This window comes from Clostridium zeae (genome assembly GCF_017312485.1).
Lineage (GTDB): Bacteria > Bacillota > Clostridia > Clostridiales > Clostridiaceae > Clostridium_AR > Clostridium_AR zeae.
Window position 1 is genome coordinate 787978 of record NZ_BMBA01000002.1, and the last position, 115343, is coordinate 903320.

Annotated in this window: 94 protein-coding genes and 1 pseudogene (1 of these 95 running past the window's edge); 16 read left to right on the forward strand and 79 right to left on the reverse strand. The window is 31.6% G+C overall.

Features of this window, described 5'->3' with window-relative positions; translation table 11 throughout:
* Window positions 1-183: 183 nt before the first annotated feature.
* The 10 genes from J3477_RS12990 to J3477_RS13035 all read right to left on the reverse strand — a co-directional run bounded on the left by J3477_RS12990 (window position 184) and on the right by J3477_RS13035 (window position 14406).
* The gene (locus tag J3477_RS12990) at window positions 184-1068 is read right to left on the reverse strand and encodes a glycyl-radical enzyme activating protein (RefSeq protein ID WP_206870372.1); all 885 of its coding nucleotides are present in this window, start codon (window positions 1066-1068) and stop codon (window positions 184-186) included.
* 57 nt (window positions 1069-1125) lie between these two features.
* Entirely contained in the window at window positions 1126-3219 is a 2094-nt protein-coding gene (locus J3477_RS12995; RefSeq protein ID WP_206870373.1) for a pyruvate formate lyase family protein, read from the reverse strand.
* Window positions 3220-3237: 18 nt separating this feature from the next.
* Window positions 3238-4656: a glycoside hydrolase family 32 protein gene (locus J3477_RS13000; RefSeq protein WP_206870374.1), complete on the reverse strand. Its 1419-nt coding sequence runs from the start codon at window positions 4654-4656 to the stop codon at window positions 3238-3240.
* Between the two features lie 31 nt (window positions 4657-4687).
* Window positions 4688-6178, reverse strand: a complete 1491-nt coding sequence (locus tag J3477_RS13005) for a glycoside hydrolase family 32 protein (protein WP_206870375.1) — start codon at window positions 6176-6178, stop codon at window positions 4688-4690.
* Window positions 6179-6573: 395 nt separating this feature from the next.
* Complete coding sequence (locus tag J3477_RS13010) at window positions 6574-8226, reverse strand: type 2 periplasmic-binding domain-containing protein (RefSeq protein WP_206870376.1); 1653 nt, start codon at window positions 8224-8226, stop codon at window positions 6574-6576.
* A gap of 111 nt (window positions 8227-8337) precedes the next feature.
* Window positions 8338-9231, reverse strand: a complete 894-nt coding sequence (locus J3477_RS13015; protein WP_206870377.1) for a carbohydrate ABC transporter permease — start codon at window positions 9229-9231, stop codon at window positions 8338-8340.
* A 14-nt stretch (window positions 9232-9245) separates the two neighbouring features.
* The gene (locus tag J3477_RS13020) at window positions 9246-10148 is read right to left on the reverse strand and encodes an ABC transporter permease (protein WP_206870745.1); all 903 of its coding nucleotides are present in this window, start codon (window positions 10146-10148) and stop codon (window positions 9246-9248) included.
* Window positions 10149-10273: 125 nt separating this feature from the next.
* Window positions 10274-11260, reverse strand: a complete 987-nt coding sequence (locus tag J3477_RS13025; protein ID WP_228731287.1) for a LacI family DNA-binding transcriptional regulator — start codon at window positions 11258-11260, stop codon at window positions 10274-10276.
* A gap of 386 nt (window positions 11261-11646) precedes the next feature.
* Window positions 11647-12762 (reverse strand): alpha/beta hydrolase, encoded by a 1116-nt coding sequence (locus tag J3477_RS13030; protein WP_206870379.1) that lies wholly within the window; start codon window positions 12760-12762, stop codon window positions 11647-11649.
* Window positions 12763-13440: 678 nt separating this feature from the next.
* Entirely contained in the window at window positions 13441-14406 is a 966-nt protein-coding gene (locus tag J3477_RS13035; protein WP_206870380.1) for an alpha/beta fold hydrolase, read from the reverse strand.
* Between the two features lie 409 nt (window positions 14407-14815).
* On the opposite strand from J3477_RS13035, the gene J3477_RS13040 reads away from it, so the two are divergent.
* The gene (locus J3477_RS13040) at window positions 14816-15856 is read left to right on the forward strand and encodes a metallophosphoesterase family protein (protein ID WP_206870381.1); all 1041 of its coding nucleotides are present in this window, start codon (window positions 14816-14818) and stop codon (window positions 15854-15856) included.
* Window positions 15857-15956: 100 nt separating this feature from the next.
* On the opposite strand, the gene J3477_RS13045 is transcribed toward J3477_RS13040, so the two are convergent.
* From J3477_RS13045 to J3477_RS13120, 16 genes are all read right to left on the reverse strand, one after another.
* Complete coding sequence (locus J3477_RS13045; protein WP_206870382.1) at window positions 15957-17822, reverse strand: beta-glucoside-specific PTS transporter subunit IIABC; 1866 nt, start codon at window positions 17820-17822, stop codon at window positions 15957-15959.
* Window positions 17823-18398: 576 nt separating this feature from the next.
* Window positions 18399-19415, reverse strand: coding sequence for a LacI family DNA-binding transcriptional regulator (locus tag J3477_RS13050; protein ID WP_206870383.1), 1017 nt, complete (start codon window positions 19413-19415; stop codon window positions 18399-18401).
* A gap of 371 nt (window positions 19416-19786) precedes the next feature.
* A complete protein-coding gene (locus tag J3477_RS13055; RefSeq protein ID WP_206870384.1) occupies window positions 19787-21067 on the reverse strand; it encodes a glycoside hydrolase family 140 protein in 1281 nt (426 codons plus the stop codon).
* A 273-nt stretch (window positions 21068-21340) separates the two neighbouring features.
* Window positions 21341-22765: an L-fucose/L-arabinose isomerase family protein gene (locus J3477_RS13060; protein ID WP_206870385.1), complete on the reverse strand. Its 1425-nt coding sequence runs from the start codon at window positions 22763-22765 to the stop codon at window positions 21341-21343.
* A 75-nt stretch (window positions 22766-22840) separates the two neighbouring features.
* The gene (gene tkt / locus J3477_RS13065) at window positions 22841-24811 is read right to left on the reverse strand and encodes a transketolase (RefSeq protein ID WP_206870386.1); all 1971 of its coding nucleotides are present in this window, start codon (window positions 24809-24811) and stop codon (window positions 22841-22843) included.
* A 15-nt stretch (window positions 24812-24826) separates the two neighbouring features.
* Entirely contained in the window at window positions 24827-25474 is a 648-nt protein-coding gene (fsa, locus tag J3477_RS13070) for a fructose-6-phosphate aldolase (protein WP_206870387.1), read from the reverse strand.
* 124 nt (window positions 25475-25598) lie between these two features.
* A complete protein-coding gene (gene glpK / locus J3477_RS13075) occupies window positions 25599-27098 on the reverse strand; it encodes a glycerol kinase GlpK (protein WP_206870388.1) in 1500 nt (499 codons plus the stop codon).
* Between the two features lie 17 nt (window positions 27099-27115).
* The gene (locus J3477_RS13080) at window positions 27116-28048 is read right to left on the reverse strand and encodes a transketolase family protein (protein ID WP_206870389.1); all 933 of its coding nucleotides are present in this window, start codon (window positions 28046-28048) and stop codon (window positions 27116-27118) included.
* Window positions 28041-28871 carry a transketolase gene (locus J3477_RS13085; RefSeq protein WP_206870390.1) on the reverse strand — a complete coding sequence of 277 codons (831 nt, stop codon included), beginning with the start codon at window positions 28869-28871 and terminating at the stop codon, window positions 28041-28043. Before J3477_RS13085 ends, J3477_RS13080 begins: the two co-directional genes overlap by 8 nt.
* Window positions 28872-29151: 280 nt before the next feature.
* Window positions 29152-29583: an RbsD/FucU family protein gene (locus tag J3477_RS13090; RefSeq protein WP_206870391.1), complete on the reverse strand. Its 432-nt coding sequence runs from the start codon at window positions 29581-29583 to the stop codon at window positions 29152-29154.
* Between the two features lie 152 nt (window positions 29584-29735).
* Complete coding sequence (locus tag J3477_RS13095) at window positions 29736-31007, reverse strand: PTS sugar transporter subunit IIC (RefSeq protein WP_206870392.1); 1272 nt, start codon at window positions 31005-31007, stop codon at window positions 29736-29738.
* Between the two features lie 65 nt (window positions 31008-31072).
* On the reverse strand, window positions 31073-31375 hold the full coding sequence (locus J3477_RS13100) for a PTS sugar transporter subunit IIB (protein WP_206870393.1): 303 nt from the start codon (window positions 31373-31375) through the stop codon (window positions 31073-31075).
* 180 nt (window positions 31376-31555) lie between these two features.
* Complete coding sequence (locus tag J3477_RS13105) at window positions 31556-31873, reverse strand: PTS sugar transporter subunit IIA (RefSeq protein WP_206870394.1); 318 nt, start codon at window positions 31871-31873, stop codon at window positions 31556-31558.
* Window positions 31874-32004: 131 nt separating this feature from the next.
* Window positions 32005-34686 (reverse strand): sigma-54-dependent transcriptional regulator, encoded by a 2682-nt coding sequence (locus J3477_RS13110; RefSeq protein ID WP_206870395.1) that lies wholly within the window; start codon window positions 34684-34686, stop codon window positions 32005-32007.
* A 262-nt stretch (window positions 34687-34948) separates the two neighbouring features.
* Window positions 34949-36559 carry a glycoside hydrolase family 140 protein gene (locus J3477_RS13115; RefSeq protein WP_206870396.1) on the reverse strand — a complete coding sequence of 537 codons (1611 nt, stop codon included), beginning with the start codon at window positions 36557-36559 and terminating at the stop codon, window positions 34949-34951.
* Window position 36560: 1 nt separating this feature from the next.
* Window positions 36561-38033, reverse strand: a complete 1473-nt coding sequence (locus J3477_RS13120; protein WP_206870397.1) for an alpha/beta hydrolase domain-containing protein — start codon at window positions 38031-38033, stop codon at window positions 36561-36563.
* A 181-nt stretch (window positions 38034-38214) separates the two neighbouring features.
* Here J3477_RS13120 and J3477_RS13125 point away from each other — a divergent pair, with 181 nt between their 5' ends.
* Complete coding sequence (locus tag J3477_RS13125) at window positions 38215-39216, forward strand: LacI family DNA-binding transcriptional regulator (protein ID WP_206870398.1); 1002 nt, start codon at window positions 38215-38217, stop codon at window positions 39214-39216.
* Window positions 39217-39382: 166 nt separating this feature from the next.
* Here the strand turns inward: J3477_RS13125 and J3477_RS13130 are convergent, their stop codons facing one another.
* From J3477_RS13130 to J3477_RS13160, 7 genes are all read right to left on the reverse strand, one after another.
* Window positions 39383-40093: an MBL fold metallo-hydrolase gene (locus tag J3477_RS13130; protein ID WP_206870399.1), complete on the reverse strand. Its 711-nt coding sequence runs from the start codon at window positions 40091-40093 to the stop codon at window positions 39383-39385.
* A 204-nt stretch (window positions 40094-40297) separates the two neighbouring features.
* Window positions 40298-42583 carry a glycoside hydrolase family 2 protein gene (locus J3477_RS13135; RefSeq protein WP_206870400.1) on the reverse strand — a complete coding sequence of 762 codons (2286 nt, stop codon included), beginning with the start codon at window positions 42581-42583 and terminating at the stop codon, window positions 40298-40300.
* A gap of 170 nt (window positions 42584-42753) precedes the next feature.
* Window positions 42754-44043, reverse strand: a complete 1290-nt coding sequence (locus tag J3477_RS13140) for a PTS sugar transporter subunit IIC (RefSeq protein ID WP_206870401.1) — start codon at window positions 44041-44043, stop codon at window positions 42754-42756.
* A gap of 48 nt (window positions 44044-44091) precedes the next feature.
* The gene (locus J3477_RS13145) at window positions 44092-44397 is read right to left on the reverse strand and encodes a PTS sugar transporter subunit IIB (RefSeq protein WP_183276215.1); all 306 of its coding nucleotides are present in this window, start codon (window positions 44395-44397) and stop codon (window positions 44092-44094) included.
* Between the two features lie 87 nt (window positions 44398-44484).
* Entirely contained in the window at window positions 44485-44802 is a 318-nt protein-coding gene (locus J3477_RS13150; protein ID WP_183276214.1) for a PTS sugar transporter subunit IIA, read from the reverse strand.
* Between the two features lie 210 nt (window positions 44803-45012).
* Window positions 45013-47703 carry a sigma-54-dependent transcriptional regulator gene (locus tag J3477_RS13155; protein ID WP_206870402.1) on the reverse strand — a complete coding sequence of 897 codons (2691 nt, stop codon included), beginning with the start codon at window positions 47701-47703 and terminating at the stop codon, window positions 45013-45015.
* Window positions 47704-47727: 24 nt separating this feature from the next.
* Entirely contained in the window at window positions 47728-48588 is an 861-nt protein-coding gene (locus J3477_RS13160; protein ID WP_206870403.1) for an AraC family transcriptional regulator, read from the reverse strand.
* A gap of 607 nt (window positions 48589-49195) precedes the next feature.
* Here J3477_RS13160 and uxaC point away from each other — a divergent pair.
* From uxaC to J3477_RS13175, 3 genes are read left to right on the forward strand one after another with little or no spacing between them, the layout of a single operon-like run.
* Complete coding sequence (gene uxaC / locus J3477_RS13165; protein ID WP_206870404.1) at window positions 49196-50590, forward strand: glucuronate isomerase; 1395 nt, start codon at window positions 49196-49198, stop codon at window positions 50588-50590.
* Window positions 50591-50594: 4 nt separating this feature from the next.
* The gene (gene uxuA / locus J3477_RS13170; protein ID WP_206870405.1) at window positions 50595-51650 is read left to right on the forward strand and encodes a mannonate dehydratase; all 1056 of its coding nucleotides are present in this window, start codon (window positions 50595-50597) and stop codon (window positions 51648-51650) included.
* 1 nt (window position 51651) lies between these two features.
* Window positions 51652-52509, forward strand: a complete 858-nt coding sequence (locus J3477_RS13175; RefSeq protein WP_206870406.1) for an SDR family oxidoreductase — start codon at window positions 51652-51654, stop codon at window positions 52507-52509.
* Between the two features lie 373 nt (window positions 52510-52882).
* On the opposite strand, the gene J3477_RS13180 is transcribed toward J3477_RS13175, so the two are convergent.
* The 20 genes from J3477_RS13180 to J3477_RS13275 all read right to left on the reverse strand — a co-directional run bounded on the left by J3477_RS13180 (window position 52883) and on the right by J3477_RS13275 (window position 78781).
* Window positions 52883-53446: a GNAT family N-acetyltransferase gene (locus J3477_RS13180; RefSeq protein WP_206870407.1), complete on the reverse strand. Its 564-nt coding sequence runs from the start codon at window positions 53444-53446 to the stop codon at window positions 52883-52885.
* Between the two features lie 34 nt (window positions 53447-53480).
* Window positions 53481-55478: a fructose-1,6-bisphosphatase gene (locus J3477_RS13185; RefSeq protein WP_206870408.1), complete on the reverse strand. Its 1998-nt coding sequence runs from the start codon at window positions 55476-55478 to the stop codon at window positions 53481-53483.
* Between the two features lie 227 nt (window positions 55479-55705).
* On the reverse strand, window positions 55706-56158 hold the full coding sequence (locus tag J3477_RS13190; RefSeq protein ID WP_206870409.1) for a NanQ anomerase/TabA/YiaL family protein: 453 nt from the start codon (window positions 56156-56158) through the stop codon (window positions 55706-55708).
* 494 nt (window positions 56159-56652) lie between these two features.
* Window positions 56653-57213, reverse strand: coding sequence for a hypothetical protein (locus J3477_RS13195; protein WP_206870410.1), 561 nt, complete (start codon window positions 57211-57213; stop codon window positions 56653-56655).
* A 177-nt stretch (window positions 57214-57390) separates the two neighbouring features.
* Window positions 57391-57801, reverse strand: a complete 411-nt coding sequence (locus tag J3477_RS13200) for an EndoU domain-containing protein (protein WP_206870746.1) — start codon at window positions 57799-57801, stop codon at window positions 57391-57393.
* Window positions 57802-58077: 276 nt separating this feature from the next.
* Complete coding sequence (locus J3477_RS13205; protein WP_206870411.1) at window positions 58078-58446, reverse strand: DUF2019 domain-containing protein; 369 nt, start codon at window positions 58444-58446, stop codon at window positions 58078-58080.
* Window positions 58447-58462: 16 nt separating this feature from the next.
* Window positions 58463-59797: an Ig-like domain-containing protein gene (locus J3477_RS13210; RefSeq protein WP_206870412.1), complete on the reverse strand. Its 1335-nt coding sequence runs from the start codon at window positions 59795-59797 to the stop codon at window positions 58463-58465.
* A 190-nt stretch (window positions 59798-59987) separates the two neighbouring features.
* Window positions 59988-60707 (reverse strand): endonuclease V, encoded by a 720-nt coding sequence (locus J3477_RS13215; RefSeq protein ID WP_228731274.1) that lies wholly within the window; start codon window positions 60705-60707, stop codon window positions 59988-59990.
* A gap of 25 nt (window positions 60708-60732) precedes the next feature.
* On the reverse strand, window positions 60733-61197 hold the full coding sequence (locus J3477_RS13220; protein WP_206870413.1) for a toxin-antitoxin system YwqK family antitoxin: 465 nt from the start codon (window positions 61195-61197) through the stop codon (window positions 60733-60735).
* 16 nt (window positions 61198-61213) lie between these two features.
* A complete protein-coding gene (locus J3477_RS13225) occupies window positions 61214-61732 on the reverse strand; it encodes a YwqJ-related putative deaminase (protein WP_206870414.1) in 519 nt (172 codons plus the stop codon).
* Window positions 61733-62145: 413 nt separating this feature from the next.
* Window positions 62146-62673 carry a hypothetical protein gene (locus tag J3477_RS13230; RefSeq protein ID WP_206870415.1) on the reverse strand — a complete coding sequence of 176 codons (528 nt, stop codon included), beginning with the start codon at window positions 62671-62673 and terminating at the stop codon, window positions 62146-62148.
* A 24-nt stretch (window positions 62674-62697) separates the two neighbouring features.
* Complete coding sequence (locus J3477_RS13235) at window positions 62698-64110, reverse strand: Ig-like domain-containing protein (RefSeq protein WP_206870416.1); 1413 nt, start codon at window positions 64108-64110, stop codon at window positions 62698-62700.
* 500 nt (window positions 64111-64610) lie between these two features.
* The gene (locus J3477_RS13240) at window positions 64611-65162 is read right to left on the reverse strand and encodes a hypothetical protein (protein WP_206870417.1); all 552 of its coding nucleotides are present in this window, start codon (window positions 65160-65162) and stop codon (window positions 64611-64613) included.
* Entirely contained in the window at window positions 65162-65953 is a 792-nt protein-coding gene (locus tag J3477_RS13245; RefSeq protein ID WP_206870418.1) for a hypothetical protein, read from the reverse strand. Before J3477_RS13245 ends, J3477_RS13240 begins: the two co-directional genes overlap by 1 nt.
* Before the next feature lie 759 nt (window positions 65954-66712).
* Entirely contained in the window at window positions 66713-67081 is a 369-nt protein-coding gene (locus J3477_RS13250; RefSeq protein ID WP_206870419.1) for an Imm3 family immunity protein, read from the reverse strand.
* 14 nt (window positions 67082-67095) lie between these two features.
* The gene (locus J3477_RS13255) at window positions 67096-73422 is read right to left on the reverse strand and encodes a deaminase domain-containing protein (protein WP_206870420.1); all 6327 of its coding nucleotides are present in this window, start codon (window positions 73420-73422) and stop codon (window positions 67096-67098) included.
* 245 nt (window positions 73423-73667) lie between these two features.
* Window positions 73668-74336, reverse strand: a complete 669-nt coding sequence (locus J3477_RS13260; protein WP_228731288.1) for an Rpn family recombination-promoting nuclease/putative transposase — start codon at window positions 74334-74336, stop codon at window positions 73668-73670.
* Window positions 74337-74440: 104 nt separating this feature from the next.
* Window positions 74441-75307 (reverse strand): SDR family oxidoreductase, encoded by an 867-nt coding sequence (locus tag J3477_RS13265; protein WP_206870421.1) that lies wholly within the window; start codon window positions 75305-75307, stop codon window positions 74441-74443.
* A gap of 328 nt (window positions 75308-75635) precedes the next feature.
* Window positions 75636-76478: a [formate-C-acetyltransferase]-activating enzyme gene (locus tag J3477_RS13270; RefSeq protein ID WP_206870422.1), complete on the reverse strand. Its 843-nt coding sequence runs from the start codon at window positions 76476-76478 to the stop codon at window positions 75636-75638.
* An 11-nt stretch (window positions 76479-76489) separates the two neighbouring features.
* Window positions 76490-78781 (reverse strand): formate C-acetyltransferase, encoded by a 2292-nt coding sequence (locus tag J3477_RS13275; RefSeq protein WP_206870423.1) that lies wholly within the window; start codon window positions 78779-78781, stop codon window positions 76490-76492.
* A 484-nt stretch (window positions 78782-79265) separates the two neighbouring features.
* Between J3477_RS13275 and J3477_RS13280 the strand changes: the two genes are divergently transcribed.
* Window positions 79266-79931: a hypothetical protein gene (locus tag J3477_RS13280; RefSeq protein WP_206870424.1), complete on the forward strand. Its 666-nt coding sequence runs from the start codon at window positions 79266-79268 to the stop codon at window positions 79929-79931.
* A gap of 152 nt (window positions 79932-80083) precedes the next feature.
* Here the strand turns inward: J3477_RS13280 and J3477_RS13285 are convergent.
* The 4 genes and pseudogenes from J3477_RS13285 to J3477_RS13300 form a co-directional block, all read right to left on the reverse strand.
* Window positions 80084-80988, reverse strand: a pseudogene (locus J3477_RS13285) (Rpn family recombination-promoting nuclease/putative transposase).
* A gap of 377 nt (window positions 80989-81365) precedes the next feature.
* Window positions 81366-81533 (reverse strand): Uma2 family endonuclease, encoded by a 168-nt coding sequence (locus tag J3477_RS13290; RefSeq protein WP_206870425.1) that lies wholly within the window; start codon window positions 81531-81533, stop codon window positions 81366-81368.
* Window positions 81534-81683: 150 nt separating this feature from the next.
* Window positions 81684-82025 carry a hypothetical protein gene (locus tag J3477_RS13295; protein WP_206870426.1) on the reverse strand — a complete coding sequence of 114 codons (342 nt, stop codon included), beginning with the start codon at window positions 82023-82025 and terminating at the stop codon, window positions 81684-81686.
* A gap of 116 nt (window positions 82026-82141) precedes the next feature.
* Window positions 82142-82714, reverse strand: a complete 573-nt coding sequence (locus J3477_RS13300) for a methyltransferase family protein (protein ID WP_228731275.1) — start codon at window positions 82712-82714, stop codon at window positions 82142-82144.
* Between the two features lie 337 nt (window positions 82715-83051).
* Between J3477_RS13300 and J3477_RS13305 the strand changes: the two genes are divergently transcribed.
* Complete coding sequence (locus J3477_RS13305; RefSeq protein ID WP_206870427.1) at window positions 83052-83693, forward strand: oxygen-binding di-iron domain-containing protein; 642 nt, start codon at window positions 83052-83054, stop codon at window positions 83691-83693.
* 268 nt (window positions 83694-83961) lie between these two features.
* Here the strand turns inward: J3477_RS13305 and J3477_RS13310 are convergent, their stop codons facing one another.
* From J3477_RS13310 to J3477_RS13375, 14 genes are all read right to left on the reverse strand, one after another.
* The gene (locus tag J3477_RS13310; RefSeq protein ID WP_206870428.1) at window positions 83962-84120 is read right to left on the reverse strand and encodes a hypothetical protein; all 159 of its coding nucleotides are present in this window, start codon (window positions 84118-84120) and stop codon (window positions 83962-83964) included.
* A 184-nt stretch (window positions 84121-84304) separates the two neighbouring features.
* Window positions 84305-85750: a leucine-rich repeat domain-containing protein gene (locus tag J3477_RS13315; RefSeq protein WP_206870429.1), complete on the reverse strand. Its 1446-nt coding sequence runs from the start codon at window positions 85748-85750 to the stop codon at window positions 84305-84307.
* 134 nt (window positions 85751-85884) lie between these two features.
* Window positions 85885-86379, reverse strand: coding sequence for a CcdC protein domain-containing protein (locus tag J3477_RS13320; RefSeq protein ID WP_206870430.1), 495 nt, complete (start codon window positions 86377-86379; stop codon window positions 85885-85887).
* A gap of 217 nt (window positions 86380-86596) precedes the next feature.
* Complete coding sequence (locus tag J3477_RS13325) at window positions 86597-87271, reverse strand: response regulator transcription factor (protein WP_206870431.1); 675 nt, start codon at window positions 87269-87271, stop codon at window positions 86597-86599.
* 46 nt (window positions 87272-87317) lie between these two features.
* A complete protein-coding gene (locus J3477_RS13330; protein WP_206870432.1) occupies window positions 87318-88358 on the reverse strand; it encodes a sensor histidine kinase in 1041 nt (346 codons plus the stop codon).
* 385 nt (window positions 88359-88743) lie between these two features.
* Window positions 88744-89448, reverse strand: a complete 705-nt coding sequence (locus J3477_RS13335; protein WP_228731276.1) for a GDSL-type esterase/lipase family protein — start codon at window positions 89446-89448, stop codon at window positions 88744-88746.
* A 509-nt stretch (window positions 89449-89957) separates the two neighbouring features.
* The gene (manZ, locus tag J3477_RS13340) at window positions 89958-90779 is read right to left on the reverse strand and encodes a PTS mannose transporter subunit IID (protein WP_206870433.1); all 822 of its coding nucleotides are present in this window, start codon (window positions 90777-90779) and stop codon (window positions 89958-89960) included.
* A 12-nt stretch (window positions 90780-90791) separates the two neighbouring features.
* Window positions 90792-91562, reverse strand: a complete 771-nt coding sequence (locus tag J3477_RS13345; RefSeq protein ID WP_206870434.1) for a PTS mannose/fructose/sorbose transporter subunit IIC — start codon at window positions 91560-91562, stop codon at window positions 90792-90794.
* 19 nt (window positions 91563-91581) lie between these two features.
* Window positions 91582-92076: a mannose/fructose/sorbose PTS transporter subunit IIB gene (locus J3477_RS13350; RefSeq protein WP_206870435.1), complete on the reverse strand. Its 495-nt coding sequence runs from the start codon at window positions 92074-92076 to the stop codon at window positions 91582-91584.
* 1 nt (window position 92077) lies between these two features.
* Window positions 92078-92494: a PTS sugar transporter subunit IIA gene (locus tag J3477_RS13355; RefSeq protein WP_206870436.1), complete on the reverse strand. Its 417-nt coding sequence runs from the start codon at window positions 92492-92494 to the stop codon at window positions 92078-92080.
* 725 nt (window positions 92495-93219) lie between these two features.
* Window positions 93220-95985 carry a sigma-54-dependent transcriptional regulator gene (locus tag J3477_RS13360; RefSeq protein WP_206870437.1) on the reverse strand — a complete coding sequence of 922 codons (2766 nt, stop codon included), beginning with the start codon at window positions 95983-95985 and terminating at the stop codon, window positions 93220-93222.
* Between the two features lie 661 nt (window positions 95986-96646).
* Window positions 96647-97279 carry a nitroreductase family protein gene (locus tag J3477_RS13365; RefSeq protein ID WP_206870438.1) on the reverse strand — a complete coding sequence of 211 codons (633 nt, stop codon included), beginning with the start codon at window positions 97277-97279 and terminating at the stop codon, window positions 96647-96649.
* Window positions 97280-97765: 486 nt separating this feature from the next.
* A complete protein-coding gene (locus J3477_RS13370) occupies window positions 97766-98407 on the reverse strand; it encodes a ThuA domain-containing protein (protein WP_206870439.1) in 642 nt (213 codons plus the stop codon).
* A 16-nt stretch (window positions 98408-98423) separates the two neighbouring features.
* Window positions 98424-99143: an SDR family oxidoreductase gene (locus J3477_RS13375; RefSeq protein WP_206870440.1), complete on the reverse strand. Its 720-nt coding sequence runs from the start codon at window positions 99141-99143 to the stop codon at window positions 98424-98426.
* A 354-nt stretch (window positions 99144-99497) separates the two neighbouring features.
* Between J3477_RS13375 and J3477_RS13380 the strand changes: the two genes are divergently transcribed.
* The 3 genes from J3477_RS13380 to J3477_RS13390 are packed head-to-tail and all read left to right on the forward strand — an operon-like array spanning window position 99498 to window position 102236.
* On the forward strand, window positions 99498-100163 hold the full coding sequence (locus J3477_RS13380) for a response regulator transcription factor (protein WP_206870441.1): 666 nt from the start codon (window positions 99498-99500) through the stop codon (window positions 100161-100163).
* Window positions 100153-101535 (forward strand): HAMP domain-containing sensor histidine kinase, encoded by a 1383-nt coding sequence (locus J3477_RS13385; protein ID WP_206870442.1) that lies wholly within the window; start codon window positions 100153-100155, stop codon window positions 101533-101535. The genes J3477_RS13380 and J3477_RS13385 overlap by 11 nt, the downstream gene beginning before the upstream one ends.
* Before the next feature lie 56 nt (window positions 101536-101591).
* Window positions 101592-102236 (forward strand): DUF4829 domain-containing protein, encoded by a 645-nt coding sequence (locus tag J3477_RS13390; RefSeq protein ID WP_206870443.1) that lies wholly within the window; start codon window positions 101592-101594, stop codon window positions 102234-102236.
* Window positions 102237-102389: 153 nt separating this feature from the next.
* Here the strand turns inward: J3477_RS13390 and J3477_RS13395 are convergent, their stop codons facing one another.
* From J3477_RS13395 to J3477_RS13415, 5 genes are all read right to left on the reverse strand, one after another.
* Window positions 102390-102860: a hypothetical protein gene (locus tag J3477_RS13395; protein WP_206870444.1), complete on the reverse strand. Its 471-nt coding sequence runs from the start codon at window positions 102858-102860 to the stop codon at window positions 102390-102392.
* A 383-nt stretch (window positions 102861-103243) separates the two neighbouring features.
* Window positions 103244-103966: a LytR/AlgR family response regulator transcription factor gene (locus tag J3477_RS13400; protein ID WP_206870445.1), complete on the reverse strand. Its 723-nt coding sequence runs from the start codon at window positions 103964-103966 to the stop codon at window positions 103244-103246.
* 148 nt (window positions 103967-104114) lie between these two features.
* Complete coding sequence (locus tag J3477_RS13405; RefSeq protein ID WP_206870446.1) at window positions 104115-105422, reverse strand: sensor histidine kinase; 1308 nt, start codon at window positions 105420-105422, stop codon at window positions 104115-104117.
* 268 nt (window positions 105423-105690) lie between these two features.
* Window positions 105691-105846, reverse strand: a complete 156-nt coding sequence (locus J3477_RS13410) for a cyclic lactone autoinducer peptide (protein ID WP_206870447.1) — start codon at window positions 105844-105846, stop codon at window positions 105691-105693.
* The gene (locus tag J3477_RS13415) at window positions 105818-106453 is read right to left on the reverse strand and encodes an accessory gene regulator B family protein (protein WP_206870448.1); all 636 of its coding nucleotides are present in this window, start codon (window positions 106451-106453) and stop codon (window positions 105818-105820) included. The genes J3477_RS13410 and J3477_RS13415 overlap by 29 nt, the downstream gene beginning before the upstream one ends.
* A gap of 234 nt (window positions 106454-106687) precedes the next feature.
* Here J3477_RS13415 and J3477_RS13420 point away from each other — a divergent pair, with 234 nt between their 5' ends.
* The 4 genes from J3477_RS13420 to J3477_RS13435 are packed head-to-tail and all read left to right on the forward strand — an operon-like array spanning window position 106688 to window position 110793.
* On the forward strand, window positions 106688-108259 hold the full coding sequence (locus J3477_RS13420) for a spore germination protein (RefSeq protein ID WP_206870449.1): 1572 nt from the start codon (window positions 106688-106690) through the stop codon (window positions 108257-108259).
* 44 nt (window positions 108260-108303) lie between these two features.
* Window positions 108304-109500 carry a Ger(x)C family spore germination protein gene (locus J3477_RS13425; protein WP_206870450.1) on the forward strand — a complete coding sequence of 399 codons (1197 nt, stop codon included), beginning with the start codon at window positions 108304-108306 and terminating at the stop codon, window positions 109498-109500.
* A 13-nt stretch (window positions 109501-109513) separates the two neighbouring features.
* Window positions 109514-110611 carry a GerAB/ArcD/ProY family transporter gene (locus J3477_RS13430; RefSeq protein WP_206870451.1) on the forward strand — a complete coding sequence of 366 codons (1098 nt, stop codon included), beginning with the start codon at window positions 109514-109516 and terminating at the stop codon, window positions 110609-110611.
* A gap of 26 nt (window positions 110612-110637) precedes the next feature.
* Window positions 110638-110793, forward strand: coding sequence for a hypothetical protein (locus J3477_RS13435; RefSeq protein ID WP_206870452.1), 156 nt, complete (start codon window positions 110638-110640; stop codon window positions 110791-110793).
* Between the two features lie 206 nt (window positions 110794-110999).
* Here the strand turns inward: J3477_RS13435 and J3477_RS13440 are convergent, their stop codons facing one another.
* Complete coding sequence (locus J3477_RS13440) at window positions 111000-111746, reverse strand: DUF438 domain-containing protein (protein WP_206870453.1); 747 nt, start codon at window positions 111744-111746, stop codon at window positions 111000-111002.
* 331 nt (window positions 111747-112077) lie between these two features.
* On the opposite strand from J3477_RS13440, the gene J3477_RS13445 reads away from it, so the two are divergent.
* Both J3477_RS13445 and J3477_RS13450 read left to right on the forward strand, forming a co-directional pair.
* A complete protein-coding gene (locus J3477_RS13445) occupies window positions 112078-112419 on the forward strand; it encodes a cupin domain-containing protein (protein ID WP_206870454.1) in 342 nt (113 codons plus the stop codon).
* A 312-nt stretch (window positions 112420-112731) separates the two neighbouring features.
* Entirely contained in the window at window positions 112732-113694 is a 963-nt protein-coding gene (locus tag J3477_RS13450) for a methyl-accepting chemotaxis protein (protein WP_206870455.1), read from the forward strand.
* A gap of 139 nt (window positions 113695-113833) precedes the next feature.
* Here J3477_RS13450 and J3477_RS13455 read toward each other — a convergent pair whose 3' ends face one another.
* A complete protein-coding gene (locus J3477_RS13455) occupies window positions 113834-114517 on the reverse strand; it encodes a pseudouridine synthase (RefSeq protein ID WP_206870456.1) in 684 nt (227 codons plus the stop codon).
* Between the two features lie 165 nt (window positions 114518-114682).
* Window positions 114683-115343: the 3' portion of a tocopherol cyclase family protein gene (locus J3477_RS13460; RefSeq protein WP_206870457.1), read on the reverse strand. Its footprint extends 323 nt past the window's final position; only the last 661 of its 984 coding nucleotides appear in the window; its start codon lies off the right edge, out of view — the gene reads right to left on this strand; it ends in the stop codon at window positions 114683-114685.

Sequence of the window (115343 nt, forward strand, 5' to 3'; positions counted from 1 at the left end):
AGTTTCTCCCGATATCTGATACCAGTAGCAAGTAGCAGCGTATAAGCATTTATTTTTTTCTTCCCATATATCATCTTTATATTTTTCTATAAACCCTTCAAAGGATGTATTGAAAGGGATATTATCACAAATATGAAATCTGTTTACTGAAGTGTGGCCATTTCCATCAATAGGTGTATAAGGCTAACATTCAATAATAGCTTTTAATTTATCATTGAGAATATTAATTAAGTCTGTTGAAGGCACTGCGAGTTCCGAAGCTTTATAGTTTCTTCCTAAGCTATCATACTTATTTATAGCCAACTTATGGAAAGGAATTAATTCAACCTTTGTAACATTTTTTAACTTTTTAATAAATTCTGCTATACTCACAATATCCTCAACTTTATCATTTATCGAAGGTATAATTGGTATACGAATCCATATCTCATTTCCCATATAACTAAGTTTCTTTATATTTTCCAAAATTGTATCATTAACTTCGCCTACAGCTGACTTATGCACAAGCCTATCAATAGTTTTAATATCTATAATGAACAAATCAACTAAACAACTAATTTCTTCAATAGATTTCCAAGATACATTTAAAGCACTTTCCACTGCAGTATGATAACCTTTTTGTTTGCACAGAAAGAGCATTTTCTTTAAGTAGTTCTTCTGAATAAAAGGCTCTCCACCCGAAAATGTAACTCCTCCTCCCATTAGATAAAATGGACTGTCTCTATCTATTCTTTTAAGTAACTCTTCAATTGAAATCAATTCGCCAGACAAATTCAGCGCTTTTGGTGGGCAGACTTCAATACATTGTCCACAACCTGTACACTTTTCTCTATTCAGAATTCTTTCTCCATTTTCTAAAGAATGAACACCATTTGGACAAATATCTATGCATTTCATACAAAAGATGCACTTATTAAAAAAAAACTGTAATTCTATTTTACTTCTTAAACATTCAGGATTATGGCACCAAAAGCAATTTAGATTACATCCTTTAAAAAACACTGTTGTTCTTATACCTGGTCCATCATGGATTGAAAATCTTTGTATATTTGATATTAGGCCGTTCAAATAATATCAACTCCTTAACAATATGCTGAGCAGAGTTACATTTTCAATTAAGAATATTTAATTTTTACTGATTATCCTTGCGATAATATGATCTTGCAGTTCTTCAGTAAGATCAACGAACCGCGCATTAAACCCCCATACTCTTACCACTATGTCCCCATATCTTTCAGGGTAAATTTTTGCCTGTTTTAATATTTCAGAATCATATATAGCTATATTTAAAACATCCACCCCTAATTTTAGAGAAGTGGTAAGCAGGTTCATTAATATAAACCTGCCAGTTTGGTCCATTGGAATACTGTCTCTTGATAGAGTAATATGAATAGGTGATGAAGCAAAACCAAGGTACAAAGGTGCTTTAACAGCTGATCGTATAACTGCTGTAGGACCATTTTTAGCTCTCCCCGGTGTAGGAGAAAAATGTTCAGCAATAGGATCCCCTGCTTTTCTACCATCAGGTGTTGCCCCAAGAATTTTTGCGAAAGTTGCAAAATCTATATTGTATAACCCAGGCCATATAGATTTACCATTGGGAGTTTTATATTTTAATACATGTTCACAAAACCTTCTAGCAATATCAGCAGCAATAGTATCCACAAAATCGTCGTCATTTCCGAATTTTGGAACATTAAGTAATTTCTGACGCAATACCTCTTGTCCCTCAAAGTTATTACCAACAGCTTCTAATAGTTCCTTCATAGAGCAATATCTCTCTTCAAACACAATTTTTTTAATTCCAGCTAGACAATCTGCAACTGTTGTAATTGAACCTGATAGTAACTGATAACACTCTATATTGAAACCGCCTCTGAGTGGATCCTCAGCTTTTTCCAGACAGAGAGGGAAAGCACCGCTTAGGAATAAAGAACTCACCTCATTCTCCTTTAATCTTTTAATTTCTGAACATATATTATCTAACATGATATCTGTCTGGTAAAAATACTGTTTTAGGAAAGCATCATAAATCTCATCAAAGGAGTCCATTTTAGTTAAATCGCCAGATTTATAGCCAAGTTTCAGCCTTGTCTTCACTTTTGATTCGGTCATTCTGTGTGTCCACTTTTTAATAAAAGGCTCTATAGGGATATTATCATTCTCCTTCCCATTGAACAAAGTCAGCTCAAAGGACTTCATAGCTTCCATCTGTTCAAAGAAAATACCACTTTCTCCATCTATTACAAGTTCTGTACAGCCATCATTAGAATAATTTCTGGCTGATTTTTTAGGGATGCCATAGTTGATTAGTGCAGGAATAAGAACATCGTCATTATATATGGTAGGTTGTCCTTGACCTATAAGTTGTAGTTCTACTGTCTTTTTAATAAAATCCTGCGGTGAATTTGAATGTAGTCTCACATTTAGATGCGGTTCTGGCATTCTCATTTTTATAGAAGCCTCAAGCATCAAATAGCTAAGCTCATTGACGGCATCCTTGCCTTCTTCATTCACACCACCCAACATTAGATTTTTAAGGGTATCTCCGGTACCAGCCTCATTAAAGACCTCCCACAATTCGCATAATATTTCTAGGGCCTTTTCTCTAGTTAAAATTCCATTATCAACATCCTTTTTATAAAATGGATATAAGTACTGATCCAGTCTACCTATGGATGAAGTAAATAGACCTCTCAATCTCCAAGTAAACCAAAATAACTGTACTGCCTGCGCAAAGCTTCCTGGTGCATTCTCGCATAAGTGTCTGCAATTATCTGCTATAAATAAGAAGTTCTGCTTTTCTAACCCGTTAGAAGCTTTAGCTTTTATTTCAGCTTCAAGTTCATGTCTGTGTATATATTCTGTAGCTGCTTCATATACTCTTTTGATTGCTGCTAGAAACTCAAGTTGCTCGCGACTGAACTCTGGATTATCCAATGAAGCTTTTTTAATAATTCCAGTGTATCCAATTGATAAAAAACTACTATTTATAGGAAAGTGACAATTATCAATACCCCAAAACATCTCCTCTTCCTTTAACTCGTTCCAGAGCTCATAAGGCTCATTCCTGTAAAAACGTCTTGGGCCGGCTATAATTCCCTTATCAGGTATATATGTCGGAAGTTTCTTTACAAATTTAATGAAGTTCTCTGAATATCTGTTAATTTTCTCTATCCTAAGCCTAACAGCTTTTGTATCATTTATACTTATATTCATTTCCGATACCCCCTACGATTACATTATCTTTAAAAAAAGCTCTTTAAAAGCTGCTTCCCCTTCTGAGACAAACACACCCCATTTTCCTTCTTTTATATCATAAATTCTTGTACTGAAGGCAACCTTGTCATCTATATAAAATTCACATATAGTATCATCAATAAATATCTTAAAACTATATTCCTTATTTGGTATAAGATTGATAGGCCGCTCTAGTTCCACCTCATAAGGAAAAGTTTTACCTCCTTCTTCGTATTCCATTACATGTGAGCGGAACACAATCCTGTTTCTATGTGGCTCAAGTCTAAAGTAATAAGCTTTATCAACATTCTCATCTGCTCTTAAAACAATACCTAATGCTCTTGTGTGAGGTTTATATTTAAATGTTCCTTCTAATTTACATAATTTTGGCATTTCCCCTCCAAGTGCACAAGAGAAGCTGTACATTGATGAAACCTCTAATTCATTATTATCTATAGACCACGGTCCAATAACTGGAGTAAAGCTTTGAGGAACTTGTTGGTTAAACTTCTTATCAATAATGTCTGGAACCTTTACTGTCAATATACCATCAGCCTGCTGAACTAATTGATGAACTATCAAATTACCTCCCCAATCCCATGTATTATAATCACTTCCACAGTAAGCTGGGGGATTCCAGCCAAACATGTTATTGGTCTTTGTAGGATTCCAGCCAAATATATAGAGGTTACTTCCATCTGTACCGCTTTTAGCTGCATAAAAGGCTCTTCCATCAAAGGTATCTACTTCAGGAGTTATCCATGGTCCAGTTGATGATTTACTCATTCTATAGAAGGTTGCAAATTTATCTGTATATCCTGAATATATCAAATACCACCAATCACCTAACTTAAAAATATCTGGGCATTCATGTGCACTTTCATGTAAATTAGGCGCGTATATAGGGGCTTTTGCTTCCCATTTCTTTAGGTCTTTGGACACACACAGCCCAACGCACCCTTTTCTATTGGAAAGCACTTTAGCTCTTGCAGCAATAAGCATCCAATATTCCTCAGTGTCTTCATTCCAGAAAACATGTGGGTCTCTCCAATCAGTGTTTTCATAAATAGCTTCTTCTGGGCCAAATGAATCTTCTGAAATCTTGATCCACTTTTCAAAATCCTCACTCACGGCATGACAGACAGTCTGCATGTTTTCAGTAAATTCACAATAAAACATATGATATATTCCATCTTTTTTAAGAACGCTGCCTGTACCACCTTGTATTTTACAGGCACCTAACTCTTTAAAATCGAGGAAATTCTTTGTACTTATAAGGAACCAGCCTATATCCTTTGTATCGTCGTAATTTTCCCTCCATCCATGAAGATAAAAGAGCTTAAACTCTCCGTCCTCATAGAAAGGTATGAAATCTCCAACATATGCATCCTTAGGTCTAAAAAAAAGCTTTGACATAAAGCGCCTCCTACTTCGTGAAATCACGTAATTATAGCTTTATTTCCCATTTATTAAGTTCTTCTATTATGATTTGTTTATCACTAAAAAATTCTATATTTGTGGCAGTATCACTTGGATAAACCGTGGAAGTCATAGCACGTTCCCCATCTTGAATAAATATTTCAACTGAACATCGATCGATAAATATTCTTAGCTTCAATTTATTATCCCAAAGCTCAACTGCTGTTTTTCTTATTCCCATCTTACTTTCATTTGTTTCTACTCCACCCAGATCTTCACCATTCTTTGAACGGTCAAAGATAAATTTTCCTTCTTTTCTATCGAAATACATAACTGTTGCATTACTCTCATCCATCAAAAGCCTCAAACCAAACTTCACTGCTTCCTGCGAATCTATTGTAAGCTCCAGTTCAATTTTCTGCCCTTCAATTCCTTCCAGGGAAAGGAAATCTTCAACCATTATATTATTATATGAAATCTGATTTATTCTATATTGTTTAATCTCTTCCACTGGAATCTGATGAAGCTTTCCATTTACAATCTTTATTTCTCTTGGCAATGTCATAGCACCAGCCCAGCCATGTTTTTTTACATTGGTAGGTAAAGTTCTATCCCACATTTGCATCCAGGCAATCATTACATGTCTACCATTTTCGTCTAGCAGAGTTTGCGGCGCATAGAAATCAAATCCTCCATCAATTTCATCAACAGTATTGCAATCAAAGCTGCAATTTTCCAGATTGCAATTACCTAAAAGATAAACACCTGAATGTATATTACAATATTTATCACCATCATTTTGCAAAAATTGAGGCGACATTATAAGCACACTTGTATCATCGATTTCGAATAAGTCCGGACATTCCCACATTTTCCCAAATTTATTTTTACTTCGTGCAAGTACCCCCAAATAGCTCCAGTCAATCAAATTCTCTGATTTATACAACAAAATCTGGCCACTGCCATCCACATGTCTAGAACCAACAACTGTATAAAATTCATCCCCACGTCTGAATACCTTCGGGTCTCTAAAATCTTGAACCAGCGCATGTTCTGGTAGATCTTTTGTTCCAATTACAGGATTCTCAGCTATCTTCTCAAAATTAATTCCATCTTCAGATACTGCAATATTCTGTATCTGGCGTATATTTACTGGATTTCCTGGATCCGGATCTATATGTCCTGTATACATAAGATATAACTTTCCGTCTACTTCAATGGCGCTACCGGAAAAACAACCGCTGGCATCATAGTACATATCTGGTGCTAAGGCCACGGGAAGCTGCTCCCACTTCACTAAGTCCTTACTCTTTATATGACCCCAGTGCATTGGTCCCCATTGGCTTGCATATGGATAATACTGATAAAAAAGATGATATTCGCCGTTGAAATAGCAAAAGCCATTAGGATCATTAATCCATCCTATCTCCGCAGCAGCGTGATATTCAGGGCGATACGCCGGATTTACCCTATCTTTATTTTGTTTAATATAATCCCGTGCATTTTCAAGTTTATTCATAACTATTCTCCTTCTAGTCAGCATTTTTTTATTAGTTAATCAATTTTTATAACAATATAAAGCTATATCATATACAATATCCAAATTATTTTTGTGTATAATTTGTTGTAACAAAATATTCGGCTATGTGTATTATTTTCCCATATTCACTAAACAGCTGATGTTAACTTACCACTTCACACCCGCATATATGAAATTTGAAGTTTTTAAACCTCATTTGAAGCTAAAAACCCACTGAAAACTATTTATAATTAATTTTCATAGATAAATCATCTATCTAAAATCAGGTTAACTATTAAATATAATTTAATTAGGGATATAGATTTCGGCTTGAGTTGGTACATCTTTTTATATATTTAAGGGAATATCCCCAAAAAGGTATATTCCCTTAATAATTATTTTGTTTTATTCATTCTGTCATAAGCTGCTTGAATAATTTGAAGATATTCATCTAGTCTAAGTTTCTTTAAGTCTGACAAATATTGATCCCATTCTGCATCAACATTTCCATTCATTAGCCATTGAGCTCTCTTCTTCGCTACATAGTTCTGTAAATCAGGTTTTATTTCTGCAATCTTTGCATTTTCTTCTGATGTATAAAATAATGAGCCTATTTTTTCATCTACACTTACAGGTGAATAAAATTGTTTGATTCTGTCCATTCTTACTTTAGCTCTTGGTTCTGGATCAACAATTGTTTGGAAATCCTTTGCAGTTACAACACCAACCCCATTTGGAGCAACTTTTCTTCTGTATTCACCTGGATCTTCTCCTTTTGGAATGGATTGAACAAGCTTTCCATTTTCCTCCTTAAAAGCTTCTCCAATTGGTCCCCAATGAATCTGAGCAGCCATCTTTGGCGCATAAAGCTCATCATACCATCTTGCTATAGCCTCAGCACTACCATCTTCTACTGCCTTCTTAGTTAGTACAACTGCCCCTCTTCCCCAAGGTGTACCATTCCAGTTGCCAACAACAAGTTTTCCATCTGGTCCCTTAAGTGGGCCGACTTGTACATAATCCTTTTCTCTATTTGCGCCAACTACTTCTGTTTCTTCCCACCACATGAATGCACCTAGGTTATTGTCCGGACTTTTACCCTTAGATAAAAATGCTTTTTCATCAGTATATGTGAAAGCTTCCTTATCAATTAAACCTTCTTTTACCCATTTACTGAAATAACTAATAGCTTGCTTGTATTCAGGCTGAGACGCTGCGTAATATACCTTACCATCTTTTACGTTCATATGATCAAGAATATTATTTACTTGATCTGATGCTTGATGAACATTAATATCTGGTACTCCAAATCCACCAAATAGTGTACCGATGTCAGCACACCACCACATATTAAGAAAGCTTAAAGGAATTTCATTTTTCTTACCGTCTCCATTTGGATCCTTATCTTTGAATGCAACTAAAACATCATGCAACTCATCAAGAGTTGTAGGTACCTTCAGACCAAGCTTATCCAACCATTTCTTGTTGATAAACATGAAATGTGGCATCGCAGCAATCCATTCTTTACCACTTCCCAATTCTTCACCATTTGGTAATGAATAAATTTTGCCATCAGGAGAAGTTACAAACTTCTTTAAATCAGGTTCATCTTCAAATAGTTTTTTTACATTTGGCATATATTTATCTATGAGATCATTAAGTGGAATTATAGTACCGTCTTTGCTATATTTGTCTACGTCCTGATCACTAAACTTTCCATTATAGAAAGCATCGGGAAGATCTCCACTTGCTAGCAATAAAGACTTCTTTGTATCATAGTCACTATCAGGTATGTTATTCCAGTCAACATGAATATTAGTGTTTTTCTCTAATGTTTTAAATATTGTCATATCATTGTAATCTGGTGTCAAAGGTGGTACTGGAGCAACCATTTTTACAGTTAATTTATCTTTTACTATTGGAAGCCCACTAGCATTAATTTGAACTTTCTTAGCGTCATTTTTGTTGTCATCACTCTTACAACCAGATAGTAACCCAGTTGTAAGAATTATTGTTGCTAACATTGCAGAAATAACTTTCTTTTTCATTCTTTTTCCCCCTTAGAATAATTTTATCTAGTTATTTTTAATAAAGTTGACTATTATTCACCCCTCATAAAAAATTTATAAATATATGCTAAATATATTTATCATCAAGCTTTATCCCTTTACAGACCCTACCATCATACCCTTTGCAAAATACTTTTGAATAAAAGGATAGAAAATTAAAAGTGGTACAGATGACACTATTATAACGCCATATTTCATAAGTTCGGCTTGCCTTTGTTGTGCAATTATTGTGGCAGCACTTTCTGTTAATTGATTTACAGATTGGCTCTGTATTAATATGTTTCTTAAAACTAACTGTAAAGGATATAGATTTTCTTTAGTTAAATAAAGTAATGCATCGAAAAATCCATTCCATTGACCAACAATAGCAAACAAAGTCAATACTGCTATTATAGGTTTTGAAAGAGGTACTACTATCTTAGCGAAGAACATAAAATCTGTACAACCATCAATAGATGCCGCTTCTCTTAATTCTTCTGGTATGGTCATATTAAAAAATGTTCTTGCAATTATTATATTAAAAGCAGTTACTGCATTTGGGAGCACCATTGCCCAAATTGTATTAATCATTCCTAGTTTTCTAACTACTAAATATGTTGGAATCATGCCTCCATTGAAAAACATTGTTATCAAAACAACAATCATAAAAAATCGTCTTCCAAAGAAATCTTTTCTAGAAAGAGGATAAGCAAATGTAATTGTTAAAACTACACTAATCAAAGCACCCACAGCTGAATATATTATTGTATTTCTATACCCAGTCCAAATAGCTTTATAGTTAATAATTTTTTGATACCCCTCAAATGTTATGTTTTTAGGAAATAGTATCACCTTACCATTTGCAACATAGTTAGGATCACTAATTGATGCAATTATCATAAAATATAAAGGATACAACACTATTAGAGTTATAATTCCAAGTATTAAAAAATTAAAGATATCAAAAATTAAATCTTCTTTTGAACTTCTTTTACTAAACACCATTCTATTATCTCCTTCTACCAAAGACTTGTTTCAGAGTGTCTCTTAACAATCTGGTTTACTGTAATTAGTAATATGACATTAATTACTGCATTAAATAACCCTACTGCAGCAGAGTAACCATATTGTCCCTGAAGAACTCCAACTTTGTAGACATATGTCTGAATAATTTCCGACTTGTCCAAATTTAAATTAGTCTGCAATAGCAGTGCTTTTTCAAAACCAACATTCATTAAATTACCTAATGCAAGTATTAGCTGAATTACAATTACAGGTAATATTGATGGTAAATCTATGCACAATATTCTTTTAAATTTGCTAGCTCCATCCATAATAGCGGCTTCATGAAGCTGTGGATCAATTGAAGATAAAGCTGCAATATAGATAACCGCTGCCCAACCTGTTCCTTGCCAAACAGAGGAGAAAACATATAAATGACTAAACCACCCTGGATCTGCTAGAAAAAAAACTGTCTTTCCTCCTAAAGCAACAATAATTTTATTAACAATTCCGCTACTTGGTGATAAAACAACATACATCATTCCTACTAAAACTACAGTAGATATAAAGTAAGGAGCGTAAAGCACTGTCTGAATAAATTTCTTAGTCCTTTCTTTTGTTAATTGATTTAGCATCAGCGCAAGTACTATTGGAAGTGGAAATGTCAAAATCAATTGATAAACACTTAAGCTTATAGTATTTTTGATTTGATCCCAAAATTGATAAGAATTAAAAAATCTTCTAAAATACTCAAGTCCAACCCAATGGCTCCCTAAAACCCCCTTAGTAAAAGAATAATCTTGGAATGCCATGAGCACCCCATACATTGGAACATACTTAAATACAATAAGTAATATAAAACCAGGTAATAATAATAAATATAGTTGATAATTTTTTTTAATCTTTTGAATAGCACTCATATTATTCAATTATTGTCCCCCCTATACCGAACTTACATTTTTGAGAATACGTGAATACGTATTCTTATTATTTAAAATAATAAGCGCATTTTTCATAGCGCTATTATTATTCAGTAAAGTTACTTCTAATATTCAATCAGTTTCAAACTTGATTCTCTAGCTACCAATCTAGGTTCTAGTATTACATGCTTTTCTTTTATCTCATCACCGCTGTCTATCTTATTCATTAATATTTCAACTGCCCTGCTCCCAATTTCTTCAATATACTGAGCTACACTGCTGATACTTGGACTAACTTCCTTGGATATATAAGTATTATCAAAGCCAACTAGTGCTACTTTATCTGGTATCTTGACTTTTAATTCTTTTAAAATATGCAATACCATCAATGCCTCTATATCATTATGAGTAAAAATTCCTATACCTTCGTGATTTAAATTTTTAACAATAAAATCTTTTAATTCTTCAGACATAGACTTATTATTTGTTTTATTTATAAAAACATACTTCTGATTGAGATCAAAGCCTGAATTTTCTATTTCCTCTTTAAAGCCTCTTTCTTTTTCATCACTCTCATACCCGACAAAAACAAACTTCGAATACCCCATATCTATTAAATGCTTTGCAACCTTTTTTCCACCTGCATAATGAGAAATGGAAACACAGCTAAAGTCTTGTACATCTTGGGTAATTACAACAATAGGTACTTCACTATTCTTTAAACTTATAAAAGATTTATTTTTCGAATCACAAGGTACTATCAAGATTCCATCTACTTTATAGCTTTTTAATATATTTATATATTTCTTTTCTTTTTCAATATCTCCATCCGTATTACATAATATAATGCTGTAGCCATAGTTTGCTGTTTCTTTTTCTATAGCCTTAATTATATCTGAAAAAAATGGATTTGAGATATCTGTAATTATCACCCCTATAAGCAAAGTCTTGTTACCAACTAAGCCTTGTGCAATAATATTGGGATGATAGTCAAGCTTACGAATACATTCCATCACTCTTGCCTTAATTTCTGGGTTCACAGAAGTATTCCCACTAATTACTCTTGAAACTGTTGTTTGAGATACTCCTGCCTTTTTTGCAACATCTTTCATTGTGACCAATTAAACATCATCCTTTTTTCTTTTTCAAGAATACGTTTTCTCAACTTCTTAAACTAAGTTTACCACCCACTGTAAACATTGTCAACGTTTTTATTTGGAGATTTTTAGTGAACTTTTTTATTTGAAGAATACGTATTCTAATCTAATATTACATTATCATTTATTATTTATCATGTCAGTGCTCAAACTGCCAGAACTACATATAATATTATATTTTCTGTATCATTTATATTTTTTAGTATATAAATTGTTTTATTGAAATATTTGAATTAATTAAAACTCAGACTATCTAATCAAAAATAGAGATCAGATAATCTGAGCTTTTATCAACATTAAAAACTTTGTCTTACTTTATTTTTCATATTCTATTTTGATATCTACAATTCTCTCATAGATTTAGCTATCTCAATGCATAAATCCTCTGCCTGAGCTACATGTCCTAGTTTATCAATAAATGCATGGGTCATTCCTTTATAACGGTAGCAGGTTACATCCACTCCAGCCTCCTTAAGCTGCTTTGCATAGAACTCACCTTGAAGTCTTAGACCATCAAATTCTGCCACCGCTACTATTGTTTTTGGAAGTCCTTCATGAGATATGGCAACCATTGGACTTATATACGGATTATATATATTTTCACCATTACCAACATATAATCCAGCCATCAGATCATCTTCAATTTTTCCTGGTCTTCCAAGTCCAAGACATCCTTTCTTGATTATTTCTCCATGCTCTTCTGATACTTCAAAGAAATCCTCGTTCCATTCATATCCCTCTGCTTTAGCATCACCTATAGTAACAGCTGGATAAATAAGTACCTGCATTGCTATCTTTGTATCTCCTAAATCTCTTGACTTTAAAGAAACTGCTGCTGCATAGTTACCACCAGCACTATCCCCTCCAACAGAGATCTTATCTGGATCAATTCCATAAACCTCAGCATTATCATAAATATGTTTAACAGCATTGTAATTATCATTCAATCCATTTGGAAATGGCTTTTCAGGTGCTAAAGAATAATCCACATTAAACACTACTGCATCTGCTAATTCAGCTATGAGCTTGCAGAAGTTTTCAACTGTGTAGACACTTCCACCAATCCAGCCACCACCATGGAAAAATATAAGAGCTGGTTTGTTTTTAATTTTCTCAGATTTTCTTGGATAGTAGCGCCATAAGCCTACTGTATTTCCACTCCCTGTTAACTCTTCATATTTTGTATGAATCTCAACAGTATTTAAATTATAGTTTAGAAATCCCATGGAATCCCTTATAATAGGTATCATAACTTCTATTGGTGGCATGGTTTCAGGTATATCTTGATTAGAATTATTTTCTGCTGATTTCATCATAATTTCTAATTCTACAGGATCTAAATAGCCTGGCCTATCCTCTTCTGGAATTGGTTTTAAAATGACCATCAAGCCATTATTATCAATAACTTTAGTTTCTTTTTGAAGTTTTTCAATTGCACTATTATCATATTTTCTCATATCATTCTCACCCTTTTATTTAAAATATTTTCAGTTATTTTTGCGCATCTGTTTTTCCGAATGTTTGTCCTATACTTAATTATACACCTTCTATTGCAAATGTTATCACAAAGGATTTGTTAAATAAATGCTCTAGTAGCTTTTTATAAGATTGCACAACTTTCATAGCAAAACTTGTTTATTATATAACCTCAAGCTATAAAAATACAAGTTTTTATATAAAAAAATTCTTATAATCAAGTAATTATAAAATTATTTAATTATAACTTTATAAAAACAAATAATTATATAAATATATAGGAAATATGCCACTTGTAGCTTATTTCACTATATTAATAATCTAGCCTTAGAATACACAATTTCATAATACAATTAATATTTTGTACTCATCTCTAGTCTAGCAGTTTGTACATTCCAACATTAGGTCTACATTCATTTTCTGTAGCAAAAGATTTTTCCTTATCTCTTTTTGTGATAAGCTTTTGATTTAAATAACTTCCAAACTTATTGTGCAATAAAAAAGAATACTTAAACATATTTAAAATATAATTATTCAAATAAAAGCAAGAAATTAATCATATAAAATATGAATTAACTTCTTGCTTTTTCATAAATACATATAACTAAATAATAAACTCTAATCTACATTTAAAGTTTTTTCTCTAATCTAAGATTCACTTATTTACATTTCCCTTTATTTTCAACTATTTTGATCATATCATTGATCGCATTGATTACATACTGTGGGTTATCCTTCATGATATAATGGCTTGTATTTGGAACTAATATTTCCTTTGAATAATTAGACCATTTTGTCCACTCTGCAATTTTTTCATCAGTCATCTTTTGATAACTTTGTCCCATTCCTTCATCTATTGGGTGAAGTATTGTAAATGGAATATTTCTTAATACATCTCCTGCATTTCTAACTTGAAGTTCACTTTGTAACTCTTCACTTAATGTACCATCCGCTGGAGTAAATGAACCTAAAAATATGTCTATCATCTCTGGCATTTCAGCCTTAGCCCAAGCAACAGCATCTTTAGTAGCGCTATCCCAAGTACCATCTAAACTTACTATTCCCGCAACATCTTTAGGATAAAGCTTTGCAAATTCAACTGCATTAAACATTGCTATAGAATGAACCACTAATATATATGGGGCTTTTACCTTAGTTTTTTCTAAAAGTGCATGAAGGTCTCTCGCCCTATCAATTGCTGTTTTACCTGTACCTTTATTAAATATGGAGCTATCAAACGGTATGTTCCCGCCATTTATAGCAGTATTAATATCTGCATCACTTAAAGACAGTCTGTTCTGCCCTACATCGCTCAATCCTACCCCCGCTCTGTCATAAGCAACTGTTTTAGCCTTCTTAGCTATTTCAGCTTGAACAGTCCCCCAAGTTTCAAAATTCGAGTCTTCAGAGTAGGTATATATCCCATCCCCGTAACCGGAATCAAATACAACAGATGCCTTTCCATGACCCATTATCTTTGCATTTAGCCTCTTATCGCCTATGTTTACTAAGCCTTCTTTTGATTTAATATTCTCCTTAGCCATTACATTCACTGTAGATAATGATGATGCCAATACTGTTACTAATAGAGCTGAGAATAATTTTTTTATAGATATTCTTTTCAATGTAAAAACCTCCCTTTTACCATATGTTTAATTACTTGTAATATTTTTACTACACTAATATAATATATAATTTTCAAGCTATATTCTAGTATAATTTATAATTTTAACTAATTACGCAATATAATGTATATTAATCTTCAGGTTTCTTATATAAAAAATCGACTACCTTTTTACCTTTATTATGCAATTAATAAAAAATATTGAATTAAAGTCACAAATATGTTATCTTATAGTAAAGTATATATACTCTTTTTACAAATCAAAGCAACTAATAAATTTAATTATAGTTAACTGCAGAGCTATAATTAATAAATCTCCATAACTTTTATAAGCAACAAATCATCTACCGAAGTTATGAGGATTTATTACATGGGATATTAGTGCAATAATTTTTAAGGGAGATATGATTATGAAAAGAAATAAGAGTTTATTAAAAGTTTTAATTGCATCTATTACTGCTGTAGGATTAATTTGCGGAACATCAATTTCAGCATTTGCCCAAGGAAGATATGAATTCGATGTTATTTCTGACACTCACGTAGGACATAGTAGTACTGATATTACAAATACAACTCTTGCCTTAAACTGTATAAAAAATAAATTTCCAGATAGTAAGTGTATAGTAATAAATGGTGATGTAGTTGATAATAATCAAAAAACATCCTATGACGCTTTATACAACATTATTTCAAATGTAAATAGTACTACAACAAAACTACCATATATCTACTTTAACTATGGTAATCATGAATTTAGAGCTAATGCTTCTGATTCTTCAAGTAACTATACCGGTAACCTTGCTTACTTTAACCAACGTACACGTGACATTCAAGCTAGATTACTTGGCAACAAAGGAAATGTAACTATTAATGAACGCACCCCTGGTTCATCATACGACATGCAATATATCAACAAAGCAACCAATGATAGACTGTTCTTCTTAGGAACTGACTATATACCATCAGGAAATACGGATAATTCTTATCTTGATCCTAATACGCAACTTTATCAATTAGGACTAGCTATTAATGCAAATAAAACCGAATCTATAAATACAGGTATTAAGAAACCTTTATTCGTATTCTCACATCAGCCTATAGCAAATACAGTTTGGGGCTCAGAGACTTCAAGAAACTGGGGGAATATAATAGATAGTGATCAACTTATAAGCAAATTAGCAAATCACCCTGAAGTTATAACATTTACTAGTCATATTCATAAGGGATTCACATCAGGGGCTAATGCAGATGACTTCTATTCTTTAGGAGGTAATGACTCTTGGGGAAATATATTTAGTACTTCTTCAGTTTCATACGATCCTAACAGTAATCCAGCTCCAGCACAAGGATATCACGTTATAGTTTGGAGTAACGCTGTAACTGTTCAAGCTATACAATATATATCTAATACTAGTTATAATGTAATATCTTCACATACTATTTATTATTAAAAATAACTTATACTAAAAATAATGCAGAGACTGCCTCAGAACAGAAAATAATTTCTGTTCTGAGGCAGCACTTATTTGTGTATGCTTACTAGTTAATATTTTATACAGTTACATTATTTACTGCTTTGATAATACTTTCTCCAACTTTTTTAGCCGTATCACTAGTTACAATAACACCACTATATTCACTGTAGTTAGTTACTATAACAGGTGTTGTAATATCGTAACCTGCTTGTTTGATCTTATCTATATCAAATTCAACAAGTAGATCTCCTTTTTTAACAACTTGCCCTGTTTGTGCTTTAACTTTAAAATATTTGCCGTTTAATTCAACTGTGTTAAAGCCCACATGAATTAATATTTCTAAACCAGAGTTTGATTTTAGTCCGAAAGCATGTCCTGTTGGGAATGCTGCTTCAACCTTACCATCTATTGGGGCGTATATCTTTCCTTCACTAGGAACTATAGCTATACCTTTACCAAGTTCTCCACTTGCAAAAACTTTATCTGAAACATCTTCTAACATCATTATTTGTCCGTTTGCAGGGCTAACCACTTCTAAATCACTTGAGTCTCCGATGTTTCCATCTACTGTTCCTTGGTTTTCTTCGTCACCAAGCATTTTATCATTAAATCCAAATAAGAATGTTCCAATTGCAGATCCGAAATAAGCTATAGCACAGGCAATTAAGAAACCTACAAACCCCTTGCCCATAAATGCTGGTAATGTTAAAATACTAGCTCCCACTAAAGCTGAAGCACCTGCTCCTGCATATCCTACTATTCCACCAGCAATACCACTACATATGCATGCAATTATAAAAGGTTTTTTATACTTTAAATTTACTCCGTATATTGCTGGTTCAGTTATACCGAAAAGACCGGTTGTAGCTGATGATCCTGCAATTGCTTTTAACTTTGAATTCTTTGTTTTTAAGAATACTCCTAGAGCAGCTCCTGCCTGAGCAAAGTTATTTGGTCCTGTTATTGTAAATAAAGTATCACGACCATATATTGCAAGATTATTTGTTACTATTGGAACAAATCCCCAATGAAGCCCAAATATTATAAGTACTGGCCAAACTGTTGCTACAATTGCTCCACCAATCATAGGATTAATGCTATAAAGTGCAGTATATCCACCTGCTAATAACTTACCTAATTTATCTCCTATTGGTCCTATTACTAAATATGTTACAGGCACTACTAAAGCTAAACATACTGTTGGTGTAACGAAATTCTTACAAACTTCTGGAAGCTTTTTATTTAAGAAGTTTTCCACCTTAGCTAAAAAGAATACTGAAAGTATTATAGGAATAACTGTTGAAGGATAACTAATTAGTATTACTGGAATTCCTAAAAAGCTTATACTTTCTTTTCCTCCAAATAATGCTGTCATATTAGGGTATAACAACGCTCCTGCTACCGCTACAGCTATAAAAGGATTTGCTTTGAATTTCTTTGCTGAAGTGAAAGCTAAAGCTATTGGTAGATAATAGAATATTGAATCGCAGGCAGCATATAAAATTCTATAAGTTCCATCATTAGTGGATAGCCATCCAAAGGTTGTAGATAACATCAATACACCTTTTAAAATACCGGCACCACACATTGCTGCTAATAATGGAGTAAATATTGCTGAGATTGTATCAATAGCTACATTGACAAAACCTCTCTTTTCATTGGAAGTCCCTTCTTTATCAGAGTTAAGTTGGACCCCAGTAACTCTTCCTATAGTTTCATATACATCTTTTACAGAATTACCAACTACAACTTGATACTGACCAGCACTTTCAACAACTGTGATAACACCTTCTAGTCTTTCAAGTTTAACCTTATTTGCTTTGCTTTTATCCTTCAATTTAAACCTTAATCTGGTAGCGCAATGCACTAATGATAATACGTTTTCTTCTCCCCCAACATTTTGTATAATGTCTTGGGCTAATTTATCATAATTCTTTGCCATTAATATCATCCTCTCTATATAACTTGCTGCTGTTGATCTGTAAATAAATACTCTATTTAACTACTTGCTTATTGGCAAATAATCTTATTGTATAAATAAAATAGTAAAATACATTCATCTCATCAATTTTTATTGTTTTTCAATTCACAAAATTAAATTAAGTTTAATAATTGCTTATAATTTAAATATTAATCACTAAATATTTTGTACTAAGTTATATGTATTAGCATATTTTACAATGGTACTAAGCACCATCTCCTTTTCATTATATTTTCATGAATTCATGCAATTGATTACATTGAAATATGGAATACTTACTTCTTTTTCTATGAGCTAATTATATATCGTTTTCATAAATATTTCAACATATTTAAATAAATTTTTTGTTATTTTTTAATAAATTTTTAGTTAAATATTTTGTTAAATGAAATATTTAAGGATCATTAACCTAAAATCTTTTCTGTTTTTATACACAATAAAATAGAACTTGCAGTATATAATTAAACATAATCATATACTGCAAGTTCTATTTTCAATTCACGTTTAAGATCAACCCTGAAATTAAACACAAGTTTATTAAACTAATTTAACAACACTATTTCTCTCTACTAAAGTTGTATCAATTTCTATTTTTAAAGGCACTTCATCTTCTTCATCATTTATCTTATCTATAATCCTATTTACAGCTAAACGTCCCATCTGCTCTGTATAAACCTTTATAGTAGTCATATTTGGATAACTTAAAGAACTAAAAGGTATGTCATCAAAACCAATAATCGATACATCCTTAGGAATATTTATCCCGCATTCTTGCATAGCTTTCATAGCCCCTAAAGCAATTATATCATTGAAAGCAAATAACGCTGTTGGAAGATCTTTTTTATTGCTTTCTAAATATTTTTTCATGTCTTTATATGCGCCATCAAGAGTCGGTTCAAGCATTATCCTATCCTCTTCCTTAAGCATCAAAGAAGCCTCATCAAGAGCTTTTTCAACACCTTTGTAACGGCTATCAAAATTGCTTATGTTTACCGAACTTCCTAATATACCTATTCTCTTGTGTCCATTATCAATAAAATATTTAGTCGCTCTATAAGCTCCACTTATATTATTTATTACAATATAATCTAAGCTTTTATTAGGAAAATAGCTATCTAGCACAACTACTGGGATATCTAAGTTTTCAAAGTAAGAGAAATCACATTCATCCATTTCTGTTGCTAATAGCAATATTCCATCTATCTTCCCTTGATTTACAATCTTAAAAACATTTTCTTTATCATGTTCGCCGTGAATAACCTGAGATATAAGCAATTCATACCCATTTTCTCTACACTCTCTTTCACAGGATTCTAATAAAGCCGAGAAAAATTGCGTATCAGAAACAACATACCCGTGCTTTTTAAATAAAATCAATCTTATTACTTTTTCTTCATTCTTTTTATGATTACGGAAATAACCTAGCTCTTCTGCAATCTTAATTATTTTCAATTTAGTTTCTTTACCTACCCCTTTTCTATCATTAAGGGCATTAGATACTGTTCCCGGAGATACTCCAGCTAGTTTTGCTATGTCTTGCATTATAGTCTTCATGTCAACGCTCCCTACTTACGTATATATAGATGTACTATTTTTATTTATATCTATTATTCGAGGTATATTCTTAAATTCAGATTTGCTTTAAAACTGAACTTTATATAAAACCAGCACATCTTTATCATTCATTTTTAGATTTTCTCTAAAACTCTTATATCTTTAAGTATAAACCACCTTTACTAAAATTAAAACATTATCAACTAAATATTTATTGAATTTTTCAATAACACTTTTAACTATATTCTTATATCCAAGTAGTATATCTTTATACAAAACTATACCACTTCACAGTAAGATTTGAAAAACATCACACAAGCAGTATGACGTCCACACCTTACCTTGAAGTGGTACAACTTAAACTTAGTATTCTATCTTTTTATTACAATCAAAGCATCTTTCTCGAAATTATGCATCTGAATTATTGTCTTTCCATCTGCAATCTTAACATTTGGATTACATACATTCTTGTGTTCTAAATCAATAATCTTAATATCGTATCCAGATAAATCTTCGTCAACTTTTATATTTGTATTTATAGGCACATAGATAAACATCTCATCTAGATTTTTAGTGGCTGCCATTCTAATATCTTTAGTTGGATTCAAAACCTTATTTAGTGGAACAAGTTCATTAACACCATACATTTCTAACATATATTTTAAATGCCCATAATCCCATGCTCCTGGATATTTTATTGCATCATTCCATGAATTAGGGCTATCAAAACCTTCTCCTAGCCCCATTCCAAATGACTTTCCGATCTTATGCCAGCTATAAATTCCATGAGCTCCATAGGTTATCCCCGCGCAAGCACCTGATAGTACGCTCATCCAAGCCGCACGTCTTACATCAAACTGATAAAATCTTCCGTACATTTGTCTACTATATCCCATCTGCTCATAGCATGGTTCAGCATTAATTATTGGCTTAGCAGGATATTTTGTATAGAAGCTTTCAGCAAGCAAGTATGGCATTGCTGGATTTTCAGCATTGTGTCCCGATTGATACATATAAAAATCAATAACATCAATAAATTCTTCTGGAATTACATCTAGTCTTCCCTTTATATGTAAGGTCTGTAATAGATCTGGAGCCTTTTTTCTCAAATCTTCAGCAGCCCTTAGATAGTATTTTTTAGTTTCCTCAGTATCTATATCAGTATCGCCACTGATTATATAAATCGGCTCTAAATCAGAAAAAGTCTCATGTACTTTTCCGATATATTTTTCTATGAATTCATATGGCATTACATTGCTACTAAGCATCTTACTAGCCCAAGTATTTGGAACATAATTACACCAAAGCACTACAAGAGCTAAATCAAATCCCTTATCTTTAGCTATTTCACACATTAGTCTTGCATGCTTAAAATACTCTTCATTAAACTCTGTAAAATCAAATATTTTAGCTTTTTCATCTTTGTATGGCAGCGGAGAATAATTAAGCTCTGTTCCACTGGCATCCCACTGAGGAAGAATATTTATTTGAATAACATTAAAGCCCTGATATTTTCTTAAATTCAAGTAATATTCCCATTCTTCAATAGTTATATTTGTAAATGCACTCCAGCATGTATCTGCTAAATAGAAAAAATCTTTTCCATCTTTCTTAAAGGTACGACTATTTTTTTCTACGGTTATCTGCGGCATATTTTCCACCTCAAAATACATTTTTATTTTTATATTTATCTTCTTATTATACAATGTATTGATTTTTGTAGTCTCTTTATATAATTAATAGTTTCGAAATTCAAGTGTTACTACAGAGATGCTATATGAATGAGCTATTAGAATTAAATGATTTTCTAAAATGTAATAGCGTTAAGAAATTGTAGAAAATCATATTAATTCTTTGCAAAATTCATTAAAGCATCATAGGAGAAGCACTTGAATTTCAGCATTTACTTACATAGCTTTTATACCTTATTCGCCTCTAATCCAAGCCTTTACATCTTCTTCTACATCATCATAAAAATCTGGTTTTAAGGCTGGTATATACTTGCAAGCTTCATATACAGCAGGAAGTACATCCTTATGAATACCAGTACAATGATGAACATATGGTCCAGTTACTAACTTATCTTCAAGCTTTGCTAAGTTTTCAACTTCAACCCATAAATATGCGCCTTGAATGTATGGACCTTCTACTCCTTTTGCATGACCAAGAAGCATAGAGTACTCCCCATTATCGCCATCAAATCTTAGAAGCGAAACATCTCCACCTTCAATTTCTGCAAAGGAAGCTCCATTACATCCACTTTCAAGAGCAAAAGGCACTTCAATCTTAGCTTTTTGTCCTTTTTTAGTTAAAGAAGGAGGGAAGCATCCACAATGTTGAAGAAGTTCTCCATTTCTATTTGTTGGATGAACTACTGTCCAATCTGCAAAGAATGTTGGAGCTTCTCCCATACCTGCTGCTTGAGATATTACAGATGTTATAGCACCATGTATATCAGTTTCACAAACTACTGGAATTCCTTCATCTGTCATTAGAGCATTGGCCATACATGGCATAATCTTAAGCTCATCTTGAAGTGCTGTCCAACATTGTATAGCAACTGCACTACAGCCAAATTCACTAGTTAGTTCACTGTAAGCCACCTTTAACGAAGCAACATTTTCAACAATTTCATCTGAAACTGTAATATCTAATACCTGCTTCATATACTCTATTGTTGCCTGTACCTTTTCTTTTTCCTCAGCTTTTACTTTCTTAACCTTAGCCACAAATTCTGTCATTGAAATTGGATGTATTTGAACACCAAACTTTTCTAGTAATTCTCCTTCATTACACATCATAGTCCAGAAAGACGAAGGACGAGTAGATATTTGAAGAATTCTTAAGTTTCCAAGCTCTTTAACTACATTAGCTGCTGCTAAGAAGTTTCTAAGCCCTCTTTCAAAAGCTTCATCCTCTAAGCTTGCATTTGGTATATAAGTAAAAGGAACCTTAAAACGTCTTAGTATCTTTCCTGTTGCAAATAGTCCACATTGAGAGTCTCTTAGTCTTGTACCATTAGCAAGTGGTGCTTCATCACGAGGTCCCCAAAGTAAAACTGGAAGTTTAAGTTTTGAAGCGACTTTAGCAACTAAATCTTCTGAACCAAAATTACAGTGTGGGAAAAATAATGCATCTACTTTTTCACTTATAAATTTATCTACTACCTTTTGCACATGCTCTTCTGAAAACAATAAACCTTCTTCATTTATATCATCTATATTTACAAACTCTATATCTAGATCTTTTAATTTTTCGCAAGTTAAATCTTTATATTTTATAGCATCATCCTTGCTAAATATGGATCTACGAGTTGATGCTACACCTAATTTTATTTTATATTGTTTCATTGTTAATTCCTCCCGATTTTATTTAAATTATTTTTCTCAAAACCAATCATTTACCTTCAATCTATTAAATCCAAATTACAGCTTTTTAAATCTTTTAACTATATTTTCTACTGTAAACCCATAATTCTTTATAACGGTTTCTGCTGGTGCTGATGCTCCAAATGTATCGATACCAACAACATCTTTAGCATATTTATGCCATCCAAAGGTTGTTCCCATTTCTATAGCTAACTTTTTAGTAATTTCTTCAGGCAATACCTTATCCTTATACTCTTTTGATTGTTTTTCAAATAATTCCATTGAAGGCATGCTTACAACGGAAACATATATATTTTCTTCTTCTAATACTTTTTTAGCTTCCATTGCTAAGTTAACCTCTGAACCTGTAGCAATCAAGATTCCTTGGCACTGTTCTTTAGCCTCACTAACCACATATGCCCCTTTTTTCACTCCATCATAGCTCGTACCTTCCATAACTGTTACGTTTTGACGAGTCAGAGCTAGAGCTGTAGGATGATCCTTTACCTCAACTGCTATTCTCCAAGCTGCTGCTGTTTCAACTGCATCTGCCGGTCTAAACATCACCATATTAGGTAGAGACCTAAACATTGCTAATTGCTCAATAGGTTCATGGGTTGGTCCATCTTCTCCTACCGCTATGGAATCATGAGTAAATACATAAGTCACAGGCAATCCCATGATTGCAGCCATACGTACAGCTGGTTTTAAGTAATCTGAGAACACAAAGAAAGTTGCTCCATACACTTTTACTCCACCATGAAGTGCCATACCATTTAGCATTGATGCCATGGCAAATTCACGTACACCAAAGTAAATATTTCTTCCAAAGTTCTTTTCAACAACAAATTTTTCTTCATTCTTGATTAGAGTCTTATTTGAACCAGATAAATCTGCAGATCCTCCAATAAAGTAAGGAATTGCCTTTGCTATAGCATTAATGGCTTCATTATTTGTATTTCTTGTAGCATCGCTGTGTCCAACCTCATAACTAGGCATAACATCAGATAATTCCACAGTTAATTCTCCATTTATAGCTTTTTCTAACTCTAAAGCTTCCTTAGGGTAAGCTTCTTTATATTTATGGAACAACGCATTCCACTGATCTTCTTCTTTTTGTCCTGGAACTTGGATTTTATTTTCATAATCTGCATAAACTTCTTCTGGAATATTGAACGGTTTATGTTCCCAACCATATACTTTTTTTGCATATTCTCCATCTTCAATTCCAAGAGGAGCTCCATGAACTGAATTCTTTCCTTGATTCTTTGATCCAAATCCAATAATGGTCTTAACTTCTATTAATGATGGTTTGTTTATTTCCTTTTTAGCATTTTTTATTGCCTTAGATATAGTTTTAATATCATTACCATCTTCAACCTTTTGTACATGCCATCCATAAGCCTCATAACGTTTCAAAACGTCTTCACCAAAAGAGTCGCTGGTTTTTCCATCTAAACAAATATCATTAGAATCATATAAAACTACTAATTTTCCAAGACCTAAATGTCCAGCTAAAGAAGATGCTTCACTAGTTACGCCTTCCATTAAATCTCCATCACCACAAATAACATACTGATAATGATCTACTATATTGAAATTTTCTTTATTATATTTCGCTGCCAAAAACTTTTCAGCCATAGCCATACCAACAGCCATCGAAATTCCTTGTCCAAGTGGTCCGCTAGTTGCATCTACTCCATCCGTATGTTTGTATTCAGGATGTCCTGGAGTTCTACTTCCCCACTGACGAAAGTTCTTTAAATCTTCCATGGTCACCTTATATCCTGATAGATGAAGCAGTGAATATAGAAGTGCTGAACCATGCCCTGCAGCTAAAACAAACCTGTCACGGTTAAACCAACTACTATTTTTAGGATTAATCTTCATGTGCTCTGTCCATAAGGAATAAGCCATAGGAGCTGCTCCAAGCACTACTCCCGGATGGCCTGAATTAGCCTTATTTATAGCATCAATGCCAAGTACTCTTATACTATCTATAGATAATTGTTCAATACCTTTACTCACTTTCTCACCTCTTTTCTATTTTCCAAAAGCTTTTGCCCAATCTGCTTTAAACTTTTCCAATCCTTGATCTGTTAATGGATGTTTTAACATCTGAACTACAAGTTCATATGGAACTGTTGCTATGTCAGCTCCAGCTTTTGCAGCTTCGATTACATGTATCGGATTTCTTACGCTTGCAGCTATTATCTTAGTTTCTATACCATGGATATCAAAAATTTCTGCTATGTCTCTTACTAAATCCATTCCTATCATTGATATATCATCTATTCTTCCAAGAAACGGACTTACATAAGTTGCCCCTGCATTAGCTGCAAGTAAAGCTTGAGTTGAGGAAAATATTAGAGTTACATTAGTTTTAATACCTTCCTCAGCCAAAACCTTTGTAGCCTTTAAACCTTCTGCTGTCATAGGAATTTTAACTATCATATTCTTATGAATCTTAGCGATTTCTCTTCCTTCTTTAATCATTCCTTCAGCATCTTCGCTTATAACCTCTCCACTTATAGGTCCATCAACTATCTCAGTTATTTCCTTAATTACTTCATTAAAGTCTCTACCTTCTTTTGCTATAAGCGAAGGATTAGTTGTCACCCCACATATTACCCCCATCTTATTTGCTTCTTTTATATAATCAACATTTGCTGTATCTAAGAAAAACTTCATCCTTAATTCCCCCTCTAGTCATTTCTTCTTTCAGGCTACATTTAATATTTTTTTGAAATTAATTTGTCACTACGAAGTTCATCAAAGCATCGGATGTAGTGGCAAATTAATTTCAACACACCATTTATTTATTTAGGTCAGTTAAATACAAAACACTCTTAATTGCGTTCTGCCAGCCTTTATAAAGCTTAGCTCTCTCTTCTTCTTGTATTTTGCTTTCGTAAGTTTCTGTTTTGTTAGGTAATTTCTTTACTTCCTCCATACTAGTCCACATATTTAGACCAAGACCACCTAGTAGCGCAGCTCCTACAGAAGATAATTCTTCATTTAGATTTTTTTCTATCTTACAATTTAATAAATCTGCTAAAAATTGATTGTAGATTTTATTAGTAGTTACTCCGCCATCTATATTCAAATTACTTACTTTGATCTTTGCTTCATTTTCTATTACATCTAAGGCGTCTTTCACTTGATAAGCTATACTTTCTAGCGCTGCCCTCATTATATGTTTTTTTGTAGCATTTCTTGAGAGTCCTACTATAGAAGCTTTTGCTTCAGCTTCCCAATAAGGTATTCCAAGACCTAAAAACGCTGGCACTAAATACACTCCCTCATTATCTTTAACCTCAGTAACCGCCTTATTGAACTCTTCAAAATCAGTGAATAACCCAAGCTCATCTCTGATCCAGTTTATAGTGTCACCACTGGAATTTATAATCCCTTCAATTCCATAATTAATGCCATTCTTACTTACATAAGCTATTGTTGATACTATTCCATTTTTAGACGGAATATAATTTTCTCCAACATTAACCATGATTGAATTACCTGTTCCAAAGGTTGATTTTGCCATTCCAACTTCAAAACAACGTTGCCCAAACAGTGCTCCTTGTGAATCACCAATCACTCCACATATTTTTAATGATTTATTTAGCTGTCCTTGTAGATCTGTCTCTCCAAAGATTTCATCTGACGGATAGATTTCAGGCAACATATTATTCGGAATATTAAATACCTTAAGCAGATCGTCATCCCATTTTAAGGTCTTAATGTTAAGTAGAAGAGTTCTACTTGCATTAGTAAAATCGGTTACATGACACTTGCCATTAGTAAGCTTCCATACAAGCCAAGTATCAATAGTTCCAAGAAGCAATTGACCTTCCTCTGCTTTTAGTCTTGCACCTTCAACATTATCTAATATCCATTTAATCTTTGTTCCAGAGAAATACGGGTCTAGTCTAAGACCTGTTTTCTCTGTCACCATATCTTCATATTCTTTTAATTCACTACAAATATCACTGGTTCTTCTACACTGCCACACTATGGCGTTGTATACCGGAAGTCCTGTATTCTTATCCCATACAACCACAGTTTCTCTCTGATTTGTAATGGATAACCCGATAATTTGCTCTTCCTCTATTTTATTTTCAGAAAGCACTTTCTCTATTACATGTTTCACATTTTCATATATTTCAATTGAATTATGTTCAACCCACCCTTGAGCAGGATATATCTGTTCATGTTTTTTGCTAGCTTTATATCTAACAAAAGCTTTATCATCTATAAGTAAAGCTTTTGTAGCTGATGTACTTTGGTCAATAGTTAATATAAACTTTTCCTTCATAATCTCATACCATTCTCTTACTTAAGAATTTCTTCTGATACTTTTACTAAGTTTTCTGCTGTTAAGCCATAATAATTAAATACTTCTTTTGTATTTCCAGTTATAGGTGCTTCATCAGCTATAGCTAGTATTTTCATCTTTGTTGGTTCATTTTGACAAACCACTTCTGATACTGCGGCTCCAAGACCACCATGAACACTATGTTCTTCTATTGTGATAATTCCCTTTGTTTCTTTAGCTGATTTTATTATTGCTTCTTCATCTAAAGGCTTTATAGTGTGCATGTTTAAAACTCTACATCCTATACCTTTTGCTTCTAGTTCCTTACTTGCATCAACTGCCGCTTTTACAGTTTCACCTGTAGCAATTATGGTAATATCATTACCTTCATGAAGCAGGTTTGCTTTTCCGATTTTGAACTCAAAATTTTCATTTTCATAAATATCTTCCACTGGATTACGTCCAATACGGATGTATGCTGGTTTATCGTAGCTTTGAAGTGCCTCAATCATCTTTTTAGTTTCAAATCTATCTGCAGGAAGTAATACTGCAATATCCGGAATAGCTCTTATAACTGCTATATCTTGAAGCGAATGATGTGTCATACCTAAGGCTCCATAACTTACTCCGCCACTTATTCCAATTAACTTAACATTAGTTTTTGAATAAGCCACATCAACCTTTATCTGCTCTACACTTCTCATTGACAAGAAACAAGCTGGTGATGCAACATAAGGTTTCTTACCACAAGTTGCAAGTCCCGCTGCAATTCCAACAGAATCTTGTTCTGCTATACCCACTTCAACAAATTGTTCTGGATATTCATTTGCAAAACTACCCATGGATGCTGAACCTCTAGAATCACAAGTTAAGACCATAATATCTTTATCTTCTTTAGCTAACTCCATCAAAGTATCACATATAACTTGACGATTAGAAATCTTATTCATTATCCTTCACTCCTTCTAACTCTTTGATAGCTTGGTTATATTCTTCCTTTGTTAAAACTCCATGGTGCCACTTAGCCACATTTTCCATGAAGGAAATTCCTTTTCCTTTCACAGTATTTGCAATAACCATGGTAGGCTTTCCTTCTTTAGCTGGAATATTATTAAATACCTTTAATAATTGTTCAATATCGTTTCCATCAACTTCTACTACTTCCCAACCGAAACTTGCCCACTTTTCACTTAATTTATCTAAAGCCATAACCTCTTCAGTAGTTCCTGATATTTGAAGTCCATTTCTATCTATTATCCCTACAAGGTTGTCTAATTTATAGTTAGCTGCCGCCATAGCACCTTCCCAAATTGAACCTTCTGCTTGTTCTCCATCACCCATTAACGTGAATACTCTATATTTTTTATTGTCACGCTTTCCAGCTAGAGCCATTCCAACTGCTACAGGCACCCCATGTCCAAGAGATCCAGTATTTATTTCAACTCCATTATTCTTATTATTAGGATGTCCGATAAGCGTTGATCCATATTGGCTATAAGTTTTTAACTTTTCCTTATCAAAAAATCCTTTATCAGCTAATATACAATAAAGTAATTCTGCAATATGTCCTTTACTTAATATAAATCTATCTCTATCTGGATCCTTACTATTTTGTGGATCAATATTTAAAACATTATAATAAAGTGTTGTTAAAATATCTGTACTTGATAAAGATCCTCCCACATGACCCGCTTTAGATCTATAAACAACCTCTATAACATCTTTTCTTATTTGATTAGCTTTACTTTTTAGATCTTTCACTATCAGTTCCATAGATAACCTCCATCATCTAATTATATTTAGTTATTTTTAGCTAAATTTACTTTCTAGAATATTCTATCCTGTAATTTCATTGTATCATCAAAGTTTTATTTAGTAAATATTTATACAAAATTATATAAATATTTATAAAAATATCATTTCCCAATAGATTTATTTAGATAAAACCTATAAAAATCAATTTTTAGACGCAAAACGGAAGAATGTTTTTATATAACTAATTAATTTATATTAAAACAAACTAAATTTATAACTAAATATTTATTTTTCGATTTTATTTGATAACGCCTTTTTTTATAATAAGGCAGCCATATAACTTTCTTTCTGTAGTAGCTACTATTGCATATGCATTTCTTGCTTTCTCATAGAAATCGAATCTTTCCACATATTCAACAGCTTTTTCTCTTCTATCGTCATATTTACATACTATATTCTTAATATCATCCTGTATTTCAGTAACCGCATCATCTCCTGGAACAAGTTCCATAAGTGATACAGGACACTCTACGTATTCATCTAGAGGAAAAAGCTTAAGTATAGCATCAAGAACATCAACACTTCCATGTCCATCACATCTAATTAATCTTTTTGCATTACTTGCAGCCGGGAAATTGCAATCTCCAATTACTAAATCATCCCCATGCCCCATCTCATGCAATATTTTTAAAAGTTCTGGCGAAATTAAATCTGGTATACCTTTTAACATAAGATCTTCTCCTTAATGTAATATTATTGGGTAACTTTTTAGATATAGTTATAAGAGTGAGCATAGCGCACCACTCTTACAACTATTTGCATATATTTATATACCCCAAGTACTAGCAGATAACATATCCTTCTCTAAGTTAAATAAATATATTAAACAACTTCACTAACTTCAGCTTCGTTTTCTTCAGCATAACTTTGATTATCAAGCTTTTTGAAGAATGGGAAGTATATAACTGCTGAAAGAATAACAAGAATTATTTGTAAAGCCGCCATTCTCCATCCACCTTGCATGAATGCACTTGCAACAACAGGTAGACCAAAAGGAAGCTGAAGTCCAGCTACATGTGGAACTAATCCAATTGATATGGCTACGTAAGCAACAATAGCTTGAATTATAGGAACACCTATGAAAGGTACAGCCATAAGTACGTTAAACATCATTGGAAGTCCAAAAACAACAGGTTCATTTATACAAAATAGTCCAGGTACAAATGAAAGCTTTCCTAACATTTTTAACTTTTTGCTCTTTGCAACAAAAACCATTAAGAAACAAAGTCCTAAAGTACCACCAGCTCCACCGATACCAAAGAATAAATTATAAAATTGTTGAGTTAATACATGTGGTATTGGTGTTCCTGCAGTATAAGCAGCTAAATTTTCTATATCCATCGGCATATATAAAGCTGTTATAAAACTTCCAACAACTAATGATCCATGCATTCCACAGAACCATAAAATCATTTGAATCAAACCAATGATTAAGAATGAGAAGAAGTTATTTCCAAGCTTAGATAGAGGTGTTTGCACAATTGCGTATATAAATTGAGTAAAGGATCCATAACCAGTATTCATAAATATTCCAGCAATAGCTATAAATATTAATCCTACTAAAACAGCTGGTATTAATCCAGAGAAAGTATTAGATATAGTAGGAGGAACGCTATCAGGCATTTTTATAACCAACTTTTTATCTACAAAAAGTGCATATAAACGAGTTGCAACTAAAGCTACTATTAATCCGGTAAATAACCCTTGTACACCAAACCAAGTAAGAGAGAACATGCTAGCTCCTTGAACAACAGTCAATGGTGTTACAAGTAAAAAGCAGAATACACTAAGTAATGCAGGCACAACAGGATCTTTTTCCAGACTAGTAGCAAACTTACTTGATACCAAGAAGGAAGCGTATAATCCTAAACAGCCTATTGATAAATTATACGGAATAAAAAGAATTTTATTCAATCCAGATGAAGCCAAAAATGATTGCCATGGTCCAATAGGAATAGCAACTAACATAATTGCGAATGATCCAATCATTAAAACAGGTAGTGCGGACATAAGACCATTAGAGATAGCCTGTAGATACTTATTAGTTTGCATAACATATGCAAATCTCGTTAATTTGTCTTTAAAATTATTCATTTATTCTTACCCCCAGTTTTATTATTAAATTCATCTAAAAAAACGTTTACTATGTTAATAAAAGCCTACAAATTCAAAGCTTTATTTAGCACCTTTTCACCATTCATCATTCCATAATCAATGCTATCTATTACATCAACCTTCATTCCCTTTGGCTCATACTCCTTCTTAAAAGTTCCAAGCATGAAACCAACCTGTGGTCCTAGTAATAATACATCTGTTTTTTCACCATATTCTTTTTTAAACTTTCCTTCAGCAGTAGCTCTTATCTCTGCTTCAATTCCTTTATTTTTTGCTGCTTGTTGCATTTTTGCCACTAGCATACTCGTTGACATTCCACCAGCACATATTAAAGTAATTTGTATCATTTATAATTCCTCCTCAATTGGTTAAACTTATATTATTTGTTTATAACTTTCACATATTTATTTAGCAACTTCCATGCCAACACACATAATTTAACTTAAATTCAGATTGGCTTTTATTTAATTGTTAATGTGTGTTGTAACCATAGCTTATCTGTGTTTCGTCTGTGTTTCATGTGTGTTCTACTTACCTTTTTTTAATTCTAATATCTCGAAATACGTATCTATAAATTCTACAGCCAAATCCTTAACTGTCATGGCATTCATAAGGTGATCCTGGGCATGAACCATAAGTAAAGACATCTCAGTTTTATTACCTGCAGCTTCATTTTGAATTAGTTCTGTTTGAATATCATGAGCCTTATTTAAAAAATCATTAGCCTCTTCAATTAGCTCCTTAGCTTTATCTATATTTCCCGCTTTAGCTTCTTTTATAGCACTCATAGCTCTGCTTCTTGCATCACCGCCATTAACTATTATTCCAAATACGATTTCTTCCATAATGCAACATCCTCTCTACGTTTAAAATGTTATGTTTGTTATAACTATAATAATAGCAATTTCCATGCCAACACACATAATAAGAAAATAAATCCTACAATTCACCCTTTACAGAATTGTAGGATTTAGGCTTACTCTTTCTTTATATAATTTCTATAATCAAAAAACCTCATTATATAACACACTTCATCTTCAATTATTTCTATTGAGTACTTTTTGTTCAAAAATTCAGCAGCCTTTTTCACCACTTTGTATAGCTCTGGATTATCCTTAATATACTGGATTTTATTTTCAAATTCATCAATAAACTTCCCTTCTTTAAGTCTGTCTATCATACTAGCTACATGAAAGGATATCCCAATTAAAAAATTAGTGTCTAGCTTTATATCAAGTCCATCTTCAACCATACTATTAAACTTTCTTATATCTACTAATGCGGATTTACCACTTATGTTTTTAAGCTGCATCTCCAAAGTATCCCCCATCTTTATGTAGGCACTTTGTAATTCTATAAATCTTTGCATCATTTTTAAAGCATCTGGATTAAACATATCTTCAAGACTAAATTGAGGAATTTTGGTATCCAATCCAAAAGAGCTTACTATACATACTACAGTGTGATCACTCTCTATTTCCTTTATTCTTTTATAAACACTGCTTTTTCCCACAAGATTTATTGGTATTATCTCTAAAAGGTTACTGTCAAAATCAAGTTCTCTATGAAGCATGTTCTTAACTGTAATTGCACTTCCTTCTCCTGTAGTACAAATAGTTATAATCGCAAGCTTTTCACCTATTTCTTCATCTTCTATGATTTCTTCCTCGTGAGCTTCCATTAACACGTTTACACTAAGTGTATCTTTATATACCTCTTCAAGAGAATGACCCATCATAGCTTTTCTTGTAGCTTCTAATACATGAAGAGTACTCACAAGAGGAATGGTTTTTGTTCTTATTCCAAATTCTTTTTGAAGCTCTGCCCCAAAGGTTGTAAAGGACCCCATATCTACTAAAAACAATATATCCGAATTTATTTTTGATTCTTTTATATATTTTTTTATATTAGAAAGTATAACTTTAGGCTTTTCTTCTATAGGCGCATTAATTCCTATAGCATGATTTACTCCTAATAGCTTATTAGCCGTCTCAACCATTGAACTTGCAGTTGCTGGTCCATGAGCTATAACAACAACCTTTACATCTTTACTATATTCCTCAACTGCTCTGCAATCATAAATCAGAAAAAGCGCCAAAAAGCCAGCTTCATCAATTGGCATAGAGGTATCTAAGGCTCTATCTATAATCTTCAGAAAATCTAATGCTAAGTTAAATTCCTCTTTATGTTGAGTTCTTATAGTATTAAGCTGAGGATTCACTATTTTTCTATTTTTTCTTACTCTCTCTATGGAGTTTGATATATGAACTGCCATACCATAATAAACCTTTTTACTAAGCTTTCTATTAAGCCTATCTTCACTTAAGCTTATCAACTCTTCAACAATTCTTATTATTTTAGGCTCTATTATATTTTCTAGCTTAGACATATCTACTTTGTTACTTACATCATGGATATAGTTATCAAAGTAATCTTCTATATCTTTTTCCATTTCTCTGTCTAACTCTTCTTCAGAAACCCCTTTGGTTTTGAGCTCATGAAATCTAAGATCTATCATTTCATAAATGCTTTCGTTATTGTCATACTCTTCAAATAGCATATTTTCTTCACTTTGGTTGAATAAACAATATCTTTTATTTATACCTATAAGTTTATTCCATATCTGACGATGCTCTGTACCCATATAAAGACCTTCTCTTATGTACGGAGGTATATCTAAACTACTTATAATTATTTCTTCTTTCTTGTGTGCAATAAAATCTGCATAAGCCCTAGCACACAAAAGTTGTATATCCGTCTTTAGTTGCCCTACATTATTGGGACAGCTATAACTTAACAGCGATCTCATTGTATTTACAGAAACCTTTATAATTTTTCTAAGTCTTGCTGACTCTTCCCTCATAAAATCACTTACTAAATTAAATCTTTCTTCCAAGGTTCTCTCATTAAGACTTGGAATCTTTATAATCATCGGTATTCTTCTAGTAAAGGTTTTAAGCAAAGTTGATTCTGGATTTTCAGTTGTTGCAGAAACTATTAATACATTTGATGATCTTTCAATATCTGTTTCACCTAATCTTCTAAAAGTTCCCTTATCCATAAAAGTAAAGAAGATTTCTTGTCCCTCTGGTGGAAGCCTGTGAACTTCATCTAAGAAAAGAATGCCTCCATCTGCCTTCTCAATTAAGCCAACCTTGTCAGAGTCAGCACCAGTATATGCTCCCTTTGCAGTTCCAAAAAGTTGTCCAAGTAAAAGTTGAGGATTATTGGCATAATCGGCGCAGTTAAAGGTAATAAAAGGAGCTTCCTCTGGCATTGCTTCCATTTCAATAGAATATTTATGTACAAGTGCAGCAAACATAGATTTGCCAACACCAGTATCACCTAAAATTAACATATTCATACCTTTAGGAGGATACAATACTGCTGCCTTTGCCTGCTCTACAGCGGAATAAAGACTACTATTTTTCCTAACAAATATATCAAGGGTGTTCTCTCCAAGTTTACTTTCTTGTGGTACAAATAGCACAGGTTTTCCTTTAATCTTTGTCACTTTTCCTACTTCACTTAATTTATTTAAATCAGCACTTACATTTGCTCTATCAAGACCTAAAGCCGTAGCAATTTCCCCTGCACTTACACCCTTACCATCAAAAAGCTCATTAAGTTTCTTGTGAACTTCTTCAATTCTCCTCAAGTAATCCCCCCCTTTATCCACACACATCTCATAATTAAAATTCATTATATACGTTTACAGTTAATTTATCAAATATATTGTAACTATATTGATGTACAATTTCGCAATAAAATACCATTAATAGTTAAATAGATTATTTGTATGAAGTGTTTCATCTATATTTCAATCTTTCGAAAGTAAAGCAATTAAAGAAAGCCACTTCTGACTTTCTTAATTATTGTTACATTTTCACCACTATTTTAAAGTATACTAGAAGACATTATTATTTCTCTTGGTTTTCAACAAACATTAACCAATCTCCCTGTTCTTTTTTAACTGGAAGCTCCCATGACCCATCTACTATTTTTATATTTTCAAAGGCTGTTGAATACTCTCCAGTACAAGGATTAAACCACATTGCTGCATACGCACCATTTTTTAATCCATTAATTTTTATAGTCTTTCTTGCACCATCTCCATAATAGATGATCATTTTATCCCTATTTCCATTAATAGATACTAGAGGAGTTTTTTTGCCAAAAGGATTAATATCTTCTTTATTGTCAAGATCTTCATAAGGGTTGAATTCCCAAAAATGTGCCTTCTCGTAGAAATCCTTCATATACCCTATCTGTTCTGCACCAACTCCATCAATAGCTTCATACCAAGTGATATCAAAGCGATTAAAAATATTCATAGGGTTTGGTTGATTTTTCTCCCAGACATTATCCCAAATCCCCTGTGCACCGTAAGTATATCCGCAGCCTCCTAGCTGTATTGACATATATGCCACTCTTCTCAGCATATCTGCTGTACACATACGGGTTCCGTTTTCTTCTAAGGTAGAGCAGAACTCATAAAAACACTCACCTTCTATAAAAGGCTTTTTAGAATATTTTTTATAGAATTCTCTATAATGATCAGAACTAATAGAAAAATCTCCATGGCCCGCTTGATTTAAAGTAAAGTCAAACCAACTCTCATCTTGATAATAATCAGCAAATGGTCTCTCATTAGTATAATGCGCTGTCTGCAAAGATCCATAGCCGTCCAGTTCTTCTATATATATAGCCACTTTACGCCATTCATTTATTAATATTTCTCTTTCTTCGCCACCTTTATAACCTGCTACTTCTCCAGCCAATGTCCAAACTATAGGCAATGCTCCATATCTTGCTATGATATATCTAGCCAAATGCTTTTGACCTTCTAAGTCATTAATTATTGACATGAACCACGCAAAGCCCAATGCATTAACAAGACCTAAATCTGCCAGATAATACATACGACGATCTAATTCTGTTTGATAAAATTCCACATTAGGAAGCTTTCCATTTTCACTTTCTGTCCAATAAAGTTCACTTCCACCCATAATACTGTCACTTCTTAGATTGGTCTGATAAACATTATAGCCCTGATCTACACGTTTTTTAGCCATCCCCTTAAACATACTGTCCATTCCAGGATGATTTGACTGATCCCATTGTTCTTTATATGCAAATTCCCAATGAGTATCACCTAACCAGAAGAATGGAGTACCATCATCATGAATTAAATATCTTCCTGATGGGTGAACTTTTAAGAAACCATGACGGTATATCTCTAAATCACCACAATATTCAACACATTCTATTTCTCCCGTTGTATCATTTAATCCTGACTGTTCATCTGCTATGACTTTGTAGTTCCAAATCCCTAATTCTGTAGGCGCAAAGGAAATCTTATAAATATTTTCTCCATCCCAATATGCTTCTCTCTTAAGCTCACGTCCTGATGGAGCTGTAAATACAGCTGATATCTTCGCATCCAAAAATGGATTTTTATAAGAAGTTTCACTGTTAAATTCTAAAATTATCTGACGCCATTTTTCAGTTCTTTGATTTTTACCCTGCATATTATAGCCCCCTTTTTCTTGCTAGCTCCAAAGCAAGTTCTATTAGTTCCTGCCCATCTTCCTTGCAAACAAAACCTTTTGAAATTTGTTCTTCAGTATCTTGGGTAACCAGCTTTCTATAATTCTCAATTGTTCCATACAACTCCTTCAGCATACCTGAAGAAAAAGCTTCCTCATATCCAAACAAACCATCTTTATCAGAACTCGGATCTAACATACTCATTCCAACTTCAATATTGCTTGTACTATTGTAACGACCTGTTGGATAATTAAGAAGACAAGTTCTTAGTCCACCTACAGTATTGCCAAATGCATCCTTACAATTTTCTCCTTCAGCATCAACTTTAATACGTTCGCAATGATTAGGTCCAGCCCCTGTCCTAACCCAGTTAAATAGATTTCTATACGCTGCTGCAAATAGGATTTGTGAAGGATAATCATTACCTTCTTCATGTTTTCCTATATATTCAGGCAAATGATCTATTCTCTTTAAATCTGGATCATTTTGATAATAATCAACATAACTATACATAGTATCATGACTTGCACCAGTAACCTCATATAATCTATATTTAAAATATAGATTATCACTATCCGATCTCATAGTTCTCCAACTATCATACCTACCATTTTCGCTTTCTGTTTGCACAGCAATAAATGGCTCACTAACCTTTTCAATTCTTGATAACTTAAAGCTATATTCTTTTAATGACTCATACTGATTTATCGGCGTAACTAGAGAACGAACACCACCGCCAGCCAAATAACCATCAAACACTTTACCCCCTCGTGAAACCTCTGGACGATATGCAAAACTATTTACATATCTGAAAAGATAACATGCTGATTGAGACCATCCTGTAAGATAAATATATTTACGAGAATATTTAAGTAATGGATTCTCATCTTCATCTGAACGAATTAACCACGCTAAATCAGTTAGCATGTCCCAAAACAAGCCTGTCTCATAAGAAATATCTAAATCAGGTAATACATGATTTCTTTCTAATGCCTCTTCAATTTTGAAAGAAAAAGGAACTTCAGGGTTTGGATTTTTCCATGACAATCTTCCATATCGCTCAGTATTAAACTCCACCATCTTCTTTATAGTATTTGGCTTGCTGGTTATACCTATATAGATATCCCCATTTCTCACAAATTCCTTATGTCCTAAAATCCACATACGATCTATTTCCATAAAAGATGTAGGATTCACTATTTCAATAACAACATTTCCGCTACAAAGCTTAGGATTTTTTGGTGCACGAACTACAAATCTATTTATATATGGTGCATCAGCTGTTGCAACTTCTACCCTTTCATCCTTATCAACAGAGCGATATACATTAGCTGTACCATACATATAATATTCTGTTTCTTCATATCCATTCTGAGATAGCTTACAATACTTTTCAGCACTAGCAAAAGGATAACTAGTATCTGTTATAGGAATCTGTTCTATTCTTTCTATCATAAAGTTTCCTCCTATTGTCTTATTATTTACCCTTAATTTAATCCTTTTCAAACTCAATTTCAATAAATAATTCAGTTAATCTACTCAATTTTTAACTAAATTATTTAGTAAATCTTGAATTTAGAAACTAAATAATTTATATTATTTTTAAAGATAAATTTTATTTATAAGAGGTAACTATATGACAATTACTGCAAAGGAAATTGCTAAACAATTAAATATATCTGAATCTGCCGTTTCTTTAGCTCTTAATCAAAAACCTGGTGTCAGTACTAAAACTAGAAAAAAGGTTATTGAAGTAGCCAAAAGTCTCGGATATGATTTTTCGAAAATAAATCCCCATACCAACAAAGCTGGCGTTATTAATTTTATTCTTTATACTAAAAGTCTTCTTTTTGACACTCCTTTTTTTAGAGAACTAATAACTGGTGTAGAAAAAGGCTTTAAGAATACTGGGTATCGTGTAATAATCAATCATTTACACAGCGAAGAATACGTTCAAGAGCAATTAGATGAAATAATAAATTCAGATTGTGACGGAATTATTCTCTTAGGAACTGAGATGGCCAAAGAAGACTTTGCATCTTTCTCCCTTGTAAATCTTCCAATTATCTTGCTAGATTCCTACTTTGATTCAAATAAAATGGATTGCATTCTCATAAATAACTTTGAAGGTGCCTATAATGCCACAAACTATTTAATAAAGAAAATACACGCACAGCCTGGACACTTAAAGGCCTCTCTCAGCATATATAATTTCGACGAGAGAGCTGATGGATATTATAAAGCAATTCGTCAAAACGGAATGTCTGTGGCCAAGTCAATTGTTCATTCTTTAAGTCCTTCTATAGATGGAGCATTTGCTGATATGCTTTCAATAATAGAGCAAGGAGACGAGCTAGCCACCTGTTATTTTGCAGATAACGATGAAATAGCTATCGGGGCAATGAAGGCATTTAAAGAAAAAGGCTTTAATATACCTTCAGATATTGCAATTATTGGATTTGACAACATCCCATTTTCAACCTACGTTGAACCACCCTTAACTACAATAAATGTTCCAAAAACTTACCTTGGCGAATTAGCAGCAAAAAGGATGTTATCTGTAATTGAAAATTCGTCAGAGTATCAACCTATAAGAATAGAAGTAAAAACAAATCTCATTCCTCGTAAATCAACTTAAAAGATAAAGTCATTTAAGTTGGTTAAATGATAGATAAGGAAAATAATTTTTATCTGTAATTTAAAGGGACTTCGATTTCGAAGTCCCACTATCATCTGAATTTTATTCTTTTATAAATCAGTTATTATCTTACATATAATAAGTATCAAACTTAGAATTTAAAAACTTATCTATTAGCTATTTCAGCAATTCTTTCATTTGGATTATCCGTAAATACTCCTCCATGATAGCAAATAACTGTTTGAATATCATACTTTGAAAGTTTCTTTAAGGATTCTGTTGCCTGCTTCATATCAAAAGTAAACACAGGGTTAGGTCCACAAAGCTTTCCCTCAAAAACATTCAATGCATCCCCAGTAACTAAGGTTTTATACTTCTTTAAATAAAGACAAGTATGACCTGGTGTATGTCCTGGAGTGTATATTACTTCTATTCCACCACAGTAAGGAAGCTCTTCCCCATCTTCAATGGTTCTACTAACCTTGACTTTTAATTTTTTAAGCATTTCCAAGGTTTCATTTCTCTTATCCTCTGTCATAGAGTTAAGACGTTCTGTAGTTATCTTAATTGGCATCTTATCTCCTTCAATATAAGGCTTTTCACCAGCATGGGATAAGACTTCTACTCCATTCTTAGAGTTTTTAACAACACTAACTAAACCACCAATATGATCTATGTCATGATGGGTTATGATTATCTTATTAATTCTATCAACAGACACACCAGCTTTATCTAATTCCTCTGAAATATTTTGCAGCTGTCCTGGCAAGCCTGCATCTATCAAAACTACATCATCTTTATCAAAAATAAGTGTAGGATGCATTTGATGTTCTGTACTTCCCAGTTCAAGTACACTTAAGCCTTCAGCAATGTTCATTTTATATCACTCCATATCTATATATTTAAAATTATTATTTAGCTATTCAATCTATCATAATTTTACCATAGTATTTATAAACATCAATAAAAGGACTTCGATATAATTTATCTAAGCCCTTTTTATTGATATTGTATTTAAAAATGTACCACTTCTTAGCTCAAAATCAAATTGAATTAAAACACAGTTTTCACATAGAACTTCTTATTTCTTTGGAATCACATTAAGCTCATTGTTGATAACCCCTAAAAGCTCTTTTGGTATTCTAAACATAGAACGCTTAGACATACCTTCTATGGATATAAGTCCCATCATCACCTTAAATCTAGGTTCTTCAGCGGTTTCTCCAAAGAACTTTTTAAATACAGCCTTCGCCTGCTCATTTTCATAAAGCTTTTCTACAGAATCGTATATGGAATAATATCCTTCCTTAACAACGATCTCTTTAACCTCGGATAAGTCAAACTTTTCAAACCAGTTAGTTACGTGTTTTGTTTCTTCCTGCTTTGGAAGTATATAGCTTTCATCTAGTTCACTTACTCTATTAAGAATCATCTCATCTGTGTAAATATTGTTATTTCCATCATGAGCTTCAATCCTTAAAGTATTTTGTCCAAACTCTAACTTAACATTTTTAAACACCTTCATAGGTTCACTATTATTTACTTCATCCACAAAGTTATTATTTACATACAGCTTTATTTTAGATAAATTAGACAGAACTACTATATCATTAAGTTCTTTATGTCTGTTTATAAATCTGCTACCAGCAAGCTTTACAAAAAGTTCCTTCGACCAATAAGCTTTGCATAAGTAAAAGGCATCTTTCTTCACTTTTCTATCTATAGCAACTAAGCCCTTTTGGTTTCTTCCCTTTTCTCCGCCTTCATTTCTAATCTCACTGCCGAAATCAAACATGGCCCAAACATATCCACCTAGAACAAAATCTCTTTCCTTAAAGGTTCTAAGTGCATTATCTTGGAATAATAGTTGGTATTCTTCAGTATAATCCTTTACTGTCGGTTCATAGGAATGAAGTTTTGGATTAGTGTCCACTCCATATTCAGTAACCATAACCGGTTTGTTAGGTCTTGCAGCATGGAAGTCATCTAATCTTATTCCTAAATCTTTAATTTCTTTGTAGTACCAGCCATAATATAGATTATATCCAACAAAGTCTGTTAAATCATTTAATGAACTTTCATTAGCCACTGTATGAATATTAGCTTGGGCAATGAATCTGTTCGAATCTAACTTTCTCGCAATAGAAACAAGTTCTCCAACCATTTTATAGGTATTTTCATTTTCTACAGCTATAGTTATTTCATTTTGAACTCCCCAGCAGTAAATTGAAGTATGATTATAAGCCTGCTTTATTAAGCGCTCTAGCTGCTCTTTGGCATTCTTATTTTCTTTATCAACAGTGGTTGGAATGCTGATAAACGGAATCTCAGCCCAAACTAGCAACCCTGCACGATCACAAAGTGTGTAGAAATAATCATCATGTTGATAATGAGAAAGTCTAATACTGTTTGCTCCTATTTCCTTTATGATTGACATATCCAGATTCATATGCTCTTTTGTTAAAGCATTTCCTATGCCAGCAAAGTCTTGATGCCTGCTAACTCCATTTAACTTAATAGCTTTACCATTTAAAAATACACCTTTGTCTGGAGTTATCTCTAAAGTTCTAAAACCAATTTCTATAGTTCTTTTATCACATAAAACATTTTCTGAGTAAAGCTCTACTTCTAACTTATAAAGATAAGGATTTTCTATTCCTTGCCAAAGCTTTGGATTATCAATTTTTTCAGTAAAATAGAATGTTAATTTCTTTCCAAGCTCAGTTTCATATGTTTTATCAAATACTATATTCTCTTCTTTATCTAAAAGTCTGAACTGTAATTTACCAGCTTTAGCTTCAGTTAGTTCATTTACAACAGTTCCCCTTATCTCCAGTTCAAAGATATCATCAACTATATTTCTTTGAGTTAAGTATATGCCATCTCTTCCATTGTCCATCAAATCAAAATGAACTGATTCTGAAATAATTAATTTAACTTCACGATATATTCCTCCATAAAAAGAGAAGTCAGCCATTAGTGGATACACATCTTTATGGCTGCTGTTATCCACTATGATAGAAATTAGATTTTCTCCCTTCTTCAAAAAAGGAGTCATAAATACTCTATACATTGAAAAACCACATCTGCTGCCACCAGCTAACTGCCCATTAACATAAACCTTAGATATTAGAGATGCTGCACCTATTTCTAAAAATATAAACTTAGTTAACTCTTCATCACTAACATTTAACTTTCTTTGATAAAAGCATTCACCCTTAAACATTCCTTCACCGCTTTGTCCGTCAATAGCATTAAAGCAATGAGGTAAAGTTACCTGTTCTGCTTCTATTATTTCCTTCTCTATATAAACTTCATTATTTTTCTTTGTAAAAGTCCATTTATCATTTAAATCTATTATCCTCAATTATTTTCACCTGCTTTTATATTGATTTAAAATATAAGTTCACCCTATGGATGTACCACTTCGTAATAAAACTTATTATTTTTAAATTCTCTCACCAGAACCCGTGATAGTTTTAAAAATATATTTCGGATCGAAGTGGTACATCTTTAAAGGGTGAACTTAAACCTATATTACTTTACTTCTTCTACTGCTGTTTCTTGTTCTAAAGCATAAGCTTCCTTATCTGCTTTTCTAAAGAACGGATACCAAACTGCCATTTCTAAAAGAACAAGTAAAACTTGAAGAACAGCTATCTTCCAGCTTCCTTCCATAAGTCCGCTGAATATTATTGGCATACCACTCATTGGAGCCATTCCAGCTACTCTTGGAACTATACCTACAACAGTTAATGCATAAGCAATAGTTATATTGATTGCATTCATGAATATAAATGGAACAGCAAATCTTACATTGAATACTAATGGTGTACCAAAAACTAATGGTTCGCTTATACCAAAAAGTGATGGCAACGCTGCTAATTTACCTAGAGTCTTGTATTGCTTACTCTTAGCGAATATTAGCATTAGTAATGCAAATCCAATCGCACTTGCACTCATAGTATAAGTACTAACAAATGCACGTCCTGTTATATTTGGAAGCGCTTGACCTGCTGAGTAAGCAGTCAATTGTGCTGCATCCATTGCTGTAAATATTGGAAGAACTACTGAGTAAATAACCAAAGTTCCGTGAATACCAAAGAACCATAACACTTGAGCAAATGTCCATAAAAGTATAACTGATACTATGTTTCCACCAACACCTTGAAGTGGAGTTTGAACAAAAGCATATATAAATGCATGCATAGTTTTATATGGAGTTGCTGCAAAAACACCTGAGATAACTAAGAATAATATCGCAACTGCAAAGCCTGGTATTAAACTACTGAAACTGCTAGATACTACTGGTGGTACACTAGCTGGCATCTTGATAGTCCAACCTTTTTGTTTAATGAAAATGTATAATCTTGTAGCTACTAAACTTATAATAATTGCTGAGAATATTCCCTTTGCTCCTAACCAATCCATTGGTATTGACGTAATAGTAGCATTGTTTACTTTAGTTACAGAAAGTGGTGTCACCACAAAGAAACACACTGCTGCTAGTAAGGATGGTAAAATTGGATCTTCTTTAAACTGTTTTGCATAACTACCTGCAATAGTAATTAAAAACACCACTGCTAAAAAGTTAGTTGTAAATTGAATAGATGTATTTAAAACAGCTGCTATTCCAGAGCTAGCAATAAAGCTTTTATATGCTGGTATTTGTAGATTTAAGAATAGTGAAGCAAATGCACCTAAAAGTGTCACAGGCATTGCAACCATCATTCCCCCAGTGATTCCATTTGCCAATTTACTTTTTTGAACTTTATTTAGTATCGGTGCAAGTTTTTTATTAATAGATTTTGAATCTAATTTAGCCATTGTTAATCCCCCTTTAGAATTTAGCTTTCAATAAGTTCCTTTATATAATTAGCCTAATAATGCAAGAGCATCATTTAATACGTTTTCACCATTTAAAGTACCGTAGTCCATCATATCTATTACTGCAACCTTTATTCCCTTAGGTTCGTATTTTTCTCTTATCTCATCTTCTAAATAAGCTATTTGAGGTCCTAAAAGTAAAACTTCTGTTGGTTCTTCATATTCTTCAAACTTAGACTCTGACATAGCTATTATCTTTGCTTCAATTCCTTTTTTCTTTGCACTTTCTTGCATCTTAGCCATTAAAATACTTGTTGACATTCCTGCTGCACAAACTAATGTAATATATTTCATACTTTCTTCCTCCTAAAAACTTCTATTATTTTGTTTTGAATCTATTTTTAAACAAGCTTGTTTGGTTAACTAATCTAATTGATAATTTTATTTTCTAAACTCTTCATACATTGAAATCATTTCTTGTGCCAAATCACGTACAGTGATTGCATTCATTAAGTGGTCCTGTGCGTGAATCATAAGCAAGCTTATTTCAACCTTATCTCCTGCTGATTCACCTTGTATTAAGCTAGTTTGGAAGTTATGAGCTTTATTTAGTGCTTCATTTGCTTCCTTTATTTTATCCTTTGCAGCCTGAAGCTCACCTTTTTTAGCCAGCTTTATCGCATGCATTGCTTTACTTCTTGCATCACCGCCATTTACTATAAGTTCCATAACTATTTGTTCTTTATCTACTGTTTCCATTGCTTCACCTTCTAATCAACATTTTTTGTTTGCCTTACGCCTATATATAAAGCAAGACCCGTGCCAAAGCAGAAGTTATGATTATTTACTTTTAAAAAGGCTTTCTAACCCTTTATTTATCAACATTTCAGATATAATAAAAAAAGTTTTCGAAAAGTATTAATGTGCTTTACTTTTCGAAAACTTTTCAAAGCACATTGCTGATGTGCTTTATTTTGCCCTATTTTTCATAGTAAATAGATTCATAAGGTAACAGATCTCATCTTCAGAAATAAGAATTGTATATTTAGTGTTAAGCAATGCGCATTCACTTTTTATTAATCTATACAATTCTAAATTTTCTCTTATATAGCTTTCTTTATTTCTATAAGCTTCTACAACTTCATTTCCACTTAATCTATCTACCATAACTGCCATATGTAGAGTTATTCCTATCAGTGCATTTGAGGTAAGCTTTATATTCATTGCTTTTGTAACATTTCTACAAAATCTTTTTATATCCTTAACAATAACCTTACCATCAATATTCTTTAATTGATGTTCTAAGGTTTCTTCCATTTTTATATAAACTTTTTCTCTCTCTATTAAATCTTGGATATTTTCTGAGGCATTGCCAGCTATAATATGATCTAGTTTAAACTGTATATAATCTGCATCTAGATCAAAAGGACTAACTATGCATAATATTTCATATTTATTTGATAGCTTTTCTAATCTATCATATATATTTTCTTTACCTATAAAATTCACAGGAACTATATCAAGCAAACTGCTTTCAAACTTAAGGCTTCTCTCAAGTATTCCTTTCATAGCTTTAGCACTACCTTCTCCTGTAGTACAAATAGTTACTATAGCGAGCCTCTTTTCTTCACTAGTTTCTGGTATATAATCCAGTGAATTATTATCATATAAATTATTAACCTCTAAGGTCTCCCTATATATATCATCTAAAGAATAACCTAGCATTGCTTTTCTAGTAGCTTCAATACAATGTAGGGTACTAACTAGTGGAATAGTTCTGGTTTTTATTTTAAATTCTTTTTCAATTTCTCTCCCAAAGGTTGCAAGGGACCCCATATCCACTAGGAATAATATCTCTGAATCAATATTATTTTTTCTAATATATTCTTTAATCTTTTCTAGAGTTATTTGAGGCTTTTCATCTATTGGTGCATTTATCCCTCTTGAATAATCAGAACCTAAAAGTCCGTTCACTGCATCAGCCATAGAGGTAGCTGTAGTTTCCCCATGTGCTATAATAATCACCTTTACATTATTATAAGTCTTTTTAAGTGCCTCATTATGATATATCAAAAACATAGTGATAAAGCCAGCTTCATCCACAGGTATTTGGATTTCTAGTGATTGTTCAAGTATTTTCAGAACATCTATGGCTATATTAAACTCTCTGCTATGCTGCTTTCTTATGTTATTTAGCTCTAAGTTTTCAATCTTTTTATTTCTTCTTATTCTATCTACTGCATTATTTATGTGAACTGCTAATCCATAGTATATATGCTTATCTAATTTTCTTTTTAGCTCTTCTTCACAGAAGTTAATTACTTTTTCAACTACCTTCATTATATGAGGTTCTACGATAGTCTCTAGGTTGGCAGTATCTACTTTGTAATTAAATTTGGTAATATACTTTTTAAAGTAATCCTCTATGTTGCTTTCCATTTCTTTCTCGAACTCTGTACCTTTTACCCCTTTTGCTTTAAGGTCCCTAGTCTTCATCTCAAGCATTTCATAGATATTTTCGTCATAACTATTTTCTTCGAATATCATCTTTTCTTCATCTTTATCAAAGATACAATATCTCTTATTTATGTCGACCAACTTATTCCACAACTGTCTATGTTCAATTTCCTTATATAAGCCTTCCCTGATATAGGTTGGTAAATCTAAGCTACTCATGCTGATCTCTTTTTTTCTATTTGATAAAAAATCCGCATAAGCTCTAGCACAGGCAAGCTGTATATCTGATTTAAGCTGTCCTACATTGCTTTTACAGTCATAAAACAAAAATGCTTTTATTGAATTTATAGATACCTTAATGCTTTTGCCAAGTCTTCCTGATTCTTCGATCATGAACTGCTTTATAAGATTAAATCGCTCTTCTATTCCCCTGTTCCTTAAAGCGGGTATTGTTATCACCATAGGAATTCTTCTTGTAAAGGTCTGAAGCAAAGTAGTATCTGGATTTTCAGTGGTCGCAGCTATAATGAGCACCTTTGCACTTCTTTCACTTTCTGTTTCTCCAAGTCTTCTGTACACGCCCCTATCCATAAAAGTGAAAAACATCTCTTGCCCTTCTGCCGGTAATCTATGTACTTCATCTAAAAACAGAATTCCACCATCTGCTTTTTCTAAGAGTCCAGCCTTATCAAAATCCGCACCTGTATAAGCACCCTTTTTCACTCCAAAAAGCTGACCAAGCAGTAACTGAGGATTATTAGCATAGTCTGCACAGTTAAAGGTTATAAAGGGACTGTCTTTAGGCCTTACCTCCATCTCTGTGGCATACTTATATATTAAGCCAGCAAAGGTTGACTTACCTACTCCTGTCTCACCTAAAAGCAGTATATTCATCCCATTTGGAGGATATAGTATAGCAGCCTTAGCCTGCTCTAAAGCAGTATATAAACTAGGATTAGATTCTGAAAACTTATTTATTACTGATATATCAGACACCTTAGCTATCTCATCTACAGCTATAAATAAGGTTGGCTTCCCCTTTATCTTAACAGCCTTTCCTTCAGTAACTAATTTATTTAAATCATTGCTTACATTTCCCCTCATAAGCTCCAATTCTTCAGCAAGCTCTGATGCTGATACTCCGTTAGGCTTTGAAGCTTTTATTTCCTTAAGTTTATTAAGAATCAAATCAATTCTCTTCATCTGTTAATTCACCTCACTTTGCTTTCACTTTATCATTGCCTCATAATACTGCTTTGGTGTAATTCCATACTCATTTTTAAAAGCTCTAAAAAAGTTTGAATAATCCCCAAAACCGCATTGTTTGTAAACATCAATAATTGGAACTTCTTTTAATATTAGTTCCTTAGCTTCTATTAGTTTTTTCTGAACTATATATCTATGTATTGTAGTTCCTGTATATTTTTTAAATTCTCTAGATAAATGGAACTTACTTAAGTAAAACTGTTCTGCTATTTGGTCAACGGTTATATCTTCTTCTATATGATTATTTATGTACTCTATTATTCCATCAATAAGATTACTTTTCTTTATATCTACACCTAGTTCTGTATCTTCCTTAAAAGCAAGATTATTTATATGTACCATTAGCTCTGTGATATAAGCTTTATAAAGCAATTCGTAGCCTATTCCTTGATAATTTTCTAAATCAACTAATTTATTAATAATAAACCTTATATTTTTTTGTTGCTCAATATCCGTGCTTATCACATTCTTTTTATTAAAGCCTTCAAAGCAAAGTGAAAGCTCTGTTTCATCATTTGAAAGCCTCTTTAAGAAAGCTTTATTTATCCAAAGGACAATTCTTTCATAATATGCTTCCTCAGAATTTATCACAGCTTGATGTAGTTCTTTTGAGTTAATCAAAACTATATTTCCCGGTTCTAATTTATAGGACTTACCTTCAATTAGATAAGTTACATCTCCTGAGATAAAGAAATAAAACTCATAAAAATCATGATGGTGTATATTTATACTCCTTATATCACTATTCAAATAATGATATATCTCATAATCACTGGATAACATATATTGACGAGTCTGGTACTCATGAGTTCTCTTTTTCACCAAATCCCACCTCTTAATTTATCTTAATATGTACATTCTCACACTTCAATTTGTATTTGCAAAATATAGATAAATCAGTTCCAACTGAAACATACAGCTGAAATCCTATTACTATTAATAGTTAACAGAAGTATCAGTTAGTTTAATTAGAGTGAACTGGATTATCTATTCCGCTGAAATGATAAACTACTTCAATCCTTGGACTCCAAATAAAGATTTCGATGGTTCTACGAATCTTTATTTGGATAAATTCTAATATGAAGAAGTTTATCTATATGCTTAGCTGAAACTTGTATAAAGTGCGTTATATTAGTACTAATTTGTTAAATTACATTTAATATATTATTGAAATTAAGTTGTTATGAAGGAGATGCTATATGATCAAGCTATTAGAATTAAAGTATCGGATACATGACAACTTAATTTCAACGCATCATTTAAAGATAATAATATTCCACATGAGCAATTTTTGCAAGTTATATAGCAATAATAACATATTGTATTTAAGCTATAAAGGTTATAATAAAGACAAGTTAAATGTATTTGTTTTCAAGCGCATTTTAATTACATGTTAATTTAATTAAAAGTGGAAAAATGAGGTGATTACTTGTTAGATAATGATTTTATGTTAAAAGGAAAAACATCAAAATTGCTTTACAATTATATTGCAAAAAATGCTCCAATATATGACTATCACTGTCACCTATCAGCAAAAGAAATCTATGAAGATAAGGTATTTAGTAATATCTCTAAGATTTTTCTTGAATTTGATCACTATAAGTGGAGAGCTATGAGATATGCAGGAGTACCTGAAGCTTATATAACTGGTGATGCAAATGATTTTGATAAATTTAAAATGTGGGCAAGAACCTGTGAAAGATTAATTGGAAGTCCGTTATATCATTGGACAAACATGGAGCTTAGGAATTTCTTTGGTGTAAATGAAATATTGAAGGAAAGCAATGCTAAAAATATATACGAATACTGCAATAAGAAGATATCAGAAGAAGCTTTGTCTCCTGTAAAGTTTATAACGAGCTCCAAGGTAAAACTTATCTGTACCACAGATGATCCTACTGATAACCTAGAGTATCACAAGCTTATAAGAGATAAAGAACTAGACTTTAAGGTACTTCCAACCTTCAGACCGGATAAAGCTCTTAATATATCAAAGGAAGATTACTTAGATTATTTGAAGACCTTATCTAATATCTATTCTATAGAAATTTGTGATTATCAAACTTTGATAGCTGCATTAAAACAACGTATAGAATATTTTGATAAAGTTGGTTGTAAGCTTTCTGATCATTCTCTTGAAAGTTTATATTATTATGACACTGATGAAACTGAAGTATCAGAAATCTTTAATAAAAGATTATTTGAAAATAATTTATCCTTTGAAGAAACTGAAAAATTCAAATGCTTTACACTTAAAATATTAGCTGAAGAGTATAATAAACATAGTTGGACAATGCAACTTCACATTGGAGCAATGAGAAATAATAATGAATTGATGTTCAAGAAACTTGGCCCTGATGCTGGTTTTGATATCATGAATGATTTTAATATAGCTCCTCACATATCAAAACTGATAGCTTCAATGGATAAGGGCTCAGCTCTTCCTAAAACCATAATATACACTCTAAATTCAAAAGATAACCTTGTGCTTTCTTCACTTCCACACTGTTTCGGACAGGAAGGAGTAAAAGGAAAGGTTCAGTTTGGAGCAGCTTGGTGGTTTAACGATCATAAGGAAGGGATTTATGAGCACTTAAAGGCTCTGGCAAGTCAAGGCACTTTAGCTTACTTTGTTGGTATGCTAACAGATTCAAGAAGCTTTTTATCATATGCAAGACATGATTATTTTAGAAGAATATTATGTAGCTTTGTAGGAAACTTAGTAGATGATGAAGAATTTGAAAATGATTCTGAACTACTAAAAGAAATTATTGAAGGTATCTGCTTTAAAAATATAAAAAACTATTTAGAATTGGAGGATTAATATTATGAAATTATCATTTAGATGGTATGGAGCTGACGATGCTGTTACGCTTCAATATATTAGACAAATCCCAAGCATGTACAGTATTGTAACTGCTGTTTACGATGTTCCTGTAGGTGAAAAATGGAGTATGGAAAGTATCCTTAAGTTAAAAGCTGATGTAGAAGCTGCTAACTTAAAGTTTGATGTTATAGAAAGCGTTCCAGTACACGAAGATATAAAACTTGGTCTTCCAAGTAGAGATAGATATATCGAAAACTATAAAGAAAATATAAGAAGCCTTGCAAAAGCTGGAGTTAAGGTAATCTGCTATAACTTCATGCCTGTATTTGACTGGACAAGAACTCAGCTTGATAAGGTTTTAGATGATGGTTCAACTGCACTTGTTTACTATAAAGATCAGTTAGAAAAAATGGACCCACTTACTGGTGAACTATCTCTTCCTGGTTGGGATTCCAGCTACACCAAAGATCAAATGGCAGATTTATTTGAGAAATACTCAAAGGTTGATGAAGAAGCTTTATGGAGCAACTTAGAATATTTCTTAAAGCAAATCATCCCTGTTGCAGAGCAATGTGATATAAAGATGGCTATACATCCAGATGATCCTCCATACAATATTTTTGGTCTTCCAAGAATTATAACTAACGAGAAGAACTTAGATAGATTCTTAAAGCTTGTAGACAGCAAATATAACGGACTTACTTTCTGTACTGGATCTCTTGGATCAGCAAGCTTCAATGATATCGTAAAAATGGTAGATAAATATGCTAGCCAAGGACGTATTCACTTCATGCATGTTAGAAATGTAAAGCTTCTTGAAGATGGAAGCTTTGAAGAAAGTGCTCACTACTCTCCTTGTGGTTCCTTAGATATAGTTGAAATCATGAAGGCACTACATAAAAATAATTATGATGGATACCTTCGTCCTGACCATGGAAGAATGATCTGGGGTGAAACTGGAAGACCTGGCTATGGTTTATATGACCGTGCATTAGGTGCTATGTATATCACTGGTATATGGGAAGCTCTTGAAAAAACAAGTAAAGGAGATAAATAAGATGAAATTACCTTTTAATATAGATTTAAAAGACAAAGTTGTAGTAATAACTGGTGGAGCTGGAGTTCTTGGAAGCTCTTGGACTGATGCCCTTGCTGAATGCGGTGCAAAGATTGCAATACTTGATTTAAGCCTAGAAAACGCAGAAAAGAAAGCTGCTGAAGTTGTTTCAAATGGAAAAATAGCAATAGGCGTTGAAGCTAACGTACTTAATAAAGCTAGTCTTAAAAAAGCTCACGAAGTTGTACTAGAAAAATTCGGTCCTTGCGACATTCTTATAAATGGTGCTGGGGGAAATAATCCAAAGGGTACAACAACAAAAGAATATTTATATGAAGAAGATTTGAAAGAAGGTAACGAAGACCTTATGACTTTCTTTGATCTTGATGAAAACGGAGTAAGATTTGTATTTGATCTAAACTTCCTTGGAACACTTCTTCCAACTCAAGAATTTGCGAAAGACATGATAGGAAGAAAAGGCTGTAGCATTATAAACATTTCATCAATGAATGCCTTTACTCCACTTACAAAAATTCCTGCATACTCAGGTGCAAAAGCTGCTATATCAAACTTTACTCAATGGCTTGCAGTTCATTTCTCAAAGGTTGGCATAAGAGTAAACGCTATAGCACCAGGCTTCTTTGTAACTAAACAAAATGAAGCATTACTTAAGAATCCTGATGGAAGCTACACTGAACGTTCCCACAAGATACTAAACAGCACTCCAATGGGTAGATTTGGAGAAGCTGAAGAGCTTATAGGTGCACTTCTATTCTTAGTAAATGAAGATGCTTCAAGCTTTGTAAATGGTATAGTTATGCCAATAGATGGAGGCTTCTCCGCTTACTCTGGGGTATAGTACTACCAATAGTTATGTTTAGGTACTGTGTTGAAATTTAGGTGTCGCTCCTCCGATGTTTTGATGAGCTATGCATAGTTTAATATAAAGTATAAACTCAAAAGTTATCCACAAATGCCAAATATTTACTCACTCTATTCTAATAATAACCCACATTATTTAGATAGATACCCACATAGTAAAGGTGCATAGTTAACTGTGAAGTTAATTATGCACCTTTATTTATATTTAACCTAGTTAAATCATGATTTTAATGTTAATTCATACGGATGGAAAACTCTAAACCAATCCTATTTACAAAATTCTTTAGACTTCTATCAGAGGCTTTAAAAATATAAATTAAATTACTATATATGCATCTAAATAGCTATCTTTAAAAGTAATCATCTCTTATGATTCCATAGTGAATTCTATCATCATATTCATTTGTGTCTTTATAATAAAAGGCCTGCCTTGAAGTACCTTCGTACTTCATTTTTGATTTTTGAAGTACTTGAGCTGAGGCTTGATTCTTGCCTCTATGAAATGCTTCCAATCTATTTAAACCAGTTTTCTCAAAGGTAAACTTAATAACCTCGGACAGTGCTTCTGCTGCATATCCTTTACCTTGATAATTTCTACTTATGCAATACTCTATATCAGCATAATTATGCTCTACATTTATGCTACAAAAAGCAATTTGCCCAATGTTTTCATTATTCTCCTTTAAAACAATCGCCCATCTATAAAACTCATTATTACCGTATGACGAAATCCATGTTTCCAGAAGTTCTTTCACAGAACTAATATTTTCATATACAGGCTCACCATAATTTGATTGAACTTCTTCATCATTTATCCAATTCTTAAACATATCATGAGCATCTTCTATAATAAATGGTCTTAATTTTAGCCTTTCAGCTTCTATCACTTTCGTTCCAACATTAATTTGATCCATTATAACACGACTCCCCAAACAAAATGCATATTTTCTATCTTTGCTCTTTTATGATACCCTTCCTATAAGCATCAAGAAGCCACTCTAAGTCCTGAATCTGAATCTTCAGTTCCTCTCCAATATCCGTATCTCCAACCCTCTTTCTATCAACCTCTTGTTCTAGAACTATAGTGGTTGATAAGATATCTTTTTCTTCTTCAATAGCCTTTTGGGTTGATTCAAATGGTTCATGAGATACAAGTAAGAGTCCATAGGAATTATATATTAAAGTATATCCTGCTATCCCTGTTTCTGGTTGATAAGCTTTTGAGAAGCCTCCATCTATAACAAGAAGCTTTCCATTTGCCTTTATTGGACTCTCGCCTTTTTTTATTTTGACAGGTACATGTCCATTAATTATATGAGCTACCCTTGGATCTAACCCAAATTCCTTAAAAATCATATTGCAAGCTTTTTCGTCGTCTTCTAGCTCAAAATAGTAATTTTTCTTCTCAATATGAGTTTCTTTATCCTCTATAAAATATCTTTCAAAGGTAGTCATTTTATCCTTTCCAAAAAGCGGTGAATCCACACCATTCCATAGATACCAGATTATATCCATACCATAGAGTTTAGCTTCAGGATTATTCTTATAAAAATACCCTTCTCTAACTAAAATCTCTAACCTATCTAAATAAGCTTTACCACTGTATTTTTTGCCTGAAGCTCCTATACTAACTTTTCTAAAACATCCATCTTCACTTAGTGGAATACATCCATGAAATAGCAAATTACAATTATATTTTAAATACATACTTCCCTTTGCAAAAAGAAACCTAACATGTTTTTGAAGTTTTTCACTATTTAAAAATGATGATTTCAGCTTCTCTATAAGCTCTATTTCTTCTGGAATCAATTCATAAGGATTACTAGGATTTATAGTTGGAAAATGGCAGTCTTTTAATTTATATATTTTCCCCTCTAAATCTATTGTGCCTTCCTCATAATTTATTTTATCTAATAGCAATCTATCCTCCATACCAAAGTATGGCCGTCTTTTAATTACTTCACCTTCTAACTTAAACTGCATTACTGTTATGGCTTTATGCATCTTAGCTATAAGCTCAGCATCCTTTTCACTACAAGCTCTATCATTTTCAAATTTAGGTTTAAAGATTTCGCAATCATCATCTTTATAGAACTCAATTGCAAAGGTTGCAAGTGGCAGTAGGTTTATTCCATAGCTATCTTCTATAGTACTTAGATTGCCATATCTAGCACTGGTTCTAAGAACTGTTGAAATACATGCTTCACTACCTGCTGCTGCCCCCATCCAAACTATATCGTGATTTCCCCACTGAATATCAATAGAATGATAATCTATAAGTGTATCCATTATGATATCCGGTCCTGGACCTCTATCAAATATGTCTCCTATAATATGAAGCCTATCAATTACCAGTCTTTGAATGAGCTTTGATAGAGCTACTATAAACTCTTTAGCTCGTCCAACTCTAATTATGGTTTTTACTATTTCTTCATAGTATTTTTCCTTATCAAGTCTGTCAGGCTGCTCATGGAGAAGCTCTTCAATTATGTATGCAAAATCTGCTGGAAGAGCTTTTCTTACCTTCGAACGGGTATATTTTGAAGATGCATATCTGCACATATCAATAATCCTATATAAGGTTATCTTATACCAATCTTCAATATTGTGTTGACCTTTTAGCTCCAGTTCTATTTTTTGCTCTGGATAATATATTAAGGTTGCAAGACTTTTTCTTTCCTTTTGGCTCAGTATATTTCGGAAAATATCATCAACCTTACGTTTTATAACTCCAGAAGCATTATTTAATACATGAATAAAAGGTTCATATTCTCCATGGATATCTGATAGAAAATGTTCAGTTCCTTTGGGAAGATTTAAAATAGCTTGTAGGTTTATTATTTCCGTACAAGCATCAGCTATAGTTGGATAGTTATTAGATAGGAGTTTTAGATATTTCAGTTTATCTTGGAATTCTTGACTAGAGTCTTCTTCAATATAAAGCATTGCATTTCCTCCTAAAATCATTGGCTAATTTTATTCTTATATTAATAGTCATCAAATATTTTCATTTATACAGAGTATACTATACTTCTATTTATGTAGCAATATTATATGTTATTTTAACAAATAGCATATCACAATGTAAAAAGACACCATAATCCTTGGTGTCTTTTTACTCTCATCTTATTTGTATTAATTCTCTTCAAAATCCTTGTTAATCTATACTTTTTCTACTCAGCAAGAACCTTAACAACCACTTTTCTCACTTTTTCTGACTTTTCAAGACATATAGAAGGCATATGTCCATCCTGTGGCGTAAATACAACAAACATTCCCTGTTCCACAGTTACAAAATCACCCTTTGCCGTACCAAATAAAATATCTTTTTCGGCATTATACTCAACAGTGGTTTGTATATTTTCTACATTTGTATAACCCATCTTTTCTGAACCTTTAACCATATACTGAATATCTATATAGTTCTTATGTGCTTCCCATAGTGCATCTTCCACTGACTTAGTATCATACTCAGAAACCATAGCATATATCTCATCATTCTCGATCTGATATTTTCCTACTTGCAGCTGATCTAAATCAGTACTTCTTAAATACTCAAACGCTTTTTTCATCCTTTTTCCAAGTCCATAATAGTACATTCCATTATCTAATTTATCAATAATCATTTGTATCCACCTCTTAATTTATAAAAAGTATGTCTCATTTATTTTAATTATAAATGAAACTTAAATTTTAAAATATGCTATTCTTGCTATTAACATTGCAAAAATTGTCCACTTTGACTCTAAGCAAATTCATTCACACAGTTTTAAATGTACTATGCCTTTTTTCGCAAGCCTTACATCATCAGTTATTTCTAAGGCTTTATTAAGCCTAGATGAATTCAGCAACACTAATCATTCCTTCCTTTAATTAGTAGAACACTTATTAGATTCACTGAACTATTTGATTTGTTCTATGGAGTATATAATAATTTTTGCTGCTATTTGCAAGCTCATATAGTTAAATCTCCTATTTGTCATACTCCTGCAAGAAACTTCTTACTGTATAAGTAAAATAAGTCAATACTTCTTAATTAGAAGCATTGACTCTTATAATCAGTATACTATATATTTAGTTTTTTAGTTATAGCTTCACATGATTTAAAATTTATTACTAATTATTCTTCTGTCCATAGTCTGTGAATTAAGCTTGTTGGTGTTGATACACATATGAACCCTAACTGTGATAGACTAAATGTAATCCTATCTACAAATTCATTACTGTCCATAACTTTATCATCTATAAACTCAATCTCATATCCACTAAAATTTCGTTTATATTCTGCTATTTGTAATTCTTGCAACAATTCAGCCAAATATAAGCCTGACCTCCCATATGTTAGCAGCTTGTGTACATAATTAGGATAATCTTTATTAGCAATAAGAGCTTCAATATATGCTTCTTTAACTTTTGATTTAATTTTTATAATATTATCATAAGCTAATAATTCATTATACTTTCCAAAATCTTTAATTATAGGTAACCCTATTATTATTTTATCATTAGGCTTCAAATATTTCTCTATTGAACATTTTATTCTGTTAATAATTGTACTTACCTTAACAAATAATTCATCTACAGCGGAATCGTCTAAATCTATGTTCTTGCATATATTTTCGTAAAATGCGGCGAGTATAACAGTTTCAGATGCTCTTTCGATATTAATAATAACCTTCAAATCTCTTCCTAAACATAGATATCCAAGTCTGATTTGCTTTATTTCAGCATTAGTTAGATTTTTTTCGCTGATAAAATATATGCCGATATTTAAATAATCCTTAATTATATTTTTAATGTTTACCTCATTAATATTTATAATAGTCCCTCCTTAATACAAAATGATTTTGTTTGCTTATCATTGAATAAGTGAACTGTGTACAGGATAAGCTGTTATGACTTTTCCACCTGCATCTAAATACATTTCAATAGTCATACCATTGTCTGCTTTTCCCCACCATCTATTAGTTAAGCCTCCATTTGCATCTGTGAATCTTTTAAATCTACCTATATGCGCTTCTTCAATCATGTTCGCAACTTCTCTTGGTGTATATTTAGTACTAAATAGAGATGAATACCCTTCTTTCAGTATTCCTTGTATTTTTACCTTACCCATTATTGTACCATATTCATCTGCTTCTTTAATTACTGAAATTATTTCATTTCCAGACTTTATTGATGCATCACTAGCATAATGCCAACCAGTAGCTGCACCATACTCATTAATTTCTCCAAAGAATATATGTTTAGGCGTATCTTTAGCAAATATCCAAGTGTCAGCACAAGCTTCAACAGCTTCAGCAGCCCCCTTGGGGCAGAGTCTGTCTTATTATCTTATAGTGGCAGAGTCTACTGTTTTCAACATCTACCACTATTTTATTATTATAAAAAACAATGAACTAGCCTACTTATTTTTCGGCTAGTCCATTTTGTCTCTTTCTCACTGCATTATTAATATTATGAATCTAGTTTTAAACTATATTGCTATATGCTAATCTAAAAAATTCATAAACTAGCACTTTTTACTACTGATTCATTCTTTTATTCAGCCAAATATATCAAATTTATGCATCAATTTTAGGTTCCCATTTTCCAATTCCCTAAGTACCATCATAGCTGTAAATCCGATACTTGACTTTTGCTGTGATATTTCTTTTATAACCTCTTTAGCTTTTTCTGGATTGATGGGAATTATTGCAAATGAGGCATTGTAACGAACGTAGCTATTCTCATGAGACAAAAGTGGTATTAATACCTCTAATGAATTGTCTCCTAGTTCCCTCAATTTAGCCGTTAAATCCTTTATCTCAGAATATCTTTTATTCATCACTTTATGCTTTCCAGCTAATGTTGCTTCTTCTTGTTTTATTGAAGCCTCAATAAAATCTTGAATAATCTGTTGAATTCCATCCATATTTTAATTCTACCTCCTAAAACGGATTGAATACCCATCCTTTTGACGTTGGTATAAGATTGCCAAACCTTTGTAAATATTCAACTCCAAATTTGAACTGCTCATCAAAACTTTTTGTAGCTAACCAGTCACGTACTGTTAATCCACTTGTAAAATCCTGTATAGAAGAATAATATCCACTAACTTGTGCATGTATACTACCTGAACCTGAAGGTAATGATACAATATTATTTAAGTTATTGACATCAGTTGTTGCAAATCCAGCTCTAGTATCTTTTATCTGAGATTGCTCAACAATATGATGCCATTGGCTTTCATCTCCAGGCAACCCTAAAGTATCTTTTAATTCTTTAAATGTATTATATCCTTTACTTGGTATAATCTGCTTCCCTGCTGCTATTATTTCATCCGCAGTTTTACCTGAATATTTCCATATGTTTTCTATTACCTCTTTAAATTGTGGTCTAAAGAGTTCAGGTACATCTTCTGCTGTATTTATAGCATACTTGAATCCTCCATCTAATACAACTACAGGATTATCTCCTATTGAAACAACCTTCTTTATTTGGAATGATAATTCATTAATAGAATACTTCAAAGTAAACTTTAACTTGGAAACAGCTTCAGCCGCCCCCTCAATAATCGCTGCAGCTCCTCCAGCCTTGCTAATAACTAATTCACCTAACTTATTATATTTAGCATAATTACCCAATATCTCTAATGTTTTTGTTATTCCTTTTGGTCCAATAAAGAATATAAATATTTCACCTACTGCTCGACCTACTAACCTAGCCCTTACATTAGCATCACCATTTTTAAACTGATTTGCTATATCCTCAAGTTCGCTTCCCACTATCTTAATTAACTGTTGTCCTTCTGGTGAACTTATATCCTTTGCAGCCTTTACCAAGAAGTCTAAAGTCACAAGTGTCTGTATTGGGCTACTTATCATTTTATATAAACCTAGGAAATTTTCTGCTATTGCATCCACAAATCCTGCACAAAAACTTTTAGTTATCGATATTTGCATATCAATGCTTCCAGTATTACTCTTATTAACTGTAAAATCTACTGCATGCCGCGCTGTACTACCGTCATTACCTGTGGCAATTGCAGTAACTGTATGCGCTCCGTTTGATAGTTCCCATATCCCTAAAGTATAATCAAACCCACTGGTATCTGCATTTGGATAGTTTGGATAACTACCTTTTTTATCAGGTCTTGATAAACCTGTTAGCGCATATCCCTTAATGTTTCCATCTACAAGTATACTTACTGATTTTACTCCTGATGAATTTAGTGCCCAGCCGGATACTTTGAAGTCATCATTATAAGTGTTATTATAAGGCATGCTGTCAATCTGAGTAATTGATGGTAATCTTGATACACTAAAAAAGAGCCAATGCTTTCATTAGAAACATTGACTCTTATCATAATTATAGTATATATTTAGCTCTTATTTTAGTTGCTGTTCACTACATTATTGTAATTATGTGGTAAGAAGTTCTATCTCATCCTGAGCTATCCTTTCTAACGTTTTTTTATCCTTGATTATTTGCCGAACTAGTCCCCACATTTTTATACATAGTTCTAATTCTATGCGTTTCTATATCTGCTAATCTCGTAGGTATAGGAATATGACTTTCTGTGCTTACAAGTCTATTTACTATTTCTGTTGCTGTTTCTAAATCAATATAGTTTCCTACTGATAAAAATATAGGTTTTACATCCTTATGAGTCCTTATCGCACGTCCATAAATATCATTATTTATAATTATATCTGTGTAAGCACCCTTATGATTTTCAGGCATTGTAAAATCAACATCTTGAATCTTATAATAGCTCTTCGCAACCCCTAATGTCGGCTTATTTAAATATATAGATGCATGTGTAGCAATTCCCATGTGTCTTGGATGTAAGTAGCCATTGCCATCAAAAATGTATAAATCAGGCTCAGCCTTCAGCTTGCTAACTGTTTCTATCACTAAAGGAAGTTCTCTGAATGCAAGACATCCTGGAATATATGGAAAGCTTACACTTGATACAGTATATACTTTTTCTAGTACTTCTTCAGTACTAGAATCAATTACAACAATACAACATACTGCATATTCTATATCTGATACTTTCCAATATGCTAAGTCCACACCTGCTACTCTTTTTAAACCTTTGAAATCAAAATTATTGTTTATTACAATTAATTTATTCAGCTTGTTTTGAATATTTATTGCCTCTGCCTCATCTTTTATGTTTCTAAACATCTCTCTTTCCACCATTTTTGCTATTTTATCTTGCCCCATACATTGATTCAAATTTTTCTAATAATTTTTTCTCTGAATCATTAGCTTCTGTTTTTTTATTAATTAAATTTCCTTTTTCATCCCACTTTTCAAAAGAAATAACAACACCATGCTTACAATATTCAATGGATTTAACACTTCCATTTTCATACCATTCAATATTCTTTCCTAAAATTTGTCCATCTCTCATTATACAAAATCTCGAAACTTTCGACGATTCATAAAATCCAACATACTCTCCATTCTTAAAACCATTCTCATAGTAGCAGTAGTACACTATATGACCATTACTATATTTTTCATAAACTAATCCTGTTATTGGTTCTCCGCCTTCTTCCATAGGTCGATTATATACTTGCTGCCCATACTTGCCTGAATAGCAAACATCTCCAGCAAACTCCGTACCTTCTTTTAAAATTTCATCTTCTGATTTAATACTAATGTTTTCCATAGTATAACCTCTTTTCTTATTGTAAATTTGAAAGTATATTAAATCCATCTAATATATATTCACAATGAGGACAAGTATAAAAAGGTATTTCTGTCACAGGTTTTGTTACCCCTAAAGTTCTATTAACATATACTAGTAAGTCATCTATTAACGCATTCGGATTATCTAACAAAGCTTTATTAACTGCATATACTTCAGCATGAGAACCTGCACCCTTGGTATACTGTATGTAAGAATCATAGACATCTTGTGGCATATTTTTGATTCTTGCATCAATAATCGGAGCTAATTCTCTTGGTATCTTTCCATCCATATCATTAATTGCAGAGTAAAACTTTCCTGTACGTTTATTATACACCCCTGCTATTGCTGGTCCTAATTGGTCATTAGTTAACCCCATATCCTTTAATGCTTGACATTCTTTAATAACGTAATTCTTTAGATTGCTAATCTCTTCAACTGTGAATTTACTAAATATATCAGCTGCCTTTTGTATAACACTTCTTGTAGCAACAGGTATTTCATCGTCAGCCATCCTAAATATTATATCATCTGAAGTTGTAAATTCATAATAACCATTACCTTTAACAATTCTCTTTAAGCTATTAATTATGTCGCTAGCTCCAGACTTAATCTTACTAACAGCTTCAGCCGCCCCCTTGGGGCAGAGTTTGTCTTATTATATTTTAGTGGTAGAGTCTACTGTTCTCAACATCTACCACCATTTTATCATTATAAAAAACAATGAACTAGCCTACTTATTTTTCAGCTAGTTCATTTAGTGCTTCTCTTACTGCATTATTAATATTATGTGGTGAGTTCTGTCTTGCTTACTTCTCTGCAAACATTGTGGAGTAAACAATCATACCCCTTAGCCCTTTGTGTGTAGACTTTTGTATTCAGTAAAACATTCTTATGCAGTCACTAACACACAATCTCGTTCCTTTGTTAAACTTTGTTTTGATCCTTCATATACTTAAGAGTATCCGAAATCTGGACTTTTTCCATATCACTAAACTCACAAATACCTATAGCGCAAACATTTGAGTTAGTATCCAAACCAAAATATATCCTTCCCGAAACAATTTTTGTTGTTACGGTGTTTTTTGACAAGATAACAGTCAATTCGCCTTCATTGTAGTGTATCTCAACTATCCCACTTTCATCCAGTCTTCCACTCTCAGGCCAATTGCTTAAGTCAAACATAGGGGTACCTTCCACATACGACTTAGTAAATTCAATATGTGTACTATCTAAGAAAATGTCCTTCGAGTGTACTATTGTAAATGAACGTATGACACCAGACTTTGAAGCAATACCAATTTCAATTAATGAATTTTTGAAGTCACCTGTCCTCCAGTAGATAGTTGGCTCTTTAACTAAGTTCCACTGTCCCCAGCGAATTTTTACAGGCACATATGGGTCTATCTCTATTTTTTCAGCTATAGTACTATTCATTTTGACTACATTTAACAAATTTATCGCCTTCCTCGCTTTGTTTTATGCTCCCCAACCCTTAAACACAGAGTGTATAAGGGCTGGTAATTGCCCCGCTTCTCTTGGTGGTGAGAATTTTAGTTCCCATTTACCTACATTCATTATCTGGTCATATATTACTCCGTTTTGTGTTGCTTGCTTTAATGTCCCCTGCAAATCAGTAAGCAAAAATTGCGAATAAAGTTTAGGATCTGTTCCTGGCATAGCCATCACTTTCGCAACATCCTCATACATATGCTCTGTAGCATTTCCGTGTACCCAAACCGTCTTGTCGCCAAGGTTCATTTCAAATGACCTTGGAATTTCTGTTCCTTCATAAAGAGGTTGTGTAGCTTTTATTGAATCCCAAACAGTCTCTGCCTTTGCTGTAGTAGATGCTATATTGTCAATCTTTGCGATATTTGATGTAGGGATTTCTTCCTTTGCAATTCTAAATATTGAACCATCAGGCGTAACGACTTCATAATAGTTATCAAACTTAGTTACCTTCTTAACATAGTATATCACATCATCAATCTTTGTCTTAACTAAGCTTGTAATTTTTGTGATAGCTTCAGCCGCCCCCTCAATAATAGCTGCCGCTTGTCCAGATTTGCTAATAACCAATTCACCTAACTTATTATATTTAGCATAATTACCCAATATATCTAATGTTTTAGTTATTCCTTTTGGTCCAATGAAGAATATAAATATTTCACCTACTGCTCGACCTACTAACCTAGCCCTTACATTAGCATCACCATTTTTAAACTGATTTGCTATATCCTCAAGTTCGCTTCCCACTATCTTAATTAACTGTTGTCCTTCTGGTGAACTTATATCCTTTGCAGCCTTTACCAAGAAGTCTAAAGTCACAAGTGTCTGTATTGGGCTACTTATCATTTTATATAAACCTAGGAAATTTTCTGCTATTGCATCCACAAATCCTGCACAAAAACTTTTAGTTATCGATATTTGCATATCAATGCTTCCAGTATTACTCTTATTAACTGTAAAATCTACTGCATGCTGCGCTGTACTACCGTCATTACCTGTAACAACTGCAGTAACTGTATGCGCTCCATTTGATAGCTCCCATATCCCTACAGTATAATCAAAACCACTGGCATCTGCACTTGGATAATTTGGATAATTACCTTTTATATCTGGTCTTGATATACCCGTTAAAGCATATCCTTTAAAGCTTCCATCTACAAGTATACTTACCGATTTTGCTCCTGAAGAATTTAATGCCCAGCCAGATACAGTGAAGTCATCATTAAAAGTGCTATTATTAGGTATATTGTCAATCTGCACGATTGCTGGTAATTTTGATACACTGAAGTTTCTACTTTGACTTATTGCAACGCCGTCATTTCCTATTGATTCTATTCTTACATTGTGATTTCCTAATGATAGTGTATTTATATTCAGCATATAGCCAAAACCACTCTTATCTGAATTATCATATTGCGGAAATACATTTTTTACATCTATTCTTGTTAAACCTATATCTGTATTTTTTTACGAAGTTTCCATCTAAATACACTTCAATCCAGCCTACTTCAAATTGATTAATATTGAAAAAGAGCAGATATCTTTTATCAATTAAGATATCTACTCTTACCATTACTAAAATGTACTTTGAGTTTTTTTCTTTTTACTGTTATCTATTCAGTAGTTACTCTAAAGGATGTACGGAATTAATCAGTTCATCAAAAGAACTACTTACATAATAAAAATTATCCTCTAACCATTCAACTAAAGACTTCTCTTCTAATTCTTCGTCTGTTAAGTCTTCTTCTGTTATTGCCCTTTCATGGTCAAGGAACAAGATTCAAGGTTCGTTTTCATCTTTTCTAAATTCATTGATTTTTTAGATTTCCTACTCCTAGGATATTTCCTATCTTGTCAACAGAAAACTCCAACAGACATTATTATAACATTGACTCAATTTTATTTTGTATTTCAAGTTCTGTCATATTTATCAAATCAAGCTGAGATAGTTTTAAAATCATTCTTGTTGCTTGAGAAAATATAGCATTACTTGAGCCACATTCAGCATGAGCACCTACATTAAAGTTTATCTCCCCAGATGGAAACCCACCAATGTCATTTAAGGTTTCAACAGCACTTTTTAGAATACTTTGCCCATACTCTTCTGAAATACCTATTAATACTTTATCATGTGAATCAGATAAAGTTTCACTCTGATAATATAGCTGTTCATTGTTTATAAAAACAGCTATATTGGTAGTACTTTGATTAGTATTACTCGGGTTATACTCAAATCCAATTAAAGCATAATTACTGTGATTTTTTGGTAGTGAAAGTTCCAATGCTATTTGTTTTATATCTATTGGCTTTTTCGCACATGAAGGAATATCTTTATTTTCTATACTTTCAGCCTTTGTAACTAGCAATTCATCTCTTTCATTAACCCATAATCTACATTTTTTATAATTTTTTAATTTCATTGATACTATCACTAAATCAACCCCCAAAATTTTTTCCAAAAATCATTAAATTCTGATGACAATGCTTTTATCACATCAGGATGATAAACGCTAAATCTTGATACACCATAATACTCAAGTGCTGCTTCATGAGCTGCATTATACCCCATACCACCTGCCATCAAATCTGCTTCCTTCAATTCATGTAAGTAGAAACTTGCATCTGCACCTTCAAGTTTTTGTCCATTTTCCAGAGCACTTTCCAATCTTTTAATCATTAAATCATTCGCTGGATCAGGATCCAACGATGCAAGATGTGATTTAATTTTATTAATTCCACTTGAGGTTACTTCATATGAATTACCTGCAATTTTACCAAGCCCTTTTAATGCGCCTTCTGAAATATTATTAATCTTACTTATGTTTTCAACAGGTATTTCATCTTTCATTATTTTGAAAACTTGCCCATCAGGAGTAACAACTTCATAATAATTATCAAACTTACTTATCTGTTTTACATAAATGATTATATCTTGTACGTTAGTTTTAAGTATATTTTTTATCTTAGAAACAGTTTCAGCAATCCTATCAATTAAAGCAACGACCTCGGCAGCCTTAGCTCCTTTACTTATTCCATTTATCACATCGCCAAGCTTCATCACTTTTGTAAGATCTTTTAATACATTTAATACTCCTGTTATTCCTTTTGGTCCTGCTAACGCAATTATCAACTCTCCAACTGCTCTTCCATACATCCTTGCTCTTACATTAGCATCTCCAGTAGCGTACTTAATCGTTAAGTCTATTAATTCGCTTATTACCATTTCTTTTATTAATCTATTTTCTTCTGTTCCCTCATCTGCAGCATTTATTGCAAAGGTTACAAGACCTGGTATTTGATTTAAATTAGTTATAAGCTCCCATACCCCTTGTATATTATTTGTTACTGCATCCCAAATTCCTGCAAAAAAGCTTTTAGTTATAGATAATTTTCTTACTACCTCCTAAAGGTGCCTATTCCAATTATTCAGGAAATCCTCTATCGTATGCTTATATCTTGGGTACTGCTGACAATATTTTAATCACCTATCAATTTCTATTAACTCAGTATCTTTAGCCTTTACTCAGCACTTTTAAAATTCAATGCCATGCTTATTCACATTCTTCTAAACCTCTGTTTTCTTGTGTGTTATCGTTGCTTTTTAATATAGTTCTTTTGAATGCTGTATTTATCATATATATTATTTCTAAAAAATAATGAACCAGCCTACTTAAATTCAGCTGATTCATTTCATCTTTTCACTGCATTATTACAATTATGCAGTATATACTCCTACTTTTTTAAATAATATTCTAACTTTCATTACATTTTTTAACTATATGTCTTTTGGTAGCGAGTTTTATTTCATTTTTTGCAACTATTTCAATTAAGTAATAGCAAAACATTCTTTTCTGTTTCCCCATATTCAAAATCACTTTCGAAAATTACACAACAATATGAAATAGCTTTAATATAATTGTTATCTCTATATCTTAGTCTTTTATCTAAGCAAGTCTCAACATTCTCTTTTAGTCCCTCTAATTTATGATGTAACCTCCATTTTACTCAATATCTCAATTGCATCATTAACCCGTTTACTAAGTAATTCAATTTCATCATCGTTAATAGCTCCCATAATGTTGGAAATATCATATCTATCTAGGATATTCATAATCTTTTCAAAATGTTGCTTAGAAATGTTTTTTTGTTGAATCTTATCTAGTTCAATGCTTAGAGTAGCGCATATGGTAGCTGCTTCGCCCTCACCCTCATTTATTACACAATCAAAATCAACGAAAAACCGTGATAATGCTTGCATACTATTCTCTCCAATTTGAGCTGCATCGTTTCTATAGTTACCGAACACCTCTTTTACAATGTCAATCAATTCTTGATACTCATAGTTTTTCAAATTAATATCCTCCCTTAACGTAAAATTTGACCTGCATTGTGAATAACATCAACTTTAATATTGGGATACTTCTCCATAAACTTATTTATTACCCTAGAACAGCTAGAACAAGGTTCTCTTTCTGTAAATAGTTTTATTGTACCTGATGCATTTATATTATTACCTAACCGATTAGCAACATCGTTCAGTATTTTATATTCTGAATCCCAAATTCTTAGGTATGCATCCGGGCCATCAACTGTTACATTGTCAGGACTAACTTTTAAAGCATCGAAAACTGGGTTATCCGGTTCTAAAGATATGTCAGGTACTCTATTAGGTAATTCGCCCGTAAAAGAACTCTTATTTATAGAGCTATGTGCAAAAAACTCATTTCTACTCAACCCAGTAATATTTGTTTCAGCATATCCAAAATTACCAGATCCTTTATATGCGCTCGTGAGTAAATTATTCCTAATATCTTTTACCCTGTTAAATATTTTTGAATCTATTATTGGGTCAATAACTCTTGAAATAAACTTTGGTATAGCTTCAGCCGCTCCCTCAATAATTGTCGTTGCTTTTTCTCCCTCTTTAATAACTACTTCGCCAATTTTGGTAGCTCCTACAGCTCTTTTCAATAACGGCAATGCTAAATCTAAACCTTTTGTTCCTATAAAAAATATTGCTATTTCCCCTACTGCTCGCCCTACTATTCTAGCTTTTACATTAGCATCACCACTAGTAAACTGATTTGATATGTCTTCTAATTCTTTTTCTACTAACTCCAATAACTGATGCCTTTCTGATGATTCAAAAAGCACAGCTTTAGTTAAAAATGCAAGCGAACCTAATGTCTGTATTGGACTACTTATCATTTTACATATACCTAGTAAATTTTCTGATATTGCATCCATTACTCCACCAATGAAACTTTTTAATATTGATAGTTGCATATCAATACTTCCTGAATTACTCTTACTAACTGTAAAGCCTACTGCATGCTGTGCTGTACTACCGTCATTACCTGTAACAACTGCAGTAACTGTATGTGCTCCGTTTGATAGCTCCCATATCCCTACAGTATACTCAAAACCACTGGTATCTGCATTTGGATAGTTTGGATAATTACCTTTTATATCTGGTCTTGATATCCCCGTTAAAGCATATCCTTTAAAGCTTCCATCTACAAGTATACTTACCGATTTTACTCCTGAAGAATTTAATGCCCAGCCAGATACAGTGAAGTCATCATTAAAAGTGCTATTATTAGGTATATTGTCAATCTGCACGATTGCTGGTAATTTTGATACACTGAAGTTTCTACTTTGACTTATTGCAACGCCGTCATTTCCTATTGATTCTATTCTTACATTGTGATTTCCTACTGATAATGTATTTATATTCAGCATATAACCAAAACCACTCTTATCTGAATTATCATATTGCGGAAATACATTTTTTACATCTGTCCTTGTCAAACCTATACCTGCATTACCAACAAAATTACCATCAATATATACTTTTACCTGTTTTACCCCACTTTGATTTAAGGACCATCCATACACATTTAAATTATTGTTTATAGCTTGTCCTTCTGTTGGTGCATCAATATTCATCCTAGATGGTAAGTTTTTCACAATATTTACTTTAAAAGCTTCTATTCTTTTTCCCTGTCCTGTAGTACCTGCAATCTCTCCATCTCTTACTGGATTCATCCATCCAATATCTTGAACATGAGCTTGATATTCTATATGATAGCCTTCTGGTGCACCTTCCAATTGCATTCTCATAGCTTCTATTCTTAAGCTACGTCCAGTGGTTCCAGCATCAGCACCATCATATACATAATCCATCCACCCAATGTTTTGTACATGTACTTGATATTTTATTCTAGCACCTTGAAGTAAACTTCCTTTATTGATATTTATCGCTTCTATTCTAAGTCCTTGCCCTGTTGTTCCAGCAATTTGCCCTTCTGTTACGTAATTTTGCCAACCTATATTCTCAACATGTGCCTTATAACATATAGGTCCACTTATAGTATCATTCGTCTTATTGTTTTTTAATATATTTAAAAAAGCATTGGATACTTTTTGAGCATATCCTCTATTAACAACATCCTGACTGTTACTTGGCATAGGTAACTCTACCAAAGTAGCTTTAGCTCCTATTGATTGTGCCCAGGACGAGAAATATCCATCTCCATATAATGGTCCTTTGTGGCCAAACCCAAATTCTCTATCAAAATAGCCGCCAATTTCGCTATTTCCAATAGTTGTATTCTCCCATCCATGTACATCCACTACAATCATTGAGTTATCACCAGTCTTAAGACCAGACACCAAGCTATACAAACCACTTGCTTCAGGCGCTATTAAGCTGGTATTTCCAGTATAATTTCTAGCATTAGTAAGTACTGTAAAACCCGTTGGAAAAGATCTATTTAAATCTATTCTATCCTTCACAGTAGTCCTTCCAGGACCATTATTAGTTATACCATCTATAACTCCATCAGGATTTGCGCAAGGTATTATATATACAGACCATCCATTTAGCCCACCATTACTATTTGAATAACCAGAAACGTTAGATATAAGCTTTGCTGCCATTTTTACTAATTCTTCACCGTCTGCTCCCCATGCATCTTCAAAGCCATGAATTGCAAATACTCCAACTAACACATTTTTCCCACTGCCTATCTTATAGGCCTTAAGCGATCTTCCTTTACCACTTTTACCATACTCAATTTCTTGAACCCCTTGTTCCGATATTGTTGGTAAAACTATTGTAGGCGCTTGAGTGATAGTATTTGCTGGTACATATCCTCTTTTAAGTCCACTTGAAGTTCCATACTCTACATATGCATATCCTGCATCATTAGGTACAAGTACCCCCACTCTCTCTTGGTTACCTATACTTCCCATAGCTGCATAAGTCGAATACGGCCCAGTATAGGTAGTCTGAGCTGCATTTGATATGCCTACATATTGCACATCTTTTATATAGCCAGCATCTGATAAATTAGCGATATATCCGATATTATTTCTGTTTGTATATCCACGTTTCCTTCCTGATGTTGTGTTATACTCTACATAATGCCAGTTATCATTCCATTCCAATAGTATTACAAACTCATTATAATTCACTGACCCTATTGAAACATAAGCTCCCTCGGTACCAGGCCCTGAATATGTTGTCGTATTTTGCAGAGCTGACGCTAAAGTTCCTCTTTTTCTTCCTAAAAGAAGGCTTGCTGGTACAAATCCTCTCTTAGTACCTGAACTACTACTATATTCTACATACACATAGCCGTTTTGAGTTTTATTAAATACTGTTATTCCTTCACCTTTATATATGCTTCCAATAGAAACATAGTTTGTTCCAGGACCTGAATATACTGTTGTATCACTAGATAAACCATCGCTATATCCAGTATAGGTTAGTGTTCCTGTCCTTTGAAATACGTTCTCGTAATCTCTTACACTGGTAAGTGGAACAAATCCTCTTTTAGGACCGTTAGCTGTACTGTACTCAATGTAAAGCCATCCTTTTTCTGCTCCCATTCCAGTGACCCATTCATTAGTATCTACGCTACCTATATTAGCATAGTTAACAGTATCTGGTCCTGTGTAGACAGCATTTCCCTGAGCCATTTGTACTGATACAGGAGTACCTATTGATGCATATAAAGCTACCTTTGTTACAACCTTTATCTTTGGCTTAACTGCTTTACTTTCTAATTCCTTTATTATATCTGAATTACTTTTCTTTGATTTTTCATCTAATTGGTTTAAAAGCTTTAAAGCCAATTCATTGCTTAACTTACCATTTTCTAATTCTTCAAAAATCTTAGAATTTAAGATAATTAACTTATTACCTTCAGTTTCTAAGCTATAACTTTCTTCTTCATTAAACTGACTTTTCTTTATCAAGTTATCTTTTTCATCATAATAAACAAAGCCTCTATCTTTACTTAATATAATTCTTTTAGTACCGCTTATAAGTTGGTCTATTAATTTAGAATAGATTTCTGACTTAGTTGAATCAATACTTCCTTGCTCAACTGCCTTTAAAAATCCTTTTTCGTTAACATAATACTTTTTATTAGCTATAAAGTTAATTATGTTAACAACAAATTGTCTATCTTTTTCTGGAATCCAGATACCGTTCTCCTTTGGTATACTGTTAATATAATCATTGACTTTTTCTTTTTCTATTGCACTTACTTCACTAAGTATCCCAGCCACAGCAAGGTTAAATTTACCTTCATTTGAAGTTAAATTCTTATTTTCTTCTTTTACAGGTTGTCCTTGATTTGAAGTATTTTGTTCATTATTAATGCTGTCGTTTGTATTTTCTTTTGAACCACCTTCACTAACTGTACCATTATCTGTTTTTGGTTCTGTGCCCGCATCTTTTGGTGAAGCTGGTGTAGCATTATTATTTTCTATAGGCTTATTTTCTGGGGGTTTATTTGTATCCTTATTACTATCGTTTATTTGCTGCTCATTGCCCTTACTTATTTCAGTATTTGAGCTAACCAAGGTCTTATCCTTAATTAAATATGTTCCTTCTTTTTCTAAAGTTATATTTAATAAAGTTTTATCTTTATCTAATTTCAGTTCTTTTCCTATTGCTTGCAAAACCTTGCTTTCACTCAAGGTATATACAGCTAAGTTATCTGGATTTATTTTACTAGCTTTATCTATAACATATTTAAAAGTTACATTATTGTTATGTTTCTCTAGATATTCCTTGTCTATTTTAATTTCTGTATCTATTGTACTTTCAATAAACGCATCAGTTATATTTACTTTAGTCGTGACATTAGTGGCTTTACTTTCTTCTTGCTTTGATGCATTAGTTGCAGTGTTACTACCTGAGGCTGCTGATTCTTTACTAACCTCAGTATTGTTAACCTCATTAACAGCTTCACTTTTATTTTTATTATCGCTCCCTGTGCTTGATGTATTATTTGTAGCTTGTCCTCCAGCGTTAGTACCTTTTGAATCGCCGTTGTTAGATATCTGTTGCTGCTGCTGATTAGTTGAATTATCTTTTTGAGGATCAGCTTTCCCTACATTGTTTGTATCTTTGTTTGCATTTTCTCCAATTTTTGTTTCTGATCCTTTAGAAGAATTACTGTCTCCTTGTGAGTCTTTTGTACCATTATCTTTTGGATCTTCATAAGTTATTATCTCTTGCTGAGGAACTCTCTCCTTTATCATATAGATGCCTGCTTCTTTAACAAAAAAGGTTATCTTTTTATTTGTAGCATCTAACTTAACCCCTTCAAGTTCTGTAAGCAAACCTTTATCATTCATTGAATATATAGTTAGTTTACTTTCATCTATCTTAATACTGTTGTCAAAGTAGTATCTTAAAGTTAATTCCTTATTTATAACCTCAGTATTATCCTTATTTACTACTATTAAATCCTCTAAACCATATAAATCCTCCGAAACAAGTTGAAAGGATTTATCCTTTTCTTCTTGCTCAGCTTTTGCCTGCTGATCTTTTAACTGTTGTAACAATTTTTGATACTCTTCTTCGCTAAGCTGGACTGTATTAGGTTTAGTACTATTTTCTTCTACTTTTGTATTATTTACATTTGTATTTGTATTATTTTTATTAATCACTACTGGATTTTCATTTGTTGTTGCAGTTTGTTTCTTATCCTCTTGTTTAATTTCTTGATTTTTTTCTTCGTGGTATATTGGCACCTTAAAGTCATTCATAGGATACTTAGCATTATTTTTATCCAGAAGCGCCACTTGATATTCATATTCCTTATCTCTAACCACGTCATTATCTATAAACTCATTACCTTCAGCTTTGTCTACAATTACTTTATACTGTTCTTCACCTACTACTCTTTTGGAAATAGTAAATGAGTTCATGGATTCTACTTTATCCCATTGTAGTTTTATACTATTAGCTTCTCTTTTCCAGTTCAACTTGACATTTATGTCTCCAGCCTTTAGCTTATCTTCCATAGCCTTTAAGTCTTTGACAACTATAAGCTGACTAACTTTTTTGTCTTTATAATATGCTGTTAAAGTAGCCATACCTGTGTTTAAGGCTACTAATTTTTCATCCTTTATTGAGAAAACATTATTATCACTTGATTCATATGTAACATTTTCTTTTAATGGTATAGTATTTTCTTTGTATATCCCATACGTAGTTAATTCAATCTTATCTCCTACATATATATTTTTTGCTTCATAACTAAGCTTTAAATCAATTAAATCACTAGCTTCAACCGCTAAAACTGTTTCTGATACAGAAATAGCAGTAAAAATCGTGACCAAAAGTAAAGCAATAAAGCTTCTCAAACCCACCTTAATTTTTTTCATAAAATCCCCCTACAATAATTTGAATTATTATCTAAACTATCCTCCTTTTCACAATTATTACATTAAAATCTTATCAACAATAACATTAGTTTTCAACTAATACTTCATGATAATTGATATCAATTGTTAAATCATACTATAATTAAGACATTTATTTATAAAATTTAATATATAAAGTACATGGCAAAAAGGCTGCTCCAAACTAATCGCTTTGGAGCAGCCTTTTACTAATTGTTATGATTTTATTAAAATATTTCACTTTTTAGTTTTCTTACTTCATCTTCACTCAGTCCTGTTATCTCCATTACAAAAGAAATATCTGCACCCTTGCGCAAAGCATTTTTAGCGATTTCTTTATTTCTTTCATCCTTTGCACCTTCTATCATACTCTTTTCGTCCAGTATCTTTTTCATTCTAAGTTCTGCAAGTCTTACAGTTTCAGGGTCTCTACTTAGCATATCTAAGACAGTTATAGCTTTTTTTATTGCAGGTTCTCCCATTTCCACCACCTCCATTACTTCTTTTTCAGGTTTAGTTAAAAATGCAAGCCATTTATTTAAGCTGTTATTTAGTTTTGGTTGTTCATCTAAAAATTTGGGTAATTCTACAAAATGTATCTCCAATATATCTGATAACATTATCTTCTCATCATCTTCATACAAATGGTATGTTGTGTGATATTTATTACTATCAATATAATTAAAATTAAGTATATTTATTGTTATAGTTTTATTAAGATCTTTATAATTTTCTCCTCTTTTTATCTGGCTTGAATATAGTCTAGACCAATAGAAGAGAGTTCTATTTATCATGTTATATCTATTTATAAGCTGAATTTCTACATTTATGTGAATTCCTTTTTCTGTTACAACTCTTACATCTAATATGCCTATTTTATCATCAACGGCTTCAATATCTGATAGCTTTGTAAGCTGAAAAAGTTATATTAATTCTTTGCGAAGCTCATTAAAGTATGGGAGGTAGTGACAACTAAATTTCAGAGCATTAAAAATGCATCCTACAACTTAATTTTAAACTCATTTAAGCATCTAACAATTCCTTCTTCAGTAGTACCAAACTTGATTCCAAATCTCGCAAGCTTGCTTGTATCTAATCTTACATCTCTTGGATTGTCACTGTACTTTTCTGTATCAGCTTCAAGAATTTCCTCTGTCCTATGCTCAAGTCCTAACTGCTTTATGATGAACTTAACAACCTCGTATCTGCTTAAATTATTTACACTTCCTACATGGTAAGTATCGTAAGGGATTTCAAAGATTTTATCAAATTGCTCTATAAGCTCATAAACATAAGTCATTCCTCTGAATTCATTTGTTAGAGCTATTATTTTTTCACCCTTCATTATAGCTGTCATAGTATCCCATAGGATATTTGATGCCATATTGAAGCCTCTTTGAGGAAGACCAAATTGCCATGTAAATCTTAATACCCACACTTCATCTAATATATCTTTAACAAGTTTTTCTGCTTCAAGCTTATTCTCTCCATATACTGTGTTAGGTACTGGAGTACTTTCTTCGTTGAAAGGTCCTCTGTTATCATTTCCATTGAATACTTGCTCTGAGCTTATGAATACCATCTTAGCTCCAACTTCCTTGCAAGCTTTAGCTACATTTATAGCTCCTTGAACATTGATCTTATAAGCAAGCTCTGGATGCTTGTTGCAGAAATCAGTAACTGCAATAGCTGCTGCATGAATTACAAAGTCTGGTTTAATTTCTTTAAAGGCATTTACAACTTCTTCTTCATTAACTATATCTAAATCATCTTTATCAGTTACTATTACTTCATACTTTCCTCTATAAAAGTCTGCAAGTCTTGTTCCAAAAAATCCATTTCCACCAGTTAATAAAATCTTCTTCATTTCAATTCCTCCGTTTACTCTCTTAATATTTTAGGTCTATATGAATACTTTTTATATTTGTGCGAATTTATTTTTTTGTTATAGCATTAAAATTCAAGCAGCCTCCCAATATAATTCTCATAAACACAGATTATATGAGAAACTATTTAACTTTTTAAATATATAAATAGTTTTAATTTTATAATTTAAAATTTTTATATAGGTATATTTTTGTATATTTATAAATTTTCCATTTTAAAACGTCTAAAACTCTGTTTTAATTTAATTCTTGAAGTAGTTTATTTTTCCAATAGGATATTAATTATTTTGAAGATAACACTTTATGCCTCTATCTGCCACCGATAAATACCATAAGTCCTTCTTGCTCCATTTTCAGCTTTATAGCATTTACTTCTTCCTCTGATGGAGGCTTTATATCTAATAAGCTGTAGTCTTTACCTAAATACTCATACTTCTTGCTTCCATATTGATGAAAAGGAAGTATATGAATTTCTTTTAAACCTAGCTCTTTAACAAAAGCAATGATCTCAGATATATTATCATCCTCCATAGTATAACCAGGAATCAAAGGTATTCTTGGTATAACCTCATGATTATTTAAAACCAGCTCTTTCATATTGCTTCTTATAAGCTCTATGTCTGCTCCTAATATATCCTTTGCTTTTTCTTTATCCATTATTTTAAGATCGAAAAGAATTAAATCTAAATATTTTGCTAGCTCTAAAAGTTTTTCAGTATCTCCTTGCCCTGAGGTTTCTATTGCTGTGTTTATGGAGAATTCCTTTAACCTTTTTAGTAGTGCTAAGACAAATTTGGGTTGTGCTAAAACTTCACCACCAGATAAAGTAACTCCACCTTCAGAAGTATCATAAAATACTATATCCTTTTTAACTTCATTAACTACTTCTTCTACGGTGTATTCTTTACCTATATAATCTAGAGCTCCAGTTGGGCATTTGTCTGGACTCATATTACATTTAGCACAGCTTTCACTGCTGCACTTTATACATAGATTAGGTTTCCTCATTATCTCTAATTTAAACTTCTGAGATTCTGGATTAGAGCACCAAGGACATTTAAGCGGACAGCCTTTAAAGAATACAACAGTTCTTATTCCTCCACCATCATGCAAGCTATACCTTTGTATATTAAAAATTATGGCTTTTTCCAAAGTAACCACTCCTATAATACATGCTCTGTTCTATTGATGATGTCATTTTGTATGCCAGTATCAAGCTCTACGAAGATTGCACTATAGCCAGCTACCCTAACTACTAAGTTTTGATATTTCTCTGGATGTTTTTGTGCATCTTTTAAAGTATCAGCTGATACTACATTAAACTGAACATGTTGTATTTTTAATCTGCTAAAAGCCTGAATATATGCTACTAATTTTCTTAAACCTTCTGTTCCCTCTAAAACTGCTGGTGAGAACTTAACATTTAGTAGACTTCCATTTGAAGTTAGGTAATTGTCAAGCTTACTTACACTCTTAAGACTTGCTGTAGGTCCATTTTTATCTCTTCCTACCATTGGAGATAAACCTCCATCTGCAAGCTGCTCTTTTGCCATTCTTCCATCTGGCGTTGCTCCCACTGCTTCACCTAGAGGAATATGAGCAGAAACTGTGTAGGAACCAGGTTGGAACATACCGCCTCTGATATTTTCATATTTTTCTACCTCCTCACAGTAGTAAGAAAGTATTTCTGAACCCAATAAGTCTACTTCATCAACATCATTGCCATACTTAGAATATCTATTTATAATTCTTTGTCTTAGTATCTCGTTGTTTTTCCAGTTGTTTTCAAGGATTGTCACAAGCTCATCTAAAGTCATTTCCTTATCTTCAAATACAAGTTTCTTTATTGTATACAAGGAATCACTTAAATTTGGGCCACCAATTCCTTGAACTCCTGAGAAGTTGTAGATAGCTCCACCTTCAGTTATGTCTTTCCCGCTTTCTAAACATCCACATATGAAGTTTGATAAAAATGGAGTAGGTGCACATTCTCTATGAGCTTTGTCAACTATATTGGAACCTTCCACCATGTCCTTAACATATTTTGATATATTCTTCTTAACTGCAGTCATTAAATCCTCAAAACAATCAAAGCCTTTTCTGTTTTCCTTTAAAGTAACTTCCATAGTCTTTAGAAGATTGAATAGTGCTATATCATGAAGTCCATAAGTCTTCTTTGGAATAGAAAGCTCAACACATCCTACCACCGCATAGTCTCTTGCATCCTTTAAACTTACTCCTCTATTTACATAGGCTAATATGTTAGCTTCATCATTAAATACCTGCGGCATTCCAGTACCGATTCTTATAGCTTCTGCAGATTTCATCAAAAAATCTCTTGGAGATTTTTCTCCTACACGGATGCTTAAATTTGGTTGAGGTAATCTTATATCTCCCATTATCTCAAGCATAAGATGAGATAATTCATTAGTTACATCAACACCTTTTTCATCTAATCCACCTAGAACTATAGTGTATCCTATAGGGAAACCTGCAAAATACCTTGCACTTTCAGTACTTCTTAGTGCAACTATTGTATTAAATTTTATATAAAGAGCTCTAAGAATTTCTTTTAAGAATTCCTTATCTTCTCCAGCCTCTAAAGATTTTTTATAGTATGGATACATATATTGATCAAATCTTCCTGGAGAAATAGAGCTTGCATTTGACTCATGTTGGAACACTACACTTATAAACCAAAATAATTGAATCGCTTCGTAAAAGTTATCTGGTTTTTCATAGGCTACTTTTTTTGATATTCTTGCTATCTCATTCAGTTCTCTTTTTCTTTGTAGATCTTGTTCTCTCTTAGCCATATTTTCAGCAAGTTCTGCATGACGTAATATATAATCACTAGTTGAACTTAAGGTTATAAAGGATGCTTTATAGAAATTATTTTCAGGATAACTTTGCACCTTTTCTTCTATCTGTCTAATCATATATCCTAAGCCTTTTTCCAAAACAACTTCGTAGTCAGGTATGATATGCCCTTGACCTTTATCTGTTTGGTTCAGTGCTACTATCTTAGTTTTTGTAGTTTCTTTTATATTTTGAGGAATAGTTTCTTCACAGTAATCCTTTAAGGATTTGCCTTTCCAATATGTGTAAAGTTCGTTTTTGAAATATTCCTTATCTTCTTCACTAATTTCAAACTTATCTTGAGCTCTTGTAGGGAATTCATCAAGCTCTTCTAAAATCCAATATGGTGACATTTCAGGGGATATTACTCCTGCTCTTGGTTTAACAGTTCTATCTCCAACGATAAGTTCACCTTTTTTAATTTCAATTTCTACCTTATTTAATATATTTGCTAAAGCTTTAGCTCTTCTAATAACTACCGGTAGTCCTTCAGTAGCTTTGAAGCTTTCTGTATAAAGCTTAGCTCTTTCCAAGGAAACTTGTCTCTTTTCTCTAAAAAGCTCATCTTTTAAAAACTGAATTCTATCACTAAGCATTTTACCCTCCCTTAAAATATCCTTAACGTTTTATTATTTCATCTTTATTTTTATCATTTATTATTGTTTAATATCATTATATATCATTTAACCTTTGTATTCAATAATAAATAGTATAATTTTTCTTCGTTGTTTATTATTAATTTATTGTTTTGTAGTTTTTCAACTTGATTCCAATCAACATAAGTTGAATCAATATATGTTTTTAACTATAGAGATTCTTTATTATAAAAATTTTAAATTCTACAAAACAATAAATACAGATAAACTGCTTCAATCCTTAAACTCCAAATAAAGATTTCGATGGTTCTACGAATCTTTATTTGGATAAATTCTAATATGAAGTAGTTTATTTATATAAAGCATGTATAAAATGATAAATTTGTATAATAGTTGGGAATAATAAAAAATAATAGAGTATTTTTGAATTGCAATAGTATCATTTTGCAATAAGGAGTGCTATACTTGTTGTCGTACCAAGAAAATGAAAGAGGTGTTTCTTATAAATACAAATTATAAAAACTTTAATAACGAATACGAAATTAATGGTGATATTGCTACCATCTCAATATTGAAGAAGAACGGCGAAAAGCTTTCAGCTAAAATAGATGCTTCTGATGTAGATAAGGTTAAAGAATGTGGTGTATGGTTTGCTGAATGGAATAAATACTTTAATGATTACATAGTTGAAAACATAAGTTCAACAAAAAAGAACAAACAAGCTAAGCCATTAAAGCAAAGCTTACAAAGCGTTGTTCTAGATGTTAATCCTAAGGCTCCAGTAAAACATAAAAATGGCGATACTTTAGATAACACAAAAGCTAATCTTGAAATAGTTGAAAGAAATACTAAAAATGAATACGAAATAGTAGATGAAGATACTGCTGCTATACTATTAAAGGATAAGTATGGAAAAGTTATATCAAAGGCTCTTATATCTAGAGATGACTTAGGTGCTGTTGTAACTGATGCCTATAGCTGGGTACTATATAAGGTTCATAATGATATTTCAGTTATTGCAAATACTCCAGAAGGAAGAATTCATTTAGACAAATTAATAATGAATCCTGCTGAAGGTGAAAAGGTTCATCATATCAACTTAAATCCTTTAGATAATAGAAGAAAAAACTTAGAGAATACAAACGCTTAAAGACAGTAAAAAAGGCTGTAGAGAGATTAAACTCTACAGCCTTTTTGTTCATTCATAAAACAAGGTTTGAGGATTTAGTCTCTAACTATTAAGTTCAAAAATAAAATTTTAGTGGTAGCTATTATTATAATTAGCTACCACCATAAAAACTTTTAATGTTTATCTATCTCATCTTTTAATATTATTACATCTTCTTCTTTCAATCCTGTTATTTCAACTACAAAAGAAATATCTGCTCCTTTACGAAGAGCATTCTTTGCAATCTCTTTCATCCCTTCAGCCTTTCCCTCAGCTTTTCCTACAGCTCTCCCTTCAGCTATGCCTTCAATTTTCCCTTCTTCTCTTGCTCCTTCAACCATACTTTTTTCATCTAGTATTTGCTTCATTCGAAGTTCAGCGAGTCTTACTGTTTCTGGATCTCTGCTTAGCATATCTAGCACCGTTATTGCTTTTCTTATTGCTGGTTCTCCCATTTCACTTACCCCCTTTTCTGGTTTAGTTAAAAATGCAAGCCACATATTTAAGCTATTATTAAGTTCTGGATTCTCATCTAAAAACTTTGGTAATTCTATAAAATGTATCTCTAATATATCTGTAAGTTTTGTCTTTTCTTCATCTTCCCATAAATGATATGTTGTATGGTACTTTTTGCTATCAATATAATTAAAATTCAATATATTTATAGTTATAGTCTTATTTAAATTCTTATAATTTTCTCCCTTTTTTATCTGATTTGAATACAATCTAGACCAGTAAAAAAGTGTTCTATTTATCATATTATATCTATTTATAAGCTGTATCTCCACATTAATGTGAATACCTTTTTCAGTTACTACTCTTACATCTAAAATTCCTATCTTATCGTCTACAGCTTCAATGTCAGATAATTTAGTGTCAACATATTCAACATGCTTTATTTTCTCTTTTTCAGTTCTCTCTAATAAGCATTTAAAAAACTTATTAGTATATACTCATTTTCTGGACTTCCAAATATTTTTTGAAATACCACATCGTTCTTAGGATCTAGAATCATTTTATCATCAAAATTAAAATCCATTCTATCACTTCCTCTGTTAATAATATTTTACCAAATTTGATAGTCTTATTCTATAATCAGATATTATAATAGAAGAAAAAACTTAGATAATGTTAAATTATAGTATAAAAAGCCGCTAAAGTTATTTTTCTTTAGCGGCTTTTTCTCTACAAAGATTATCTCAATAGAACTTATTCAAAAATCCTTCTTAACTCAATTTATAGATTCTCAAAAATATTCGATTTAACAAGGTCATTTTCAAAGTAAATCTGAGGCTCTCCATATGTTAGATTATATCCACATATTATACTTATATCTGGTTGAACTCTCTTTATTTCCTCTTGACCATCTTCAAGAATAATATAAAAAGTAGCTATATAAGGCTTACATTCTTTTCCTTAGAAGAAGTTTCTAAACTCACTCGCAATATTCAGCACTATTCTTTGATGCTGAGCTGTAGGTGTAGCTTGCATAATTATTTCACCGTCAATAAATTCTGCCCTATCTATATCCTTAGTTATTTGCAAAAATTCTTCATAGGTGTATCTTTTTCTTTGAGGTGACATTATGAAATTACTCCTTTCATATTGCAACTTTTGAATTCATTGTGCCACAAACTCAGTATCAACTAAATATTTTATACTATTTTCGTTTTCATAAATCATATATTAATGTTTTCCGCTTCTTCATTAACTCTTGATTAAACTATTCTTATTTTAATCTTTTATCCCTTTTAATACATTATCCACCACTTCTTGCTGAACTAATACTTCTTCTAAGTCTATCTTATTAGGATTAGTAGTTAACGGATAATCCTTAATCCAGTAGTTACCACTAATACATTTGCCTACAACTATCGGTTCATCAGGATTTTCATCATAGACTTCCTCTAAATCCTCATACTTAGTTAATACAACTATCCTTCTGCAGGGTTCATCAAAGGAATCATATATATTAAAGAAGCTATTATATGTATCAAAGCTCTTCACTGAAGTAACTATCCTTAAATTTAATCCTGACTTTTTAGCTAATTCTACTACATTTATACTATTATTCATTTAACCAATCCTTTTCTAACATGTATTACTCAATGTCTTTATCACATTATACCCTTAGCTACTTATATTTAACTAGCATGTGTGAAATTAATATAATCCACTATAAAAACTATAGTTTAGAATATAAAAGGAATCAAGGCCCAGCTTTCAGAAATATATTTATTATATTCTTCTCCAAACTCTTCTATTAAATATCTCTGCTCCTTGCGTATTTTAACAATGTAAGTTGATAACATAATAATAAATCCTACTAATGAAGCGATAGTTCCTAAGGCAATAAATGTACCGAAAAAGCCGCAAACAATTCCTGTATAAATTGGATTCCTAACATGCCTATACGGACCATCTTTGACCAATCTTTGTCCTTCTACCCTTTGTATCGCCCCACTCCAATTCCTGCCTAAGGTTATCCTTGCCCAAATCGCAAAAGAAAGCGATATTACTAAAATTATTACTCCAAAATATTCAACTATCAAATTACGAGGTATTATCTCTTTCCAAAAAATAAAAGTTTTAAATCCAAATAATGTAATTACAAATGATACTATAACCAAGCTTAAATGAAGCATCCTTTGGGTACTTTTTTGCCCGCTTGATAACTTTTTAACCTTTGATCGAGTATACATGGCAGAGAGTATCCAATACCCCCAAAATAATCCCCAAATATAATTAATGATAAATTTATTCATTATAACCAACTCCCTATATAACTTGGTGAAATCAAACTGTTAAAGTAATTTTATCATATTTTTTAGAATTTCATACTGAGAGAACTTCAATTATTCAGAATATATCTTCATATACCTATGAAAATAAATCTTTTTTAATATTACTCTATTATTGAGCTATATAATACTAATTATATTTTATTTTCTAGCAATATTTATTATGCTATAATTATTACTAAAATTTATACTATCTAAAGAATTTATGCTTATGATAGCTAGATAAGTCTAGGTACTATTTTGCATAGACTTATAGGAAAAGTGTAAATTCTATATAAAGAAGTTTCAAGGAGGTTGTAAGATGGAAGTTACTCAAGTTTTAGAAAATGTATATAAAATTAATCATGGTATACCTAATGTACCTATAAATTTCAATCAATACTTAGTTGTAGGGAAAAAATCCTTACTTGTTCACACAGGTAATTATATAATGGCTAAATCACTAGTTCCAAAGCTAAAGGAGCTTTTAGATGGTGGTTCACTTGACTACATTTTTGTATCTCACTTTGAAAGTGATGAATGTGGAGGTATAAATGTAATAACAGAAGCTTTTCCTGAAGCAGAAGTTATCTGTTCAAGCACTACAGATATGCAATTTAAAGGATTTAACCTAAATGCTAAGACTTTAGTTAAAAAGCCTGAAGAATTTCTTGAAACCGAAAGCTTATCACTAAAGTTTATTAAATACCCATCAGAGATGCATTTATGGGAAGGCATCTTAGCGGTAGATACAAAAAGAAAGCTTCTATTTAGCAGTGACTTATTTATTCATTGGGATACAATGAAAGAGGTAGAAATTACTTCTGATATTAAAACCGAAATAAACAACATAACCTTGCAGCAAATCCCATCACCTGAGGCTCTAGAATTTATTAAAAATACACTTTTAGCTTTAGATATTAAATATATAGCCTGTGGTCATGGTCCGTTTATAAATCTATAAAATTTATAAATCGTTATGACATAGTAATTTATAGATCCTAGCTCCTTTTAAATTTTATATTATAAAATTCAAGTTCTACAAATAAGGCTGCTGAAAAGTTCTCAGCAGCCTTATTATTTCTATCTAATTTATTTCACCTAATCAAATTAATTAGTGTCCTATTTTTCTACTATATCATCGGTTTTATCAAAGTAATATAGTCCATTTTGAGAAAAATACTATAAAAATTTTCATTATATAAATTACAATTACATTATATTTTTATGCTTTAGTTTATTTTTTTCTTAAGAATCTCGTAAAAAGATATATTGTTATTATCTCTACTGTCTTTAATTTGTTTACTTGCTTGAACATATCTATCTTTTCTATTGTTAGATTCTCTCTGTTCTTTATATTTGCTAGTATTAGTTATAATATTTACCTTCATTTCCATCACATCCTCAAATATAAATACGTAAAGCATTTATTTTTTGAGGGTAAAAAGTTCACAAATTAATAAATTCTTCTATTTTAGAAAATAAAATTTGTGAGTAGTAATGTTTGGTTAATGTATATTTATCTGTAATAAAGACAATTATTTCTTAGAAATTCCAATAGCGCTTCATAAAAATTCACTTTTCATCCTCATGTTTAAAATCTTGAACTTTTATTCCAGTATAATCATCTGTAATAATCAAGGTTTCTATACCATATGGGGGATTATGCGCTCCCACAAAGGTTTCAACTCTAACTTTAAAGGTATATTTTCCATCTTTCTTCTCGGCATTCAAAATTCCTGCATTCATATACTGTCTATATTCTCCATAATATTGTTTTATTGCCTCCTCTATGTATGGAGAGAGAGTATTCAAAGCAAGTTCTTGACTATATTTATCACTAAATACGTAAGTAGATATAGGATTTCCGCTAAATTCTATATTAGTTAATGTTAACTCAGGCATACTTCTAAGTGGGCTTATATCACTTATTTGATTATAGGAAATATCTAAGAATTTCAAGTTAGCTAATGAGCTTAATGGACTTACACTACTTATTTTGTTATTGCTCAAATTTAAAATAGACAAATTTTTAAGTAAGCTTAATTCCTCTAAAGAAGTTACTTCATTATATGCCAATCTTAGTTTTTCCAAACTTTTTGCAGTTCCTATTCCTTTAATATTCTTAATCTTATTGCTATCTAAATTCAAGGTTTTCAAATTCTCAAGTTTACCCAATGCACTAATATCGGTTATTTTATTTTCTGATAAAAATAAACGTACTAGCTTATTTATATTTTTTAAGGGAGTAATATTTTCAATTTGATTTCCATTTAAATATAAGTCAGTGAGTTCTACCAAATTACTTAACGAACTAATATCTGCAATTTTATTTCCACTTAATTGTAGTGTCTTTAAAGCTTTTAAGTTTTTCAAAGGCTTTATATCAGTTATTTGATTTTCACCTAAGGTTAGTGAAGTCAAATTCACTAATGAGTTTAATGGCTCTATATCTTCAATTTCATTACCATACAAATCTAAATCATTCAAGCTTATCAAACTTCTAAGAGGTTCTAAATTTTTTAATTTATTAAAAGATAAATCTAATACCTTAAGCTTATTAAGCTTTTCTAACGAGGTAATATCTTTTATGCCATCATACTGAAGTCTTAATTCTTCTATACCTACTAAATTACCTACTGGACTGATATCCTTAAGTGTGTTGTATCCTAAATTTAGACTCACTAAATTTGTTAAGGAACTTAATTGACTTATATCACTAATCTTATTAAACATTAAGTCTAATTTCTTTAGATTAATTAAATACTGGATTCCTTCTAACGATGATATATTCTTATTAGTTAAAGTTAATTCCTCTATATTCTTTACATCATCTTTAGTTATATCGCCTTTTGGTTTACTTAATTTTTCTCTTATCCCTGCTTCTAAAGCTGTATCCTCAAAATAAACTTTTTCACTTTGTAGTATACTCCTACTCTCTTGCCCTTGTACTACCTTACCTTGAAATGCCATATTAAAAAAAACAAACATGATAACTACTAGCATATAATATTTTTTCAAGGCTATCCCTCCATATAAAAGCATTTGTATATTATAGACTTTGCTTAATATATACAATTATGCTTAAAATGCAGTATTTTTAATATTTAGAGCTAAAATAAGAGATTTAGAGCTTTATTATATAATGATCTAGTCTATTCTGTTCTTCCTCCCTTAGAAAAAAACTCACCAATCTGAGGATGTTTTAAATATAAAAATATACTTCTAAAACCAAAGCTAGCAGCTATACCAGCATACAGAATCCATTCGGAAGCTTGGAAGGATGTATTAGTATTAATTCCATTAAAAATTGTTCTTATAAGAAACCTAAATAATACCAATGAAATCCATGCTATAAGTGCCTCTTTTCCTCCACGCATATACAACTTATTTTCTTTATAATAAATTTTCGTATATTTAGATTGTATAACCCCTGCTATAAATCCTACTAGAACTGTTAGCATAACTTGAACCAACTGATTTGATGGGATAATTGATTTTGGCATAAAATTATAAGTTTCATAAATTGCAAATAACGGAATCAAAATAAAGGTTAATTTTCTGACCTTACGCTCTCCTAATTGCTGACTTATTATATAAATACTTAACGCTATAACTATTACTATTGTTGTTAATTGATTACCACTCATGTTTTATTCTCCTCCATTTAAGCTTTTAAGAACTAATCTATAAATAATTATATTGATAGTATAAGAAAGTTTCGTCTATCCAAAGGATGATTTTTAGAATTAGAAGCCTCTATCTGTAGATATACTTCTCAGAGTTTATAAAACTTTTCAATGACAAAAGGTTGCTAATAAATTTACTTATCAGCAACCTTTTGGGAATTCAGTATATATCTAATTTTTATTTTACGATTCCTTGACGTATGGCAAATACTACAGCTTGAGTCCGTTCTTCAACCCCAAGCTTTTGAATAATTCGATGTACATGAGTCTTTACTGTCCCCTGAGATATATGAAGAATATCTGAAATCTCTGAATTACGGCGTCCATATGCCATTTGTTGCAGTACATCAATTTCACGGTCAGTCAAAGGTTCAGTAAGCTCCAAATGTTTAACAGACTCTGTTTCTATTTCATTTTGATCTGATATTGCTTTAGCCAAAGCTCTACTAGCTGTAGCCGTACGATATATAGCCTGACCTTGATGAACCCATCGGATTCCATCCACAAGTTCCTTTGTATCCGTATCCTTAAGCAGATATCCTACAGCTCCAGCACGGATGCCATTAAACACATATTCCTGTACATCAAAAGTAGTAAGCAGCACCACCTTTACATCTGGTAATGATTTCAAAATGGTACTAGTAGCTTCTATACCTGTAAAACTCGGCATTTGTATATCCATAAGCACAACATCAGGCTTTAAATTTATCACTGTATTAACAGCTGATTCACCATCAACTGCTTCACCTACCACTTCCATATCCGCCTGAGAATCGATAATATACCGTAATCCCTGTACAATTATAGGCTGATCATCAGCAAGCACTACCCTTATTTTTTTGACCTCATTCATCTATTATTTCCTCCATTAAAGTAATGAAATTGTTCATAAAATAACCTTACTCTTCCCTTAATTTTAATTCGCTTGGAAGAGTTGCCTCTATTCTAAGACCATGTGGTTTCTCTGGAGTAATATTGCAAAATCCCCCAAGTGCTTCACACCTTTCAATTATTCCTTTCATTCCGAAACCATAAGTTAGTGGAATGTCTCCTTTATGCTGACCATCATCAGATACTGATAAGACAATCTTATCACCTGTTTCTTTTATACGTACTTCAACGGATTCTGCATTTGAATGCCGTAAAATGTTTGTTATTGACTCTTGAAGGATCCTGTACAGAACTATACTAGTCTCTACTGGCCATTCGGAAACTTCAGAATCCTGATAAAAATCAAACTTAATCGATGAACGGGCCTGTGTCTGAGAAACCAATCCCTTTAACGCTACAAGGCCCAATCCCATTTCATCATCTGACCATTCTTTAACTGCAAGTCGTACTTCAGCCATTGTTCTTTTTGATATCTGCAACAATTTAGCTACTAATTCACCTGCTTTCTCTGGATCACTTTTCATCATAATCTCTAGTGCCTGCAATTGAACAATAAGTGATGTAAGTTGATGTCCAATACCATCATGAATTTCCCGGGCAAGCCTTGCTCTTTCCTCAAGGGCTGCATATCTCATTGAGTGTACCGATGCCTCTTGAAGCTCCATATGGGCTTGTTGTAGTTCTCTGTGTGCTTCATTTAATTCCTGCAAATGAAGATTACTTGTTTGATAGGCTTCTCGACGAATTCTAATACTACGTATACCTAAAAAAATTCCTAACAAAGCTAAGAATGTATTGTAAATATCCCCTGAAGGATAAGTAATTAAAATTATTATTCCGATTATACCTACTGCAAGTATTATTGATAGTTTGTCATATTTTTTCCTTAAGGTGCCAAGTATCCATACCATTGGCCATAATAATCTTGAAGCCTGTATACCGTATCCATACCTTAGTCCCAATGCTGATACTATGATTACTGACCAGACTAATATGTACTTTGTATTGTTCCACCATGTATCTTTAGCTAATATCAAGAAGATAATCATTAATAATATCAAAAATAAAACAGCCTCAGGTATTAAGCCATAATGCTCTAATTCCTTGCGAGAAAAAAGTATTAGCGCAATGACTCCAATAATACGATATCTCCACAAAGTAAATATTTTATTAATAAAGTTCAAGCTAGTTCACTTCCTTAAAGACCATATAAATTTATAAGTTTTACCTCTAACTATTTTATCAAAACTAGAAGACACTGTCGTCTATCTATAGGTATATTTAATATCTATCATTATTTTACTTAGCTATAATTTTTACTCATGTTCCTTTTTAAAAATATAGAAAAAAGGATGCTACAGATATTAATTATCCGAACATCCTTTTTTATAATTCATAATAAAACCGTACTCTTATGGATGCACCAAGCTCCTTTTACAAATACTGTTTCATATTTTGAAGAATAACCTCATACGCATTAGGCCACATATGAAGACCTTCTATAGCAAACTCTTCTTTAAGATTTCCTTCTGCATCTGTTAGGCCTTCATTCACATTAATAAATTCATAGTTATGTTTTTTAGCTAAAGCTTCTACTGCCTCATTTGCTTCTAATATGGCTCCATTTGTTCTATATTTAAACATCATTTCTTTTTGTTCTTTATCTACTCCTGGAAAATTAGCCACAGGATTTACAGGATAGTAAGCCATTACGTATACCTTACATTGAGGTAATCTTTCCTTTATTAAAGTTAATATTCTATCATAATTAGTAATCAGTTTTTCTTTTGTATAATCTTCTGCACTTATATCATTTGTACCTATATTTATAAATATCTTTGCCGGTTCCAATTCAAAAATGCACTCTTCCATAGAATCCAACAATTCAGTTGTCACATAGCCGCTAACCCCTCTATTGTAAATAACATAGTTTTTATCCAAGGTCTGTTGCAATTCATTGATTGGAAATTGTTCCATTAATGAAGATCCTGCAAATAGAATTTGTCCTTTTTTTGAACATTTATTTAGATGTTTAAATCGCTTTAGTTTAGTTTTCTTTTCATAATTCATAAAACCTGTAAACACATGATCTAGTGCTATTTTTACTTCTGGCATTTGCATAATTTTTTGTAATTCCATTTTCTCCCCCGCTTTATACACATATAATTTAGGCTATGTTTAAGAAAATTGTTGTAATCATTTAGATTTTACTGTTTGTATTATTTTATTGCATTTTTCAGTATAACCTTCCACATACTGTAATTATATACCTATCCTTCAAGTTACAAAATACAAATCAATGAATATTATAATTTCCTAATGATTAAAATAAAACTCTGTTTAATTTCAACCCATTACTCAAACATGCAAAAAGCAAAAAAGCCAAGTTTTCTAAGTCGCTGTAGAAAACTTGACCTTTTAATTGCACACCTAAGAAAATATTTTCATCTTTTCCCTAAAAAGCTTCTTTCTTAGATATTAGTTAATAAATAATTGCGAAACTGTGGGGTTTCTGATGGAGAATATTATATTGATATACCACTTCATTTTAGAGCTTATATTTTTAGTTTGAAGTTGTACATCTTTAATTATCGCACAGCCTATAAAATCTATAATAAAACTGTACTATAATTTAACTAATTAAACCTTTACTTCAATACTCCTAAAGCATATCCAATGATTCCTACTGCAAATAATCCGAATATTATAAGCATTGGATTTACTTTCTTCTTTAATAACTTCATGCATCCAAAAGTTAATAATAGTGGAAGCATGCCTGGTAATAATTGATCTAATATACCTTGAACTGTTGTTGTTACCATCTTTCCGTCTTGACCTTGATATTGAGAAAGTACTAATGGAACATTTATGCTAGTCCATTTAGAAACAAGAGCTCCCATTACGAATAGACCAAGGATTGAAGCTCCAACTGTTAATTTCTTCAATCTGTTACCAGCCATATCTGCAACTATTTCTGTTCCCTTTTGATATCCGTATTTTAATCCGTACCACTTTGTTGCAAGTCTTAGTGCATTGAAGATTACAAAGAATAATAAAGGTCCAAGTATACTTCCGCTTAAAGCTATTGATGCTCCAAGTGCAGCTGTAACTGGTCTTAATGTTCCCCAGAATACTGGGTCTCCAACTCCAGCTAGTGGTCCCATAAGTCCAACCTTAACACCACTGATTGACGCATCATCAATAGGAGCTCCATTAGCTTTTTGTTCTTCCATTGCAGCAGTTACTCCCATTATAGGTGCAGATATAAAGGGTTGAGTATTAAAGAATTCTAAGTGTCTCTTTAAAGCTGCTCTTTGATCTTCCTTTTTGTCATATAATTTCTTTATAGCCGGAATCATAGTTACGCAGAATCCTACCGATTGCATTCTTTCAAAGTTGAAGGATCCAAGCAAGAACCATGAACGTACAAACATGCTTGTAATGTCTTTTTTACTTAATTTCTTTTCCATTTATTCTTCCTCCTATAGCTCGTCTAGTTCATCAACCAATTGTGGTTTTTGATTGAATTTTGGATCTAATTGGATATAGATTATAGCAAAAACTGTACCCATTATACCGAAACCTACTAAGTTGATTCCTAAGAATGCTGCTATTACAAAACCTAATAAGAAGAAAGGCATTAAGTATTTTGCTTCCATCATATTTATTACCATTGCGTAACCAACTACAACTATGAAGCCACCAGAAATTTGTAGACCTCTTGTTACAACCTCTGGAATTGCTGCAAGCATGCTGTTTACAATACTAGTTCCAGCTACTGCAGCAACTAAAGCTGCTGGTATAGCTACACGAACACCTTGTAATAATAATGCTACGAAGTGACACAATTCAATTCCTCTAAAGTTAGCATCATCTGCATATTTATCTGCAGCATGTTGGAAGAATACTGTGATTGTTCTAACAAATATAGTAAGAACTTGACCTGCAGCAGCTATTGGAATTGCTACTGCTATACCAGCTCCAATTGATTGTTTTCCTACGATTACTAGTATTGATGCAATAACGCTAGCTAAAGCTGCATCTGGAGCCATTGCTGCTCCAACGTTCATCCATCCAAGTGCCATCATTTCAAGAGTACCACCTAATATAATTCCAGTTTTTAAATCCCCTAAAACTAAACCAATTAAAGTACATGCAATTAACGGTCTATGTGTTTGTCCTTCATCAAGAACACTTCCCATACCACAAATAGCCGCAACTAGTACAACTAATATAATTTGAACACTATTCATTTTTATTTCCCCCTAAATTTTACTCAAATAATCCATTTGCTTTTAATTTACTAATTAAGTCTACCTTAGGATTGCTTGCTAATTGTCTTACTTCAAGCTCGATTCCTTTTTCATGTAATTTCTTAAAAGCATCCACATCTTTTTTATCCACAGATACTGCACCTGTAACTTGAGTTTTCCCCTCCTTATAACACATTCCTCCAACGTTTACAGACTTGATATCAACACCTCCTTCAATCATTCTTAAAACATCCGTTGGATTGGTAAATAAAAACATTGTCTTAAAATCGTTGTATTTTGGATTTTTATATGCTTCAATTGCCTTATCAATAGGCAAAACATATGCTTTTACATCTGCTGGTGCTACTTGCAGCAATAATGTTTTTCTCAGTACATCCTTTGCAACTTCATCGCTACAAGCTATAATCTTATTGCACTTTGATTCCTTTACCCATACTGTTGCCACTTGTCCGTGTATTAATCTGTCGTCTATTCTTACAAAATTGATATTCATATTATAATTCCTCCACTACATCACAAAAATTTGATTTGAATGATTTTATTCCTGTATTTCCTGCTTCTTCAGCAATCTTAACTAGTTCTTCAACACTCATAGAATCTCTAAGAGCAAAAACCTCTAAAAGCATAGGTAGGTTCACACCCGTAACTATATCTGCTTTATCTTTATTTACTACAACTCTGCTTGCTGCATTGTAAGGACTTCCTCCAAAAAGATCTACCATTACTAAAAGTCCATCTTCGCAATCTAATTCTTCAATAGATTTTTCATACTTTGCCACAAGATCTTCTGAACCTTCCCCTGGATTAAAGGTTATGTATTTCAAATTATCCTGCTTACCAAATATCATTTCAGAAGAATTAACTATCTCTCTAGAAAACTCTCCGTGTGTACCAACTATTACTGCTACCATTACATTCACCCCCGGCTTTATCTTCACGCATATATTAATAGCAATTGTCATGCCAAAGTTTTGTATAAGGATTTTTTTATATGTATTCAAATAAAACATAAGTTAAAATGCACATACATGCGGCTTTTTAGCTATAGCTAATCAACTAAAATTAGTTTTAGATATTTTTTTATGCACAAGATATTTTTGTTTTTGATACCCTCCCTATAAAAATGATATTTACTCTATATTTTTGATACAAAGTAAATATCATTTGATACAACTTGATTATTTGTGCTCACTTTTTGATACATTTGATTTTTTTGCACTGATTTCATCTTGTATTTCTAGATTTCTTACACAAAAATGTGATTTTAAGCTCATAAGTCATATCTTTGTCAGCAGGTTTTATATGTATTAATAGCTATTAATGTTAATTGAAAAATAAAAAAAACTGCTAGACAGAGCTTATTAAGTTCATGTCTAGCAGGTTCTAAAGATCTAGCTATTTTAAATTATTATACTCTTTGAAATTAAGATGTTTCTATGGAGATACTATATGAGTAAGCTATTAGAATTAAATGATTTTTGGAAATGAAGTAGCGTTAAAAAACTGTATTGTCCGAACGTAGTGAGTTATACAGTTTTAGCTATTTCACTTACAAAAATCATATTAATTCTTTGCGAAACTCATTAAAGTATCGGAAGAGAGACATCTTAATTTCAACACAGTAATTAAAAAAATCCTACAATAGCATCTGACAAATAAAATACTTTTCATCCTCAGTGAGCTGTAGCTTTAGATATCTTTTAAATATCTCGCAGCTGTTGTTCACTGCTTCTACTATATTTGGATCTAAAGATTCTTTGTCATCTGTATACCTTAAGCCTTCGTTGGTTATCATTCTTTCTAATGCAATAGCAACATGGCTGATAATACTTATTTTAGTATTATTATTTATCTCTACATTTAAGTTTTCTTCTAACTTTCCTATAAACTCCATTAAGGTACCGATTATCTTTTTTGGGTTTAAATAAGTCAAGAATTCTTCTAAACTATTTTCACAGATATCTCTTATAACAACATCCTTACTGTTATTAATTACGGAGAGATTATTGCCATTTAAAAGTTCCCTTAACATACTTTCTCCATTTCCATCTATTAGTTTTTCTAAAGATATAAACGGTACCTGTTCCTTAGGCTTCTTTACTCCTATGGCTGCTACTATCGTGTATTGTTTTTGCAATTCTTTAATCTTTTTATCTAAGTCTCTTATACCAATAGGTATGATTTTCATATTTTCACCAGTCAGATTAAGTACTACTTTTTCTACTATTTCTTTAAGTTTCTCAGCAGTGCCTTTTCCTGAGCTGCACACAGTTACAATAACCTTATCCTCTACATAAATTTTCTCATTGGAATAGTCATTATAACCTTTGAAGTCTTTTAAAGAATTATATATATCTATAAGGTCCATATCTAAAATACTTGATTTTCTTACAGCTTCTAATATCAATGGAGTTGATACCATATCTATGCTTTTAACCTGGATTCCTGTTCTTTCTGTTATTGTTGTATCAAATTTAACTAAGGATCCCATATCCACTAGCAGCAATACCCCTCTTCCGTTGTCCATCTCTTTAACCCTATCTATTACTACTTCTAAGATTTTCTTTGGACTTACATCAAGTGGCATATCTACTGCACTTATATTAGAATTCCCAAGTAATCCTTTTACCACGTTCACCATACTGCTGGCAGTGGAATTTCCATGTGCTGCTACTATAATTCCTACATCACCTTTGCTCTCTTCCTCTGTTGATTTTAATAAAATCGCTATGTAGGTCACTTCTACTTCTGGCACATATAAATTAAATTTTTCACTTATTAAATCTTTTATTTTAAGAGCAACTTCATATTCTAAATCATGTATGCTTACAGTGTTGTATTTCTTTCTACTATACTCTTTTTTCTCTTTCATTCGTTTGAAAAATGCGCTCATATGAAGACTTAATGCATAAGTAAATCTATCACTATATTTTCTTCCCAATTCTTTTTCAGCTATAAATTTAACTTCTTCTGCAAAGTCTAATATATCTTTATCTACAATCTTTAATATCCTATCTTTGCTTTCATTATTTTTAGTAAATTTGTTATAAAAGCTTTTTATATGAATATTTACGTCAGTTGTTATGAATTTATTTATATAATCATCGTCTACGCCCTCTTCCTTTAATAAGGAAAGCTTATCTTCAATAAGTTTATATAGATTGAAAGGCGGTTCATAGGAATCTCCACTATCCACTACTCCCTTATATCCATCCGGACTTATTAAAATAGGAGCATCTACTATTGTATCTAGATGTTGAAATTCTCTCCTGTCTCTTACTATTTCAAAGAATCCATCCTTTATATTTGGAGTAAGAGTTTTGAAATCTAATTCAATATACTCTTTTTCATCATTAATACAATCTAAGAACCCCTTTGCGCATGTAAGCTGAATGTTTGATTTTAGTTGACCTATATTTCCATAAGTCGCACTACCAATTAAGGCTTTTACAACTTCAACTGATGCCTTTATAGGCTTATTTACTCTGTGAGCTTCATTAAGAAGTAAATACTTTATTATTTGAACTTTTTCTTCATTATCTCTCTCTTGTAATGAAGGAATATTTATTGTTATAGGTATTCTTCTCATAAAGGTTTTCAACATATACGAATCTGATTCTTCTGTAGTTGCACTTACAATCAGTACATTGGATTTTCTATTTCTTTCTGTTTCACCAAGTTTTCCATATTCACCGGTGTCCATAAAATAGAATATCATTTCCTGCCCTTCGGGAGGGAGTCTATGTATTTCATCTAGAAACAAAATACCTCCATTGGCTTTTTCCACTAACCCTTGCTTCTCAGTATCTGCACCAGTGTATGCTCCTTTTATATGTCCGAAGATATGGTCTAATAATAATTGAGAATTATTATAGTAATCTGCACAGTTGAACACTACAAAAGGAGAATTATCAGAAAACTTCCCTACAAACTTGCCGTAGTTATACATTATCTTAGCAAATAAAGTTTTCCCTACTCCAGTAGGTCCAACAATCAGTGTATTTAATCCAGACGGTGGATATAATATTGCTGCCTTTGCTTGCTCTATTTGATTTTTCAAGCTTCTTTCCGATCCTATCAATAATTTAAATGGATCTTTTTCAGTATTGCTACAAATTAATTCTCTTACACTTCTTACCTCTATGATAGAGTCCGATGAATCGATGTTCAAAACTTCTTCCACAATTCCTCTATGAATAAATCTAACTGGTCTTTCCTTTATCTTAATAATCTTACCTAGTCTCAATAGTTCATTTAATTCTCTACTCACATTGTTTCTTAGCATATTGAGTTCTTCTGCAATCTGTACTGAAGTAAACCCAACATCATCTAATATATTTTCCTTAGAAAGCTTTTTAGTATGCTCTTCTAGGTAACAATAAATCTTATCTATTTTCTTCATCTTGTCCCCCCTTATAGGCTTTCTAACTAAAGAGTTCCTTTATAAAAATGCCTTAACTCCCCTTAAATGACGTGTATGAAGGTTTTTTATACAAGAACCCTATACTTAATAACTAAGCAAATACCATGCCAATAGATGTATCATTCTATAATATATATTTAAGAACATTGCTGAAATTAAGTAGTTATGAAAGAGATGCTATATGATCTAGCAATTAGAATCAAACAATCCATATAGTCATTTATGATTGCTTTTGCTTATTTTTGATTATTTACCTTTATTTTAAATGATATCATTTACACATTCAAGGATATTTGCTCATTTCAATCAAAATATTATTTTTTGCTCAAAAAAAAGCAGATTATATATGAATTCACACATATATAATCTGCTTATATTTACTAGTTAAATTTTTATTTAGGATATGTTCAAGAAAACTATTGAAATTAATTGGTTATACAGGAGACGCTATATGAGCTAGCTATTAGAATTAAATGATTTTTTCAGATGGAATGGCGTTAAAAAACTGTACTGTTCGAACGTAGTGAGTTTACAGTTTTAGCCATGGAATATGACAAAATCATATTAATTCTTTGCGTAAGCTCATTAAAGCGTCGGATGATTAACCAATTAATTTCAACATGGTGCTTTAACAGTGCCTTTATTTATTAAAAGTTTCAAAGGTAACAAATTCACCTACAGGTCTTCTATAACCTCTCATTCTTCTCTTTGAGGTATCTTCTTTTCCCATTGTTATCAAAAGTACAGGTTCAAGGTTTTCTGGTATATTAAATAATTTACTTACTCTTTCATTATCAAAGCCTATCATTGGGCAGGTATCCCAGCCTTTGTCCTTCGCAATCATCATAAACATCATTGCTGATAAAGAAGCATTTCTTATAGCTTCATCTCTTTGGAACTCTTGTCCTCTTCCTTCATATAAATTAAACACATCGGTCATCATCTTATCGTAATCAATTTTTGAAAGCATCTTTAAACTTAACATTCCAGAATATATTGAATCCACTTTCTTATAAGCTTCCTTATCACCAAGAACTAACACAGCTGCAGATGCAGTATGTATTTTATATTGATTAAATGCAGCTTCTCTTAAAGCTTCTTTTTTCTCTTCATCCGTTATAACTAAATAATTAGCATGTTGAATATTAAAACAAGATGGTGCTAATTTTAATAAATCAAATATAGCCTCAAAATCTTCCTTAGGTATTTTCACTCCTTCTATAAAATTATTGGCAGAGTGTCTTTGTTCAATTAATGTTTTTAAATCAGCCATTTCACACCTCAATCTTCTATTACTTACTAGCACTTATATAACCTATTCACAAAGCATCAATTTTATCTGCTAGTATTATTGTTTTTAATTTACTTATGGATGAACCACTTCATACTTAAATTTATACTTTCGAATTGAAGTGGTTCATCTATAAAATAATTATTCTATATAAACGGGGAATTTATATATTCGAAGTTGTCTAACTAATGAATCTTAAATCATAAAATTAAACAAACTTACTTTATGTAAGTATAATACAATAAGTAACTTTATATTGCAAGACATTTTTAGAAATTTTTTCATGTGATTATAAAATTCTCACTGAAATGCCTAGGTTTAGCAGACATAAAAATTTTATTCCTGCCTAAATAGTAAAAAAATATACCTCTTTGGAGGTAAATTAAAATAATCTTTACAGAAAATTAAAATGCAACTCAAAGAGGTATATCTATATATGAATTTATTTATGGAGAGCTATAGTATTTTCTACAATCTTTCTTTCATTGACCAATAAATACTTCTCTTTATTATATTTCTATAAGCTTCAACTTCAAAGCTTTCCTTACTGTGTCCTGGTGATAAATACACCACTCTGCCTTTTCCGTATTCTAATGACCATGCAGCCTCATAAAGTATATTATTGTATTCATAATAAAAAAGCACTTCTTTATCAACTAGGTTGTCAAATACAAACTGATAAGGTTCTTCGTGTATTTGGAACTCAATACATTCCTTCATAATAGGGTGATTCATACTAAAATTCTTGTAATTTAACATAGTTGCTTCTGGATGCATCGTGAACTTGGCTCCTATTAGCATTGCTAATTCATAATTATTTTGTAGTGAAATTCCATTATGAATTACCACAAATGCTCCACCTTGAGCAACAAAGGTTACAAATGCTGAGGCAAGATTTTTATTTCCCTTAGCTTGCCAGCAATCTGTATAAGATATGATTAAGCTATATTCCTTAATATCTTCATAACTAAGATTACTGAAATAGTCAGTAGCTATAACTTGAAATTCATCTCCTATTATGCTCCTAAGTTCTTTTTCAACATCTTTAAGCGGATGATACATTGCATTTTCATATTCTCCAATTATTAGTATCTTTTTATATTGATCCATAATTATTACCTCTCGATTACCATTCCATTAAATTCTCTTCATAATCCATATAAACAGCTTTATCAGCTTTAAATTTATCACTGTTAAGTATTATGTTACATATGCGATCAGCAGAATATTCAGGAGTTAAAGGTGCTTCACTATCAAGCTTATCTCTCATATAAGTTCTCATCCAACCAGGATGAATAACCAAAACCTGTCCACCCTTTTCTTTAAAGCTATTATTTACTATTGTTGATTCCATATTAAGTGCAGCCTTTGACATGCAATATGCAAACCATCCTGTTCTATTGGAATTACTTATACTACCAGCTTCTGAGGATATATTTACAATTAACTTTTTTTCACCTCTAGTAAGTAACTTCATAAATACATTTATCACCTTTAATGGCCCCACTGCATTTACACTTATAACCTTTTCAATCTCTTCAAAATCCAGTTCATCTTCTATATTTTTCTCTATATCCCCTAGTATAGCTCCATTATTTACAATCAAATCTAGTTCATTGGTTACATTTTCTATAACTGTTCTAGCTTGCTTTACACTCTCAAGGTTTGAAATATCTAAATCTATAATATGTAAACTTTCAGCATTCTCTTTTTTTAAATCCTCTAACCCTTTATAGCTTGTTAGATATCTACCAGCAAAAACATTATACCCATTACTTAAAAGTTTCTTAACCAGCTCTAGCCCAAGGCCCCTGTCTGCTCCTGTAACTAACGCAAATCTACTCATATCTTTTCCTCCCAAAGCCAATAATTGTGATATATTCTCATTTATATAGGGATGTGCACTTCGTAATAAAATTTATACTTTCAAATTGAAGTGCTTAATCTTTATCTATTCAACTTAATATTAACACTTATCTTTATTTATGTAAGGTACTCATTATTTAGATTTAGGTGATTATTTTTAGGAAGTTTGTGTAGCAAAGTAATTTCAACACAGTTCTTTACCTCACCGAAATATAAGATTCATTACAAAGTTATACATCTATTTGTAACTATTAAAATAGAAATATTTGTATAATCATGCTATAGTTGACTTTGTAAGACTCTATAAGCAAAATTTATTATGAGGTGATTATAGTTGTTTAATATAGCCTTAGTTGAAGATGATTTTACTATATCGGAAGGCATAAATTATGCATTAAAAAAGAAAGGGTATAACTGTTATAGATTTTATGAAGGGGATACCTTTTTAGAACAAGCTCCTAGCATGAGAATAGATTTAATAATTATGGATGTGATGCTGCCAATCAAAGATGGTTTTCAAATTAGTAATGAATATTTAAAATCACATAGTACGCCGATTATATTCTTAACTGCAAGAGGTAGCATTGAAGATAAACTCAAAGGACTTGGACTTGGCGCGGAGGATTACCTAACAAAACCTTTTGACTTAAGAGAACTACTGATGAGAATTGATATTGTGCTAAGAAGAAGCTGTAAGAATTTTAATTCTTATAATATCAATGAAGAAACAATAATAAATTTTTCGTCTAAAGAAGTTCTTGTATCTGGTATCTCCGCAAATCTAAATCCTAAAGAATATGAATTATTAGTCTATCTTATAGAAAATAAAGGAATTGTATTAACTAGAGATAAAATAATTGAAAAAGTTTGGGGATATGATTTTGATGGTGCTGATAGAACTGTAGATATAAATATTACAAGAATTAGAAAGAAGCTAAAACTTAAAAGTAAACGACCTATTACCACTGTATTTGGCATGGGGTATAAGTATGAAGATTAAAGTCAATAGTATAAAATCCAAGTTTATATTATCATCCATATTGATATTTTTCTTTGCTACAGTTTTTCTAAATATATATCTAAGTTCTTTGCTTCAAAAATCATATTCAAATAGAATTAAAAGAGATTGTGATATACTATACTCTAGCTCTAGGGACTATATTTATAGATATGCCAAACTTCAAAGTATTGATATAGATCAAACCAACATAGTATATTTAGCCAAAAGTATTGCTGGAGGAATAACTTCCCTTAATCCTACATATATAAGAATTTTAGATAAGGACTTAAATGTACTTTGTGAGGTAAATAAAGATTTAGAAAGAGAATATATCCTATTTAGCGATGACTTAAAAGCTGCACGGAATAATAACGCTACAACTACCATCACCAAAATAAACAATAAATATATCTCTTCCTTTTCCTACGGACTATATTTCAATGATAATCTAGTAGCTATAATCAATTTTAAGAGTGATTACAGCTATTTATTTGAGGAGAAAAATAAAATTATTTTCAATCTAAACATTATAATGCTCCTTATGTTTATATTATTTACTGTCATAATATTTTATCTAACAAATAGAATTACTAATCCTCTATATAAGCTTATAAATATTGTTGAGCGAATTTCAAAGGGTTCCTACGATACTGAAATCAACATTAAAAGCAATGATGAGGTTGGAATACTGGCTTCTGAATTTAAGGTTATGCAAGACAACATAAAAGAAAACCTAGATACAATAAAAAACTTAGAACTTTATAGGCGAGACTTCTTTAACAATGTAACCCATGAACTAAAGACACCTCTTACTGGTATAAAGCTTTATTCTGACTTATTAGAGCAAAACTATAACGACACTGATCTGGTCATTACTGCTGCAGATAGAATAAAAAATGAAAGCAATAGATTATATTCGCTGGTTGATAATCTACTTGAAGTATCAAAAGGAAAGATATCTAAAGCTCAAGAAAACCTTAATGAAATAAATATAAAACCTATTGCTGAAACAATAGTATCTGATATGCAACTTATAGCATCAGCAAAGAATATAAAAATTGCTTATGATATTTCAGATATTCATGTAAGAGCCTATACCAATCATATTGTTCAACTTCTTATAAATATAATAGATAACTCTATTAAATATGGTTTAGAGGGAGGTAATGTATATCTCTCAATATCAAGAAAAGATAGTTTATGTAACATAAATATTAAAAACTCAAAAACCAATGAAAATGTTTCTACTATAACCGGAAATGGTATTGGGCTTTTTATCGTAGATAGCATAGTTACTAAGCTTAGCGGAAGTCTTATAATTAAGAATACTTTAAACACCTTTGAAGTAAATATAAAAATCCCTTGTCTTTGAAATAACTTTGAAATATCTAAAGCTTATTATTAAATCAAAGAAAAGGAGATTATGATATGAAAAAACTTATTATTTTAATATGCTCATCATTACTATTTTTACAAGGCTGTGACTCAGCTCCCTTAGAATCAAAGATAACTATTGCAGAAAATGTAATGAAAGATTCAGCAGCGAACCAAAAAAATGTAGATATCAAGAAAATAATTCAAACTAAACTTACCTTTAAGCAAGAAACTAAAACTGAAGAAGAAAAACTTATTGAATCTTATATAGTTGCAGAGACAAATGGTGATCAGAAAAAGCTGAAAGATATCTTCTATCCAGCACCACATAATGAATCTATAACTAACGATAGCGGAACAAATTATGAAAATGTAACAGAAGAATTAACAATTCTAAAGATGTGGCAATTGCCTGAAGCACAGTGGAGAGAGCCAAAAATGGTTAAACTATCAGATGGTCAATTCTATAATATGAATCCCTACTATTACTTTTACCCTGAAAGAGTAAACGATACTCCACACAAAGAGGTTAAGGTAATTGCTGTAGAAACTTATAAAAAATGTACTCCTGAGTCCGATAAAATAGCCCAATATGGATCTGGAGCCTACACTAATTTTTATGTCTTGATAAAAGAAAATTCCACTAGCTCTTGGAAGATACTTGATTTTTATTTTGAATCTACAAGCAATCTCAAATAATCCATTAAAGGTATGACTGTAGGGTAACTTAATTTACACTAAGTATTTTTATTGATTAAATAAAATATATAACAAAAAATAAGTGTACGTATTTTGTCGACTAAGAATAATCTTATGTCTATAATACTTACACTTATTCATATATATTTGCTCTTATTCAATTTTCACAAAACAATTCATATCAATTCTTCTTGAAAATATATCTGAACCCTTTATTTCATGCGGTATATAGGTATAAAAACCCGAAATAGTTTTCATATTATTTTTTTCTATATATAGTTTTAATTCTTTAACAGCATTTTGAAACTCTAGAAGTACTCCGTTATACTCTAGCATCACCACATTCTCCCACATCAGCTCTTCATATGTTTTGTATAAGCCTTCTACCTTTTTTAAACCATCCTCTGAAGAGATAACATAAATCTCACTTTCTTCCACATTTACGTTTTCAATATTTTTCACCATTTTATTGGTTGCTATTTGCGGATAAACGTCTATACCTTTTTCCCTAAGGCAGCTATAAAAATTTTTAACTTCTGGAATTATATCATCTTTACATCCATTTAATGAAACCTTTATCAAATTACTAAATACTATTTCTTTATATACATTTATACTCCTCATGCTTCTTACGACAAACCTTTTCTATTTCTACAGTTTTCTAGTCTAAATTTGTCTTTCTCCTTTCTAATGATAAATTATTAAAATCATATCTATATCCATATAAAGTAAAAGTATATACTTTGAAAAAATATAATACCTCCGTATATTTCTTTAAATAACATGGATTGCTATAATACTAATTTATCATTAAAATATGAGTTTTTATCAGCTTATGCATAAGTTGTTAATTTCTTATCATAACCGTATCCTATTAAATTTAATTTGTTTCATTTATGTTAGTTTTTTTACTCATCTGTCTTTTCAGATCTAAGTGAGAAATGAAAAAATCGCTGAAGTGACTTTGTAAACAGTAAACAAGGGAGCTTAAAAGCTCCCTATAAAAACTATTTAATAAACCCTTTAGCACAACGACTAGATATTATGCACTCTTCTCCATTAATCATATATGCTATTCTGTTCTTTATATCTAATTCTTTAATGTTGTTCTTATTTATAATATATGATTTATGACATCTATAAAATCTAGAGTCAAGCTTTTCTTCTATATCACTAATCTTTCCATTAAACTCAATTTGCCTATCAGTAGCATGGACGATAACTTTTCTAACAGTTTTAGAGGTTTCAAAAAAAAGTATTTTATCTAATTCTAAATTTATTATTCTTTCATTCAACTTAATACTAAAGATTTCATCATCATTTTCTTTACTGCTATATCTATTATTAGCCTCTAAGATACAGTCTTTTATCCTTTTTTCCACTTCATTATATTTGTCTTTAATTATGTAATCCATTGCTTCTACCTTATATGTAAAAGTCAAATAGCTCATCTCACTATGGGTAGTAACAAATACTATAAAGCCTTTGGAATCAATTTTTCTGATCTCTGCAGCAAGTGCTATCCCACTAACTTCTTCTTTTAAATCCACATCTAAAAAATATAATCCTGCTACATCATTTCTACTTATATAATCAAGCAGTTCTTTAGATTTATTTGTAACTACAGCTATTTCCATATCAAGATTTTCAATAATTATAGTATTTTCAACTATCTTTTTATAATATTGCCTCTGTTTATCATTATCTTCACAAATAAAAACCTTTAGCATCTCAATCCCCTCCAGATCCACAAACATCACTCATGTACGAACAAGTTGTCACCATTAATTATACCACAAACATTAGAATTAACACAAAATAATATTCAAGTAACTTTTTTTAAAAATTATTTTTAAAGGCATTGTTAAAATTAAGTGGTTATGCAGGAGATTCTATATTCATTCTCTGGAAGAAAGTATTATTTTCAACTATTGTATCTAAAAAGATATTATCGTACTTGTCTAAAATTAATTTTAAGTTACTTAACCCTACTCCTCTATTTTCGCCTTTTGTTGAATATCCTTTTTTATTTAATTTATATATTGGCGGAACATCATCTAAACAGCTATTAATTATTATTACTTCTAAAGAATATTCTTTTTTAATAATTCCTACTTTTATCATAGGACTTGGACACTTTTCAGCAGCTTCAATAGCATTATCTAACAATATGCCCAAAGCTCTTACTATATCTATAATACCCATGTATACTTTTAATATAGGTTCTGCCACATCTATATCAACATCAATACCTATTTCTTGTGCCCTTATCAATTTTGATGATAGAATTCCTTTTATCTCAGGAATCTTTATATTTTTAAGAAGATCTATTTTTGATTTACTTCTTCCTATTTCAGTACTTAATGGAACTATATTTTTAGTAAAATGATTTTTTAAACCCTCCATATCATTATCATCCATATACCCTATCATTGAGGATATTATATTTACATAATCATGCTTAAATACTCTCATCTCACTGTAAAGATTTTCTAAATTTTCAGTATACTTCTGTAAACTTTCAAAATGTGCTTGCTTGTTTTGAATTTCCATTTCTTTTGTTATACTCTTAAAAAGCACATACATTATAATACAAAAGAAAATGCAATAGATAAAAAATATAATCCCATTTAGTTTTAATATTTCATTTGTAAAACCTAATTTTCCACCTAGCATTATGTTTATGTAAAATATCATCAAAGTAACTATAAGACTCAATATTATTATAAGACTAAACTTTTTTGTTAACTCAAAATTAATAACTTTTAGCTTTTTATCTATAAAACATCTTACAGCTCTACTAATAATCAATATAACAAACACAGTTGCAATAAGAGAAAATATGTACGTTATATTATTATATGAGTAATTAATATCTATATTAAAAACATAAATATTAATGCAACTTACTATATAATCTGATACCACACTTATTATGGTTGCCAATAGTGGCAGCAGGATACTTACAATTATTTTTTCATGCTTTTTATAAATGAAAAACATAAAAGCAATATCTATAGGGATTATGCTTAAATAACTTAGAAAAAGACCAACAGGAACAGCTATAATTAAAGTTGCAATGATTATACAAATGGTCTCTTTTTTAGTAAATTTTAAGGTTGCCAAGTTCATTATAGCTATAAACAATAAAAAAATCGTTATTAAAATATCTAAAAAATTCGTCATAAGTTCCCCCTTAAAAAATAATCATATCCAATTATATCACATTTTTTACTTTTTACATTTATTGAGTATTATTTTGTAATTTAATTCAAATAGAACCATTTTTCTGTTTGATATAACAATTTCTCACTATAATCTAATATATAAACTTATTATATAACCACTTAATTTCAGTCCGTTGATTTAATAGCGCCATTATCTAATGGCGAGCAAAAAAACAGGCTTCTTTACCTATACTAGTAAAAAAGCCTGTTTTAATGTTTAATATATATTATTTATTTTTGTCTTTTATTATTTCAAGCATAGCTTTTGGTTCATAAAAGTATCCTATCATGCATTTTCCAGTAGCTTTATCACTTATTTTTATTGATGCCTCTCCTACAGTTTTAGCTAATTTTTCAAATAATTGATTCTTCATATTGTTCATAATTATTATACCTCCTATTTAAAACTTTGTATGTTATTGGTAATATGCTTAAAACTTCGAAAATCGAAGCTAAAGTTATCAAATTAGTTACAATATAATTAGTACTCATTAATGCTAGCATCATCAATATTACTCCTGTAATAACAGCTTTTTTCTTAAGACTTTTTCTTAAGGCCTGTCCAATTAAAGGATGATATTCTGTATCTGCCGGTGCATACATATATAAAGCAATATTAATAATGATAAATATACAGAAAATAATATACCTATTAACTTGTACCAAATTACTCATATAACCGCCAATTACATAGAGCATTAAAGAAGTTATCGTGCATACAATACTGTTCTTTGCATGCAATCCAAAAGCCTTACTACGTATAGCACCTAAAACTATTGTAATTATTGTTGTTTCTATAACCAAATGAAGCTTTACAGAAATCAAAAATATCAATATAAATTTAGATATATTAATTAATAGTATTTCAATACCAAGCTTAACCTTTTGTAATTCAATGCCGTCCTTCTGAATTACTTTATTAATCTTCATCGCAATCTTATCAGCAAGCTTTTCCATTATGGTCATATCGTTAGATAGCTTCTCCTCCATCCTAAAACACCTCTAAATAAATTATAACAAACCGTAAGTAATTTAATGTTTTGTAGCATAAAATGTAGTTTTTCAGTCATAACCGTAAAAGTTAAAACAAGTTTCAGCATTATACGTCATATATTTTTCCACAACCGTATTTTTAATCCTAATAGAATTAAAAGATAGAATATTTTATCCTTTAGTGTTGACACTATAGTTATAAATCTATAATTATCTAGGAAGTTATTTACTATGAATATTTTAAAAAACTTATTAAGTAAATTTGAATCAACAAATAAAAATTCTGATATTTCTTTACATAGTACGACTTTTTCAACTAACAACAGTGATAAACTTTCAAACAGTTTAAAGATAAATATTGGTTTAATAAAAGATATATTTTCAGATATCTCAGATATAACCTATACAGACTTAAAGATAAATAATTCTATAGAAGGTACCTTAATATTTCTGAATAATTTTATTGACAAAAAAATTGTTAGTGAAGATTTATTAAGACCACTAATACATTTTAACAAATCCGAAATTTCAGCCAACTATATTAAAACTGAAAATATACATGACTATATAAAAACCAATATCTTTCTACCTTCTATTGAAGATAGTGAATTGTTGAATATAGTAATAGATTCTATACTTTCCGGCAAAGTTGCATTAATAGTAGATGGTTTATCAAAAGCTTTATTAATGGAATTAAGGAAGCTTCCGAAGCGAAGTATTTCTGAATCAATCATTGAACCAGTTATTAGAGGTCCTAGAGATGGCTTTACCGAAGATATAGAAACAAATATAACCTTAATCAGAAGAAGGCTAAAGACTCCTAAATTAAAAGTCAGAACAACAAAAATCGGAAAACTATCTCAAACTGACACAGCTATTACCTATTTAGATGGAATTGCAGAAAAATCTTTAGTAGATGAAATTACAAATAAGCTCTCTAAGATTGAAATCGACGCAATACTAGAAAGCGGATATGTAGAGGAACTGCTTCAATCCAGTAAATTTTCCGTTTTTTCTGAGTTTGGATACACAGAAAGGCCTGACCGACTTGCAAGTGCGCTACTTGAAGGGCATGTTGGTATTATTGTAGACAATACTCCAATAGTTCTGATAGCTCCTCAAACATTTTTTCAATCAATGCAATCAAGCGAAGATTATTATCAAAATTATATAGCTACTTTGCTTTTGAGATTTATAAGATATATTTTTTTGATAAATGCATTATTACTACCTTCTTTTTATATAGCTGTTTTATGTTTTCATCAAGGTATGATTCCACGAAATTTATTGTTAACAATAATAGCTTCCAGGCAAGGAGTACCATTTCCTGTATTAGTTGAAGCCTTACTGATGGAAGTTTTCTTTGAAGGGTTGAGAGAGGCCGGAATAAGGCTTCCTAGTCCAGCAGGTCAAACAGTAAGTATAGTTGGTGCCTTAGTAATAGGTGAAGCGGCTGTAAAAGCTGGTATAGTTTCTTCTTCCATGGTAATAATCGTTTCAATTACAGGTATTTCATCCTTTATAATTCCTAGGTACAATCTAGCTTTATCAATACGTATCCTTAGATTTGGAATAATGATTTTGTCTGGTACCTTGGGATTATATGGACTTTATATGGGCGTATTATTTCTTTTAATCCATCTAGCTAAAATTGAGTCCTTTGGAATCCCTTATCTTGCTCCATTAGCTCCATTAACTTTCTCAAGCATGAAGGATACTTTAATGAGAATGCCCTGGTGGGGAGTAAAAAAACGCCCTAGCTATATTCAAGATAATAATTTGAAAAGGCATAAAGTTAAATAAAACCCGTTATATGAACCAGTTTGCATTAATTGGAGAACAATACTATGAAAAAAAACTTACTAACTATAATCTTAATATTAACTATATTACTAACTGGATGCTGGGATAATAAGGACATAAACGATTTAATTATTGTATCAAGTATGGCTATTGATAAAGGTGAAAATGATAATTTAGATGTGACCTTATTATGCATACGTCCAACATCACAAAAGTCATCCGAAAATGAGAAAATTAGTCAAAATAATGATGTGATTGTCTTTTCTTCAGGAGGTGAAGACATCATGGATGCTTGCAATAAAATCTCTAAAAAAATATCTAGAAATTTATTTTTCTCACAAATGGAGAATGTTTTGATAGGCGAGTACCTTGCCAGAGAAAATGCTGCAGAATATCTGGATTTTTTTCCACGGCATCCAGAACCACATTTAAAGACTCATATTTTTTTGACCAAAGGAAATGCAAGTAAAATTTTCGATAACGATTCCTCATTAGAAAGAAATATTGCACAAGAGATAGATAAATTAAAATCCTTAAATCTAAAAGCCGAAGTTCAGTTAAAAGATTTTTTCATTTCATTAACAGAAGAGGGTATTGATCCCATAATTCCATTACTTGAAATTACACGATCAGGTAAAGAAAATACTTCGTCTACTGCTTCTGTAGCTAGTATAACTGGAGCTGGGATATTTAACAAATCAAAGTTAGTTGACTTTATAGATTATGATGCTTATAGAGGAGTGCTTTACATACAAAATAAAATTAAACTTGGATCAGGAACTGTGACCTTTCCAAAAGACTCAGGTGGTGGAAAAATTACTGCTAAGGTTTTAAATAATATGACAAAAATAACACCTATTTTGGATAAGGATGGATTAAGCGTAAAAATACGGATTAAAACTAAAGCTCATATATCTGAGAATACAACTAAACTAGATTTAACGAAATCTTCAGTAATTAACGAAATTGATACTTTATTTGAGAATAGAATAAAAAATTTAGCAGAATCTGCTATAGATAAAGCAAAAAATAAAAATTGCTCTGATGTGTTTGGGTTTGGTTCCATAGTTCGTGGAAAGTACCCTAAACAATGGGAGGATCAATACAAAAAAGATTGGAAAACCCTATTACCATCATTAAAAGTATCAGTTGTTTGTGATGTAGATATAACTGAAATAGGTTTTGATGCTAACTCCCTCCAATTAAAAGAAGAGGATATCTTAAAGCAATTTTACAAATAAAGGGGATATATTTTTGAATAAGATTTCTAATTTTCAATTATTTGCTCTAGTTTCATTTTATCAAATTGGTACAACTGTAATATTTGGTTTTTCTTCTGATGCTGGCAGAGCTGCCTGGATATCCGTATTAATCTGCACTTTTATAGGTATCCTTATAAATTACATATATATAAAAATTTATTCACTAAATCCAGGGCTCTCATTAGTAGAATGGTATCCTAAGCAGTTTGGCAAGTGGCTTGGTACCCCTATTTCTTGGATGTATACTATTCAATTTTTATATGTAGGTGGCCGTATTATTGGAGATTTACGGTCATTAATTCCAAATACCCTTTTGCCGAACACTCCTCATATTGTAACTTCATTAGTATTAATATTTGTTGCTAGTTATGCAGTATTTTCAGGCATAGAAGTAATTGGACGGCTTGGTGAACTTTTTGTACCAATCACTTCTATTATTTCAATATTAATTATTGTATTAATATTTAGTTCAGACATTATACATTTACAATATCTCAAACCATACTTAGGCAAAGGCTGGAAGGATATCTGGAAGGCTGTTTTTCCATTAGGCATAACTCAAACCTTTGGGCAAAGTATAGAACTTGCAATGATATATCCTTTTGTTAACAATAAAAATAAACTTAATAGAACCGTTTTAATCGCAACCTTACTTTCTGGAATTTTTATATCTGCATTAGATTTTTTTGCAGTAGCTGTTCTAGGTGAAACCATTTTTTCAAGAAGTATTTTCCCAATGTTTAGATTAGTTCGATTAATAAAAATAGGTGAATTCATACAAAACCTCGATGCACTAAACGTACTATTATTCCTTACTACTGCATTCTTTAAAATTTGTATTCACCTTTATTCAGGAGTTCGTGGGATTCAACAACTTACATATACAAAAAGCCACAGAATATTCGTTATCCCTGCCGCAGCAATAATATTATACCTTGGTATGTCAATGGCCTCTAACTCTACTGAGCATATAGAAGCAGGTCTAAAAATCATCCCCTACAATCTATGGCTTTTGTTATTTTACATACTTCCTATCATATTATTAATCGTCTCTTTAATGAGAAAAAAACTATTAAGCGATAACCATTAGCCACATCTTAGGAGCTGAGTGTTACTATGAAAGATTTTATATTTGCGTGGAAATCAAAGATTATGATAACAAAACCTTGGCTTATGCCAATATTGTTATTCACCTTAGGAGTTTTACTATCCTTCATTACTTACATACGAGAAAAGCATGTTACAAAAAATGAAAATCATAATAATAGATGAATTCTTATATTAATTGTATCATTCACAAATTTTTCTATCAATTTTATAATCCTCTCCTTACATGATAATATACAGTCTTAGAATATGCTGTAATTAACACTACAAAGAAAAAAGCTAAGAACAGTAAGCCTTGAGGGGTGCAAGGCTTACTGTTCTTAGCTTTGGGTGAATTTTTCAGTGATCATTTAAAACTATTAGAATTAATTCTAAACTTCACTAAATGGGCAATAACCTATTTCATCACACTTATCTTTGATTTCTTGCCACTTTTCACTATTTTCTATACTTTCAAGAGCTGATGGATACAATATGTGATTTTCTTTAAATATATGGTCTCTTAAGTTAAATATCAAATACTTAGCATTATCATCTACTTGCCTTTTGAATTCGTCTAAGTTTTCAGAATCAAACTGTTCAGATAATTGTAATAAGTTCTTCTTTCTTGCTCTAAGTTCTTGATGCTCCATTCTCATAATTCTTGTAGGACCAGTGATTCCTAGCCTTTCTAGCTCTGGGAATAATGCATCTTCTTCTCTTAGATGATGATTTTCTGCTGAAATTAAATTTTCAGCTAACACTCCAAGATTTTTTATATTCTCTTCAACTATAGAATCTTTATCCATACATTGAATCTTGTTGTTAAGTTGTTCTAACTGTTGTAAGAAACCTAGTATACTATCATGCTCTGTAATCATCATATATAAAGGATGTTTTTTATCAACTGATGCTTTAAGTTTTTCTAAAGTATCTTTTAACATTTCCATATGAATTACACACAAACCTCTTAAATCTTCAGTCTTCATACCATCTTCTACTAGCTTTTGCTCTGCTAAAGAAAGCTCTGTTGGGCTGATTTTTTCTAATAAATCCTTTGTTTCCTCTTTAACACTTTCTATTGATTCACCATTATTTAATCTAGTTAATATATCAGTTAACGCCTTAATTTTATCCATTATTAATTCCTCCTACCGTGTTTTTCTATACTCAAATTGTAATACTAATCTTCTAGTAATTCTTTGATTTAAATCACAGAATTTAAATTTTATTTTGGATATAATGTAATTGTTCACTAATTAAAAACATCAAAAATATCCAATTCATGAATTTAAATTAAATAGATGCAAAAAATAAAAATTCTTAAGAATTTATTTTAAATATGCTAGATCTAGCTTATTCCTTAATATTTTCAAGTAATTAACAACTAAATTTAAATCAGCAATAATTAAATTTCATAAATAAATGCAAACTATATAACATAAAATTAATTAATCTTGGAGGGTTATTATGAAAATAGAAAAAATTTCAAGCAAAATTGCTTTCAGTGACGACTCAATTACAAAGAGAATAATATTTAAGGAAGACAAACTTTTAAGTTTTGTACTTAATTTTAGACCAGGTCAAGGAGTTCCACCACACAATCATGAGCAAAGTGATCTTTTAGTTCATGTTTTATCAGGAGATGGAGAAATGACTGTAGACGGAAATCCAAATAACATTACAGCTGGTGATGTTATTCATTGTAAAGGCGTAGAAGTGTTCAGTATAAAGAATACCTCAGATAAGGATATGTCCTTATTTATCGTATTAACACCAAATCCATCTGCAGTATATTCAAAGGAAATATAATAATAAGGTAATGTTTATATAAACTTCAACAGTAGTACTAAACATAACCTTAGGAATCTCTGCAGCAGCTCATGCAGAGATTTTTTCATTTGGCACAGTTAAATATCATTAATTATAAAGAGCTTCACTTAAAGGTTCCCTATAAGAATTCCGATATATAAATATATCAATTCAGTTATAGGTTTCCGCCCTCAATAAATAGTTCATATATTTATTCAAATACTCAGTACTCGTAATTATTAAATGTGTATCTTTTAAGTTTTCATATACTTATATACAAAATCGAATCATAATATCAAGGAGTTTTAATTTATGTTTAGAAAAAACAAAGAAAAATTACAGGAATCTCTACCTACAGAATCATCAAATTTAAAACGTAACGACAATAATTTCAAAGAACAAACTATTCAATTTATTGAATCTGCAAATAAGTTATTGAGTGAGACTGTTGGACAGCATAACATAGTTAATGAACAACATAATGTTTTAGTGGATCTTGCTGACCAAGTTAAAGGCCATATGGACAATATATCAGAACTCTCCAAGGAAACTATAAATTCTACTGATAAGCTTAATTTAGACGGTAGCAAGTTAATAGAAATAACTAAAGATACTGTTAATAAGTCTAACGAAGGCAAAGCTGCCATTGAGGAAATGGACGATATAATAAAATCCTTAGAAAATGAAAATAACAACAGTACTAATAGTATAAACGAGCTTGCTAGAAAATTTAGTAAGGTAAATGAGGTAGTTCAGCTTATTACTAATATAGCAAGTCAAACAAATCTACTTGCCTTAAATGCTGCTATAGAGGCTGCAAGAGCTGGTGAACAAGGTAAGGGATTCGCAGTTGTTGCTGATGAAGTTAGAAAGTTAGCTGAGATAACTAAAAATAGCACTTTAGATATTTCAACTCTTATCTCCAGCATCGAAAGTGAAACAAAGGTAGTTCTAAGCAATGCTGATAAATCAAATGCTGTTATAACCAAAGGTGTTGCTGCATCAAACAGAGCCATAGAGAAAATAGAAAACAGCTTATCTTCAATATCTGTTGTAGAAAAAGAAATTAAAGAAGTTATAGGTACTATAGGCGCTCAGAGAAAAAACATCGAACAAATGAACAAGGAAATAAAAACTGTTGATGAAGTTCTAAAAACAACTGTATCTACTATAATAAGTCATATTGAAGATGCTAGTATTGTAGACGAGCAGTTGGCAAAAACAGAAAGAAATCTTTCTACCTATAGTGAAAAATTTATATCCTCAAGCAAGTAGCTCTCTACTAAATTTTTTAATAGTTGATTTAATTCAGCCATTAAGTATTTTATATAAATTAATCTTGTGCTCAAAAATAAGGAGAAAACATAACAGATTGAAATCCTAATCAGATTATGTTTTCTCCTTATTAAATTAATCATATTACATTTTTTAGTGCTTCAAGTTCATCTTCTGTGAGGTATCTCCACTTACCATTTTCTATGCCATCGATATTTATATTTAATATTCTTATTCTAATAAGCTTTATAACCGTATATCCTAAAGCCCTACTCATCTTTCTTATCTGCCTATTAAGACCTTGAGTTAATACTATAGAAAAAGTATCCTCACTAATCCTTTTAAGAGTACATTTTCTGGTTATAACGCCTCCTATATCCACTCCACTTGCCATTTTCTCAAGAAACTCATCATCATATTGTCTATCCAAAGTTACTACATATTCTTTCTCATGCATATTATCTGACTCCAGAATTCTGTTTGCAAGCTCCCCATCATTAGTCATTAATATCAATCCTTGTGATTCTTTATCTAATCTTCCTACCGGAAAGATATACTTATCATAATTAATGAAATCTATAATATTACCCTTTACTTCCCTTGCTGCCGTACAAGTTATCCCTACTGGCTTGTTTAAAGCAATATATACTATTTCAGTAACTGGTATTGGCTCCCCGTCTATGAGTATGTTATCCTCAAGTTCAACCCATTGTCCAGGAATACACTGAACTCCATTAACTGTTATCCTACCATCTTCTATTATTCTATTAGCTTCTTTTCTAGAACAAAATCCTAAATTGCTAAGAAGTTTATTTATCCTCATCTAAACTTTTATACCCCTTGTCTTAAGTATCCATATAATTATAATACAATAATATCTTATTTTACGAGAGAACTCCATATTATTGTTGCTGTGTTTAATACTTATATTGAAGCATAAAAGCAAATAAAATTGCCTTCCATTACTTATTATTTATATTTTAATTTTTTATTTGTAAATTAAGTCCATGTAATTTTCTGAAAACTCAATACCAGCGGAAGAGCATATATCATTAAATATCATATTCCCTCTTTTTTTATCAAAAAGTGTGACATTTAGTTTTCCTTGAAGAGTTTCACTTGCTACAGGTATCATCTTTCCATGACGAGGTGCATATAATTTCATAAAAGTTTCTTGTTTATAAAAGGCTTCTATTTTAAGAAAATAATTTTTATTATAAGTTTTTAGGATAACTTTTTCTTCTTCACAGCTAATTGATAGCGAACTTTTATTTATACTTGTAAACTTATAAAACCTTCCTTTTGCATATACTCCAATTAAAAAGCCTGTAAAACTCTTCATTGGAAAAGGCATCGGTATATGAGCTATAGAACAGGTAACAGATCCAGCTCCATCTTTAAAGGAATTTCCCTGAGCCCAAATGTAGGAGTATGGAAATGCTTTCCCCCAATTTTTTTCAATATATAATTTACCTCCAGTGAAATCAACTATTCTACCATTAATGGAAAGTTTTCCTCTTATACTACCATCAACGGCGCAAACTTGGCTGTAGCATTGCATGAAGCTTAGATAATTGTAAAATCCCATACTACCAGGATTAATCACACTATCTGGCCACCTAACAACATTGTCAAAATATAACGTGCCA

Coding starts and splice junctions, on each gene's coding strand:
- J3477_RS12995 (WP_206870373.1), bottom strand. CDS start 3,219: ATGAATATAAGTATAAATGATACAAAAGCTGTTAGGCTTAGGATAGAG.
- J3477_RS13000 (WP_206870374.1), bottom strand. CDS start 4,656: ATGTCAAAGCTTTTTTTTAGACCTAAGGATGCATATGTTGGAGATTTC.
- J3477_RS13005 (WP_206870375.1), bottom strand. CDS start 6,178: ATGAATAAACTTGAAAATGCACGGGATTATATTAAACAAAATAAAGAT.
- J3477_RS13010 (WP_206870376.1), bottom strand. CDS start 8,226: ATGAAAAAGAAAGTTATTTCTGCAATGTTAGCAACAATAATTCTTACA.
- J3477_RS13015 (WP_206870377.1), bottom strand. CDS start 9,231: ATGGTGTTTAGTAAAAGAAGTTCAAAAGAAGATTTAATTTTTGATATC.
- J3477_RS13020 (WP_206870745.1), bottom strand. CDS start 10,148: ATGAGTGCTATTCAAAAGATTAAAAAAAATTATCAACTATATTTATTA.
- J3477_RS13025 (WP_228731287.1), bottom strand. CDS start 11,260: ATGAAAGATGTTGCAAAAAAGGCAGGAGTATCTCAAACAACAGTTTCA.
- J3477_RS13030 (WP_206870379.1), bottom strand. CDS start 12,762: ATGAGAAAATATGATAATAGTGCAATTGAAAAACTTCAAAAAGAAACT.
- J3477_RS13040 (WP_206870381.1), top strand. CDS start 14,816: ATGAAAAGAAATAAGAGTTTATTAAAAGTTTTAATTGCATCTATTACT.
- J3477_RS13045 (WP_206870382.1), bottom strand. CDS start 17,822: ATGGCAAAGAATTATGATAAATTAGCCCAAGACATTATACAAAATGTT.
- J3477_RS13050 (WP_206870383.1), bottom strand. CDS start 19,415: ATGAAGACTATAATGCAAGACATAGCAAAACTAGCTGGAGTATCTCCG.
- J3477_RS13055 (WP_206870384.1), bottom strand. CDS start 21,067: ATGCCGCAGATAACCGTAGAAAAAAATAGTCGTACCTTTAAGAAAGAT.
- J3477_RS13060 (WP_206870385.1), bottom strand. CDS start 22,765: ATGAAACAATATAAAATAAAATTAGGTGTAGCATCAACTCGTAGATCC.
- fsa (WP_206870387.1), bottom strand. CDS start 25,474: ATGAAGTTTTTCTTAGATACAGCAAATGTTGATTATATAAAAGAAGCA.
- glpK (WP_206870388.1), bottom strand. CDS start 27,098: ATGAAGGAAAAGTTTATATTAACTATTGACCAAAGTACATCAGCTACA.
- J3477_RS13080 (WP_206870389.1), bottom strand. CDS start 28,048: ATGAATAAGATTTCTAATCGTCAAGTTATATGTGATACTTTGATGGAG.
- J3477_RS13085 (WP_206870390.1), bottom strand. CDS start 28,871: ATGGAACTGATAGTGAAAGATCTAAAAAGTAAAGCTAATCAAATAAGA.
- J3477_RS13090 (WP_206870391.1), bottom strand. CDS start 29,583: ATGTTAAAAGGTATACCAGATTTAATTTCGCCAGAACTTTTAAAAATA.
- J3477_RS13095 (WP_206870392.1), bottom strand. CDS start 31,007: ATGAATAATTTTAAAGACAAATTAACGAGATTTGCATATGTTATGCAA.
- J3477_RS13100 (WP_206870393.1), bottom strand. CDS start 31,375: ATGATACAAATTACTTTAATATGTGCTGGTGGAATGTCAACGAGTATG.
- J3477_RS13105 (WP_206870394.1), bottom strand. CDS start 31,873: ATGGAAGAAATCGTATTTGGAATAATAGTTAATGGCGGTGATGCAAGA.
- J3477_RS13115 (WP_206870396.1), bottom strand. CDS start 36,559: ATGCAGGGTAAAAATCAAAGAACTGAAAAATGGCGTCAGATAATTTTA.
- J3477_RS13120 (WP_206870397.1), bottom strand. CDS start 38,033: ATGATAGAAAGAATAGAACAGATTCCTATAACAGATACTAGTTATCCT.
- J3477_RS13125 (WP_206870398.1), top strand. CDS start 38,215: ATGACAATTACTGCAAAGGAAATTGCTAAACAATTAAATATATCTGAA.
- J3477_RS13130 (WP_206870399.1), bottom strand. CDS start 40,093: ATGAACATTGCTGAAGGCTTAAGTGTACTTGAACTGGGAAGTACAGAA.
- J3477_RS13140 (WP_206870401.1), bottom strand. CDS start 44,043: ATGGCTAAATTAGATTCAAAATCTATTAATAAAAAACTTGCACCGATA.
- J3477_RS13145 (WP_183276215.1), bottom strand. CDS start 44,397: ATGAAATATATTACATTAGTTTGTGCAGCAGGAATGTCAACAAGTATT.
- J3477_RS13150 (WP_183276214.1), bottom strand. CDS start 44,802: ATGGAAACAGTAGATAAAGAACAAATAGTTATGGAACTTATAGTAAAT.
- J3477_RS13155 (WP_206870402.1), bottom strand. CDS start 47,703: ATGAAGAGAATTGATTTGATTCTTAATAAACTTAAGGAAATAAAAGCT.
- uxuA (WP_206870405.1), top strand. CDS start 50,595: ATGAAATTATCATTTAGATGGTATGGAGCTGACGATGCTGTTACGCTT.
- J3477_RS13175 (WP_206870406.1), top strand. CDS start 51,652: ATGAAATTACCTTTTAATATAGATTTAAAAGACAAAGTTGTAGTAATA.
- J3477_RS13180 (WP_206870407.1), bottom strand. CDS start 53,446: ATGGATCAAATTAATGTTGGAACGAAAGTGATAGAAGCTGAAAGGCTA.
- J3477_RS13185 (WP_206870408.1), bottom strand. CDS start 55,478: ATGCTTTATATTGAAGAAGACTCTAGTCAAGAATTCCAAGATAAACTG.
- J3477_RS13190 (WP_206870409.1), bottom strand. CDS start 56,158: ATGATTATTGATAAATTAGATAATGGAATGTACTATTATGGACTTGGA.
- J3477_RS13205 (WP_206870411.1), bottom strand. CDS start 58,446: ATGGATGGAATTCAACAGATTATTCAAGATTTTATTGAGGCTTCAATA.
- J3477_RS13210 (WP_206870412.1), bottom strand. CDS start 59,797: ATGCCTTATAATAACACTTATAATGATGACTTCAAAGTATCCGGCTGG.
- J3477_RS13215 (WP_228731274.1), bottom strand. CDS start 60,707: ATGTTTAGAAACATAAAAGATGAGGCAGAGGCAATAAATATTCAAAAC.
- J3477_RS13220 (WP_206870413.1), bottom strand. CDS start 61,197: ATGGAAAACATTAGTATTAAATCAGAAGATGAAATTTTAAAAGAAGGT.
- J3477_RS13225 (WP_206870414.1), bottom strand. CDS start 61,732: ATGGCTGACGATGAAATACCTGTTGCTACAAGAAGTGTTATACAAAAG.
- J3477_RS13235 (WP_206870416.1), bottom strand. CDS start 64,110: ATGCTGAATATAAATACACTATCATTAGGAAATCACAATGTAAGAATA.
- J3477_RS13245 (WP_206870418.1), bottom strand. CDS start 65,953: ATGGTAATAAGCGAATTAATAGACTTAACGATTAAGTACGCTACTGGA.
- J3477_RS13255 (WP_206870420.1), bottom strand. CDS start 73,422: ATGAAAAAAATTAAGGTGGGTTTGAGAAGCTTTATTGCTTTACTTTTG.
- J3477_RS13265 (WP_206870421.1), bottom strand. CDS start 75,307: ATGAAGAAGATTTTATTAACTGGTGGAAATGGATTTTTTGGAACAAGA.
- J3477_RS13275 (WP_206870423.1), bottom strand. CDS start 78,781: ATGCTTAGTGATAGAATTCAGTTTTTAAAAGATGAGCTTTTTAGAGAA.
- J3477_RS13280 (WP_206870424.1), top strand. CDS start 79,266: ATGAAAGAGGTGTTTCTTATAAATACAAATTATAAAAACTTTAATAAC.
- J3477_RS13290 (WP_206870425.1), bottom strand. CDS start 81,533: ATGTCACCTCAAAGAAAAAGATACACCTATGAAGAATTTTTGCAAATA.
- J3477_RS13295 (WP_206870426.1), bottom strand. CDS start 82,025: ATGAATAATAGTATAAATGTAGTAGAATTAGCTAAAAAGTCAGGATTA.
- J3477_RS13300 (WP_228731275.1), bottom strand. CDS start 82,714: ATGAATAAATTTATCATTAATTATATTTGGGGATTATTTTGGGGGTAT.
- J3477_RS13305 (WP_206870427.1), top strand. CDS start 83,052: ATGGAAGTTACTCAAGTTTTAGAAAATGTATATAAAATTAATCATGGT.
- J3477_RS13310 (WP_206870428.1), bottom strand. CDS start 84,120: ATGAAGGTAAATATTATAACTAATACTAGCAAATATAAAGAACAGAGA.
- J3477_RS13320 (WP_206870430.1), bottom strand. CDS start 86,379: ATGAGTGGTAATCAATTAACAACAATAGTAATAGTTATAGCGTTAAGT.
- J3477_RS13325 (WP_206870431.1), bottom strand. CDS start 87,271: ATGAATGAGGTCAAAAAAATAAGGGTAGTGCTTGCTGATGATCAGCCT.
- J3477_RS13330 (WP_206870432.1), bottom strand. CDS start 88,358: ATGATTATCTTCTTGATATTAGCTAAAGATACATGGTGGAACAATACA.
- J3477_RS13335 (WP_228731276.1), bottom strand. CDS start 89,448: ATGGAATTACAAAAAATTATGCAAATGCCAGAAGTAAAAATAGCACTA.
- manZ (WP_206870433.1), bottom strand. CDS start 90,779: ATGGAAAAGAAATTAAGTAAAAAAGACATTACAAGCATGTTTGTACGT.
- J3477_RS13345 (WP_206870434.1), bottom strand. CDS start 91,562: ATGAATAGTGTTCAAATTATATTAGTTGTACTAGTTGCGGCTATTTGT.
- J3477_RS13350 (WP_206870435.1), bottom strand. CDS start 92,076: ATGAATATCAATTTTGTAAGAATAGACGACAGATTAATACACGGACAA.
- J3477_RS13355 (WP_206870436.1), bottom strand. CDS start 92,494: ATGGTAGCAGTAATAGTTGGTACACACGGAGAGTTTTCTAGAGAGATA.
- J3477_RS13360 (WP_206870437.1), bottom strand. CDS start 95,985: ATGAAGAAAATAGATAAGATTTATTGTTACCTAGAAGAGCATACTAAA.
- J3477_RS13365 (WP_206870438.1), bottom strand. CDS start 97,279: ATGGCTGATTTAAAAACATTAATTGAACAAAGACACTCTGCCAATAAT.
- J3477_RS13370 (WP_206870439.1), bottom strand. CDS start 98,407: ATGGATCAATATAAAAAGATACTAATAATTGGAGAATATGAAAATGCA.
- J3477_RS13375 (WP_206870440.1), bottom strand. CDS start 99,143: ATGAGTAGATTTGCGTTAGTTACAGGAGCAGACAGGGGCCTTGGGCTA.
- J3477_RS13385 (WP_206870442.1), top strand. CDS start 100,153: ATGAAGATTAAAGTCAATAGTATAAAATCCAAGTTTATATTATCATCC.
- J3477_RS13390 (WP_206870443.1), top strand. CDS start 101,592: ATGAAAAAACTTATTATTTTAATATGCTCATCATTACTATTTTTACAA.
- J3477_RS13395 (WP_206870444.1), bottom strand. CDS start 102,860: ATGAGGAGTATAAATGTATATAAAGAAATAGTATTTAGTAATTTGATA.
- J3477_RS13400 (WP_206870445.1), bottom strand. CDS start 103,966: ATGCTAAAGGTTTTTATTTGTGAAGATAATGATAAACAGAGGCAATAT.
- J3477_RS13405 (WP_206870446.1), bottom strand. CDS start 105,422: ATGACGAATTTTTTAGATATTTTAATAACGATTTTTTTATTGTTTATA.
- J3477_RS13410 (WP_206870447.1), bottom strand. CDS start 105,846: ATGAACAATATGAAGAATCAATTATTTGAAAAATTAGCTAAAACTGTA.
- J3477_RS13415 (WP_206870448.1), bottom strand. CDS start 106,453: ATGGAGGAGAAGCTATCTAACGATATGACCATAATGGAAAAGCTTGCT.
- J3477_RS13420 (WP_206870449.1), top strand. CDS start 106,688: ATGAATATTTTAAAAAACTTATTAAGTAAATTTGAATCAACAAATAAA.
- J3477_RS13425 (WP_206870450.1), top strand. CDS start 108,304: ATGAAAAAAAACTTACTAACTATAATCTTAATATTAACTATATTACTA.
- J3477_RS13435 (WP_206870452.1), top strand. CDS start 110,638: ATGAAAGATTTTATATTTGCGTGGAAATCAAAGATTATGATAACAAAA.
- J3477_RS13440 (WP_206870453.1), bottom strand. CDS start 111,746: ATGGATAAAATTAAGGCGTTAACTGATATATTAACTAGATTAAATAAT.
- J3477_RS13445 (WP_206870454.1), top strand. CDS start 112,078: ATGAAAATAGAAAAAATTTCAAGCAAAATTGCTTTCAGTGACGACTCA.
- J3477_RS13450 (WP_206870455.1), top strand. CDS start 112,732: ATGTTTAGAAAAAACAAAGAAAAATTACAGGAATCTCTACCTACAGAA.
- J3477_RS13455 (WP_206870456.1), bottom strand. CDS start 114,517: ATGAGGATAAATAAACTTCTTAGCAATTTAGGATTTTGTTCTAGAAAA.